The 81,205-nt window shown below is 44.2% G+C and carries 83 protein-coding genes; 37 read left to right on the top strand and 46 right to left on the bottom strand.

The window, feature by feature from the left end:
- The first annotated feature begins 259 nt into the window (after positions 1-259).
- Both D7V32_RS07695 and D7V32_RS07690 read left to right on the top strand, forming a co-directional pair.
- Positions 260-913 (top strand): LysE family translocator, encoded by a 654-nt coding sequence (locus tag D7V32_RS07695; RefSeq protein ID WP_120402296.1) that lies wholly within the window; start codon positions 260-262, stop codon positions 911-913.
- A 106-nt stretch (positions 914-1,019) separates the two neighbouring features.
- Positions 1,020-1,220 (top strand): DUF7230 family protein, encoded by a 201-nt coding sequence (locus D7V32_RS07690; RefSeq protein ID WP_120402308.1) that lies wholly within the window; start codon positions 1,020-1,022, stop codon positions 1,218-1,220.
- A gap of 1 nt (position 1,221) precedes the next feature.
- Here D7V32_RS07690 and D7V32_RS07685 read toward each other — a convergent pair whose 3' ends face one another.
- From D7V32_RS07685 to D7V32_RS07670, 4 genes are all read right to left on the bottom strand, one after another.
- Positions 1,222-1,812 carry a DJ-1/PfpI family protein gene (locus D7V32_RS07685; protein WP_120402295.1) on the bottom strand — a complete coding sequence of 197 codons (591 nt, stop codon included), beginning with the start codon at positions 1,810-1,812 and terminating at the stop codon, positions 1,222-1,224.
- A 67-nt stretch (positions 1,813-1,879) separates the two neighbouring features.
- Positions 1,880-2,335: a hypothetical protein gene (locus D7V32_RS07680; RefSeq protein ID WP_120402294.1), complete on the bottom strand. Its 456-nt coding sequence runs from the start codon at positions 2,333-2,335 to the stop codon at positions 1,880-1,882.
- 53 nt (positions 2,336-2,388) lie between these two features.
- Positions 2,389-4,686, bottom strand: a complete 2,298-nt coding sequence (gene ptsP, locus D7V32_RS07675; protein WP_120402293.1) for a phosphoenolpyruvate--protein phosphotransferase — start codon at positions 4,684-4,686, stop codon at positions 2,389-2,391.
- Positions 4,687-4,752: 66 nt separating this feature from the next.
- Complete coding sequence (locus D7V32_RS07670; RefSeq protein WP_120402292.1) at positions 4,753-5,241, bottom strand: RNA pyrophosphohydrolase; 489 nt, start codon at positions 5,239-5,241, stop codon at positions 4,753-4,755.
- 183 nt (positions 5,242-5,424) lie between these two features.
- Here D7V32_RS07670 and D7V32_RS07665 point away from each other — a divergent pair, with 183 nt between their 5' ends.
- The 3 genes from D7V32_RS07665 (at position 5,425) to D7V32_RS07655 (ending at position 7,062) form a co-directional block, all read left to right on the top strand.
- The gene (locus D7V32_RS07665) at positions 5,425-6,075 is read left to right on the top strand and encodes an HAD family hydrolase (protein ID WP_120402291.1); all 651 of its coding nucleotides are present in this window, start codon (positions 5,425-5,427) and stop codon (positions 6,073-6,075) included.
- Between the two features lie 123 nt (positions 6,076-6,198).
- Complete coding sequence (locus D7V32_RS07660) at positions 6,199-6,681, top strand: DUF2628 domain-containing protein (RefSeq protein WP_120402290.1); 483 nt, start codon at positions 6,199-6,201, stop codon at positions 6,679-6,681.
- A gap of 138 nt (positions 6,682-6,819) precedes the next feature.
- Positions 6,820-7,062, top strand: coding sequence for a DUF2789 family protein (locus D7V32_RS07655; RefSeq protein ID WP_120402289.1), 243 nt, complete (start codon positions 6,820-6,822; stop codon positions 7,060-7,062).
- A gap of 267 nt (positions 7,063-7,329) precedes the next feature.
- On the opposite strand, the gene D7V32_RS07650 is transcribed toward D7V32_RS07655, so the two are convergent.
- Together D7V32_RS07650 and D7V32_RS07645 are read right to left on the bottom strand one after the other, a co-directional pair.
- Complete coding sequence (locus D7V32_RS07650) at positions 7,330-8,199, bottom strand: LysR family transcriptional regulator (RefSeq protein WP_120402288.1); 870 nt, start codon at positions 8,197-8,199, stop codon at positions 7,330-7,332.
- Between the two features lie 262 nt (positions 8,200-8,461).
- Positions 8,462-8,698, bottom strand: a complete 237-nt coding sequence (locus D7V32_RS07645) for a DUF2061 domain-containing protein (protein ID WP_120402287.1) — start codon at positions 8,696-8,698, stop codon at positions 8,462-8,464.
- A 369-nt stretch (positions 8,699-9,067) separates the two neighbouring features.
- On the opposite strand from D7V32_RS07645, the gene leuC reads away from it, so the two are divergent.
- The 4 genes from leuC (at position 9,068) to leuB (ending at position 13,025) form a co-directional block, all read left to right on the top strand.
- Entirely contained in the window at positions 9,068-10,501 is a 1,434-nt protein-coding gene (gene leuC / locus D7V32_RS07640) for a 3-isopropylmalate dehydratase large subunit (RefSeq protein WP_120402286.1), read from the top strand.
- 99 nt (positions 10,502-10,600) lie between these two features.
- Positions 10,601-11,251 carry a 3-isopropylmalate dehydratase small subunit gene (gene leuD, locus D7V32_RS07635; RefSeq protein WP_120402285.1) on the top strand — a complete coding sequence of 217 codons (651 nt, stop codon included), beginning with the start codon at positions 10,601-10,603 and terminating at the stop codon, positions 11,249-11,251.
- A gap of 94 nt (positions 11,252-11,345) precedes the next feature.
- Positions 11,346-11,906 carry a hypothetical protein gene (locus tag D7V32_RS07630; RefSeq protein ID WP_120402284.1) on the top strand — a complete coding sequence of 187 codons (561 nt, stop codon included), beginning with the start codon at positions 11,346-11,348 and terminating at the stop codon, positions 11,904-11,906.
- Positions 11,907-11,945: 39 nt separating this feature from the next.
- Positions 11,946-13,025 (top strand): 3-isopropylmalate dehydrogenase, encoded by a 1,080-nt coding sequence (leuB, locus tag D7V32_RS07625; RefSeq protein ID WP_120402307.1) that lies wholly within the window; start codon positions 11,946-11,948, stop codon positions 13,023-13,025.
- A gap of 72 nt (positions 13,026-13,097) precedes the next feature.
- Here leuB and D7V32_RS07620 read toward each other — a convergent pair whose 3' ends face one another.
- Positions 13,098-13,496 carry a hypothetical protein gene (locus D7V32_RS07620; RefSeq protein WP_120402306.1) on the bottom strand — a complete coding sequence of 133 codons (399 nt, stop codon included), beginning with the start codon at positions 13,494-13,496 and terminating at the stop codon, positions 13,098-13,100.
- A 231-nt stretch (positions 13,497-13,727) separates the two neighbouring features.
- On the opposite strand from D7V32_RS07620, the gene D7V32_RS07615 reads away from it, so the two are divergent.
- Entirely contained in the window at positions 13,728-14,087 is a 360-nt protein-coding gene (locus tag D7V32_RS07615) for a lysozyme inhibitor LprI family protein (RefSeq protein ID WP_120402305.1), read from the top strand.
- Positions 14,088-14,158: 71 nt separating this feature from the next.
- Here the strand turns inward: D7V32_RS07615 and infA are convergent, their stop codons facing one another.
- Complete coding sequence (gene infA / locus D7V32_RS07610) at positions 14,159-14,380, bottom strand: translation initiation factor IF-1 (protein ID WP_001284370.1); 222 nt, start codon at positions 14,378-14,380, stop codon at positions 14,159-14,161.
- 229 nt (positions 14,381-14,609) lie between these two features.
- Between infA and D7V32_RS07605 the strand changes: the two genes are divergently transcribed.
- Positions 14,610-15,617 (top strand): AraC family transcriptional regulator, encoded by a 1,008-nt coding sequence (locus D7V32_RS07605; RefSeq protein WP_120402283.1) that lies wholly within the window; start codon positions 14,610-14,612, stop codon positions 15,615-15,617.
- A gap of 74 nt (positions 15,618-15,691) precedes the next feature.
- Here the strand turns inward: D7V32_RS07605 and truA are convergent, their stop codons facing one another.
- From truA to asd, 5 genes are all read right to left on the bottom strand, one after another.
- A complete protein-coding gene (truA, locus tag D7V32_RS07600) occupies positions 15,692-16,489 on the bottom strand; it encodes a tRNA pseudouridine(38-40) synthase TruA (protein ID WP_120402304.1) in 798 nt (265 codons plus the stop codon).
- An 11-nt stretch (positions 16,490-16,500) separates the two neighbouring features.
- A complete protein-coding gene (locus D7V32_RS07595) occupies positions 16,501-17,469 on the bottom strand; it encodes an asparaginase domain-containing protein (RefSeq protein ID WP_120402303.1) in 969 nt (322 codons plus the stop codon).
- Positions 17,470-17,514: 45 nt separating this feature from the next.
- Entirely contained in the window at positions 17,515-18,759 is a 1,245-nt protein-coding gene (locus D7V32_RS07590; protein WP_171407605.1) for a fimbrial protein FimV, read from the bottom strand.
- 68 nt (positions 18,760-18,827) lie between these two features.
- Positions 18,828-20,300, bottom strand: a complete 1,473-nt coding sequence (locus tag D7V32_RS07585) for a FimV/HubP-related protein (RefSeq protein ID WP_120402282.1) — start codon at positions 20,298-20,300, stop codon at positions 18,828-18,830.
- A 150-nt stretch (positions 20,301-20,450) separates the two neighbouring features.
- Positions 20,451-21,569, bottom strand: coding sequence for an aspartate-semialdehyde dehydrogenase (asd, locus tag D7V32_RS07580; protein ID WP_120402281.1), 1,119 nt, complete (start codon positions 21,567-21,569; stop codon positions 20,451-20,453).
- A gap of 185 nt (positions 21,570-21,754) precedes the next feature.
- On the opposite strand from asd, the gene D7V32_RS07575 reads away from it, so the two are divergent.
- Positions 21,755-22,882: an endonuclease/exonuclease/phosphatase family protein gene (locus D7V32_RS07575; RefSeq protein ID WP_120402280.1), complete on the top strand. Its 1,128-nt coding sequence runs from the start codon at positions 21,755-21,757 to the stop codon at positions 22,880-22,882.
- 409 nt (positions 22,883-23,291) lie between these two features.
- On the top strand, positions 23,292-23,603 hold the full coding sequence (locus D7V32_RS07570; protein ID WP_120402301.1) for a hypothetical protein: 312 nt from the start codon (positions 23,292-23,294) through the stop codon (positions 23,601-23,603).
- A gap of 63 nt (positions 23,604-23,666) precedes the next feature.
- Here D7V32_RS07570 and D7V32_RS07565 read toward each other — a convergent pair whose 3' ends face one another.
- From D7V32_RS07565 to D7V32_RS07550, 4 genes are all read right to left on the bottom strand, one after another.
- The gene (locus D7V32_RS07565) at positions 23,667-24,773 is read right to left on the bottom strand and encodes a glycosyltransferase family 4 protein (protein ID WP_120402279.1); all 1,107 of its coding nucleotides are present in this window, start codon (positions 24,771-24,773) and stop codon (positions 23,667-23,669) included.
- Positions 24,774-24,802: 29 nt separating this feature from the next.
- Complete coding sequence (locus tag D7V32_RS07560; RefSeq protein WP_120402278.1) at positions 24,803-25,738, bottom strand: LpxL/LpxP family acyltransferase; 936 nt, start codon at positions 25,736-25,738, stop codon at positions 24,803-24,805.
- 96 nt (positions 25,739-25,834) lie between these two features.
- Positions 25,835-26,596, bottom strand: coding sequence for a 3-oxoacyl-ACP reductase (locus D7V32_RS07555; RefSeq protein ID WP_120402277.1), 762 nt, complete (start codon positions 26,594-26,596; stop codon positions 25,835-25,837).
- Between the two features lie 157 nt (positions 26,597-26,753).
- The gene (locus tag D7V32_RS07550) at positions 26,754-28,649 is read right to left on the bottom strand and encodes an ATP-binding cassette domain-containing protein (protein ID WP_120402276.1); all 1,896 of its coding nucleotides are present in this window, start codon (positions 28,647-28,649) and stop codon (positions 26,754-26,756) included.
- A 36-nt stretch (positions 28,650-28,685) separates the two neighbouring features.
- On the opposite strand from D7V32_RS07550, the gene D7V32_RS07545 reads away from it, so the two are divergent.
- A complete protein-coding gene (locus tag D7V32_RS07545; RefSeq protein WP_120402275.1) occupies positions 28,686-28,931 on the top strand; it encodes a SlyX family protein in 246 nt (81 codons plus the stop codon).
- Between the two features lie 201 nt (positions 28,932-29,132).
- Positions 29,133-30,119: a hypothetical protein gene (locus D7V32_RS07540; RefSeq protein ID WP_120402274.1), complete on the top strand. Its 987-nt coding sequence runs from the start codon at positions 29,133-29,135 to the stop codon at positions 30,117-30,119.
- A gap of 75 nt (positions 30,120-30,194) precedes the next feature.
- Here the strand turns inward: D7V32_RS07540 and D7V32_RS17255 are convergent, their stop codons facing one another.
- Positions 30,195-30,371 carry a hypothetical protein gene (locus D7V32_RS17255; RefSeq protein WP_171407604.1) on the bottom strand — a complete coding sequence of 59 codons (177 nt, stop codon included), beginning with the start codon at positions 30,369-30,371 and terminating at the stop codon, positions 30,195-30,197.
- 69 nt (positions 30,372-30,440) lie between these two features.
- Between D7V32_RS17255 and D7V32_RS07535 the strand changes: the two genes are divergently transcribed.
- The 4 genes from D7V32_RS07535 (at position 30,441) to D7V32_RS07520 (ending at position 35,223) form a co-directional block, all read left to right on the top strand.
- A complete protein-coding gene (locus D7V32_RS07535; RefSeq protein ID WP_120402273.1) occupies positions 30,441-30,890 on the top strand; it encodes an ammonium transporter in 450 nt (149 codons plus the stop codon).
- A 28-nt stretch (positions 30,891-30,918) separates the two neighbouring features.
- A complete protein-coding gene (gene topA, locus D7V32_RS07530; protein ID WP_120402272.1) occupies positions 30,919-33,561 on the top strand; it encodes a type I DNA topoisomerase in 2,643 nt (880 codons plus the stop codon).
- 196 nt (positions 33,562-33,757) lie between these two features.
- Entirely contained in the window at positions 33,758-34,516 is a 759-nt protein-coding gene (locus D7V32_RS07525) for a hypothetical protein (protein ID WP_120402271.1), read from the top strand.
- A 134-nt stretch (positions 34,517-34,650) separates the two neighbouring features.
- Positions 34,651-35,223 carry an HdeD family acid-resistance protein gene (locus tag D7V32_RS07520; protein WP_120402270.1) on the top strand — a complete coding sequence of 191 codons (573 nt, stop codon included), beginning with the start codon at positions 34,651-34,653 and terminating at the stop codon, positions 35,221-35,223.
- Between the two features lie 70 nt (positions 35,224-35,293).
- Here D7V32_RS07520 and D7V32_RS07515 read toward each other — a convergent pair whose 3' ends face one another.
- Complete coding sequence (locus D7V32_RS07515) at positions 35,294-35,743, bottom strand: carboxymuconolactone decarboxylase family protein (RefSeq protein WP_120402269.1); 450 nt, start codon at positions 35,741-35,743, stop codon at positions 35,294-35,296.
- Between the two features lie 93 nt (positions 35,744-35,836).
- Between D7V32_RS07515 and D7V32_RS07510 the strand changes: the two genes are divergently transcribed.
- The 5 genes from D7V32_RS07510 to D7V32_RS07485 all read left to right on the top strand — a co-directional run bounded on the left by D7V32_RS07510 (position 35,837) and on the right by D7V32_RS07485 (position 40,526).
- Positions 35,837-36,976, top strand: coding sequence for a glycerate kinase (locus D7V32_RS07510; RefSeq protein ID WP_120402268.1), 1,140 nt, complete (start codon positions 35,837-35,839; stop codon positions 36,974-36,976).
- A 101-nt stretch (positions 36,977-37,077) separates the two neighbouring features.
- The gene (locus D7V32_RS07505; RefSeq protein ID WP_120402267.1) at positions 37,078-39,066 is read left to right on the top strand and encodes an ATP-dependent helicase; all 1,989 of its coding nucleotides are present in this window, start codon (positions 37,078-37,080) and stop codon (positions 39,064-39,066) included.
- An 89-nt stretch (positions 39,067-39,155) separates the two neighbouring features.
- The gene (locus tag D7V32_RS07500) at positions 39,156-39,407 is read left to right on the top strand and encodes an RNA recognition motif domain-containing protein (protein ID WP_120402266.1); all 252 of its coding nucleotides are present in this window, start codon (positions 39,156-39,158) and stop codon (positions 39,405-39,407) included.
- 231 nt (positions 39,408-39,638) lie between these two features.
- Positions 39,639-40,142, top strand: a complete 504-nt coding sequence (locus D7V32_RS07490; protein WP_120402264.1) for a DUF6586 family protein — start codon at positions 39,639-39,641, stop codon at positions 40,140-40,142.
- A 105-nt stretch (positions 40,143-40,247) separates the two neighbouring features.
- Positions 40,248-40,526 (top strand): hypothetical protein, encoded by a 279-nt coding sequence (locus D7V32_RS07485; RefSeq protein ID WP_120402263.1) that lies wholly within the window; start codon positions 40,248-40,250, stop codon positions 40,524-40,526.
- 58 nt (positions 40,527-40,584) lie between these two features.
- Here the strand turns inward: D7V32_RS07485 and D7V32_RS07480 are convergent, their stop codons facing one another.
- From D7V32_RS07480 to D7V32_RS07465, 4 genes are all read right to left on the bottom strand, one after another.
- Positions 40,585-42,303: a cation:proton antiporter gene (locus tag D7V32_RS07480; RefSeq protein WP_120402262.1), complete on the bottom strand. Its 1,719-nt coding sequence runs from the start codon at positions 42,301-42,303 to the stop codon at positions 40,585-40,587.
- A gap of 143 nt (positions 42,304-42,446) precedes the next feature.
- Positions 42,447-42,602, bottom strand: coding sequence for a 50S ribosomal protein L33 (gene rpmG, locus D7V32_RS07475; RefSeq protein ID WP_003654787.1), 156 nt, complete (start codon positions 42,600-42,602; stop codon positions 42,447-42,449).
- Between the two features lie 16 nt (positions 42,603-42,618).
- The gene (gene rpmB, locus D7V32_RS07470; RefSeq protein ID WP_053578814.1) at positions 42,619-42,855 is read right to left on the bottom strand and encodes a 50S ribosomal protein L28; all 237 of its coding nucleotides are present in this window, start codon (positions 42,853-42,855) and stop codon (positions 42,619-42,621) included.
- A gap of 165 nt (positions 42,856-43,020) precedes the next feature.
- Positions 43,021-44,469, bottom strand: coding sequence for a coniferyl aldehyde dehydrogenase (locus D7V32_RS07465; RefSeq protein WP_120402261.1), 1,449 nt, complete (start codon positions 44,467-44,469; stop codon positions 43,021-43,023).
- A 114-nt stretch (positions 44,470-44,583) separates the two neighbouring features.
- On the opposite strand from D7V32_RS07465, the gene D7V32_RS07460 reads away from it, so the two are divergent.
- The 5 genes from D7V32_RS07460 (at position 44,584) to D7V32_RS07440 (ending at position 48,383) form a co-directional block, all read left to right on the top strand.
- Positions 44,584-45,291 (top strand): TetR/AcrR family transcriptional regulator, encoded by a 708-nt coding sequence (locus tag D7V32_RS07460; protein ID WP_120402260.1) that lies wholly within the window; start codon positions 44,584-44,586, stop codon positions 45,289-45,291.
- Positions 45,292-45,504: 213 nt separating this feature from the next.
- The gene (purU, locus tag D7V32_RS07455; protein ID WP_120402259.1) at positions 45,505-46,371 is read left to right on the top strand and encodes a formyltetrahydrofolate deformylase; all 867 of its coding nucleotides are present in this window, start codon (positions 45,505-45,507) and stop codon (positions 46,369-46,371) included.
- Between the two features lie 205 nt (positions 46,372-46,576).
- The gene (locus D7V32_RS07450; RefSeq protein WP_120402258.1) at positions 46,577-47,332 is read left to right on the top strand and encodes an energy transducer TonB; all 756 of its coding nucleotides are present in this window, start codon (positions 46,577-46,579) and stop codon (positions 47,330-47,332) included.
- Between the two features lie 26 nt (positions 47,333-47,358).
- Positions 47,359-47,979, top strand: coding sequence for a MotA/TolQ/ExbB proton channel family protein (locus D7V32_RS07445; protein WP_120402257.1), 621 nt, complete (start codon positions 47,359-47,361; stop codon positions 47,977-47,979).
- Complete coding sequence (locus D7V32_RS07440) at positions 47,979-48,383, top strand: ExbD/TolR family protein (RefSeq protein WP_120402256.1); 405 nt, start codon at positions 47,979-47,981, stop codon at positions 48,381-48,383. Before D7V32_RS07445 ends, D7V32_RS07440 begins: the two co-directional genes overlap by 1 nt.
- Before the next feature lie 62 nt (positions 48,384-48,445).
- Here D7V32_RS07440 and msrA read toward each other — a convergent pair whose 3' ends face one another.
- The 5 genes from msrA to thyA all read right to left on the bottom strand — a co-directional run bounded on the left by msrA (position 48,446) and on the right by thyA (position 52,197).
- Complete coding sequence (gene msrA / locus D7V32_RS07435; RefSeq protein ID WP_120402255.1) at positions 48,446-48,973, bottom strand: peptide-methionine (S)-S-oxide reductase MsrA; 528 nt, start codon at positions 48,971-48,973, stop codon at positions 48,446-48,448.
- A gap of 123 nt (positions 48,974-49,096) precedes the next feature.
- Entirely contained in the window at positions 49,097-49,561 is a 465-nt protein-coding gene (locus D7V32_RS07430) for an META domain-containing protein (protein ID WP_120402254.1), read from the bottom strand.
- 92 nt (positions 49,562-49,653) lie between these two features.
- The gene (locus tag D7V32_RS07425; RefSeq protein WP_120402253.1) at positions 49,654-50,715 is read right to left on the bottom strand and encodes an Lnb N-terminal periplasmic domain-containing protein; all 1,062 of its coding nucleotides are present in this window, start codon (positions 50,713-50,715) and stop codon (positions 49,654-49,656) included.
- Between the two features lie 28 nt (positions 50,716-50,743).
- On the bottom strand, positions 50,744-51,256 hold the full coding sequence (locus D7V32_RS07420; protein WP_120402252.1) for a dihydrofolate reductase: 513 nt from the start codon (positions 51,254-51,256) through the stop codon (positions 50,744-50,746).
- 98 nt (positions 51,257-51,354) lie between these two features.
- Positions 51,355-52,197 carry a thymidylate synthase gene (gene thyA, locus D7V32_RS07415; protein ID WP_120402300.1) on the bottom strand — a complete coding sequence of 281 codons (843 nt, stop codon included), beginning with the start codon at positions 52,195-52,197 and terminating at the stop codon, positions 51,355-51,357.
- Positions 52,198-52,518: 321 nt separating this feature from the next.
- Between thyA and D7V32_RS07410 the strand changes: the two genes are divergently transcribed.
- A complete protein-coding gene (locus tag D7V32_RS07410; protein ID WP_120402251.1) occupies positions 52,519-53,043 on the top strand; it encodes a CHAP domain-containing protein in 525 nt (174 codons plus the stop codon).
- Positions 53,044-53,073: 30 nt separating this feature from the next.
- On the opposite strand, the gene D7V32_RS07405 is transcribed toward D7V32_RS07410, so the two are convergent.
- From D7V32_RS07405 to lgt, 3 genes are all read right to left on the bottom strand, one after another.
- Complete coding sequence (locus D7V32_RS07405) at positions 53,074-53,445, bottom strand: hypothetical protein (protein ID WP_120402250.1); 372 nt, start codon at positions 53,443-53,445, stop codon at positions 53,074-53,076.
- Positions 53,446-53,447: 2 nt separating this feature from the next.
- Entirely contained in the window at positions 53,448-53,831 is a 384-nt protein-coding gene (locus D7V32_RS07400; RefSeq protein ID WP_120402299.1) for a hypothetical protein, read from the bottom strand.
- A gap of 108 nt (positions 53,832-53,939) precedes the next feature.
- The gene (lgt, locus tag D7V32_RS07395; protein WP_120402249.1) at positions 53,940-54,752 is read right to left on the bottom strand and encodes a prolipoprotein diacylglyceryl transferase; all 813 of its coding nucleotides are present in this window, start codon (positions 54,750-54,752) and stop codon (positions 53,940-53,942) included.
- 93 nt (positions 54,753-54,845) lie between these two features.
- Here lgt and D7V32_RS07390 point away from each other — a divergent pair, with 93 nt between their 5' ends.
- Entirely contained in the window at positions 54,846-55,625 is a 780-nt protein-coding gene (locus tag D7V32_RS07390) for an NRDE family protein (RefSeq protein WP_120402248.1), read from the top strand.
- A 38-nt stretch (positions 55,626-55,663) separates the two neighbouring features.
- Here D7V32_RS07390 and D7V32_RS07385 read toward each other — a convergent pair whose 3' ends face one another.
- The 4 genes from D7V32_RS07385 to D7V32_RS07370 form a co-directional block, all read right to left on the bottom strand.
- Entirely contained in the window at positions 55,664-57,889 is a 2,226-nt protein-coding gene (locus D7V32_RS07385) for a PhoX family protein (protein WP_120402247.1), read from the bottom strand.
- Positions 57,890-58,075: 186 nt separating this feature from the next.
- On the bottom strand, positions 58,076-58,843 hold the full coding sequence (gene tatC / locus D7V32_RS07380) for a twin-arginine translocase subunit TatC (RefSeq protein ID WP_171407606.1): 768 nt from the start codon (positions 58,841-58,843) through the stop codon (positions 58,076-58,078).
- 8 nt (positions 58,844-58,851) lie between these two features.
- A complete protein-coding gene (gene tatB, locus D7V32_RS07375) occupies positions 58,852-59,295 on the bottom strand; it encodes a Sec-independent protein translocase protein TatB (protein WP_120402245.1) in 444 nt (147 codons plus the stop codon).
- 17 nt (positions 59,296-59,312) lie between these two features.
- Complete coding sequence (locus tag D7V32_RS07370) at positions 59,313-59,531, bottom strand: Sec-independent protein translocase subunit TatA (protein ID WP_120402244.1); 219 nt, start codon at positions 59,529-59,531, stop codon at positions 59,313-59,315.
- Between the two features lie 140 nt (positions 59,532-59,671).
- On the opposite strand from D7V32_RS07370, the gene D7V32_RS07365 reads away from it, so the two are divergent.
- Positions 59,672-60,550, top strand: a complete 879-nt coding sequence (locus tag D7V32_RS07365) for an AEC family transporter (protein ID WP_120402298.1) — start codon at positions 59,672-59,674, stop codon at positions 60,548-60,550.
- A gap of 60 nt (positions 60,551-60,610) precedes the next feature.
- Here the strand turns inward: D7V32_RS07365 and rdgB are convergent, their stop codons facing one another.
- From rdgB to D7V32_RS07320, 9 genes are all read right to left on the bottom strand, one after another.
- Complete coding sequence (rdgB, locus tag D7V32_RS07360) at positions 60,611-61,234, bottom strand: RdgB/HAM1 family non-canonical purine NTP pyrophosphatase (protein ID WP_120402243.1); 624 nt, start codon at positions 61,232-61,234, stop codon at positions 60,611-60,613.
- 444 nt (positions 61,235-61,678) lie between these two features.
- Positions 61,679-62,269 carry a tetratricopeptide repeat protein gene (locus tag D7V32_RS07355; protein WP_120402242.1) on the bottom strand — a complete coding sequence of 197 codons (591 nt, stop codon included), beginning with the start codon at positions 62,267-62,269 and terminating at the stop codon, positions 61,679-61,681.
- Entirely contained in the window at positions 62,266-62,859 is a 594-nt protein-coding gene (gene metW, locus D7V32_RS07350; protein ID WP_120402241.1) for a methionine biosynthesis protein MetW, read from the bottom strand. The genes D7V32_RS07355 and metW overlap by 4 nt, the downstream gene beginning before the upstream one ends.
- A complete protein-coding gene (gene metX, locus D7V32_RS07345) occupies positions 62,859-64,019 on the bottom strand; it encodes a homoserine O-succinyltransferase MetX (protein WP_120402240.1) in 1,161 nt (386 codons plus the stop codon). Before metX ends, metW begins: the two co-directional genes overlap by 1 nt.
- Before the next feature lie 101 nt (positions 64,020-64,120).
- Positions 64,121-65,818: a 2-isopropylmalate synthase gene (gene leuA, locus D7V32_RS07340; RefSeq protein ID WP_120402239.1), complete on the bottom strand. Its 1,698-nt coding sequence runs from the start codon at positions 65,816-65,818 to the stop codon at positions 64,121-64,123.
- A 267-nt stretch (positions 65,819-66,085) separates the two neighbouring features.
- Entirely contained in the window at positions 66,086-67,189 is a 1,104-nt protein-coding gene (locus D7V32_RS07335; protein WP_120402238.1) for an alpha-hydroxy acid oxidase, read from the bottom strand.
- Positions 67,190-67,222: 33 nt separating this feature from the next.
- Positions 67,223-67,906 (bottom strand): Fe2+-dependent dioxygenase, encoded by a 684-nt coding sequence (locus tag D7V32_RS07330; RefSeq protein ID WP_120402237.1) that lies wholly within the window; start codon positions 67,904-67,906, stop codon positions 67,223-67,225.
- Between the two features lie 110 nt (positions 67,907-68,016).
- A complete protein-coding gene (locus D7V32_RS07325) occupies positions 68,017-70,335 on the bottom strand; it encodes a TonB-dependent receptor (RefSeq protein ID WP_120402236.1) in 2,319 nt (772 codons plus the stop codon).
- A 353-nt stretch (positions 70,336-70,688) separates the two neighbouring features.
- A complete protein-coding gene (locus tag D7V32_RS07320) occupies positions 70,689-72,824 on the bottom strand; it encodes a TonB-dependent receptor domain-containing protein (protein ID WP_120402297.1) in 2,136 nt (711 codons plus the stop codon).
- Between the two features lie 267 nt (positions 72,825-73,091).
- Between D7V32_RS07320 and tig the strand changes: the two genes are divergently transcribed.
- The 4 genes from tig (at position 73,092) to D7V32_RS07300 (ending at position 77,465) form a co-directional block, all read left to right on the top strand.
- Positions 73,092-74,423, top strand: coding sequence for a trigger factor (gene tig / locus D7V32_RS07315; RefSeq protein ID WP_120402235.1), 1,332 nt, complete (start codon positions 73,092-73,094; stop codon positions 74,421-74,423).
- Positions 74,424-74,616: 193 nt separating this feature from the next.
- Entirely contained in the window at positions 74,617-75,222 is a 606-nt protein-coding gene (clpP, locus tag D7V32_RS07310; protein WP_067763662.1) for an ATP-dependent Clp endopeptidase proteolytic subunit ClpP, read from the top strand.
- 30 nt (positions 75,223-75,252) lie between these two features.
- Positions 75,253-76,563, top strand: a complete 1,311-nt coding sequence (gene clpX / locus D7V32_RS07305) for an ATP-dependent protease ATP-binding subunit ClpX (protein ID WP_120402234.1) — start codon at positions 75,253-75,255, stop codon at positions 76,561-76,563.
- A 185-nt stretch (positions 76,564-76,748) separates the two neighbouring features.
- Positions 76,749-77,465 carry a DUF2846 domain-containing protein gene (locus D7V32_RS07300; protein ID WP_120402233.1) on the top strand — a complete coding sequence of 239 codons (717 nt, stop codon included), beginning with the start codon at positions 76,749-76,751 and terminating at the stop codon, positions 77,463-77,465.
- A 34-nt stretch (positions 77,466-77,499) separates the two neighbouring features.
- Here D7V32_RS07300 and D7V32_RS07295 read toward each other — a convergent pair whose 3' ends face one another.
- Both D7V32_RS07295 and D7V32_RS07290 read right to left on the bottom strand, forming a co-directional pair.
- A complete protein-coding gene (locus D7V32_RS07295) occupies positions 77,500-77,982 on the bottom strand; it encodes a DUF2059 domain-containing protein (protein ID WP_171407603.1) in 483 nt (160 codons plus the stop codon).
- Between the two features lie 252 nt (positions 77,983-78,234).
- Positions 78,235-79,761 (bottom strand): fumarate hydratase, encoded by a 1,527-nt coding sequence (locus D7V32_RS07290; protein WP_120402231.1) that lies wholly within the window; start codon positions 79,759-79,761, stop codon positions 78,235-78,237.
- 523 nt (positions 79,762-80,284) lie between these two features.
- On the opposite strand from D7V32_RS07290, the gene D7V32_RS07285 reads away from it, so the two are divergent.
- The gene (locus D7V32_RS07285; RefSeq protein ID WP_120402230.1) at positions 80,285-80,896 is read left to right on the top strand and encodes a class I SAM-dependent DNA methyltransferase; all 612 of its coding nucleotides are present in this window, start codon (positions 80,285-80,287) and stop codon (positions 80,894-80,896) included.
- The last annotated feature ends 309 nt before the right edge of the window (positions 80,897-81,205 follow it).

Genomic DNA, 81,205 nt, shown 5'->3' with positions numbered 1-81,205 from the left:
TTAGATGTGGGTCTGTATCTGATGGAATATTACAATCAGATACGACCACATCAATTTAATGATGGACTCAGCCCTTGTGAGGCTGAAAAAAGACTTAAAAATGTGTCCAATATTTGTTGACCACTACAAAATAACCTAAAAGATAGATATATGGGATATTTATACCCTTTTATCTGCTTTTTATAAAATAAATAGATCAGATTTACCTGTAATTTTACTTAAAAATATTGTTCTAAATTGCTCATGATGATTTGGCAGCATGGAACATATTACTCAGCTTTCTACCTATATTTTAACGCTGTTTTTAGCGGCGCTTTTACCTGGGCCGGGCATGACAGGACTGATGTTTAAAACTTTGTCGCAGGGCTATCAAGCCGGCATGGTCATGCTCTTGGGCCTCATGACCGCAGATATGATGTATCTAGCCGCCTCTATTTTTTTATTGAGTTATATCACGCAGCTTAGTCCCCATTTTTCATTTTATTTAATTGTCTTTGCAAGCCTCTATTTGCTGTATCTGGCTTATCAATTTTGGACCTTTCAAGGAGATTTGTTGGCGGTATCGAATGAGCTGAATATGGGGCAAACTTTTTCTGCTTATAAGGATGGGTTGATGATCACGCTCAGCAACCCTAAAACCATCTCTTTTTATTTGGCCTTAGTGCCTGCAATTTTCGGCTCGGTATCTTTACAGGAAAAAAGCCCAGTGCTGATGTCCGTGACTTTATTTACACTGGCGATGGTTGGCGGACTTTATATTTTCTTTTCGCTGAGCTTAAAAAAGGTGCTTAAGCCTTTGCATGTACAGAAAATGTTAGTACGCAGTTTGGCTTGTGTAATGGGCTTTTTAGCTCTAAGTTTGCTCTATAAAGAGCTGCAGGTGATGGCGCCCGCCTATGCCAATATGTTCTAAGGGACAGGTTTGAAATACGTATAAAAAAGGCTTGAAATTTGCCAAAATTTGTCCAATATATGCAATACAGCACGAGGGTGCTGCATGAGCAAAAAGGTGAATGCAAATGGCCAAGAAAAAAGTCCTGCCTGAAGTTGAAATCCGCAACTTTGTGGCAAAACATATGAACGATTTTAACAAAAGCCAAACTTTTGTAGATCGAAAGAAAAATGCGAAACGCGGCTATGCAAAGCACAAAAAAGGGGGATATTCGAAAGATTATCTCCCTTTTTATTTCAGTGTATTTTCCAATTTTTTAGTACGTTAAATTATTCTGCATCAACAAATGCCGCATCATATTCCATACGTTTCGCTGTTTGCTTCGCAATCTCTAGGCCATGCAATTTGGCGACAATATAAAGCGATGCATTGATCCCAGAAGAAATCCCTGCAGCTGTAATAATTTTGCCTTCATCGACATATTTCACATCGCTGAGCACTTCAATTTGCGGATATTCTTGTGTGAGCCGCGCGATGTCCATCCAGTGCGTTGTGGCTTTTAAACCATTCAGCAAACCTGCTTCTGCCAAAATAAATGCGCCAGTACAAATCGAAAAAGTCAGTTGAGCCTGTGCATGACGCTGCAGCAGCCATTGTCTTAACCGCGGGTTATACATTTCTACCGTTTCAGCCCCTAGACCGCCTGGAATCACTAAAATATCAATGTGCGGGGCGGTGTCTAAGGTGTAATGGCTTTTGACCTGTAAACCATTGCGTGCAGTGACTTCAGGCTGCTCAGAGACGGTAAATACATTAAATAATTTTTGCTGCTCTGACCCGCTGCAAATAGAGAACACTTCAAAAGGGCCAGCAAAATCTAAAACTTCAACCTCGTCGAATAATAATATGCCTAGGTTCATGCGGATGGTTCCATACTGTATTTAAAAACAATTGTTTTGAGCTGGAGTGTGGCGGGGGAAACACTTTTTATTTTGAAAATAAGTTATCAAACAGCTTGTCCAATACTGGCTTTGACTTCGATCTAGACGCTGCACTTTGATGTTTTGGGGCTTCATTCGCTTGTTTGAATACGTGTTCCACTTGACTGGTCATGTGTTCAAAAAAGCTAGAGTCAGCCTGCTGTGCCTGATGCAGCTGTTTAGCGCGCTGTGCAGCCAGTACAGAAGGATCATTTTTGCCAAGGCGGCGCTGCTGGGACGCTGTAATTTCAATGCCTAAAAGTACAGGATCGGATGGACGATTTACACGTTTTTCCTGTTGCTTTACAGGCTGGTGAGTGCTTGCTGCAACCAGTTTGGAGCGCATTTTTTTTGCAGGCTTTGCTGTATCAGCTTCTTCTGCCCGCTGCTGTTCTAAGCGGGGTTTAATTTGGCTGAAATAAAAGATGATGCCAGCAAAGATCAAAAATAGAATAAAATCCATAACCGCCTTCTTGGCCTATGCAGGCATTGCAATTGTGTATTGGCAACGATTGATTAAGCGCTGACTATACGTGTAGAGGCTTTGACCATATCACTGAGGCCGTGGGTTTTAAAATAGTATTCCATCCAGCTTTTGACCATCAGCGGATTACTCATTTTTAATACATGTTTAAGCTGTTCTTGGGCATCGGTCATCGGTACATGGCAAATGGCTTTACGTACCCGCAAAATGTTGCTGGAGCTCATGGACAGTGTGTTAAAGCCCATGGCCATCAGCAGTACAGCAGACAGCGGATCACCTGCCATTTCACCGCAAATGCTGATTGGCTTATCGTATTTATGACATTCCTGCACTAAGCGGTTTAAGGCGCGCAGCACAGCAGGGTGCAGGTGTGAGTAAACGTTGGCTACACGGGGGTTGTTGCGGTCAACAGCCAGCAAGTATTGGGTTAAATCGTTTGAACCGACAGAGAAGAAGTCAACCAGTTCAGCAAACTCTTCAATCTGCAGCAGCACACTCGGCACTTCGACCATAATGCCGATTTTCGGCTTGGTAATTTTGACCTGTTCTTCTTCTTGGACGGCCTGCCAGTCACGGTCAAGCAGATACAGCGCCTCTTCAACTTCACTGACACTGGTGACCATTGGCAGTAAAATATGCAGGTTATTCAGGCCGATGCTGGCTTTGAGCATGGCGCGGATTTGCGAAGAAAAAATTTCAGGATGATCGAGCGTAAAGCGGATGCCGCGCCAGCCAAGAGCTGAGTTTTCTTCTTCTATTGAGAAATAAGGCAAGTCCTTATCTGCGCCAATATCGAGGGTACGCATCACCACAGGCTTGTTGGCAAAGTGGCTGAGCTGCTGGCGGTAAATGGTGCGCTGTTCTTCCTCGCCGGGGAAGCGGTCACGCAGCATAAATGGAATTTCAGAGCGGTATAAGCCTACGCCCTTCGCGCCGCGCTGTACGCCGCGCACCACATCAATCATCAGACCTGTGTTGACAAATAACCGCACTGCAACGCCATCAGGCGTGATGGCATCTTTGGTCTCATACTGCTTCAGATCTTTGGCGATCAGTTCTTCTTCTTTTTGAATATCTTTATAGCGTGTACGCAGACGGCGCGGCGGATTGATAAATACGCGGCCTTGATGCGCATCTACAATCATTTCGACATCATCGAGCGTGTTGATCGGCAGTTCAGTAACACCAACGACTGTTGGAATGCCCAAAGCGCGCGCAACGATCACCATATGTGAATTCATTGCGCCTTCAGTGGTGACAATGGCTGCAATTTTATCGACAGGCAATTCAACCAAAGCTGCTGTTGAAATTTCATCGCCAATTAAAATACTTTCCGCCGTAATGTCGCGGTGGCTGGCGTCATCTTCCTGCAGGCGGGCTAAAATGCGGCGGCCTAAGTCTTTCAGGTCAGCGACACGTTCACGCAAATAGTCATCTTCCATTTGCGCGAACAGGGCAACGTGTTTATCAATGACGATGCGCACTGCACCTTGTGCCCAGTTGCCTTCACGGATTTCATCTTTGATTTCTGCCGGCAGGGCATTTTCATCCAGCATGCGTAAAAACACGCTGAACAGGGCGCGTTCTTCGGCCATCAGCGCATCTTGCATTTTGTCATCCAGTGACTGAATTTCTAGACGTACAGAATCAATAGCATGATCCAGCAGCTCCAGTTCTTCACTGATGTCATCCGCTTCGCGGTCAGGCACAGCTGCCAAATCTGCAGGCGGATAGAGAATGACTGCGCGGCCCAGCGCAATGCCGCCTGAACCTGAAATGCCCTGAAAGGTTTTATAGGCAGGTAAAGTATTCGGTTTACGGAAAACGTCAATATTGCCGACTGCATGCGCATGGGCAATTACACCTGAGAGCTGGGCGCATAAGGTTACGAGGAAGGATTCTGCGGCTTCAGAGAAATCTTGGGATTCTTTATTTTGAACCACCAATACACCCATGACTTTACGGCGGTACATGACGGGCACGCCTAGGAATGAGTTATAAATTTCTTCGCCTGTTTCAGGCAGGTAAAGGAAACGCTCGTGCTTTGGCGCATTGTCTAAATTGACAATTTCTTCACGCTGCCCCACAAGGCCTACAAGGCCTTCATTGGTATGCAGGGAAACATGGCCGACTGACTCAGGATTCAAACCTTTAGATGCCATCAGTAAATAGCGCTGATTGCGTTCATCCAGCAAATAAATTGAGCAGACATCGACATGCATGGCTTCTGCCACTTGGTTCACCATAATGTCGAGAGATTCATGCAAACTGACAGAAGCATTGATCTCTTGAACAATACGTCTTAAAGTGTCTAGCTGCATATTCGACATCGGGTCTGCTCCTTGTTTATTTCACTCTATTTATATCAACAGTTATCCTAAAAATCTGCAGCTGGGCTAGATTTTTATCTTTTTATTCGGCAGCTGATTGCATAATTCGACCATGGCCTTGCGGTAGACGTCACGTTTAAAATTAACGACTTGTCCAAGCGGGTACCAATAACTTACCCATTGCCATTGATCAAACTCAGGCGGATCGGACAAATTTAAACGGATATTTTGTGCCGAAGCTGTGAGCTGTAATAAAAACCACTTTTGTTTTTGACCAATACAAACCGGCTCAGAGTCTGAGCGGATGTAGCGGTGCGGCAAACGATAGCGCAGCCAGCCTTTAGTCTGCGCAATAATTTGGACGTGTTCGGGCAGTAAGCCAACTTCTTCTCTCAGCTCACGATAAAGTGCCTGTTCAGGGGTTTCTCCATGCTGGATACCTCCTTGCGGAAATTGCCATGCATTATGCCCAATGCGTTTTGCCCATAAAACTTGTCCAAATTCGTTTGCCAAGATGATCCCGACATTGGGTCGGAAACCTTCCGAATCGATCATTTGGCTACCTAAATATTGTGTAATTTATACCTTTGCCTTCGGGGATTATTATTTCTTTATCCAACTCGAAAAAAGCAAAGTGTAAATAATGTTAAAATTGCTATGATCTTAACGAATTTCTATCGACTAGCGGAGATAGATTTACAATTTTTTTCTTAAATTTTAGTTTTTACGAGTATTTTCATGAAATTGGCGCTGTTTGATCTTGATCACACCTTATTAAATACAGACTCGGACCATTCTTGGGGAGAGTTTTTGGTCAATGAAGGCTTGGTTGATCCTATCCGCCATCGCGCCATGAATGACAAGTTCTATGAAGACTACAAAGCCGGGCAGTTAGATCCAATTGCGTATAACGAATTTGTCTTTGAATTTTTAACGCAGCATGACCATGCTTATTTGACAGAACTGCATGAGCTGTTTATGACAAAAGTCATTCGTGCACAGATGCGTCCCGAAGGTTTTAAAGCCATTCAAGCGCATAAAGATGCAGGCCATCAGCTGGCGGGCATTACCGCAACTTCTGATTTTATTACAGCGCCGATTTTCCGTGAATTTGGCATTACTGAAATTATTGCTACCAATGCTGAAGTTGTTGACGGTAAATATACAGGTAAAGTGGTGAACATTCCGTGTTATCAAAAAGGCAAGCTGGCGCGTTTGGATCAATGGCTGGAAGGCCGTGATGTCACTGAGTCCTGGGCATACTCAGATTCAATCAATGACCGCTTTTTACTGGAATATGCAGATCATGCGATAGCTGTAAATCCTGATGACCGTTTAGAGGCTTTAGCCAAGGAACAGGGCTGGGATATTCAGGACTGGTCGATTTAAATGAGCGCATGCTGTCTGTCATTGCTGCAGGCGGCACAGCTGGCATCGGGCTTGACTGCCAGTATAAATCAGAGCAGGGGCCCGCCTGCCAGAAGGACTTATGAGTGTAGAACGAATTTGAAGATGACATCCAGCACAGCTGAATCTCAAGCAGAGGCTTTGCCTTCTGAAAATACTTTGCTGCAGATTTTTATTGGACCAAGAGCTCAAAGCTATATAGATGCATTGTACAGCGAGAAAGCGGGCTTTAGCTTCGCAGGTTTTCTTTTTGGCGCGTATTGGCTGCTGTACAGAAAAATGTATGCCCATTTCTTTTTGCTGCTGGCCCTATTATTTTTTGGCGCAGTTTTGGGTGCAATTATTGGTTTATCTGCTGAAGCGTTCTTTGCGTTCAGCATATTGCCCAATATTATTTATGGTTTGATTGGGAAACGGATGTATGCATCTTTTGCACAGCAAAAAGTGCGCGCCTATATGCATCAGCCAAAGTACAGCCCTAAGTTTTTTGCCGAAGCGGGCGGTACAGCCCTTAGTCAGCCTATCGTCTGGTTATTTGCGCAGGCTGTGGTTCTATTTATCTTATATACGCCATTTTTGCAGTATTAATGTATGCGGACATCTGCATTTGGCATATCGCTGAAAAGGCTGCTGCCAGACAATTGAGTCGCTGCAGCTTCCATGTTATATCCTTAGATTGAAGAATAAGTGATGCTGCATCGCAGTGTAATAAATAAGGAGAACAGCATGAATGTACGTCCGCGCATGACAAATTTGTTTGAACAATTGGGCCTAGACTCAAGTGAAGAAGCGATTGCTTTATTTATTGCAACTCACCAGCTGAATGCACAGACTTTTATTGCAGAAGCTGAGTTTTGGAGTGAGGGTCAACGTCAGTTTTTAGCTGAAAAAATTCAGTCTGATGGCGAATGGGCAATTATTGTCGATCAGCTCAATGAGTCTTTGCATGAGGATTCAGCCCGCTCATAAGTGCGGCTGCAAAAAGACATCAACCCTTTCCAAGTTTGTTTGGACAGGGGGGGACTGCATTTTAATCCTGCTGTGAAAGTTTGAGATTAGAAACATGCTGCTCAGATTTTGGCTGAAAATTAATCTGCAGTTTTAATGTCGGCGCTTTTTCTATGTCAGGTCGTTTGGCTGTATTATCGGCCAATGTGCTTTTGGGGCGCAGAGTTGCATCGCTGCGGCAGACGTTGCGGTTTGCCGTGAGTTTTTCCTTACTTGAATACAGCGCTGTTATCTTCTGATCTGCTGCATTAGGCTGACTAAAGCTTCAGCCGCTTTGGACTGGGTGCGGCCCGGATGCCACACCATGCCTAATTGCCTGTGCATGACCAAGTTAATGTCGAGCTGCGTTAATTCACTATTCAGCATGGTTTTGGGTAAAACTGACCAGCCCAGACCAATAGAAGCCAGCATTCGAATTGATTCAAGCGGGTTGTTGCTCATCGTGATTTTAGGTTTCACGCCCTGTTTTTCAAACTCTGCCAGCGTGATTTGGCTGGTATAGGTTTGCGCAGCAGGCAACAGGCTTGGGTATTCAATTAAATCTTCGAGTGTTAAATCCTGCTTTTGTGCAAGCGGATGGAAGGGCGCTGCGACAAAAACCAGCGGATCATTCCAAATATTGACATAGCTTAAGCGGTCATCGCCCTGCGGAGGCAGTGTTAAAAATGCCAGCTCCAAGTCACCTGCAAGCACTTGTTCATGCGCCTGTTCAGAATCCACAAAGTGCACATCCAGTGTGACTTCAGGATACTCTTGTACATAGTTTCGCAGATGATTGGGTAAATGATGCAGGCCGATATGATGACTGGTGCCGATTTTCAGCTTGCCTTTAATGAGGCTCTGTTCATGACTTAGGGTGTGATGAATATCGCCCAGTTCATTCAGCCAGTTTTTCACTTTTGGCAATAAAGAATGAGCTGCATGAGTAGCTTGAACACCGCGCCCAGCTGATTCAAATAGCTTCACGCCAAAGTATTCTTCCAGACTGTGAATGCGCTTTGTGACCGCAGGCTGGGTAATAAAAAGCTGATCGGCTGCCAAAGAAATAGAACCTGTTTCCATGACTTTGACAAAGGCTTCAAAAGCAGCAAGATTCATTTTAATCACCCATAAAGATTTTTTATGCTTAGGTTTATTATTTAGAAAATTTTAGAATTAATCAAAGAAAAACTTTAGTTTTTTGTACTAAACTTATGCAATCATAATATTCGCTAAATAAATCAATAAAAAGTACATCTATTTAAACTTTATAAATGAGTTTTAAAACTGAATGCAGCTGGGGGCGGGATGAGCTGTGATCGGTTCAGGCGGATAAAAAAACCGCCTGAAGGCGGCGGCATGAGGAACGCCGATACAGTTGTTAAGCGATTGCTTTTTTATCGGCTGCTTGGTTTTTTTTCTCCCAAATACGTTCATGAAAAAAGTATGCGAAAGCTTGAATTGTGGGCTCTAATAAACTTAAAGTTACTGCCATCCAAAGACTGCCAGTGACAAAATAGCCCACCAACATTGCGACGGTGATATGCATAACATAATAGCTCAATGTCTTTTTAAACATACGCTGATTGCTTGCTACGAACTGCTGAATATTGGCCATGCGTGTTCCTCATTTTTGATTTGGCTGAATAGATATTAATAATGATTCTTATTTGCATTGTAAATGCGGAATTATTTTTAGGCCTTATCGGAAAAGCAGATTTTTTATGGAGGCTATTTTTATCATTTTTATTGCTGGTTGCAGGAGCTGTATAAAAATGAGGGATTCTGCTGTAAGACATGCTGAGTGTAAGGCTGGCTGTAAGTGCAGAGCGCCTGCGTTTAGAGGTATTTTGCTGTGCTTTTGAACAGAGAAAATAAATTCCTAAAAGTTTTCAAACTAATAAAAATGATAAATTAGATTTATGTGAATACGTGGTTATAATCGAAGTTAATGACAGAATTACCCAGTCCAGTGGAGCATATCGACATGGCAGGCGAAACCCAAAAAGCAAAAACATTATATGACAAATTGTGGGATGACCACTTAGTAAAACAACGCGATGACGGCTCCTCTTTACTGTATATCGACCGCCATTTGCTGCATGAAGTAACATCGCCTCAAGCCTTTGAGGGTTTACAGCTTGCAGGCCGCCAGCCTTGGCGTTTAAGCGCGAACGTTGCGACACCGGACCATAACGTGCCGACTTCAAGCAAAGAGCGTTCTGAAGGTATTGCGGGTATTGAAGACGATACCTCACGTATCCAAGTGCAAACCTTAGATGACAACTGCAAAACATTTAATGTCGCGCAATTTGATATTAATGATGTGCGTCAAGGTATTGCCCATGTCGTGGGGCCTGAGCAAGGTTTGACGTTGCCGGGCATGACGGTTGTTTGCGGTGACTCACATACAGCAACACATGGCGCTTTCGGCTGTTTGGCGCATGGTATTGGTACTTCAGAAGTTGAACATGTATTGGCAACACAATGCTTGGTTCAAAAGAAAATGAAAAATATGCTGGTGCGTGTTGACGGTCAATTGGGTCAAGGCGTAACACCCAAAGATGTGGTTTTGGCCATTATTGGTAAAATCGGGACTGCGGGCGGTACAGGCCATGCAATTGAATTCGGCGGTCAAGTGTTCCGTGATATGTCTATTGAAGGCCGTATGACGGTTTGCAACATGGCTATTGAAGGCGGTGCGCGTGTAGGCATGGTTGCTGTTGATGACAAAACCATCGAATATGTCAAAGGCCGTCCTTATGCGCCTCAAGGCGAGCAATGGGATGCAGCGGTAGAATATTGGAATACTTTAGTTTCTGACGAAGGCGCGTATTTTGATACTGTAGTTGTATTGCAGGGTGAAGAGATTGAGCCGCAAGTGTCTTGGGGAACTTCTCCTGAAATGGTCATTCCAGTGTCTCAAGCAGTTCCAACGTTGGAACAGGCGAAAGACGACGTTCAGCGTAATGACTGGACACGCGCTTATAGCTATATGGGTTTAAATGCAGGTCAAGCATTGGCAGATATTCAGTTAGACCGCGTATTTATCGGTTCATGTACGAATTCACGTATTGAAGATATCCGCGCAGCAGCTGAGGTTGCTAAAGGCAAAAAAGTAGCAAGCACAATCAAGCAAGCGATGGTTGTTCCGGGTTCTGGTTTGGTAAAAGCGCAAGCAGAAGCCGAAGGCTTGGATAAAATTTTAATTGAAGCGGGTTTTGAATGGCGTGAACCAGGCTGCTCAATGTGTTTAGCAATGAATGCTGATAAGTTACAGCCAGGCGAGCACTGCGCATCAACGTCAAACCGTAACTTTGAAGGCCGGCAAGGTAATGGCGGCCGTACACACTTAGTAAGCCCAGCAATGGCAGCAGCAGCGGCAATTGCAGGTCATTTTGTGGATGTGCGCACATTCTAGTTTAAGCCCTCATCCCAACCTTCTCCCAGAGGGAGAAGGAGTTCCCTCTCCTTTTAGGAGAGGGTTAGGGAGAGGTCACGGATTCAGTGAGAAATAAACATGAAAAAATATACCGTTGAACAAGGTATCGTTGCACCATTAGACCGTGCCAATGTGGATACAGATTTAATCATTCCAAAACAGTTTTTGAAATCAATTAAACGTACAGGTTTTGGCGCGAATTTATTTGATGAATTGCGTTATTTGGATGAAGGTTTTTTAGGGCAAGACAATTCAAAGCGTCCGATCAACCCTGATTTTGAATTAAACAAAGCGCGTTACCAAGGCGCAAGCATTTTGATTTCACGTGCCAACTTTGGCTGCGGTTCAAGCCGTGAGCATGCGCCGTGGGCATTAGAAGAATATGGCTTCCGTACTGTAATTGCGCCAAGCTATGCAGATATTTTCTTCAATAACAGTTTTAAAAATGGCATGCTGCCTGTGATTTTATCTGAAGAGATTGTTGAGCAGCTGTTTAAGGAATGTGCTGTATCTGAAGGCTATCAGTTAACCATTGACTTGGAAGCGCAAGAGGTACGCACACCGAACGGCGAAGCATTCAAATTTGAGGTTGATCCATTCCGTAAGCACTGCTTGCTGAATGGCTTGGATGATATTGGCTTAACTTTACAAGTATCAGATGATATTAAAGCTTATGAAGAGAAAACTAAAGCATCGCGCCCATGGGTTTTTGCGGAAGTAAAAGCCTAAAAATTGAAGTCATTAATGCGTAGTCACCGTGCTGAACTCTTGCTAATATCGGAGCATAAAAAATAGATATGCCAGATTTAGATAGAGTTCAGACATGGGAAAGTTGATTGCTCGTACAGCAGTGATGGGAGTGATGCTCGCATCGCTGACAGCCTGTCAAAGCATTAAATTAATGCAGGTTCAAAATATTAAAGAATCTGAAAGTACACAAAATAATGCACGGCTTTATTGTGCAGGTACAGAAAGCTGTCATTTTGAACGTCTGGATCAGACGCTCATTATGCAAGACGGCAACATGCTTGAGCGTGCTGCAATTAAATCGGGTGTTGTGCGTTTACAGGCAAAATCGCTGAAAGAGCTGAATCCGCTGTATCTTTCAGTTGCGCCTGAACAGCATGAGGTCGTTATCAGCTTTTATCCGATTTCACCCGATAAAGCTGAGCGCTTGCACGTAATACATGCTTTTAAGCCGAAAACAGCTTATACATTTTATATGTTCCGTGACCGTAAGAAGCAGAAAGCCAGCTTACTGGATGCTTCTGTACCGGGGCCGCTGTGCGTGGACCTGAAAGTGGAACAGAAAACAATTCGACGTTTTTGCAAGCCTTATAATGTCTTAAACGGGCTAGGCGAATTTGCAGAAAAGAAACTCTAATAACCCGCTGAAAATTCAGCGCTAAAAATGGAAAAACTCATGTCAAAACATATCTTGATTTTACCGGGTGACGGCATTGGTCCTGAAATTGTAAAAGCTGCAGAGCAAGTCCTTACGCGAGTAAATGAAAAATTCAATTTAGGTTTGACTTGGGAAGAAGGTTTATTAGGCGGCGCGGCAATTGATGCGCACGGCTCGCCATATCCGGAAGTGACCTCTGCGCAAGCTCAAAAAGCGGATGCGCTATTGCTTGGCGCTGTTGGCGGCCCTAAGTGGGATACGATTGAACGTTCAATCCGTCCTGAACGCGGTCTATTGAAATTGCGTTCTGAACTTAATTTATTTGCAAACTTGCGTCCAGCAATTTTGTACCCGCAGCTTGCGGATGCATCAAGCTTGAAGCCTGAAATTGTTGCAGGCTTGGATATTCTGATTGTACGTGAACTGACTGGCGGTATTTACTTCGGCCAGCCGCGCGGCATTCGTGAATTGGAAAATGGTGAGAAGCAAGGTTTTAACACAGACGTATATTCAGAGTCTGAAATTAAGCGTATTGCTAAAGTGGCGTTTGAATTGGCTGGCCTTCGCGGCGGTAAAGTATGTTCAGTAGATAAAGCGAACGTACTTGAAGTGACTGAGCTTTGGAAGCAAACAGTAACAGCGCTGAAAGAAGAGCAATATCCTGAAATTAACTTGTCTCATATGTATGTAGACAATGCTGCGATGCAATTGGTGCGCGCGCCTAAACAGTTTGATGTGATTGTAACGTCTAACTTGTTCGGTGATATTTTGTCTGATGAAGCAGCGATGCTGACAGGTTCTATCGGCATGCTGCCATCGGCATCTTTAGATGAAAACGGTAAAGGCATGTACGAGCCATGTCATGGTTCAGCGCCTGATATCGCAGGTCAGAACATTGCAAACCCATTGGCGACAATTTTGTCAGTTGCGATGCTGCTTCGCTACACATTCCGCGAGGAAGCAGCTGCAAAAGCAATTGAAGATGCTGTAGGCAATGTATTGGATCAAGGTCTGCGCACTGCTGACATTATGTCTGAAGGCATGAACAAAGTAGGTACAGTAGAAATGGGTCAAGCGGTTGTGGCTGCATTGAACTAATTTTAGCTTCTAAAAAAAGCAGCTTTAGGGCTGCTTTTTTTATGCTTTTTGGGAGGAATGTTCAGCGTGCTGCTAGCAGGTGCGTCCAGACATATAGACAGCTTTGGCAATGCCTTGCTCCAGCTGGAAGCTGATTTGGCATGTTAAGTCTGTGTCATAGCGCTGTGCAGGCTGTATCGGTACGGCTGTTCCTGCGCCAGAGCCTAAGGCAGGATTTTGCGCCATAGGAATTGGAATGGAAACAGGGCGCAGTACGGTATAGGTCAAGCTGTTGCTGTTCAGTACGGGTTCACTGGCATTTTGATAACCTAAATTTTCTAAATTTAAATTTGCCTGAATGCTTGTACTGCTTTGACCAATGAAGCGCTGTAAATAATTTTCCCGTTCAGCTGCGCTCATGATTGGAGCGGTGGCGCATCCATAGAATAAAGCGGGAAGCATCAATAAGCTGAAAGTCCTTAGTAGATTCATAAGCATATCTCATGCTGACAGTCTTATTTTTAGTTTAGGCATCTCATCAATATAACAATGTTGTAATTTGATAAACGGCAGTGCTTTGACGTTCATTTGCTTTGCTTAAATTTCGATACAATTTTGGGCTGTTGTGTGATATTTGAGGCTTTAAAATAAAGCTTCAATAGCCGTAAGGCAGGATTGCTGCTGTGCTGTATTGATCTAAATAAAAAAATGAACTGGAATAATATGAAAAATATACTGCTGTTAAGCGCCTTGCTATTTGCGGGTTTTGCCTATGCGGATAATTGTGACAGTGCACGAAATACTTATGATGATATCTATTGCACCAATAAAGTGTATGCAAGTGCAGATGATGAGCTGAATAAAAACTATCAGGCACTTAGAGCTAAGCTGTCAAATCAGCAAAAAAGCCTTTTGAAAAGTTCGCAGCTGCAATGGATTCGGGAACGTGATGAGAGCTGTACAACAGATACAGGTGTGAATGTAAATTGCCGTTTAGAAACCACTGTAGAGCGTAATCAGTGGCTGCAGGAGCGTTTACGTGAATGTAAAACAATTGGCTGTAAAACCAGTACTTTACGTTAAAAAATTGAGCACGAGTTGTAATATATAAAAAAGCCACATTATGATGTGGCTTTTCATGCTTCCGCTAAAACTTAGCGCGCACGGTAAGTGATACGACCCTTAGTCAAATCATAAGGTGTCATTTCAACTTTTACGCTGTCGCCAGTCAAAATGCGGATGTAGTGTTTGCGCATTTTACCAGAGATGTGAGCGATCACTTCGTGACCGTTCTCTAAACGTACGCGGAACATAGTATTAGGAAGCGTTTCGGTGACAACGCCTTCGAACTCGATGAGTTCCTCTTTATTGGCCATAGCCTACCTGAAGGAATAAATTAGCAAGGCGCAAATTATAGTCAATTTTTTTTCATAAAACAAGCCGAAACGGCCGTCAGAATGACCATCTAAAAAGAAATACGCGAACAATACAGTTAAACTTTTTCTACAAAAATGTACGTTGCCTAGTTGTCAGTTTGGTCAATCGCAGTTAATCTAATTTTAAGCATTTAAGTATAAATGAAGTACATACAAGGAAGGATCTTGAGTGGGTCAGCTAACTGATGCATCGGTAGTATTGCGGTTGGGCTATCAGGCAATCCGCCGTGCGGGTTTGCCGACAGAAGAAATATTAACCAAGGCTGGCGTGGCCTTGAATCAGGTTGAAGCAAACGACCGGACACCGCTAAGCGCACAATATGCCTTTTGGGTTGCTGCTGAAGAAGTCAGCAAAGATCCAGATATTGGCTTGCATTTGGGTGAGCATCTGCCGCTTTACCGCGGACAGGTGATTGAACATCTGTTTATTTCATCTGAAAATTTTGGTGAAGGGCTGAAGCGCGCGTTGGCTTATCAGCGTTTAATCAGTGATGCATTTCATGCCAAACTGGTGGTTGAAGATGACCGTTGTTATTTGACCAACGGTGTACAGCCGTGGGCTGAAAATATTGTCAACCGTCACTTTTCAGAATGCGCTATGTCTGGCGTATTGCGCTTTTTTAAGTTTATTACGGAAGGGCGTTTCCAGCCGCTGTACGTTGACTTTAACTTTGCTCAAGGTGCACCGGATGATGAATATTTCCGTGTTTATGAATGTCCCGTCAGTTTGGGACAAAATGAAACACGGCTGTATTTTGACCCTGCAATTTTAGAGCATCCGCTTTGGCAGGCTGAACCTGAGCTGCTGCAGCTGCATGAGCAATTGGCGCTGGAGAAGCTGCAGGAGCTGGCGCGTTATGATTTAGTCGGTGAGGTTCGCCGCGCCATTGGTTCGACTTTAGAAAGCGGTGAGACAACATTGGAAACGGTGGCAGCACAGCTGAATATTACGCCGCGACGTTTAAGAACACAGCTGTCTGAAGCCAATACCAGCTTTCAGCAAATTTTGTCAGACTACCGCTGCCGTTTGGCGAAAAAGCTTTTAGCCAATACGGCAGAAAGCGTAGAACGTATTGTTTATCTGACGGGTTTTTCTGAGCCAAGTACGTTTTATAGAGCATTCAAACGCTGGACTAATGAAACGCCAGTAGAGTATCGAAAGCGTAAACAGCGTTGATAAAATAAAAAATCCCTCTGAAATGGAGGGATTTTTTTTAATTGCGCCATTCAGCTTTAAGCATAGAGCATCGGCTATTCAGGCATATTCAGCCAATGCGGGCCTAAGACTGTTTTTGGCAGCTGAAAATGTTCAGGATAGTCTGCATGAATGAAATATAGGCCGTCTGGCGGTGCGGTCACGCCAGCCGCTTTACGGTCTTGGGCCGCAAAAATATTGTCGATATGATCAATCTCATACATGCCTTGGCCGACTTCTAATAAACAGCCCATGATATTGCGCACCATATGGTGTAAAAAACCGTCTGCCTGAATATCCAGCACAAGGTAGCTTCCGTGCTGAATCAGACGGCAATGGCTGACTGTGCGTACAGGCTGATTCGATTGGCAAGCTGCAGCGCGGAAGCTTTCAAAGTTATGTGTGCCTTCAAATTTAGCAGCCGCGGCAATCATTTTTGCAGTGTCGAGTTCAGCATGTACATACGTTACTTGTTTATGCAGCAAAGCAGGGCGCACAGCATGATTATAAACGACGTAGCGGTAACGGCGAGCCTGCGCTTTGAAACGGGCATGGAAATCCATGTCCATTTCTTGAATCCATTGTATAGAAATATCTTTTGGCAGCTGGCTATTGCAGCCGCGCAGCCAGCCATAAATGGAGCGCACAGCTGCAGTATCAAAATGCGCAACCATATTGGTGGCATGTACGCCGGCATCGGTTCGGCCTGCACCATGCAGAATAATCGGTTCATTGGCAACGGTGCTGATGACTTTTTCAATAGTTTCCTGCACGCTTGGAACGCCTGCCTGTTGAGTTTGCCAACCGCGGTACTGTGCGCCACTAAACTCAATTCCTACTGCAAAACGCTGCATACTCACCTCAATCATTCATCACACCAATGGCGGCGCCATTGTTCTACGCTGCCGTATTGTAAATGCATTTTTAAGGCTTTTGCATAAAGATCTGCATGGCCGTCACAATTGCTGAGCAGGACGTTCGCTTGCTCAATCCATTGGCTGACAGCATAGCGCTGATCAATTTTGCCGAAGGGCACCTGTGTCGTCAAAATAACAGCGCAGCCTTGCTGCTGTAACTGCTGCAGAAGCAGTATGATTTCATCATTCACGGCAATATTGCCTGTGCCATAGCCTTGTAAAATTAAAGCATGCGGGGTATTTGAGACAATGGCTGTCAGGTTTTGCTGCAGGGTATTTAAAGCCGCCGGCTGCAGCATAAGGCTCAGGCAATTAAATTCGGCAGCTTGGGCTAGATGCGCTTCATGCACAATGAAAGGGGATACTGTCAGTTCATGTGCTTGTGCTGCGGGTAATCCGCTGAATGCATCCAGTTCAGTCGTATGCACTTTAAGGGCTGAAGAGGCGTGAATCAGCTGATGATGAAAAGCTAAATAAACACCAGTCGGATGCTGTACAGCTGCATCGAGTGCAAAATTCAAATTATCTATGGCATCTGTAAATTCGCGGGTGTTGCTGCCTTGAGTATTGAGCAGCGGATATTGGCTGCCAGTCAGCACAACATGTGCAGATTGAGCTAAAAAGCGTGCAAGTACTGCACTGGCATAGCTTAAGGTGTCTGTGCCATGAATAATGACGAAATGCTGAAACTGCTGCAGCTGCAAGACTTGAATTTGCTGAACCAGCTGCAGCCATTCAACTGCAGTACAGGCGCTGCTGTCACATATGGCGGGTGCAACAAAGCATTCAATTTCTAAATGTACGGGCAGGACGCGCTTGAGCTGCGGAATAAAGGCATCTGCAGGCATGGGGCTGAGCGGCTCACCAATACAGCCAAACGTTCCGCCCATATAAATTAAAGCTATTTTTTTCATCATAAAAAAAGCAGTCATGGAGACTGCTTTAGTGTAAGTCTAATTGGCTTAAGAAGCGATTTGATTGCGTAACAGCTTTACCTGATCCAATTGTTCAGCTGAATACTCCGTTTCTTTTTCATCCAGCAGTTCACGCGCAGACTCGAAAGCGCCTAATTGAATATATTGCGCTGCTAATTCAAGATTCAACGTGATTTCATTCACTTGCAGCAGTTCAGGGAATGATTGAGCGAGCGGGTCTGTTTGATCCGCTGCAGCAGCGTTTGGTGTGCTGACGTTGCTGATATCAAAGTTTACGCCAGCTGACGGTGCAGCAGGTTCTGGCTCGATTGAGCTTAAGTCAAAGCTGAGTGCTGCCGGTGCGTCTTCCGCCGTCTTTTCAGCTGGCGCTTCAGTCGTAAATGAGAAATCCAGCGGGGCAGTTTCTGCTGCAGGTTTTGCTTCTTCAGTTGGCGCAGGCGCAAAATCTAAAGAGAAATCCAGCGGTTTAATTTCTTCAGCTGCCGGCGCAGCAGGCGCCGGTTCAGCTTTCAGTTCAGGTTCAACTGCAGGAGCAGAGCCAAACTCTAAAGGCTTGATTTCTTCCGCAGCAGGCTGAGGCGCAGCAGGCGCTTTTTCTGTCAAGCTGTCAAAAGACAGGTTGAAATCCAGCGGCTTGATTTCCTCAACAGCAGGAGCTGACTCTTTTTTTGCTGTTTCAAAAGCAAGATCTGCTTTGGATGTTTCTTCTGCCTTTGGCGCAGTGCCCATCAGCGCATCAAAATCAGCTGTGTTTTGCTGAGGTTTTGGCGCAGCAGGCGCTTCAGCAGCAGGTGCTGTATAGGCGATAGTGTCAGATGATTTGTTTTGAGCTTGCTGATGATTCAGGTTCTTGGTTTCTGCCTGCGCAAGAATGTCATCTAGCTCTAATGAGCGCAGATGGTTCAGCAGTTGGCTGATTGCAAATTCATCTTTTTGCTGAATATGAATATCCAGTAGATATAAATAAAGTTCGTGCTGTGTATTATCGCGTTTTAATGCTTGGTTAATTTGCGCTTCTGCAGAGAAGAAGTTGCGCTCATTGATCAAGCTTTGAATTTTATTTCGAGTGTCTTCAGTCAGCGGTGTTGTTTTAGGCTTTACTGCTGGTTCAGAAACTTGAGTGCGGCTTGGGGCAACTTGAGCAGAAGAGCTTGCTTTTTTTGCCTTGGTTTTTTGCGTTGTCGCTTTATCTGACTCTTGTGCGTCTTGGCGTTTTTTGAAATATACCAAAGCGATCAAAAAAATCACTAATGGAATCACATAAATCAGCATGTTATTACCCCTTTTGGAAAGAGCCCAGATTATGAGCGCCCACCCACTTTAAATTCATGTTGCAATTTTTACTGTATTGGCTTCTTGGCTGCGCGCTGTGTTTTTAACTTAGCTTCAAGTTCTGCAAGGCGTGCATTTAATAATTGAATTCTTTGATCCTTCTGATTTAGCGCCAATTCTAACTGCGTTACGTTTCTCTGTAATTTAACGGTTTTTTCACGAGATGTCATAATTTTTAATGACAACTTATCCGAAGTTTGGTTTTTTTCTGTGTTTCTATTGGCACTTGTTCGGGCTGAATCTTGCTCACTCTCAGAAACGAGGCTCATCTCCGCTTCATTTAGGCGGTATTTGGCTTTGCCTGATTGTGAAGATGGAATTTTAGCCAGTTCGGCTGAATTAACTTTTGCTTGCGTTTTGGGTGCCTGCGCGCCATTTAAATTCAATGCGGCGCCGCGGCGTAAACGGTTGGAATTTCCATTAATGAAGGCATGCTCATTGCTGGCTTTAATTTGTTTCATTACATCGCCAATAGGGCGTTTTTGATCTGCTGCAATACGTGAAGCAATGCCCCAAAGTGTTTCATTGGTCTGCACGACATATTCAGTTTTGTTTGCGGCAGGGGCTGAAGCTATATGTGCAGAAGCTGGTTTGTGCGCTGGTGTTTGTGCAGCTGCTGAATTTTCCTTTGATTGAGACTTTTGCATCGCCATCTTTTCAGCATATTTTTTTACCAGCGGATCTTGCGACACGGCATTGCTTGCGTGAGCAGAAGCGGCAGTTTGCTGTGCTGGTGTAACTTTTAGGGGCTGGACTGCAGTACTCATTTGAGGTGCAGCAGCCACAGATGCCGCTGGTATTTTTTGCTGCGCAGTAATTTGAGCTTTCGGCTGAGCTGGTGCTGTCATTGCCGCAAGAGGCGCTGCTGCGCTATGGACTGCGGTTTTTGGCGCTGTCAGTGCAGGCGGCGCGCCGTTGCTGATATTTAAAGGCATATTGCTGCTGATCTGAGACGGCGTGATGCCGCTGGCAGGTTTTGGCGCAGTGACAGCATATTGTGTGCTGACAGGCAGATTGAGCGCGATCTCTTTTTCATTGACGACCATCGTCGGCATCAGCGGACGCTCATTGCTATTTGCTTTGGCTTGAACTTTTGGCGCAGCGCGTTTCACTGCTGTTTTAATATGCTGCAGGCGTGCTGAGCTGCCTTCAGTAATTTTCAGGACGATATTCAGTTCTGAATCTGTCATTGGGCGTGAAGAGGTAATGGTAATGACGCCGTTGCCGGAACTGTCACGGCGTGTGAAAAAATTTAAATGCCCAGGCGGCTGGTGTGCTGCGCCAATCCGCATAAGATCTTCAGCTGTTGCAAGGCTGGCTTGCAAAGGCGCATTGATATCCGAATTGCGAAAATCGATCTCGGCATACAGCAGTTCCCCTGGCGCTGACTGAATTTTTACAGGATCAATTGTGATCGCATGAATATGCGGCGATGCAAGAATAGCTAAAATGGCAATTTTTAATTTGTTATAGACAGTCATCTTAATTTTTAGCTCAATTCAGATTGCGCGTAATGTAGTGAGAATAGATTAACGGTATGTTTTGGAATTGTAAAATACTTACAGTAAAGATACATAAAAAAAGCCGATCACATTTGGATCGGCTTTTGAAATACTCAGATCAATTTGATCTTAAGCATTTTTATATTCGATTAAAATACGGAGCATACGGCGTAACGGTTCCGCTGCGCCCCAAAGAAGCTGGTCGCCTACTGTAAATGCGCCAAGATATTCTTTACCCATATTCAGTTTGCGCAGACGGCCTACTGGAACAGATAAAGTGCCGGTTACGGCAACTGGCGTCAGGTCAGTCATAGACGCTTCACGCGTATTTGGCACAACTTTAGACCAGTCATTTGCACTTGCGATGATATCTTCGATTTCATCCAATGGAACATCTTTACGAAGTTTCAAGGTTAATGCTTGAGAATGGCAGCGCATTGCGCCAATACGGACACAGTGGCCGTCAATTGGAACGATTTGCTGATTGCCCAAAATTTTATTTGTTTCAACTTGGCCTTTCCATTCTTCTTTCGATTGGCCGCTTTCCAGCTGCTTGTCGATATAAGGAATGAGAGAACCAGCTAGAGGCACACCGAAGTTTGCTGAAGGAAAGCCTTCGCCGCGCTGCAGCTGCGCAATTTTAGAGTCGATATCTAGAATTGGAGAACGCGGGTCGTCTAACAAATCTTTAGTGTTGTTGTACAGGTAGCCCATGCCGGTAATCAGTTCACGCATATTTTGCGCGCCTGCGCCAGAAGCCGCCTGATACGTCATAGACGTTGCCCATTCCACAAGATTATTTTGGAATAAGCCGCCTAAGCCCATCAGCATCAGCGAAACAGTACAGTTGCCGCCTACGAAAGTTTTCGTGCCTTGCGCTAGGCCATCTTTAATCACGTTCATGTTGACTGGATCAAGTACGATGATCGCTTCGTCATCCATGCGCAATGTAGATGCAGCATCAATCCAGTAGCCGCCCCAGTTTTCCGCTTTTAATTTAGGGAAAACTTCAGACGTATAGTCGCCGCCTTGACAGGTGATAATGACATCCATTTGCTTCAGACTGTTAATGTCTGATGCATCCATAAGTGCTGGGGCGGTTTTTCCGCCAAATGCAGGAGCTTCACCGCCTGCATTACTGGTAGAGAAGTAGAACGGCTCAAAATGAGCAAAATCATTCTCTTCAACCATACGTTGCATAAGGACAGAACCAACCATCCCGCGCCAACCGACCAGACCTACTTTCATGTCATTTTGCCTCGGTGCGTTAAAAATAAAAAGGGGGGCTTGAGTGTATCAAAAGGATACGCAACTGCAATAGCTGCATAATCAAAACATCGATTATATTGTGCAGTATATCTTGTTTATGTTACATGCAAAATTGATATAAATTTATGAATCAATATAAAAAATAGAATATAAAAGGAGGTGAAATGATCTGGATTGAAATATTGGCCTGTATCGTCATTTGGCTGTCCTTTTGGTCGTTGATTCCACGGGATGAATGGTGGTTCCGCGGTGCAGATTTCCCTCGGCTGCAAATTTTGGCGGTGGGGCTACTGGCCTTTGTCCTGATGATTGTTTGCGATGCGGCGTGGGACTTTGCTCGTGAGTTGATTTTAATTGGCTTAATTGGCGCATTGGCTTTTCAATTGAAAATGGTTTTGCCTTATACCTTTTTCTGGAAAAAGCAGGTGAAAAAAGTGCGAGCCTCACAACTGGATCCCGACAAACAAATTTCCTTAATAGTGTCTAATGTACTGACACCGAACACTCAATATCATTTACTTATTGAGCTTATTCAGAAACATCAGCCTGATTTAGTGCTGACGCTAGAAACAGATCAAACGTGGCAGAACGAACTTTCAGTGATCGAGCCAGACTATCCTTATCGTGTTCCTGTTCCATTAGATAATTTATATGGTATGCATCTATATAGTAGGTTGAAACTGACAGAAACCGAAGTGAAATTTATCTTAAGCGATGAAATCCCGTCGATACATACCCGTGTGACTTTGCCCTCAGGTAATCAAGTACAACTCTATTGTTTACATCCAAAACCCCCGAGCCCCACCGAGGCCAAAGACTCGACTTTACGGGATGCTGAGCTGTTGATTGTGGGGGATCAGATTAAAGATATAGATGAAAGCTGCATTGTGATGGGGGACTTAAATGATGTGGCATGGTCGAGAACCACGCGACTATTTCAGCGTATTAGCGGTTTACTTGACCCGCGTGTCGGGCGGCATTTTGTCAATACGTTTCATGCCGATTATCCTCTATTGCGCTGGTCTCTGGATCATGTTTTTCACAGTACCGATTTTGCCTTAGTACATATGGAACGTTTGCCACATATAGGGTCAGATCATTTTCCCGTATATGTGGTTTTACAGACAGGCCGAGTATTTGAGCAGATTCAGGAAGAACTGGAACAGACGGAGGAGGATGAACAAGAAGCGCAAGATGCGATTCAAGAAGGGATTGAACAGGCTGAAAAAGAAGAAAAAATAGTGACTGATGACATTGCCCGTGACTATAAAGAGGGCAGCAAAAGTCTTTAGCCTGTCTTGGTTTAAGAAAAAAGTGTAAGAAATGGCTTACACAGCTTTCGGCTTCTGACGAATGGTCAGTTTAATTATATTGACTTAATCTTTATTTATCGGCAAAGGGAGCGGGAATGGATAATCCCACAATATGGAATGCGGTGCCGATGGAGAGCCATCATGGATATGATGCAGGTAAGGAAAGCCAGAAAAAATTAAAATAACACACTTGTGAAAGCACGACCTCATTAACCCGAGTTTTGCAGGATGCAGAACTCGGGTTTTAATTTTTAAAATCTAAAAAAATATTAAATTCAAACGCCTATATTAAAAGGCGCGGCAGAATTGTAACTTGCCATACTGCTGCCGTTATTGCCATGTAAAATTGCGCCAACAACAAAAACATCAAAATGACAAAGAGAATGCTATGAATAGGCTGGATACAGGGCTGCAGACTTTACAGCAATGGACACACTTATCTTCAGATGCGCTGCTGATTTATTGCGGGCTGATTATTTTTTTCTTGGCAGCCTTATGCCATCAGCGGCAATTAAAATCTAAGTATGCAATTTGGGCTGTACTGGGGCTGGCTTTGGCTGCTGAATTATTTGGCGCGCGTCATGATATTTTAGACCGCGGCTATTGGCGTGTCGGTGAGAGTTTAAGGGATATTTTGTGCATGAGCCTGATGCCATTGCTGCTTTGGCTGGGAGCGCATTATCGTATTTGGCGGTATTGATCTGCTGTAACGGCAGAACTGCAGAAATCAAAAGCCTGCTTATAAGCAGGCTTTTGATTTTATTTATTTTGACAGGGCAACCTGCTTGTAAAGCTGCAGGGTCTGATCACACATATCTTTTAGGCTGAACTGCGTTACTGGCGCAACTGGCTGCGGATCATCAACCTGCTGCTGGATTGCCTGCAGCAAAGCGGCATGATCATCTGCAGCAATTAAACCTTGCGGATACAGACGCGATAAAATTTCTGCGACACCGCCGCGGTTCCAGCCCACAACTGGTGTGCCTAAGGATAGCGCTTCCAATGCTGTACGGCCGAAGGTTTCGGCCTGATTGGACAGTGACAGCGCGACATCGCAGAATGCCAGCCATTCGCGGATATCTGAGCGGTGGCCGACAAAAGTAATTTTGTCGGTTAGTCTTTTGCTGGCAATGCTTTTTTCCATTTCTTCTAAATAAGCCGCTTTTTTAGGATCTGCGCCGCCAACGATAACCGCATGTAGCTGCGGATATTGAGTGTGCAGCTGTTCAATCAATGCAATTAAAGTTTCATGGCCTTTTAAGCGTGTAATGCGGCCTGGCAGGCACAGCAGAAATTTATGTTCTAATTGCGGGAAGTCCTTATATGTATCCAGCAGCCATTTTGCAGATGGCTGGTAGCCGTGCGGAAATGCCTTTGGGTCAATGCCGCGGAAAATGCGTACGATGTCTTGCGGCGGGCAGTTTTTATAGTGGTCTGTAATATATTTGACCACACTGTCAGAAACCGCAATGACTTTCTCCGCTTGAGTCATAATTTGACTGTAGCGGTTAATGGAGTAGAAGCCATGCACTGTGCTGATCAGGTGCGGGCGTTTATGCGCAGGAATGCCTTTTAAGGCAAAATGAGTCAGCCAAGCTGGAACCCGTGAACGTACGTGCACAATGTCAGGCTGCTCAGTTTCAATCAGCTTACGCAGCGGGCGGATTTGCCGCAAGCTAGACAAGGCCTTTTTATGAATGGGCAGCGTGAGGTGAGTTGTACCTTCATTTTCCAGCTGATTGACTAAGCGCCCGCCATTTGAAACCACAACAGACTGATGGCCGTCAGCGACTAAGGCGCGGGCAATTTCTAATGTGCCGCGTTCAACACCGCCGCTGTTCAGTTCTGGTAAAAGCTGCATGACTTTCATAATCAGTCCCTATGGTTCAATTCGTGGCATTAATAGATCGTTTCGTAGCCTTGCGGGCGTGTTTTAAAGCGGCGGTGGAACCACATATATTGCGTCGGCGCAATGCGCAGCTGATTTTCAATGACTTTATTCGTTCGAACAGCATCTGCAAATTCATCTTCACTTGGAAAGTTGTCTAAAGCAGGTTCAATCAGTACATGATATTGAGGGTTGCTTATGTCGCCATCACGATAAAAATACAGGGGGACTGCTGCTGCTTTAGATATTTTTAATAAGCGGCGATGTGCGGTGACGGTAGCCGCAGGCGTACCAAAAAATGGCGCCATTACGCCTTGTTTTAAACCAAAATCTTGGTCTGGACTGTACCAAATGGCATGGCCGTTTTTTAAATTTCGGATCAGGCCGCGCATGTCATCATGGTCAATTTGGTTGGCATAGATGGTGGCACGACAACGCACAATCAACATATCCAATAGAGGATTATTTTGCGGACGGTAGACCACATCCGGTTCAAAAAATTGTGAACATAGATAGCCGCCGGCATCCAGCAGTGTGGAATGTGTGCCTAGCAGCAGCACCCCTTTACCCTCTGCCTGTGCATTTTGAATATGCTCAAGGCCTTCGATAGTCACGCGGTTTTTAAACCACTTTGGGCTGTACCATGCATTGAGGGTTTCAAATATGCCGATCATCTGGTCAACAAAAACTTGGCGCGCATTCTCCTGCAGTTGCTGTTCAGACCATTCGGGAAAACAGACCTCAAGATTGCGTAAGGTCGTTTTACGGCGTGATTTTAAATATTTAAAGGCGCTGTTGCCAATACTGGCAGCCAAGCGGTGCTGTACTGCCCACGGTAAAATTGCCAGAATCATCAGGAAAATAATCGCAATCCAAATACCCCAGAACTGAGGCAGCAGGAATGACCAGCGAAATTCACCGGGCTGATAATCTGTCTTTTGGCTCATAACAATAAATATAGGCTGAACAATCGGTTCAGTTTAGCATGAAGCTGAATTGAAAGAGAAAGTTCAAGCTGAGTGATATTGTGAATGCACAGATTTTTAACCTTTAACCAGTCCTCCGTCCACAATCAGATTTTGGCCTGTCACAGCCCGAGAGTAAGGAGATAAGAACATCATAATAGCGGATGCAAATTCTTCAGGCGTAGTCACGCGGCGCAGCGGTGTAGAAGATGCAATCAAGTCAAAGACAAAGTCAGGTGTGGCTTTGCTGGCATCTGTCTGCTGCAGCAGGCCGCCAGACAGCATATTGACGTTAATCCCAAATTCACCCAGTTCATGCGCCGCCGTGCGAGTAAAGGCCAACAGCGCTGCCTTCGCTGCAGTGTAGTCATGGTAAGGGACGACTGGATTTTGTACTAAGTTTGTTCCAATATTCACAATACGGCCAAAGCTGGCTTGTTTCATCTCTGCCAACGCGGCTTGTGTGGTATTGAGCGCAGCCAGCACTGCGCCGTCAAATTGACGCGTCATTATTGCCGTGTTCAGTTCTTCTATTTTAGGGCGCGCATCGCCATTAAATTCAAATTGAACCAATGCATTATTTACGACGGAAGTAATGGCAGAACCGAAGTGGGTTTTCGCTGCAATAAATAAAGCCTCGACTTGGGTTTTGTCGGTGATGTCGGCCTGATAGGCAAAAACCTGCTCTGGATAAGCTGAGGCCAGCTGTTCAGCCTGAGCTTTGCTGGTGTGATAATTCACAGCAACTTTTGCGCCTTCAGCAATTAATGCTTGGCTAATAGCAAGTCCTAAACCGCGCGCTCCGCCCGTGACAAGTACAATTTGATCGCGAATTTGCATATTTCTGTCCTATTGAGTGAATTGATGCACCATAGCAAGCATTCGGCTAAATGCCAAAGCCGTCTTTTTGAAAAGCGGCGCTGTATTCGGACCGTTTAATTTTTTACTCATAATGCAATAAAAAATGCCGCATGAAGCGGCATTTTTGAAGCTTGGATTATTTGGTCATATTTTCCAGCTCTTCCCAGCGTTCTAATTTTTCCATGAGCAGTTCATCAATTTCTGCAAGACGCGCAGATAGTTTCATCGCTTGATCATTATCAGATACAAACATTGAGCCATCGGCTAATGTAGCATTAATATCGGCTTGTTCTTTCTCTAAAGCCTCCATTTCTGCCGGCAGCTGTTCTAAAGCGCGCTGGTCTTTATAGCTCAGCTTTACTTTTTTCACAGGTGCAGCAGCAGCCTCAGCTTTTGCCGCTGCTTTTTTTACTGCGCTTTTTTGGTCGACTGCAGTCTGATCAGGACGCTGCTCAAGATAGTCTTGATAGCCGCCGATATATTCATCAATGGTGCCTTTGCCGTCAAAGACCCAAGTGGAAGTCACCACGTTGTCCATAAATGCACGGTCATGCGAAATCAGCAGTAAAGTGCCTTTGTAGCCGCCCAGCATTTCTTCCAGCAGCTCTAAAGTTACCATATCTAAGTCGTTAGTCGGTTCGTCCATCACGATTAAGTTAGACGGTTTCAGCAGAAGCTTCGCCAAAAGAATACGGTTGCGTTCACCGCCAGATAGCGCTTTTACAGGTGTGCGCGCACGTTCCGGAGAGAACAGGAAATCTTGCAGATAGCTGTAAATGTGGCGGCGGCTGCCGTTGACATCAACATGGTCAGAACCTTCAGACACGTTATCTTTTACAGATTTTTCAAGGTCTAAGGCATTGCGCAATTGGTCAAAATAAGCGACTTCAAGCTGTGTGCCTGTTTTTACTGTACCAGTATGTTCTTGCTCACCTAAAATGGCTTTAATCAGTGTGGTTTTACCTACACCGTTGTCACCGACGAGGCCAATACGGTCACCGCGCAGTACAAGCGCAGAGAAGTTGTTGATAATTGGCGCATTGTCGCCAAAAGTCACGCTTAAATTGTCAATTTCAAAGACAACTTTACCTGAACGCTGCGCGTCTTGTGTCGCCATGCTCACTTTGCCTTGCTGTGAGCGGCGGGCGCGTGATTCTTCACGTAAAGCTTTTAATGCGCGGACACGGCCTTCGTTACGTGTACGGCGGGCTTTAATGCCTTGGCGAATCCAAACTTCTTCTTCAGCCAGTTTTTTATCAAACAGCGCGTTTTGTTTTTCTTCTGCTTCCATTTGCTGCGCTTTTAAGTCGAGGTAACGTGAATAGTTGCCTTCATAGCTGCGCAAAATACCGCGGTCAAGTTCAACAATACGCGTTGCAATGCTGTCGACAAATGAACGGTCATGCGAAATAAACAGTAAGGTTAAATTATTTTGATCCAATAGGAACTTTTCCAGCCATTCAATACTTTCAACGTCCAAATGGTTGGTCGGTTCGTCCAAAAGCAGTACATCAGGCTGTGTTAAAAGCGCACGTGCTAAAAGTACACGGCGTTTACGTCCACCCGAAAGGTCAGCAAGGTCAGCATCTGGGTCTAGGCCCATTTTGCTTAAAATAGAGTTGACCTTGGTTTCCAAAGCCCAGCCATCCAGCTGATCCATTTTATGCTGCAGGTTGCCCATGCGGTCACATGCGTCCATGTCGCCCAGCACACAAGCTTCACTCGCTTCGTGGTAAGCGCGCAGCACTTCAGCAGCTTCGCCAGCGCCATCAGCAACAATATCCGCGACTTTGCCAGAGTCCATCGGCACATCTTGCGCCAGCATAGAAATGGTAATGCCGTTTTGCAAAGAAACTTCGCCGCCATCCGGTAATAAGCTTCCCTCAATCAGTTTAAGTAAAGTAGACTTACCTTCACCATTACGGCCGATTAAACACACCCGTTCGCCGCGTTCTAAACTGAAGTTCGCGCCGTCGAGCAGGGCAGGTCCGCCAAACGCAAGTTGGACATCCCTTAAAGTAATATAGGCCATAATGTTTCCTGAAAAATCCTACATGAGGAGTGTAAAGTGACTAAACAACAAAATTTTGATGAGCAGGCGTCATTTTCCGCACCCATTGAAGATTTGCAAGTCCGAATTGCATTTTTAGATGATTTAGTTGATCAGCTGAATGAGCAGGTGACTAAACAAAATATGGAAATAGCGGACTTAAAAAAGCAAATGCAGATTTTATATCAGCGTGTGGAGTCGTCAGATTTATCTGAAGGCATTGCAGCTTTCGACCCAATGACGAACCGCCCGCCGCATTATTAATTGCGGCATATGTATTGCTGATGTGAAGTATGCAGGATTATGCCGCGTATTGCATCTTTACAGGTCTGGGCAGCGGGAATGATGCATGAAGGCTGCATCTCACATGATGTTTTACAATTCATGGCCTTAAGTTCTTGACCTTTATAATCTATCCCGCTGTAATGCAGCACTGAATAAAATTGCTGCAAGATTTTTCTGATTATGACTTCCAAAGCTGTGCTGCTCGATCTTGAAAATAATATGCCGACTGCCAGTCTGCTGCGAAATATTGTGGAGCATTTTCCTGTTTTATATTTATTTAACAGCACAGGCCAGTTTGAATATTCATTAGAAGATTTAACTGAATTTGCAAGCTGGGTCAGCAGCGGGCAAGTGGTTATTTTAGATACGCCAGAAACGTCGCAAAAAGAGTTTGAGTATGCTGTGATCGTCGGTCAGCTGATTGCTTTGCTTGAGCCTGACTCGCATGTTGAAATTATTTCTGCGATGGACAGCAGCGAGATGCTGCAGGAGCTGATGCAAAGCTCAAATATTTCATGCAATCTGATTCAAATTCAAGCAGAGCCAGAAACTGCGTCTAAGCATGAATTGCCAAGCGCGAGTACGATTCAAGCCAAACCGCAGCTGCAGCTGGTCAAAAAATACTGCGATGCTTTAGGCAAGATGAGCGGAAAGCCGCATACCGTGGAAGCGCTTCGCCGTTCGGTGGAAAATATATTGCAGCTGGTGCCTTCAAAAGCCCAGCAAGTGGTTGGCATGCTGATCAACCTAAAAATTGTCAAACGCTATGATGATCAGATTAATATCCGTAAAAAAGTGCTGGCAAAATGGCTGAAGCTGGATTTAGACAAAGCTGCCGCTGAACTGCCGAAAAGTATGGCGGATGCTGTACAGCAGCTGGATCGCCCTGAAACTGTGCAGAAGGAAGACGTGCAGGTTTTGCCGGCAGCAGCGCATGAACTGTATAAAGATTTTGCTCAAGTTGACCCAGTGCAGCTGGAAGTGATCAAAAAGCTGAATGCCTTAAATGCCCAAAAGCCAAAAGATATTTATGAACTGCGGGATGTGCTGGTGCAAATGTTCCCAAAATCAGATGTGCGTATGCTGTTAAAAGAGCTGATGGATAAGGGCTATATTTATTGGAATAGCCATGAAGTCGTATACAGTCATGAAATGTTTCTCAATTAATGAAAGCAATATTCACATATTTAAGGCGATAGAAATATCGTCTTTTTTATGGGCTATCAACAGCCGGCATAATATTTAAAGTTGCAGTGCAGGCTCAGCTTGGCTAAAAAATAGGGGGCTGAGCTGCTTGAGGCTATGCCGTGCAAAATCATTCAGCAGCGGCAGTGATTTGTTGTAATCGCCTAAATGCAGTTCTGAAAGCAGCCATTTAGTTTCGGCATTTTGTCGAAAATGAATAAATAAGCAAAGCATTAATTATTTTGATCTTGCCTTTTATATTGCGCTTATGCAACTCTAATAAAGGAAAGAAAAGGTTGTACTATGGAAAATACTGGTCTTTGGGTTGCTGTTGTTATTGTCGTATTTGTTTTAGGCTCTATTTTTGGCCTGCGTGTCAGCCCCCGTGAAAAAGCATTGGGTGAAATGCGTGACAAAGCGAGAAAAATTGGACTGCATCCTCGACTTGTAGCTGCGCCGGATTGGACTAAAATTCCAAAAGCATCAGAAAACCGCGCCAGCATGGTGGCTTATTACAGTATTTTAATTCCAGAAGCGCGTCTCCCATTAATGCGTGCGCTGGTGGCTGATCAAAAACTTCAACTCGTTTATGGCGATGACAAGTTTAACAATCTGCCGATTGATTTAAAGGGCATTTATGCTATTGATATGCAAGCCAACTGTGTAGGAATCTACTGGAACGAAGAGTCTGACCTGCGTGCGGCTCAATTGGACGCAATCAAAGCGCAACTGCATTCTTTGGCTGAAATTTAAATTTATAAAACAGGATTAACGGTTAATTATGGCGAACGCTCCTCGGTCCACATCAAAAAGCAGCACAGCAAAGACTTCCGAAGCTGGAAAAAAGCGTGCCTTAGTGATTGTGGAGTCGCCTGCAAAAGCGAAAACAATCAATAAATATCTGGGCTCTGACTACATCGTAAAGTCATCAGTTGGCCATGTCCGTGATTTGCCTACAGGCGGCGCTGCTAAAACAGCAGAAAAGAAACCGGCAGCGCGTACCAAATTGACCGATGCGCAAAAAGCGGAAAAAGCGCAAACGGCGTTGATCAACCGCATGGGTATAGATCCTGAGCACGACTGGAAAGCGCATTATGAAGTGCTTCCAGGCAAAGAACATGTTGTTGCTGAACTGAAAAAGCTTGCTTCGCAGGTTGACGAGGTATATCTCGCAACGGACTTGGACCGTGAAGGGGAAGCGATTGCTTGGCACTTAAAAGAAGTGATCGGCGGTGATGACTCACGTTACCAGCGTGTAGTGTTTAACGAAATTACTAAAAATGCGATTCAGGAAGCGTTTAAGCAGCCAGCGCGTCTAGACATCGACAAAGTAAATGCACAGCAAGCGCGCCGTTTCTTAGACCGTGTTGTGGGCTTTATGATTTCGCCATTGCTGTGGGAAAAAATTGCCCGCGGTTTATCGGCAGGCCGCGTACAGTCAGTGGCTGTAAAACTGGTGGTGGAACGTGAGCGTGAAATCCGCGCGTTTATTCCAGAAGAATACTGGCAGGTTTTTGCAGATACGAAATCGAAGAAAGACGACATCCGTCTAGAAGCGGTGAAGCAAAACGGCAAAACATTAAAACTGCACAATAAAGCCGAAACAGATGCTTTATTGAACTTGATTAAAGATGCAGAGTACAAAGTATCTGTACGTGAAGATAAGCCGACTAAGGTCAATCCGAGCGCGCCGTATATCACGTCTACGCTGCAGCAGGCTGCGAGCACGCGTTTAGGCTTCTCTGTGAAGAAAACCATGACCATGGCGCAGCGCTTGTACGAAGCAGGTTTCATTACTTACATGCGTACAGACTCAACATTCTTAAGTGATGACGCCGTAAATATGGTGCGCACACATATTGAATCTGAGTTCGGTACAAAATACCTGCCTGCGAAACCAAATAAATACGGCAACAAAGCGGGCGCGCAAGAAGCCCATGAAGCAATTCGTCCATCGAATGTCGCTTTAAAAGGCGATAGCCTGATTGGTGTAGACCGTGATGCGCAGCGTTTATATGACTTAATTTGGCGTCAGTTCGTGGCCTGCCAAATGACGCCAGCAGAATATTTATCATCGACTATTTTGGTTGATGCCAATGGTGTAGAGCTGAAAGCTAAAGGCCGTACATTGGTATTTGACGGTTTTACCAAAGTGCGCGGTCAAAATAAATCAGATGACGATGTATTGCTTCCAGCAGTGAAAGTAGGTGAAGTGCTTAAGCTTGAAAAGCTTGATCCTTCACAGCACTTTACGAAGCCGCCAGCGCGTTTTACCGAAGCATCTTTGGTGAAAGAATTAGAGAAAAAAGGTATTGGCCGTCCTTCGACCTATGCGGCCATTATCTCGACGATCCAAGACCGCGGTTATGTAAAAATTGACAACCGCCGCCTGTTCGCAGAGAAAATGGGCGAGATTGTGACAGACCGTTTGGATGAAAATTTCAACAACCTGATGAACTATGCTTTTACCGCAGATTTAGAAAGTCAGCTGGATAAAGTGGCAGATGGTGAGCGTAACTGGAAAGAGCTGCTGAATAATTTCTACGGCGATTTCAAAAAACGCTTAAGCACGGCACAGGGCGAAAATGGCATGCGCCGCAACCTGCCTGTGGAAGTTGCTGCGGTGCACTGTAAAGAATGCGAACGCCCGATGCAGATCCGTACGGGGACAACAGGTGTATTCTTGGGCTGTTCAGGCTATAACTTGCCGCCTAAAGAACGCTGCAAAGGCACATTGAATTTAACGCCAGTGGAATCATTGGCTGCGCTGTCTGATGATGATGCCGCTGAAACAGCTGATTTGATGTCGAAAAAACGCTGTCCAATTTGTGAAACCGCTATGGACAGCTATGTGATTGATGGCGGCCGTAAACTGCATATCTGCGGCAACAACCCTGACTGTAATGGTTTTGAGCTGGAAGAGGGTGAGTTCAAAATTAAGGGTTATGATGGCCCGACCATTCCATGTGATAAGTGTGAAGGCGAAATGCAGCTGAAGACTGGCCGTTTTGGTCCATACTTTGCCTGCACCAGCTGCGATAATACCCGTAAAGTATTAAAAAGCGGTCAGCCTGCGCCGCCGCGTGTAGATCCGATTAAAATGGAACATATCCGTTCGGCGAAGCATGATGATTTCTTTGTGCTTCGTGACGGCGCTGCGGGCTTATTCTTGGCTGCCAGCAAGTTTCCGAAAATCCGTGAAACACGTGCGCCTAAAGTAGCTGAATTGCGTTCGGTTGCAGATCAGATTGACCCGAAATATCAGTTTATTTTGCAAGCGCCGGATACAGACCCTGAAGGCAATCCAACGCTGGTGAAGTTCAGCCGTAAGAACCAAGCACAATATATTGGTTCTGAAAATGCAGAAGGCAAACAGACCAAATGGTCTTTGGTGTACCAAGATGGCAAATGGGTTGAAGCTTAAAATTTAAGATGTGAAAAATGCTGGCGATTGCCGGCATTTTTTATATGATGGAAAATTTTGAATATTTCTAAGGCAATACGTATATGGCCCTAATTCATTCGATCATCGTTTCTGCTGCACCAGTAGATTTGGGATAATGCCGTAAATAGAAAACAGTCAGATTTTCTAAAAATAAGTTATGTACTGAGTTGTTGCGATGTGGAAAAAAATAAGAGTTCTGTGTTTGCTGACAGTGCTGCTGATTGTTGCGGTGAATGCCTATAAAGATAAAAATCAGGACTGGAACAAGCCAGTATTTGTTTTATTGCATCCAATTAATGCAGATGGCAGGGCAAGCACTCAGAGTTATATTCAAAGCTTATCTGAGCGGGATTTACAGGCAGCGCAGCAATATTTGCAAACAGCATCGCAGCAGTACCGCGGACAACAGGTTTATTTTTATTTTAAGCTTGGCCGTGAACTGAAAGTAATGCCTCCAAAAGTGCCAGATCCGGCAGGCATATTCGATGTGATGCTTTGGAGCCTCAAATTCCGTTTTTATGCATGGAAGCAAAAACAAAGCTCAGACGGGCCTGCAAGCCTAACTTTGTTTTTAAACTATTATGACCCTGTAAAAACACGGGAACTCAAGCACTCGACAGCTTTAGAAAATGGGCGGATTGGTTCAGTGAATCTATTTGCATCTGTCAAGCAAAGCGAACCAAACAAAGTGGTGCTGGTACATGAGCTGCTGCATGCTTTTGGCGCTGCAGATAAATATGATTTAGCCACAGGGCAGCCGCTGTTTCCTGCCGGTTATGCTTACCCAGATCAGCAGCCGTTATTTCCGCAGGCAAAAGCTGAGCTGATGGCTGGACATGTTCCAGTTTCTCAGAGTAAGAGTAAAATGCCGAATGGTTTGGATCAGACGCTAATTAATGCGCAAACAGCTCAGGAAATTGGCTGGATAAAATAATGCCCTGCGGATCATTGAAAACTTATCTGCATCCTAGTTATGCAGATAAAAAATGCGCATAACTTTTCTATACTTTAGCTGGATACAGGATCATGTTAAAACAGTTGTATTCCATCTAGGATTGAGTATAAAAAATGAGAACAGTCGGAAATGATATTGTCAGACATCAGCTGCATGAAAACCGAAAATGGTATCTTAGCTTAGGTGTTTTGTTGACGCTCTTTGGCGTTTTTTTGCTGCTGTCCTTACCTTTTGCCACGCTTTCCGTTATCTTTATCTTTGGGGTGCTGATGATGATTGGCGGCGTACTGCATTTTATTGCGGCATTTAAAATATTCAGCGGCGGTTTCCGCTGGTTCTGGGCGCTGTTTGGACTGCTGTACTTGGCTGCAGGCTATTATGCATTTACAACACCTGTAAAAACGGCAATTGTATTGACCAATATTCTCGCTGTTGTATTGATTATTGCTGGTGTAATACGCATGTTCAACGCACTGCTGTTTAGAGTCATGCAGGGCTGGGGGTGGACATTTCTTTCGGGTTTGCTGACGTTTATTGCTGGTGTAGTTATTCTAATTTCACCAGATGCGCCGTTTTGGGTTCTTGGCTTATTTTTAGCCGTGGATATTTTATTTCAAGGCATTAACTATTTATCATTTGCTTCCTATATTAAGCATCAGCTGCCAAAAAGTTCTGCAGATGAGTAACGCAGATGCAGGCGGAGTGGGTTGAGGTTTAAAAAGAGCGCGAGATAGCGCTCTTTTTTTAGATTCAAACTTAGGGTTTGACGGTATAACGGCTGCTGATGGCGATGCGGTTCCATGCATTAATCACAATAGACAGCCATTCAATCGCGCTGACTTGGGCATCAGTTAAAAATGGCAGCGCATCTTCATAAACGGCATCAGGAACTTGGCTTGCAGAGATCAATGTAATCGCTTCTATTAAACTTAACGCAGCGCGTTCTGCTGCTGTGAAATATTCAGTTTCGCGCCATGCATTCAGCAGACTGACTCTGTCGATGGATTCACCCGTTTTTAATGCATCCTGTGTATGCAGGCGAATACAAAATGCGCATTGGTTGAGTTGTGACGCGCGCAGTTTCAGCAAATGCGCAAAGCCTTCATCCAGCTGCGCTTCTTGTATTTTTTGCATCGCCAGCGCATCCAGTTCTGCAACTTTTTTGTATAGGTCGGGTGCAGATTGACCGAGGTTAATTCGAGACATGGATATTCTTCTAAGACCAAATTTTATTTCAGTCTAAAGGAAAATAAGGTGAAAACATGTTTAACTGGCAATAATCCATGAAAAAAACACAGCATGAAAATATTTGTTTTAGCGCCAGACTCATTTAAAGAAAGTATGTCAGCAGAGCAGGCCTGTGATGTTATGCAGCGTGCAATTTTACAGCTTATACCTGATGCACAGATCATCGCAGTGCCAATGGCAGATGGCGGCGAGGGAACTGTGGATGCATTACTCAGTGTTTGCCATGGGCAAAAAGTTGAGATAGAGCTTGCAGGACCTTTGCCAAATCAACGTATTGTTACTTATTTCGGTCTTATTGATGCAGGGCAAACTGCAGTGATTGAAATGGCAAAAGCGAATGGTATTCATCTTGTGAGTTTGGCTGAGCGCAATCCTTTGCTTACATCGACTTATGGCACAGGTGAAATGATCAAAGCCGCTTTAGCGCATGGTGTGAAGAGGATCATTATTGGTTTGGGAGGCAGTGTGACCAATGATGGCGGTGCGGGTATGGCGCAGGCATTGGGTGCTAAATTCTTCAATCATCAAGGTGCAGAAATTGCTGTTTGTGGCGGAAACTTGCATCAAACCGTACAGATCGATGTGACTCAACTTGATCCTCGTTTAGCGCAGACCGAAATCATAATCGCCAGTGATGTGAATAATCCGCTGTGCGGTCAAAAGGGCGCATCTTATGTCTTTGGCCCGCAAAAAGGTGCAACAGCAGAAATGGTCGAACAGCTGGATGCCAATCTCAGCCATTGTGCGGATATTGTTGAAAGCGCGCTTGAGAAAAAATTGCGACATACAGCAGGTGCGGGAGCTGCAGGTGGTCTGGGTTTTGGCCTTATGGCGTTTGCAGGTGCATTGATCCAATCTGGCGTAGAGCTGATGGTTGAGCAGACTCAGCTGGCGCAGAAAATTGCGCAGGCGGATTATGTGCTGACGGGCGAAGGCAAAATCGATTTTCAGACCCAATTTGGCAAAACGCCGTATGGCGTTGCTCAGGCCGCAAAGGGTTTGAATAAACCAGTGATTGCATTTGCTGGCGTCGTTGGTGAGGGGATTGAAAATTTATATGAGCTGGGCTTTAGCCAAATTATCGGGATTAATCCGCCTGACTGCAGTTTGCAGGATGCGCTAAAAAATGCGGAGAAAAATTTAGAACAGAGCGTGAAGGTTTTTGTTCAGACTTTGCTTGATGCAAAGTGATGCCATTTTTTCTGTTTCCGCCTTTGAGCTGATTTTTCTTCATGAAGTTTTCTGCAGTCAGCTCTGTTAAACTACGCGTCTATTTAGCACGATGAGACACCATGAGTTTAGCCAGCCTGATTGATGAATTAAATCCGCAGCAAAAACAAGCAGCCACAACTGAAACACAGCACAGTTTGGTCTTGGCGGGTGCGGGCTGCGGCAAAACCAAAACCATCGTGGCGCGTGCGGCCTACCTGATTGATCAGGGTGTACCTGCCAATCAAATTCAAATTTTAACCTTTACCCGCCGTGCCGCCAGTGAAATTGTGGCGCGTGTAGAGATGGCATTGGGTGAACAGGCCAAAGGCTTGCGTGCATCGACTTTTCACACTTTCTGCATGTATCTGCTGCGCCGTATTCCAAATGCTTTTGGCTTAGAGCAATTTTCGATTATTGACCGTGATGATCAGATGATGCTGTTCCGCCTGATTCGCGGTAAAGATGATAAGAAAAATCCGAATCAGCTGCCAAAGCCGAAAGAGCTTTGCGACCTCTATTCTTTTGCGCGAAATACCCGTCAAAAACTCAGTTTGGCTTTAGAAAAACAGCTGCCTGAATTTTTGGATATGAAAGATGAAATTGCGGAGGTCATGAAGGAATATGAAAACCGCAAGCGTGCGCGCAGCTTCTTAGATTATGATGATATTTTAGCCGTTGTGGCTTCTGCATTGGCACAGTCCGAAGGCCTGGCGGATTATGTTTCGTCTATTTGCCAGCACATGCTGGTGGATGAAATGCAGGACACCAACCCATTGCAATGGGCGCTGCTTGAACCTTTAAAAGACAAAGTGCATTTGTTCTGTGTTGGCGATGACGCGCAGTCTATTTATGGCTTCCGCGGTGCAGACTTTGAAAATATCCACCATTTTAAAGAGCGCGTGCCAAATGCGCAGATTTTTAAATTGGAAAAAAACTACCGATCAACACAGGAAATTTTAGACCTGTCGAACTGGCTGCTGGACCAAAGTTCCATCAAATATGATAAACGTTTAGATGCCTGCCGCGGTGAAGGCATTAAGCCGAAAATGCATATTTTCCCGAATGAATTTGATGAAGCGAAATGGATTGCGATTGATATTAAAGAGCGCCATTACTTGCAAGGCGCCAAGTGGAATGATCATATGGTTTTGGTGCGTTCAAGTTTTGCGGCCCGCCATATTGAAGCTGCCTGCATTGCGGCCAATATTCCTTACCGTTTTATTGGCGGCATGAAACTGCTTGAAACGGCGCATGTAAAAGATTTACTGAGTTTATTACGTGTAGTGGCGAATCCGCTGGATGACATCGCATGGATGCGCTTTTTGACCTTATGGAATGGCGTAGGCGATGTTGGCGCAAGCAAGCTGTCTCATCAACTGCTGCTTGAGCCAGAAATGGATGCGATTGCGCAGAAGCTGGAAAAATTTGGCAAAGTTCCGGATCAAGCCATCCTCATGATGAAGCAAATGATGGTGATCCGTCATGAAGTTAAAGAATGCGTCAGTTTGGCTATTCAAGCGATTGAAGAACAGCTGTCTGAAAACTACAAGAAAGACTGGAACCGCCGTCAGGGTGATTTTGAACTGGTGAAGCAGCTGGCGTCTAAGCATGGTCAGCTCAGTGAGTTTTTAGAAGAATACGTGCTTGATCCAATGTCTATTTCTGAGATTGAACGTCAGTCTGAAGATGATGTGGTGACTTTGATTACGATTCATTCGGCTAAAGGCACAGAGCAGAAAGTCTGTTATGTTGCGAACGTTTCTGCAGGCCAATACCCGCATGCGCGTGCGCAGGGTGACTTTGATGATGTTGAAGAAGAGCGCCGTGTGTTGTATGTGGCATTAACCCGTGCGCAGAATGAACTGATTTTGACCAAGCAAAACTTAAATATGTGGGCGCGGGATACGGTTGATGAGCAGGGCCGTAAAGTTGAAAGCTATTTCTTGAATGATTTAACCCGCAATTTGTGCACTTCGGAAACGCACTATAAGCAGCGTGAACAAACGGTCAAAACGGCATTAATTGAACGTAAGTCGATTAATTTAGATTTTGGTATCGATCTCGATTAAAATAGCAGATTGACGTGATTTAGCACGCAAGTTCAAAAAGCAAAAATAGGCAAATGCTTTTTGATGATGCTGCCTATTTGGAAAAATGAATGAATATTTTAGTACGTAACTTAGAGCGCTCGGTGACAGAAGCGGAATTGCTTGAATTGTTCAAGCCATTTGGCAAGGTTGAGTCTGCTGTGGTAGTCACGGAGAAAGACACAGGCAAGTCAAAAGGTTTTGGCTTTGTAGAGATGCCAAATGGCCGTGAAGCGGTGAAAGCAATCAAAGGCTTGAACACGCTGAAAGTAAAAGGCATGGGCATTCGCGTAAAAGCAGCGGAAGACAAACCGCAAGCGTAAATGAAAAAGGGAGCAGTAATTGCTCCTTTTTTTATGGGCTGATAATGAAAAAATATATGCCGCACTGTCTGCGCTGCAGTTATCAGGTCAATTGATCCGCCAAGTGCGGTTTATGCAAAATGTGCAATCTATTTCATTGAAATCGATCATCCATAATATTTATTGTGATTTTCATAAAATTAAGTTTAAGCTTGAGCAAGCGCTGATAGCCAAAATTTAGGAATTATTTTCATGTCTCGTGTTGCCCGTTTTCATGCTGACCGTACTAATCAAAAATTGTATTTTGCCCGTCTTTCATGCCAGCAGGCAGAGCAGACAGAACATATTCAGCAAGCGCAGGCGCACCGTGAAGCCGCAGTTTTTCATTTGCATGGCGCAGTTTTAGCATTTTTGCAGGAGCTGGTGCGTTATTACCGTTTAAATGACTTCAGCCCGACTTTAAAATCTATCGAAGATGCGATGGCGCAAAAAGGTCAGGTTTCTCCAGAGATTTCTGTTCTGCAGAAATTGGCAAAGGATGGTTTTATTGCTGAACTGAAACGCGCATACCGCATGTGTCAGTATGCGCCTGAACCCAGTACGCCAGAGCCAGAAGATGAAACATCGTCAAACTTAATTATCAAAGTGACGCAATCCCCGCAAGCATGGCTGCCAGATACGCATATTTTACGTGAATGGCATCGTGACCTGACGCAGCTGATTGACGGTTTCCGCAATGAGATGGTTGAATTTTAAACCTGATACTCGGCGCTTGAATTTTCAAAAGTGACCCCGATATATAATAATCTAAGCAATGCAAAGCGCGAATGCCTTTGCCACCATGTTGCACATGGAGGACCTATGTCTATAGAGCAATTGAAAGAATTATTTGGAAATCAGGAAGCCGTTTTAGAGCTGGTTCAGCTGGAAGGCGGCGAGTTGGCGCTGCGCAATGCTGGATCTGAAAAAGAGCCTTTGGTGACTATCCAATTTAATGAAGAAGTAAAAGCGATTTTGGGGGATCAGACACCTGTCATTGCACAGCACATGATCCAAGCTGCGCTGTATTGTCTGCTGGAAAAGCAGGTCAATGAGTGGCAAGCGGAAATTGTCGACGAAAAACCGCAATTTATGAGTTAATACTAAAAAAGTAAAAAACGCGCTGTTCAAGCGCGTTTTTTATTGAGCCGGAAGCAGCTTAGTGGCTAGGCGCTTCATGATGCGCAATTTGAATTTGGTTTAAAATATGGTTGCTCATATTTTTCGCCATTTCCTCTTTGGCGTAATACACTTCGCCAATATTATCCTTACGGATGACTTCAGCTTCTTCTTTACTGGCAGCGCAGACTAAGACTTGAATCTGAGGATTCAGAGTTTTCGCAATATCCACAATTTTATGAATATCTAAAATATCCATAGGGGAAAGCACCAGCAGGCGGGCATGCTGAATATGGGCCTGAATCAGCACGCTCGGCTCAGTTGCAATACCTGATACTGCCGCAATGCCTTTTTCACGCAGATTTTCTACAATTTCACGGTTTTCTTCGGCAATCACGACTTTAATGTTCTGTTCCATTAATGTGCGGGTGATACGGCGGCCGACTTCACCATGACCGACAATCACCACTTGATCGCGTAAATAATCCTGAGAGACTTCATCCGGTAGCATTGCTAACGGGTCACCGCTGCGTTCCAGCATACGCGCAAGGGTAGAGCGTTCACGGATCCATTTTTGAATCGGCTCAATTGCAGAGAAAATGAATGTATTGAGCGTAATGGAGATTAATGCGCCGGCTAAAATCAGGTTTTGCCCTTCTACGGAGAGCAACTTCAGGGAAACGCCTAGTGCGGCTAAAATGAAAGAGAACTCGCCAATTTGCGCAAGTGAAGCGCCAACAGTCAAAGCGGTATTGATTGGATAGCGGAAAAACAGCACCAGCGCCATCGCAGCGATGGTTTTACCCACCATAATAATGCCGGCAACGGCCAGTACATGTAGCGGCTGCTCAATTAAGATGCGCGGGTCAAACAGCATGCCGACAGAAACAAAGAACAGAATGGCAAAAATTTCACGCAGCGGCAGGGTTTCTTCCTCTGCGCGGTGGCTGAAGTCAGACTCTTTGACCACCATGCCAGCAAAGAATGCGCCCAGCGCCATCGAAACGCCAAAGACTTTATAGGCGCCGAAAGCAATTGAGATGGCGGCGGCAACAACCGTCAGCGTAAATAGTTCCCGAGAACCTAAACGCGCCACAATTTGCATGATTTTAGGCACTAGGCGCTTGCCGATAATCAGCATGAAGGCAATAAAGCCAGTCACTTTTAATAAGGTTATAGCTAAAGTCAGCCAGATATTTTCGTTGCTGTCAGTGCCCTCCAGCGCTTGACCGCCTAAAAGTACAGCAGTTGCAGGCAATAGCACCAAAGCCAGCACCATGACTAAATCTTCCACCAGCAGCCAGCCCACGGCAATTTTACCGTTTACAGATTCCAGCAGGCCGCGGTCGCCTAAGGCTTTGAGTAAGACAACTGTACTGGCGCAAGATAAACTTAAGCCAAAAATGAGTGCCGAGCCAAAACTCCAGCCCCAAAACATAGAGACGCCCATACCGAGCAGGGTTGCTACTGCAATTTGCAGAATAGCGCCAGGCAAGGCGATACGGCGGACCTGCATCAAATCATTGAGTGAAAAGTGCATGCCTACGCCAAACATGAGGAACATGACCCCAAGTTCGGCTAATTGATTGGCGAGGTGAATGTCGCCGACAATACCCGGTGTGTTTGGGCTAATAATAATACCGGCAATTAAATATCCGATCAGCGGGGGGAGGCGTAAACGGGCAGCGATATAGCCAAATACAAGGGCTAAGCCGAAACCAACCGCAAGTAAAATAATGAGTTCTACATCATGTGGCACTAAAAACTCCTTAAGCCAAAGTTAAGGGTAAAAAGAATAAGCACAAGTAATGCCAAGAATGAGGGAAAGTGTAGCAAGATGCATAAAAAAAATGCAAAAAAAAACGACCATAGAAGGTCGTCTTTTTTTTCAAATCACTAAAATTATTTGATTTTAGCTTCTTTGAAAATCACGTGTTGACGGATTTTTGGATCAAATTTTTTGATTTCCATTTTTTCCGGCATAGTACGTTTGTTTTTAGTAGTGGTATAGAAATAACCTGTACCAGCTGTAGAAACTAAGCGAATCTTATCACGCATTGTCCTGACTCCTTACTTAGATCTTTTGACCTTGAGCACGCAGGTCAGCAACAACCTTTTCAATGCCCAATTTGTCGATAATACGCATACCTTTTGTAGTTAGACGAAGACGTACGAAACGTTTTTCGGTTTCTAACCAGAAACGGTGGTGGTGCAGGTTCGGCTCGAACCGGCGCTTAGTTTTGTTGTTGGCGTGTGAGACGTTGTTACCAACGACTGGACGCTTGCCGGTAACTTGGCAAACCTTAGACATGGTGTAACTCCATTGATTTAGCCAACAGCAAATCTGTATGGCCAGTCAAAAATAAACGGATTGAATTCATTCAAGGGGCGTTTTATAACAAAAATACGCTTAAAAGACAAGCGATTTTGAATAAAAACCGACATGAGCTAGTGCAATAGCTCATGCCTTGATCATTTAACGAAGAAGCGTCTTCGAAATTAGCTTGTGAATCGGCTTATTAAACGGCGGCAGAATGAATTTTAAGCTATACAGCTTAGGATTCGACATTACCGAACGTTCATGCGACAAACTAAAGAAACCTTCAGGACCATGATACTTGCCCATGCCTGAAGCACCGACACCGCCAAATGGCAGATCATCCTGTGCAACATGAGTGAGTACCGTGTTCTGTCCGAAGTGTCCAGAATGGGTACGTTCTGCGACATAATCGGAGCGCGCTTGGTCAAAGTCGAAGTAGTATAATGCAAGTGGACGCGGACGGCTATTAATAAAGTCAATTACATCGTCAATTTGATCATATTCCATGATAGGCAAAATTGGCCCAAAGATTTCATTTTGCATAATTTGCATATCTGGCGTGATTCCAGTCAGCAAAGTTGGCGCAATTTTACGCACAGCAGCGACATCTTCATTTGCAGGATTAACTTCAATGATTTGCGCGCCTTGTTCACGGGCATCTTCTAAATAGCCTTGCAGGCGGTTGTACTGTTTATCATTAATAATTGAAGTGTAATCCTGATTGTCTGCCAAATGCGGATACATGCCTTCTGCATATGTTTTAAAATGGTCAATAAACTCTGCAGTTTTGCCTCGGGGCAGGAACATATAGTCTGGCGCTACACAGGTTTGACCCGCATTCCAGAGTTTACCGACAGCCAAACGTTCTGCTACGTCCTGCAGGCTGATAGACGGATGCACCAATACTGGCGACTTGCCGCCAAGTTCTAAAATCACTGGAACTAAATTTTCTGCTGCCGCAGCCATCACGGTTTTACCGACATTGGTTGAACCAGTGAAAATCATTTTGTCAAAAGCCAAATGGCTGAAGGCATCTGAGATTTCGCCGCCGCCATTAATGACTGCGACCAGTTCTTGCGGAAAAGCTTCAGCCAAGGCTTTTTCTAAAACAAAACCAAAAGCGGCAGAGGCGCTGGAAATTTTAATCATGGCATGGTTGCCGGCAGCTAAAGCGCAGATCAGCGGGCCAATTGATAGCAGCAGCGGGTAGTTCCATGGCGTAATAATACCGATCACACCTAAGGGCTGATACTGTACCCAGCCTTTTGCCGGCTGATGGATAATGCCGATGTGGCGCTTAGAAGGTTTCATCCAGCCAGTTAAGTTTTTGCTGTAATATTTAATGTGCTCAAGGCAAGTCAGCAGTTCGCCAATTTTAGTTTCACTGATCGAACGGTTGCCGTAGTCTTGATTTATAGCTTCAGCAAATTGATCTTGATACTTAACTAAGATACGCTTAAGCCTAGCCAAACGGTCGATGCGTTCTTTAGCTGTAGGCAGCGGGTAGCGCAAATAAGCATTTTTTTGCTGTTCAAGCACATCGTGAAGGTGCTGGATTTCAAAGGAATGTGGTGTCATTGATGTTGTTTTAGTCTGACTGTTCATGCCGCACGACCATTTTCAAAGAGCGAATCATTATTTTTTAGAGTAAATACTCTAAAGAGTCAAGTTACTTTATGTATTGCTAGACTAATACATTGAATTTATGGTTGTTTTAGGATGTCCCACACAAAAACGCTGAAAACCAAAGAACGTATTTTACAGCTGAGCCTTCAGCTGTTTAATGAGCGTGGAGAACGTTCTGTTACGACTAACCATATTGCCGCTGAATTGGGCATGAGCCCGGGCAATCTGTATTATCATTTCCGTAACAAAAGTGAAATTATCAAAGAGCTGATGGAGCAGTACCAAAAGGAAACTTTGGAAATGCTGGCTTTACCTGATGACCGTCCGCTGGATGCGAATGATAAAATCCGTTATTTTCAAGTGCTGAGCAGTCAGTTGTGGGCATATCGGTTTTTGCATCGTGATGTTTATCATCTTGTTGAAAATAACGAAGATTTTAGGAAGATGTATCCGCGGTTTGCGGGCCAGGTGATGCAGCAGGGGCAAAAAATTTATAAAGCCTTTGTCGATGCAGGCCTGATGGAAATGACCAATTCTGAAATTGAGGCATTGGTGATTAACTTATGGATTGTCCTTACTAACTGGACGAACTTTCTTTATATGTCAGGTCATATTACAGACTCGAATACTTTGGAAGAAAAGTGGGTTTGGCAGGCGCTGCGTCAAATGGTATTTTTAGAAGGGGCTTACTTACGCGGTGAAAGCCGTCAGACCTATGAGCACTTGCTGCAAACCATGGGTGAGTCAGAGCTGTTTGCCAGTTTGTCGCTGTCTAAGTTGGATAGTGATGAGTCTGACTGACCGCTGATGGTTTAGCTTTAAAAAGCCGTATTGCATATCAATACGGCTTTTTTTATTGTTAAGAAAAACTGAAATCTAGGCTGTATTTCGCTGCTGAATGAATCAATAGGGGAAGGCTGAAGGAATGTTTTCTATGCCCTATTTAGTCTGGCTTTAAAACGCGCTAGAATACTTGGCTTATTTTATGAATTGAATTTAGCGATACACACCAAAATGAATATGTCGACTGCAAATACTGCACGCTTGCTCATTACCTGTGAAGATAAGCCAGGGATTGTGCAGGCTGTATCGAGCTTTTTGTATCATCATGGAGCAAATATTACAGCACTTGATCAATACGCAACGGAAGCTCAGGGCGGACGTTATTTCATGCGTGTTGAGTTTGAACTGGATAATTTGCAAAGCCGTAAAGAGAGCTTAACTCAAACTTTTACTGCAAATGTGGCAGCGCGTTATGATATGCAATGGCGTTTGGCATTGGTTACCGATGTTAAAAAAGTCGGTATTTTGGTATCGAAAGTGGACCATGCGCTGCTTGAGCTGCTGTGGCGCCATGCCCGCGGCGGTCTAGCTTGCGAAATTACTAAAGTGGTTTCAAACCATGAAGATTTGCGTGAGTCAGTCGAAAACTTCGGTATTCCATTTGAAGTCGTGCCTGTAAATAAAGAAAATAAACGCGAAGCCTATACAAAAATTGATGAGCTGATGCAAGGCAATGATTTGCTGGTACTTGCACGCTACATGCAGATTTTGGATGAAGAATTTGTGCAAAAGTGGGAAATGAAAGTGATCAATATTCACCATTCTTTCCTGCCGGCGTTTGTGGGCGCGAACCCATACAAGCAAGCGTATGAAAAAGGCGTGAAGCTGATTGGCGCAACAGCGCACTACGTGACTGCTGATTTGGATCAAGGTCCGATTATCGAGCAGGATGTAGAGCGTGTGAACCATGACTTTACCGTTGAACAGCTGCGTGAACTGGGGCAAGACGTAGAGCGTAATGTTTTAGCGCGTGCTGTAAAATGGCATTTGGAAGACCGTATTATTGTCGATGGCAATAAAACAGTGGTTTTCCAATAATTCTTTGTAAGTAAAGATATAAAAAGGCATACTTTGAGTATGCCTTTTTTCTTGATTCAAAAAAGCCATAAAAGTGATCAAATTAATAGTTGCAAATGAAAACACTTCTCATTTATCATGGTGCCACTTTAATTGTGCAAACCGATGAGTTTGATTGTGAATTCATCATTTTGACCGCAATTGTTTGTTCAAGGTAACTGTTTTAATGAATCCATCTTCTGCTCCAATGATGCAAGATCCAAATTCGAAGAAAAAGAAAGTCATGGCTGCGCTTGCTGCGGTAGTCATTGGCCATGTTGGAGTATTGTGGGCAGTCGGTCAGATGAAAGCGCCTGAATTAAAGTCAATAGATAAAGAACCGATGAAAGTCCGCTTTGTAAAGCTTGAAGAAGCGCCAAAACCTTTGCCGCCTAAGCCAAAGCAGGAACCAAAGAAAGAACCGCCTCCGCCGAAAGAGGTGAAAGTTGTAGATAAGCCTTTACCGCCTCCGCCAAAAAAAGTGGAAAAAGTGCAACAGGTGAAAAAGGCTGAAACGCCAAAACCAGCAGTAAAACCTGTTCAGACGCCAGAGAAGCCAGCGCCTGTTGTTTCAACAGTTGTGTCTGAAACGAAAGTTCAAGCGCCTGCGCCGACCCCTGTCACCCAGCCCGCACCTGTGACTCAGCCTGTGCCTTCAGCACCTAAAAATGTAAGTTTAGGCGGCGGTGTTTCTTGGCTGCGTGCGCCAAAAGTGAGTTTTGCTGGCGGTGAACTTAAATCATCATGTTCGATGGTGGTGGCAATTTCAGCCAATGAGCAAGGTAAAGTCATTGCTGCTGATGCAAAGAATTCAAGCTGCGGCCCGGCCGTCAACCGTAAAGTGATTGCTGCGGTGAAACGTGCTCAGCTAACCAAATATGTTGAAAATGGTGTGGCATATTCTACGCGTGTAGAGCAGCCTTTTGATTTTCAGCTTAAATAACCGGCTAACCCATTAGGAGTTCAAATATGAACTTTTCAGTTTATTGGCAGCATGCAGATGCGGTCAGCAAATCGTTGTATTTTGTACTGCTGGCAATGTCTATTGCGACATGGACTATTTTCGTTTTGCGCATTATGGGCACTCGCCAATTAAAACAGCTGGCGTATACACGTCTTTCTGATGCGTTGTCTGCGCTGAAAGCAAAACTGTCTCCGCTGAATTTTGAGCAGCGCAAAGCTGTTGCTGAGCAAGCTCTGCTGCGCCAAATTTCTGCTGAAAAGGCCAGCGCTGAAAAGGGTGTTGCGGTTTTAGGTACAATTGCTTCTCTAGCGCCGTTTGTCGGTCTTTTCGGTACGGTATGGGGCATCTTCCATGCGCTGGTTGCCGTAGGCAAAAGCGGTCAGGCTGGCCTTGCTCAAGTTGCAACACCAGTCGGCGAGGCGCTGATTATGACAGGCCTTGGCCTGGCAGTCGCAATTCCTGCAGTTTTGGCCTATAACATTTGTATGCGTTTTAACCGCGGTTTGGCGCATGAGCTTCAAGATCAGGCGCATAGCTTGCTGATTGACACAATGCTGCAGCAGGATTCTGCAAAAAAAGCTGAAGTAAAAACAGCGCAAGAAAGTTTAGTTGGAGGTCAAGCTTAATGGCTTTTCAATTGGGTGAAGACAACGATGCTGGCATGAATGAGATGAATCTCATTCCGCTCATCGATATTATGCTGGTATTGATGATCATCTTCTTGGTGACTGCAACCGTTGCCAACCCATCAATTCCATTAACCTTACCGCAAACAACTGCTGAAGTTGTGGATCTGCCGCCTGAAAATATCACGATCAGCATTAATGCTGCGGGGGATGTGGCATGGAATGGTGATGTGCTGACATTAGATGCTTTAGAAAACCGCTTAAATGAAGCGGGAAAAGCTGAACGTCAGCCCACGATTGTACTGAAGGCAGATAAAGAATCACGTTATGATACAGTTGCGCAAGTGATGTCACGTGCGAGTGGAGCCGGACTCAGTGATATTGCCTTTGCAACGGATAACTAATCTGCAGTATTGTTTGAGAATTAAAAAAGCAGCCAAACGGCTGCTTTTTTAATTCTGAGATTTTAATTATCTGTTTTCAGCAAGTCTTTAAATTTGTTTTGCAGTTTTATCAGTTTTGGCGGAATAGCAAAATTGCAGTAGCCTTGTGTTGGGTTGCGGGCAAAAAAGTTCTGGTGATATTCCTCTGCGGTGTGAAAGGTTGGTGCAGGGCTGACTTCTGTGACAATGTTCAATCCATCCGCTTTTAAGGCTGCAATTGCTTGTTCTGCCGGAGTTTGCTGGCTGTCATCCATCAAATAAATCACTGAGCGGTATTGTGTGCCGACATCATTGCCTTGGCGGTTCAGTGTTGTCGGGTCATGTGTTGCAAAGAATACATCCAGCAGCTGTGCAAAGCTGATCTGAGATTCATCAAAGTCAATTAAAATCACTTCAGCATGATTGGTCGTGCCTGTGCAGATATCATCATAGCTTGGATTTGGAGTATGGCCGCCAGCATAGCCGCTGACCACGCGGCTTACGCCTTTAAGCTGCAGAAATACTGCTTCTGTGCACCAAAAACAGCCGCCGCCGAATAGAGCTTGTTGCATATAAAAACCTAGCGTAATTTTATCATTCTAAAGTGAAATATAAGGGCAAAAGCATGAACTGCAAGCGCCAGCTTACAGCTCAGTAACAGAAAAGCCTGCAAATGCAGGCTTTTTGGGGGGGAGTTAACGCGGCTGTACAGCACTTTCAAATTGGATCAATAGGTTGCCGTGGCGGTCCAGCAGTTTGAGCGTTTTGCCATAAGCCTGATAGTGAGTCACTTTCGCAATTGCTTGGTTAAACTCGCTGTCGATCCCGCCATTGTTGACGCAGGCCATACGCGTACCTGCCATTTGGCTTAACTGCAGTGTGTCTCTGCCTGCAGCATAAGCGCCAACGAGACGGTTGCAGCCATCTGAACCGGAAACATTTTTTGTTGCTTCATCAAATTGCAGGCTCGGAATATTGTGCGCTTGCGGTGTTTTTTTAATTTCGGTATTGCCAATTTGAGTGGCAATCCAAGTACGGTTTTGCAGCAGCTGCAAACTCTGAGCAGTCTGTACGTCGGCTGCAGAAGGCAGAGAGCTCTGGCAGCCAGAAAGAATGGCAGCAGATCCCAGTGCGCAAATAATAACGAGCTGTTTTAACATCAAGAGTCTCTCTTATTTTTTAGTGAACTTATGTTATATAAACAAATATATAGCATAAGCTCCAGTTAAATTTGTATCATTCTTTTAAGCGCTTATGGCGCAGTATTTTGTGTGTCCAGCGGCAGGCCTTCACGCAGCAGCGTCGAGTACTGCGAACTGCTGAGGCTGTGCATTTTTTGCACCTTTGGATTGACATGCGCTTGCTGATACCACTGAGTGATATTCCACTGGTGAGAAATGGCGTTGAGATCGTATAGATAATTGGGCAGATAGCCCGAAGCCAGCAGGCGGTAGTCCACAGGCAATTGGTGCTGGTTGACCGCTTGGGCCATGTCAAAGACGAGGGTTGTGCAGTTGCTGGTCAGGGTGTTATACCATTTCGGTTCAGCATTCAAATCATCAATTTTTGATAAGTATTCTTCAAACAGCGCTTTGCGTGCGGCAGGCGCCATTTGTACAGGGAAAAAATACACTTGTTCGCCGCGGGTATTGCTTCGCGTGTAGATAATATCTTTTTCATCAGCGGCAATCAGGCTGAGTTCATATTTACGGAAAAATCCGCCAATTGCAGAAAAGTCTTCGCCTTTTTCTTTACGGATTTCAATGGAAAATGTCAAAGGCTTAGCATTGGCAAAATCAAAGCTGACCAATGTATGGGCAATTTTAGGCCCCATCCAGTAAGAGGTAATAATACTGACACCAGTAATTTGGTTCAGATCAAATTGGCGTGTTTCCCAGTGTTCTGTATAACTGCCGTCTTTATGCCAGTCAAAATTGCGGACATTATGCAGCGTGACATGATTGCCATTTTTTTCATAATGCAGCATTTGTGCAACTTCAGGATTCCAGTCTCGGTCTTGTTTCGCTTCTAAGCTGAAATACCAGCCGAGGGTCAGCAAAAATGCAACGATGTAAATCACGGCATCTAAGGAACGGTTAACGATGTGTGAGGCATAAATACCCAAAACACAAAGCGCAAATGCAGTCCAAGCGCCAATGGCAATACGGCTGAACAGCCAGCTGATCGGCTCTTGCATCCAAAGTGCTAAACACAGCCAAGCCGAAGAACACGGCACCAAGACAGTAAAGGCTGTATGCCAAAGCCTTAAAGCAAAAGTTTTAAATTTTGATTTTCCTGTAGGGCTGTTCTGCATAGTTGGCTGTATTTAGAAGTTATTTGCTTTATTTTCGGTACGTTGCGAACTCAAAAGCAACCCCGGTTTTGTCGTCAATATGCTGCTCAGATTGCACTTTTTGGAAAGCAGCTGGAATTTCAGGGTAATGTGCATCGCCTTGTACATCTAACTCTACGTGCGTCAGCTCTAAACGGTCTGCAATATCTATGGTTTGCTTAAAAATTTCACCGCCGCCAATAATGAAAATACTGTTCGGCTTTTCTGATGCCTGTACATCAGCGACTGCTTGAGCCAATGCATCTTCAATGCTGTAAGCGACTTTAGTACCTTCAAAATGCCATGCTGTGTCGCGGGTAATGACCCAATTCACGCGTTTAGGTAAAGTACGCCCCATAGATTCAAGGGTTTTACGGCCCATGACCACCACGCCGCCTTGGGTGATTTCTTTAAAATGTTTGAGGTCGGCAGAAATATGCCAAGGCAGGTCATTTCCTTTGCCGATACAGCGCTGCTGATCCATAGCGACCACGTGTACGACTTCTAAATCTTGAAATGCCATGCTTAAATCCTAAAATACTTTTTCAATACTGCCTATTAAAATGCAAAATCCCGCTTTTCGCAAAGCGGGATTTCAGATGGTATCTGCAGCCTGAGATTTTATACTGCAACAGGCGCTTTAATGCCCGGATGTGATTCATAGCCGGCGATTTCAATGTCTTCAAATTTGAAGTCAAACAGGTCGGTCACAGCTGGGTTAAGCTTCAGCTGGCATTGAGCCAAAGGCTCGCGGCTGAGCTGCAGCTGCGCTTGTTCAAAGTGGTTGGCATATAAATGTGTATCACCGCCTGTCCAAACAAAATCACCCACACCAAGGCCGCAAACTTGCGCAATCATGTGCGTCAGCAGCGCATAGCTGGCAATGTTAAACGGTACGCCAAGGAAAACGTCAGCACTGCGCTGATACAGCTGGCATGACAGTTTGCCGTCTTGTACAAAAAACTGGAACAGCGTATGGCAAGGCGGAAGCGCAACATTGCCAGCTTCATTTGGGTTCCAGCCAGACACGATTAAACGGCGTGAATTTGGATTGGTTTTAATTTCATTGATCAGCCATGCAATTTGGTCAAAGCCGTCGCTGTTAAAAGAACCGTCAGCATTTTTAGTCGCGCCGAAATTGCGCCATTGATGGCCGTAAACAGGGCCCAGCTCACCTTCTGGACGGCCAAAACGTGCAGTTTGTTCCGCAGTCGACCATTCATCCCAAATGCTGACTTTGTTGTCCTGCAGGTACTTGACGTTGGTATCGCCTTTTAGGAACCAAAGCAGTTCAATCACAATTGAGCGGAAATGAACTTTTTTGGTGGTCAGCAGCGGAAAGCCTTTAGAAAGGTCAAAGCGCATTTGGTGACCAAAAACAGAACGTGTACCTGTACCTGTACGGTCACCTTTGTCGCCGCCGTTGTCAAGGATGTGCTGTAATAGGTCTAAATATTGGCGCATGCCGCTCTCATTTGAATAAACTCTTGCCGCATATCTTAGCGGTTTTTGCTGATTTCGAAAACCGCCAAAAGCAGCTGTCTGGTGTGAAACTCTTTCCTGAATTTGTACTGCATAAGCGGCAAAGAAATAAGTTTTGTATCCGATGAGGTTTAAATTTAAATGTGCAATGTTGATTTTAAAATAAATTTTAATCACTCATTTTTTTAAAAAAATTTCCTTACATTTTTTAGGTGATTATTTCATTTAACAAGGGTACTATCGCAGCTGTTTTTTAATGCTAAGCTCAGTCAAAAATGATTGCAGGGGAGGTTTTTGCGGTAAATGGCTTATGATCAAAGCGTGGACATGCAGAGTGTGCATGCGCCAGTTCCAGCCCAAATCGTGATCCGTTCGCAGCAAGGCAAACCGCCAAGCGCTCAGGACAGAAAACCCGCGAAAGCGCAAGAAAGCCAGTATAAAAATATATTTGGCAGCAATGGTCAGCGGATTGATATTGACCGTTTTGCACAGAAGCTCCGCAATATTACTGCGATGAGCAGTTCACAGCGCTGTGCCCGCAGTGTGCGTATTGCATTGGAATCTGCTGGCGCGAAGTTTAACGGTCATCCTGTTGCGGCAGCTGACTGGGGCAGCACATTGCAAAAAGTCGGTTTTGAGCGTATTAATTTAGCTTTTGACCGTCCGCAAAAAGGTGATATTTATATTATTAAGCGTACGCAAAAGCATGTATATGGCCACATTGCGGCTTATACAGGTTCACATTGGGTTTCTGACTACCGCCAGCGCGGCTATGCCGTTTATAAAGACCCGAACGTGCGCTATGAATACTACAGGCCGAGCAAATAAATTTTAAAGATGCGTTTATACCGTGCCGCGCTAATTGAAGCGTTTGGCGCGGTTTTCGTATATAGACACTAAAAATAAACCGATGGCGCTAAAGCCAACACATTGCAGCGCTAAAATCAGCTGCTGTTCTTGCGGTAAATTCATGCTGATCACTGTCAGTGCAATAACTGGCCAAAGCGTTGCTGCGGTTTTTAATTTGTGTGCATAAGCATGATTTTTTCCTAATTTTTGCAGAGCCTGATGCGTGATGTGCATGCCCAGACCGACAGCTAAACTGAAAGCTGCGAATAGCGGGCTCAGCTGCTGGATACTGGAGCAGTAGTAAATCAGCGCGCAAACTGCAATGCATACAGCCAATTTGATTTCACGTGTACAGCGCGGGGAATACCAAAAATCCAGCACGGTTAATCTGCCTTAGGCGGCTGATTTTGATTCAGCAAAGACAGCGGTGAAAATAGGCAAATGGCCAGCGCCATAAAGCCAATCCCTTGTGCGCCTGGCAGTAAAATTTCACCGTCTTGCATATGCATGAAAATCAGCGCCAGCAGCAATGCAATGGGAACCCATGTGAGAATGCGGTAAGGCAAACCCGTTGGATTATGCATAGCAAAATGAATTTTACAGTAGCGGCAAATCAGAAAAATAATGCCTGTACCGAGGAACATTAAAATGGCATCAAGCTGAAGCGGTTCCATCCAATACAAAACTGCTGTAGATGCCGCAATCAGGGTAAAAATGATGAATTTCTTAATGACTGAAATTTGAGGGTTAAACCAAAATTCGAGCATGTTGCAGCGTATCTTATTTAAGAGAAGCAAAACTGTAGCATACAATGAACTGAAAAATGCAAAGCAAAAAAAGCGGAGCATATGCTCCGCTGAATGACTTATCTCGATTTAGGCATTATTTTTGTTCGGGCCCCAGTCATAGATTTTTTTCTGGTAGGCATACCACATCATCCAAAGCCCGATCAAAATCATTGGAACGGTCAGGAATTGGCCTTTGCTCATCCAGCCGATAAACAGCTGGCCATTGTCCGGCTCACGGAAGAACTCAATCACAAAGCGCGCAATGCCGTAGCCAATGAGGAACAGCGCAGAAACTGCAAAACGCGGTCTAGGTTTCGAACTGAACCACCACAGCACAATAAACAAAATTAAACCTTCACACAGCGCTTGATACAGCTGAGAAGGGTGACGCACCAGCTGCAGCGGGTCTGTAGGGAAAATCATACCCAAAGCAAAATTTGGATCACTGACTTGACGGCCATACAATTCACCGCCGATAAAGTTGCCAATACGGCCAAACATTAAACCTGTCGGGACGCAGGGCGCAATAAAATCCAAAGTTTGAAACCAAGTCATTTTATATTTTTTGCACCACAGCAGCATGGCGATCATGACGCCAAGGAAGCCGCCGTGAAAACTCATGCCGCCTGTCCAGACTTGGAATAGCCAAAGCGGATTAGCAAGGAATTGTTCGAAGCCGTAAAAGAAAACATAGCCGGCACGGCCGCCAAGAACAACACCCAGTGCGCCGTAAAAAATCAGGTCTGAAACCATGTCCGGTGTCCAGCCGCGCTGTTTGGCGCGGAAAGTTGCAAGGCCCCATGCAAATAAAAAGGCCAAAAGGTACATCAGTCCGTACCAGTGTACTTGCAGCGGCCCCAAAGAGACGGCAACAGGATCAATATTCGGGTAGGTCAGCATTGCTGCTCCTTATCATTTTGTTTTGCACAGATTTTAGCTGAATGTGATGAAAAATGTTGTACATTCAATGTGTAAAGATATTGAGCGTGAAATATGTGCATTGTGGCTTTTGCGTGGCAGGTTTTAGCAGACATGCCGCTGTGTTTAATTTCAAACCGGGATGAATTTTACTACCGTCCTACGGCAGAATTACAGCTGTGGCAGCAGGGGGGGATTTTGGCGGGGCGTGACTTGGCATCAGGCGGCACTTGGATGGGGGTGACGCAAAAGGGACGCTGGGCCATTATTACCAATTTTAGAAATGGCGCAGATAAAACCGAATATGCGACATCACGCGGGCATATTATTCAGGCTTTTTTAGAGTCGGAACAAACGCCCATCCGTTTTGCGCAGGCTTTGGAGCTGCGGCAGCGTGAATATGCAGGGTTTAATTTATTTATCGGCGACCGTCAGCAAGCCGTATATATGAGCAACCGCGGTGAAGCGCCTCAGCTGCTGCCAAAAGGCGTGTATGTGGTGTCGAATGGCCTGATGTCAGATGATTGGATGAAGACCCGTCATTTGCGTAAGCGCTTCACTCAGGAGTTTTTACCGATGCTTCAGCAGCAGCTGCCGGCAGAAGATGTACAGCATGCGGCGTGGGATATTTTAGAAGATGAACGAAAAGTGATTCCTTCTTTGCTGCCTGAAACAGGCATCAGTGCCGAAATGGAGGAGCTGCTGTCTTCGACATTCATTCAAAGTCCTGTATATGGTACGCGCTGTTCCAACTTTTTAACCATGAGTGATAAACAGTGGCGGTGGCTGGAAAAAAACCAGCAGGGCGCAGCGAAAGGAAAAATTGTTGCTATGGATTGGCCTATACAAAAATAAAAAAAGCCGACATCAAGTCGGCTTTTTTTACAGTGCTTTTAGACTGCGTTTTTCTTTGTAATGAGACCTTCGCCAGCAATTTCACCGCCATCTTTACGGGTGATGGCCACTGTTGCAGAGCGCGGGCGTGTGCCTTTGCCGCCGCTGACTGTGTTGCTGTGGTTAGATGGCCATACGCCGCCTGGATGCTGCACATTAACAAAAATGGCTTTGTAGTCAGGGGTCATGGTTACGCCTGTAATCTCACAGCCGCTCGGTCCAGTCAAGAAGCGGCGCAGTTTCGTATCGTCCAAACTTAAGCCTGCAGGGGTTTTTGTGCCTGTAGTCGATGTTTCAACTTTGCCGTCACCTAGAGCGCCTGGCAGGGCAGCCAGCATCATGCAGTTGGTTTGGTCGGTATACGCGCCGTCATCAGTTTGAATCCATAGTACGCCGCGCGGGTCAAACCACATGCCGTCTGGACTCGAAAAATCATTATGCTGATTGAGTTTAGACAGGTTCTCAGGGTTCGCCTGATCCGCATCATTCAGCGCTTGCGCGCCGAATAAGAAGATGTCCCAGACAAATGTTGAAGCCGTTACTGTATCTGCATTTTCTCGGAAACGGATGATATGTCCGTTGACGTTGCCCTTTTGGTCTTTACCTGCTTTTTGGTCAATGTAGCTGCGCGGGTTGGCTGCATCAGTTGTTTCTGCAGTTCGAGAAGAGTTATTGGTCAGTGTGACATAGACCTCGCCATTATGCGGATTGACAGCCACCCACTCTGGACGGTCCATTTTTGTTGCGCCTAATGCATCTGCTGCTAAACGGGCATTGACCAGAACATCTGCTTGGTCGGCAAAAATATATTTGCTGTAGCCTGAAATCAGCGGATTGGAAATATTTAATTCGAGCCATTCGCCAGATGCTTTTTGTGCTGCTTCATCAAAATGGAATTTGGCAACATAGAGCTTGCCGTGATCCATATATTTGTCGCCCGCGCTGTAGCCTTTATTGATATCTGCCGGATCCCATTTAGCATCAGAAACAAATTTATAGATGTATTCGCCTTGTGAATCATCACCCATATAAAATGCTAAGGGCTGTCCTGTAATGGCGCGGCTAGCGCGGCAGTCTTCATGCGCAAAGCGTCCAAGCGCTGTACGTTTTACAGGGCGTGCTGTGCCGTTGAAGGGATCGATCTCTACAATCCAGCCAAAAGTATTGTCAGAGTTGCGGAAGTCTTCTTGCGCCGTGGCATCGGTTGCTTTAACGAGCCAGCGCTCATACAGATCTTGTACATTTGCTAAGCTTACTTTGCCATGATCTCGAATATCTGTAGAAAGCGATGCCTCAGTCGCAATAGCGGTATGCCATTTGTAGCTGCTGTTGCCTGCAATTTTATAGCGGGCTAGTGCAACTTTCTTGTTGTCGCTTTGCTTCGCATCATCGCGTGAAAAATATTGGTTAAAGTTTTCTTCAGTTGTAAGGTATGTGCCCCAAGGCGTATAGCCGTTGCCGCAGTTGTTAATGGTGCCGAAACTGAAACTGCCTTCAGGGCTGAGACGGTTTTGCAGCAGTACATTGCCTTTAACTGGGCCGCGAATATCCATGGGCGTGGCTGCCGTAATGCGGCGGTTTAAATATGAGTTTTTATCTACTGTCACAGATTGTGTAGACGGATTTTTCTGAATGCTAATGACCGATACGCCGTGACAGTTAATTTCACGCAGCGTTTCATCTTCAGAGCGTACAGCGGCATCAATGGTGTTGATTGCCGGATGCAGAATCTCTTGATCATTAATATATTCGTGGTTCATGACTAAGAGGCCGGTATCTGCAGCAGACGCGCTGTATTTACTGTTTTTCATGCCAAAGAAAGTCATGCCGTCATGGCATTCACCTGAACGCAGTGTAAAAGAAGCCCCAAGAGGGATATTTGAATCGTCCCATTCATCCAGTGCTGGTGCAATGGGGTCGCCTAAAGCGTACAGCACACGTGCTTCATAACCTTCTGGCACAGTAAATTCATTTTTAATATTTTTTGCTACAGGGCTGAATTCCAGTGCTGATTCAGGTGTTGGCTCGACTGGCGGTATTGAATTGTCAGTGTCATCATCGCTGCAGCCGCTGACGGATGCAGCCAAGGTCAAAGCTGCGGCACCGCCAGCTGTTTTAGTGATTAAATCGCGGCGGGTAATTTTTTTATTAAATAGCGCTGTAAATTCTGCATTGCCAGAGTTATTGCTATCGTAGTCGTCATTAAATGGCGTGAAGTCTGTCATCATCGTTCCTAGCAAATTGCTTGGTTGTTTTTAGAAAGTTACACACACACTAAAGTGCTGAGATGACAAAGAAGTGAAGTTAATATTTCAGTTAAATTAAAGTTATATCCAGTTCAAATATGCAGTTAGGAATAAAAAAGGCAGGCAAGGTGCCTGCAGAAATATGAGTTTAAAATTGGGCGCTGATTAAGCTGCTATGTTTCGCCGTTTTTCGATCAGCTTGCCGAAAAATAAGCCGATTTCAAATAAAAGCCACATTGGAATAGCCAGCATAATCATGGACAGCGCATCTGGAGGAGTCACAAACATGGCCACGAAAAAACAGCCGACAATAATAAATTTGCGTTTTTCCACCAGCTGCTCCGTACTGACGAGACCAATTAAAATCAGTACCAAGGTGACGACAGGAATTTCAAAGGTCAGGCCAAAGACTAAGAACAGCTTTAAACAAAAACCTAGATAACTGTTGATGTCCGTCATGGGAGCAACGGTTTCAGGAGAAACGCTGATAAAGAAATGCAGAATTGAAGGCAGCGCAATAAAATAGGCAAAAGAGACCCCTATATAAAATAAACTGATGCTGCTGACCAGAAGCGGCAGCGCCAAGGTTTTTTCTTTGGCATACAGCGCAGGCTTAATAAAAGCCCAAAGCTGGTAAATAATGAACGGCATTGCCAGCATCAGCGCAACAAAGAAATTCAGTTTAAAAGGCGCCATAAAGGTTGCTGTTACATCTGTTGCAATCATAGATGAACTGACAGGCAGCTGAGCGCGCAGCGGTTCCGACAGCAGCTGATAGCTTTGATTGGCAAAAGGCAGCAAGCAAAAAAACAAGGCGACAATTAAGCCGACAATTTTAAATAAATGACGGCGCAGGATAATCAGATGCTTCGTAATAGGCATCTCTTCCAGCAAAATGCCGTCATTCGCTGATTCGGTTTGAGTGCTGAGCATATTGGATTTCATACGGCTTCCTGAATGCAGTCAAAAGGTTGAACCGCGGCTTTCAAAGGCGCATGCAATGCGTGATTAAACTTAGATGCATAGACCTTAGGCGCTTTGTGTTCACAGTAGAGATAAGTAGGGGAGCTATTTTTATTTTGAAGTATGGCTTTTTCTTGCTGCTGTTCGTTCGCCAATAATGATTGCTGTTGGAGTTCTTGCATTTGAGCCTGCATTTTTTGTTCAAGCTCTTGAATCCGTTTCATCTCATTCTGCATTTGCTCACGCAGTTCCGACAGGCGCAGTTCACGGTCAATGTCATTTTGCACATTGCTGATCATCCGTTTTGCTTTGCTGTACCACTTGCCGGCAAAACGGGCCGCTTCAGGCAGTTTTTCAGGTCCAAGAACCAATAGTGCAATAATGCCAAACACCAAAAGTTCCGTCATGCCGATATTAAGCATTGCAAAACTCCACGCTTTTAGTTTTTCAGGGTTGAATTATTGGCAGCGGTATTTTGATGCTCTAAAGTGCGCGGCTCACTCAGCTGAGCAGCCTGTTCATCCTCTTTGATCGATTTTTTAAAATCTTTCACTGCACCGCCGACATCTTTGCCTAAATTTTTCAGTTTTGATGTGCCAAACAGCAATAACACCACGATTGCAAAAATCAGTACGTGCCAAATTGATAATCCTGCCATGAGATATGTCCTCTTTTATTTTCAGACTATCTCAACAGTTCTGCATGACAGGCAGGTGACAGCTGTATTTCAGTTTTAAGACAGCAGCCGCAGCAAAAATCAGTGTTAGTATGCATGAGGCAATCAATGAGGGCCGCGCTGTGGCATTTCTTCTGCCGATCTTTGGTTTCTTATGCGGACTGGGATTAGCTTCCGCAATGAAAACATCGTCGCTCAAATCTATATTATCCAGCTGGCTGGCACGCTGTTTTATTCCAGCTGTCATTATTTACAACATGGTGTTTTATCAAGCTGGCAGTTTGGCATTAATGCTGTTCAGCTTCAGTACAGCCGTATTGATGTTTTATCTGTTCAGATGGCTGCTGAAAGATAGTCTGCGCGCTTTATGCATCAGTTACTTAAATTTGGCTTGGCTGGGCTTTCCTTTTGCTCTTGCGCTTTTCGGTCCTGAAATTAGTGCGGCGATGGTGGCGCTGTATGTCGGAGGATCTATTTTTGGGAATATTTGGGCCGTGACAGCCGTCAGTTCTGAGCGGCTGCCATGGTCATCTGTAATCAAAAAAGCTGCTTTGTCACCGCCTGTATGTGCGGTTGTGATAGCGGGGCTATGCCGTGCCGCAGGCGTACAGCATTTAGAAGAGCATCAGCTGCTGGATTGGTTATATATGGCTGCAAAAATTGGGATGAGCTTTACAGGCATGTGTGTATTAGGCATGTGGCTGCGTACAACCCGCGTGTATTGGCATGATTTACTGAGCAGCGGCCGTATTTTTGCAATGAAAATATGTGCGGGTGTGCTGATTTGCAGCCTGACGTATTACTGCATCCCAATTCCAAATATTGAAAACTATATTGGCGTTATGTTCATGCTGTTTTGCTTGCCGCCTGCGGCCAATATTGTGGCTTTGGAAACGCATTATCAGGGTACAGGTACCTCAGCGCGCTATATCGCATCTGGTACAATTATGAGCTGTGCAGCTATCAGTATTTATGGCCTGATGCTGCATGTATTTGTTTAGCTGTACGGAAATTGATGATTTGGAGGTCAGCAGATGTTTTGCATGACCTCCAGCACCAGCTTATTTCAAGCTGGCTTTAAACAGCTGCATTGCTTGACCGCGGTGGCTGATTTTATTTTTTTCTTCTTTCGATAATTCTGCGCTGGAAACATTCAGTTCAGGCAGCCAAAACAATGGGTCATAGCCAAAGCCATTTTCACCGCGGACCGCTTCCATGACTTCGCCTTGCCAAATGCCTTGGAAAATTTGCGGCAAAGGATCTTCTGCATGCTGTACGAGAGCTAATACACAGACAAACATGCCTTCAATAGCTTCGCCATCTTTGCGGAGCGGTTTTAAGTCTGCAAGCAATTTGGCATTGTTGGCTGCATCATCACCGTGTTCGCCTGCATAGCGTGCTGAGTAAATGCCAGGTGCACCGCCTAATATGGGTACGCAAATGCCAGAGTCATCGGCAATTGCAGGCTTGCCGGAAATACGCGATGCATGGCGGGCTTTAATGATGGCATTTTCGACAAAGCTTAAGCCATCTTCAACAGCATCTTCAATATTCAGTTTACCTTGAGCAATGACTTCAACAGGCAGATTCAGTTCAGCAAACATTTTTTCAAATTCTGCAATTTTACCTTTGTTATTACTTGCGAGTACCAGTGTCCCTTGGGATAACCAATCTTGTGCAGACATTTCAATTGCTCTGAGTTTGAATATTGAGGCGTATTTTAGCGGATTTTAAAGTAGATTTGAAAATGCCTGCGTTGCAGAGATGAAAAAGGCACATTGGATGAACAAAGCTGTTCTATAATGCTATTTGACTACAAAGTATAAGGATAAAAATACATATAAAACAGATACTTGTATGGTGTAAGCTATATTTAACGCGTTTTACTTCAATTTGATAAACATTCACACCTTTAAATACAATCTGCGCACAGGTTTTGTTGAAACTTAGATTTTTAGATAAAAAGTTAATCCAATCAAAGGCAAGTTGATTACGCAAATAATAACGATATAAAAAATACAGTTGAGCGAAGCCACAGAAAAATAAGTAAACGGACATTTTTCTGTTCCTGATGAAAAAAATAGCATTAAAAAAGCACCTTGCGGTACTTTCTATTTAAAAACATGAACTTACTGCGCTTGAATCCATTTGTCCGCACGGTCACGCGCTTGACGGATTTGTTCAGTTGAAAGGTTGGCTGCTAAAGCAGTTTTCTTGCCTTCAGATAAAGAAATCACTTTATTGTCCAGCATGCCGTCACGAGTAGAAAGTTCGTACCACTGGTATGCGCCAATGTAGTTTTTCTTTTGTTCGTCCATCATGGCCAAGTTAAAGCTTGCACGGTTATCGCCATGACTCGCCGCTTTTTCAAAATACTGGCGTGCTAGAACTTCGTCTTTCTTTGTGCCAATGCCGTCAGCCAGCATACGGCCAACATTCAGCTGAGCAGATGAAATGCCTTGGTCGGCAGCCAGTTTGTACCATGCAAAAGCCTGACGTTCATCTTTAGCCACATCTCTGCCGTATTGGTATTTGGTGGCAAGGTAGAACTGCGCGCCAGCTTGGCCAGCTTTAGCTGCTTTGCTTAAACTGTTGATGTCCATGACAGCATATTGCGCTGCTTGGCTAGAAATAGATTGTGTAGGCGCAACGTAGTCTGCATGCGCTTGAAAACTGAAAAGTCCAGCCAGCAGCGTTGAGCTTAGTAATAGGTTTTTCATAGAGCGCTCACTCGATAAATAGCGACTTCACCAAAAAAATTCGGGAGATGCTTACTGAGTAAACTATCTTGTTGATCCCCATTTACAGCGAGTCGGTTAATAATCTTAATGTTATTTTCTGCACAAAGTGCTTCAAAATCACGGAATGTACATAGGTGGATATTAGGCGTGTTATACCACATGTACGGCAATGCTTCTGAAACGGGCATTTTTCCTTTCAGCGCCAAGAAAGAACGGGTCTTCCAGTGGGCAAAGTTAGGAAAAGTAATAATGGCCTGTTTCCCTACACGCACCATATCTCTTAATAGTACATCAGGTGCATCTACTGCTTGCAAGGCCTGTGCCATGACGACATAGTCAAAAGACTGGTCTGCAAAGCGGCTTAAACCTAAATTTAAGTCCTGTTGGATGATATTTAACCCGCGGCTGACTGCAATTGCAATCTTTTCTTGATCAATTTCTAAGCCATAAGCACGAACATTGTGCTTTTTACTCATATGAGACAGCAGTTCACCATCGCCGCAGCCCAAATCCAGTACACGTGAACCAGGCTTGATCCACTTTTCAGCAAGCTGTTGATCTAGACGCATTATACGGCCTCCTTCGCGGTTGCTTTCAAGTGTTCTTCACCGCCTAAAAATGCGCGTATTGATTTTACATATAGCGGAATTGGGAAGAGGAAAGAGTCATGTCCTTGTTCTGCATTAATATCTAAATAGCTGACTGGCTTATGATTTGTAATCAATGCGTCGACAATTTCAACTGAGCGGGCAGGCGTGAAGCGCCAGTCTGTTGTAAATGAAACCACGAGGAATTTACATTTGGTATTGGCCATAGCTTTCACTAAAGACTGTTCATATTCACGTGAAGGGTCAAAGTAGTCTAAAGCTTTGGTCATAATCAAATAGGTGTTGGCATCAAAGTTGCGGCTGAATTGTTCGCCTTGATAGCGTAAATAGCTTTCAACTTGGAATTCGACATCAAAACCATACATAAATTTGCCAGACTTTAAGTCACGGCCAAATTTTTGTTTCATGGCTTCTTCAGACAGGTAGGTAATATGGCCAACCATACGCGCTAAGATCAGGCCGCGTTTAGGGTAGCTGTCATGTTCCAAATAACGGCCATGATGGAAGTCTGGGTCAGACAGAATTGACTGGCGCGCTACTTCATTAAAGGCAATATTTTGCGCAGATAATTTTGGCGCACTGGCAATAATCACACATTTGCGTAAACGGTCTGGATAATCTACAGACCATTGCAGCGCCTGCATGCCGCCTAATGAGCCGCCGATCACAGCATCCCAAGTTTCAATGCCGAGCAGGTCAGACAGCATGGCCTGGGTTTTTACCCAGTCACGCACCGTTACCAGTGGAAAATCTGGGCCATAGGGGCGGTTTTCATTTTCTGGGTTGGGCGAAGTCGGGCCAGTTGAACCACTGCATCCGCCAATATTGTTGAGTGAAACAACAAAGAATTTCGACGTATCAATGGCTTTGCCTGGACCAATGCAAGAATCCCACCAGCCGGCTTTTTTATCGTCTTCATGGTGATAACCTGCCGCATGATGATGGCCCGATAAGGCATGGCAAATTAAAATCGCATTGGATTTATCGGCATTTAAAGTGCCGTAAGTTTCGGCCATGATTTCAAAGCGGGGGAGTATGCGGCCGCATTCGAGCTCTAAAGGCTCTTCAAAGAGGAACTTTTGCGGGACAACAAGGCCCACGGAGTCAGCAGGAAAAGACACAGGAATAGTTCGCCTTAAATCTTTAGTATCAATAAATAAAAGGATACCACTTGTGGGTATCCTTCTAAAGTCATTTTGGTGCTATGAATTATAGTTAAAGCTTATACAGCGGCAGCAACCACTTGTTCAGCACTAAGCAAACCTTGATCAATTAAGCGGTTAGTTGAGGCAATAATCGCATCAATTGAAGAGGTTACGATGTTGTCATGCACACCTGCGCCAAACACAGATTTGCCAGAACCTTTCACTTGAAGTTCAACTAAAGCCAATGCTTTTGCGTTTGCGCCTGAACCGATACTGCGCTCTTCATAGTTCAAGACGTCAATCGGCAATTGAAGCGCATCTAAAATTGCAGAAATCGGGCCGTTGCCTTCACCGCGCAATTGCTGGCTCACGCCGTTAACAGATACTTCAAGCTCAATCACTTGCTTGCCATTTTCATCTGACAATTTGTAGTTTTGAGTTGAATAATGCGTGTCTTTGACTTCGACATAAGTTTTCTTGAACAAATCCCAAATGTGCTGTGCAGATACTTCTACGCCTTCAGCATCGGCAACTTGCTGCACCACTTGAGAGAATTCAATTTGCAAGCGGCGCGGCAATACGACGTTATAGTTGGACTCTAGCAAGTAAGCGATGCCGCCTTTACCAGACTGCGAGTTCACACGGATTACTGCATCATAGTCACGGCCCAAGTCTTTCGGGTCGATAGGCAAGTAAGGCATGTCCCAAATTTCTTCGTTCTTTTGGTACTCAAAACCTTTTTTAATGGCATCTTGGTGAGAGCCAGAGAATGCGGTAAAGACCAAGTCGCCTGCATATGGGTGGCGAGGGTGTACAGGCAAGCCTGTGCATTCTTCAACCGTTGCAATGATTTCGTTGATATTGGAAAAATCTAGGTTCGGCGCTACACCTTGGGTATACATATTCAATGCAATCGCCGCAACGTCGACGTTGCCTGTACGTTCGCCATTACCGAATACACAGCCTTCGACACGGTCTGCACCAGCCATAATAGCCAATTCAGATGCTGCAATACCGCAGCCGCGGTCGTTGTGGCAGTGTACAGAAATGATCACGCCATCACGGCGTTCAATATTGCGGTGCATCCATTCCACTTGGTCTGCATACACATTTGGACCTGAAACTTCGACAGTCGCTGGCAAGTTCAAGATCACTTTATTGGTTGGAGACGCTTCCCAGATTTCAGTGACAGCATCGCAGACATCTTTCGCAACTTCTAATTCAGTCGCTGTGAAGCATTCAGGGCTGTACTGGAATACAAATTCAGTTTCAGGCTGTTTGGCTGCGTATTCTTTCACTTTGGTTGCAGCATTGATCGCCAATTGTTTCGCGCCAGCAACGTCTACATTCAAGACTTTGTTGCGGAAAGTCGGAGAGTTCGAGTTGTAGATATGCACGATCGCGCGTTTAGCGCCTTGCAAAGACTCAAATGTACGCTGGATCAAATGATCACGCGCTTGAACCAAAACTTCGATATAAACATCGTCTGGAATATGATTTTCTTCAATCAATTTGCGGGTGAAATCGAAATCGATTTGCGATGCAGAAGGGAAGCCGATTTCAATATGCTTGAAACCAATTTTTACCAACATTTGGAACATTTTAAATTTTTGTTCCATGTTCATTGGTTCGAAAATCGCTTGGTTACCGTCACGCAGGTCGGTACTCATCCAAATTGGCGCTTTTGTAATTTCGTTATTCGGCCATTGACGGTCAGGTAGATCAACACGTTGATACATGCGACGGTACTTTTTACTTGGATCAGCCAACATCATGAGGGAACTCCTTGTGCAGCAGCTTGGTGTTAATGCTTAGATAACTGAAGGTACTGCTTATATAGATTGTGTCTATTGTAGCAATTTACAAGCATAAACTCGGTGTGATGAGTCAAAAGTATAAGTATTTCCTATGGAATTTATTTTACTTAAGTTTACCGCGGCACTTGTAAAGCTATAACTAAATATTAGTCCAAGTATTCCGGAAATATTTTCCTATTTTTGCGTTGAGTATTTGTTTATGGAAAATATTTTTCTATAAAAACGCTATTTTTGAAAAATATAATCTGCCGTGATTTCATTTACGGTAGCAGTTCCCATTAAAGCCATTGTGACTTCAAATTCTTCTTTTAGAATTTTAAGTACATGCGCAACCCCTAAAGCGCCTGCTGCGGCCAATCCATAAATGCATGGCCGGCCGATCAAAACGGCCGATGCACCAAGGGCAATCGCTTTAAAGATATCGGAGCCGCGCCGTATGCCGCCATCATATAAAAGTGGAAAATTATCTGGAACGGCTGCTTTGATCAGTGTTAAGGCGGTCAGCGGGGAAATGCCAGTGTCTAAAACCCGCCCGCCGTGATTGGACACAATAATGCCTTGTACGCCATGTTCAATGGCCAGTTTTGCATCCAGCGGGTGCAATATGCCTTTGAGCAGCACAGGCAAGGCTGTTTGCTTCACGATCCAAGCAATATCATCCCATGTCGGGGCAATTTTCATCAGGCCTTGGAACACGGGATGGTCATTGTCTTGCAGTTCGGGCAGAGGAATATGTACAGGCGTATGCGGGTGCTGCATGTGCTCAGGCAAATAGTGGAACACGCGGCGCTCGCGGTCACGCACGCCTGTATGCGGTGAATCCACCGTGATGACAATTGCAGTATATTGATGTTCTTCCGCCATTTTTACCAATGCCAGCGACTTTTCACGTTCACCTTGCCAGTAGAGCTGAAACCATTTGCGCGGATTTTCTTTCTTTAATGAACGCATGTCGGTGTTGGTAAATGTGCTTAGCACCATATTGCTGCCCAGCACTTCTGCTGCAAGTGCTGTGGCTGCTTCAGCATCTGGGTGGTACTGCAGCTGATGTCCAATAGGAGCAGCAAAAATAGGATGCGGAAAACTTTGCCCGAAGAGCTCGATGCGGGTATGGCCTTGAGTCAGATCTTTCAGCATACGGGGGAAAAGCTGAATATCTGCAAATTGCTGCAGATTACTGCGCAGACTGTGTTCATTCATTGCGCCGCCTTGAAGGTACTGCCATACCATATCTGGCAGGTGTTTTTGAGCCTGCTTTTCATAATCAGCAATGGTTTGCAGGTGCGGCGGGATTTGCGTTAACGGCGGTAGAATGTTGGGATCAGTCATATAAAATTAGTCCAAGCAGATTGGCATTGGGGTTTAAATTTCGGCCCATTTTCTGATGAGGTTATGATACAAGCTGGTCAGTTTAACTGCTTCAGCATGCGTGTCGCCCAATTGCATACGCAAGTTTTGAATACTTTGATCTAAATTAAAGAGCATGTGGCGCTCTGCATCTTCACGGATCATGCTTTGCAGCCAAAAAAATGAAGCCATTCGGCAGCCTGAAGTGACAGGACTAACCTCATGCACACTGGTGGATGGATACAAAATCAAATCGCCTGCGGGTAATTTTACTTCGTGGTAGCCATAAGTATCTTCTACCACAAGTTCACCGCCTTCATAGTCTTCTGGCTCACTGAGGAAAATTGTGCAGGACAGGTCTGTGCGGATTTTTTGATTGCTGCCGGGCAGCCAGCGGATTGCATTATCGACATGGAAACCAAAGGTTTCGCCATTTTCATAGCGGTTAAAATAAGGCGGCAGGATATGTAAAGGCAGTGCTGCAGATGTAAACAGCGCATGCTGTGACAGTTCGTGCAGAATAATATTGCCCAAGTGCTGTGTTAATGGATGCTCTGCATCCAGCTGCTGGTTGTTTTTAACATTTTTGGACATTGAACCCGTGGTTTTTTGACCGTTCATCCATTCAACTTTTTCCATCTCTGTGCGAAAGTAGCTGACTTGTTCTTTGCTCAATATATTTGGAATATGGTGAATCACGGCCTGACCTTTGAAAATGTAATGTTTATGTTTTGATCATATACAAAAATAGCCTCGAAACGAGGCTATTTTTGGTTAACTCCATAAATGAATTATGGAATTTTCTTGGCTTAGTATTTGAAGTTTACAGATAGAACTGCGCTGCGGCCTTCTGCTTCAGTAGCATAGTGCGATGCATAAGCTTTAGTGAAGTAACGTTTGTCAGAAAGGTTGTTGACGTTAAGCTGTAAATCAACATTTTTATTGACGTTATAACGCGCCATTGCATCGTAGCGGACATAACCCGGAACCCATTTGGTATTTGCTAGGTCACCATAGACTTTGTCCATAGCGACTGCGCCAGCACCAAGCTGTAATTGCGGTAATACTTGGTAAGTAGTCCAAAGTGTTGCGCTGTTTTTTGGTACGTTTGGCATTTGGTTGCCATTAAAGACAGTTTGGTCTGTACAGTTTGATCCACGGCAGCTCATGCCATTTTTAGTAGCTTCGCTATCTAAATATGTATAGCCAGCAGATACAGCCCATTTATCAGTGATATTGCCGTTTAGGCCAAGTTCAATACCATCAACTTTGCTTTCACCGATGTTTGAATAGGTATTTGGATCAAGCTGAATGCGTGCATTTTGTTTTTCGGTACGGAAAATTGCTGCAGTCAAGCTTAAGCGTTCGTTTAACAAGTCCCACTTTGTACCAATCTCAAAAGTTTGGCTTTCTTCTGGATCTAGATTGCTATACGCCGCACCGATACCTTCAGAGCCATCGCCTGCATCAACACCAACAGGATTTGCAGAAGTTGCATAGCTTACGTAAATAGAGCCATTTTCAACTGGTTTAAAAGTCAGGCCAGTTTGATAGGTGAAGAAGTCTGTATCACTTTCTGCTTTAGCTTGATGTCCAGTTTGGAACTTGCCGTTAACGACATCAGCATTTTTTGAGCCATAAGTCATGGTCTGCTCTGTATCAAACTTATCCCAACGAAGGCCTAAGTCTAAAATCCATTTTGGAGCAAGCTCTATGCTGTCTAAGAAGTAAACCGAAGTAGATTTGGTTTGCGTGTTGTATTGGTCAGCGCCATCTGTGCTGATACTGCCAGTCCAATTTCCACGATCTGGATTTTGAACTGAAGTACACCAGCCTGCAGGAGCTGTAGACGGACACGTTTGGCTTGAACTGCCTGTTGTGTTTTCACCATTAATAATATATTGGGTACGATCAGTTTCTTGATCTGAATACTCAGCGCCTAAGTTAAAGCTATGCAGCAGAGAGCCTGTATTAAATTTACCTGTTAATGCTAACTGGTCGGTAAAGGTTTCTGTATCGGCAATACGTGAATTCACACGCGCCCAAACATTGCCTGTCAATGCACCAGTAGTTTTATCGTAGATATTACCTTTGGAATCATCTGGGTTCGTCCACAGAAAATTATTTTTTGATTTATTGTAAACAGCAGTATTGCTGATGGTTAAATCATCAGTTAAATCATGCTCAAGTTTGATGGTGCCAATTTGGTTTTCTTGTTTTTGGAAATCACGATCTTTCCAACCGTAATAAATGCCCTGTTTGACATCAATGGGTTTGCCATTTCCATTCAGGTGAGTAAAGTCTTTTGCAGGATCAGTATTAGGAGAGAATGGATTGTTGTATGGCACACCAGAATCAGGTGTATCATCCGATTTTAAGTAGTAATAACCTAAAGTCGCGCGAGTAGGGGTATCTAAACCAAAAGTAATGCTTGGCGCGATTCCGGCACGTGCATATTCAGCACCATCCGTTTGGCCTGCTTTTTCATTTTTATGACCCATTACCGCAACACGTGCAGCAACGCCATTACCGAAATCTTTGTTGCCGTCTAGCGTGATACGTTGATAATTGTCTGTACCTGCGCCAACAGAGCCTTCTAAAAAGTCACCTTTCTTAGCAACTTTAGAAATCATGTTGATACTGCCACCAACAGTACCTGCACCGCCCATGGCAGAAGCAGAACCTTTAGTGACTTCAACTTGTTCTATGGCAAACATTTCACGGTTTTGTGATGTTGAATTACGAATACCATCTAAATACATTGAGCTTTCAGAGCTGTAACCGCGGATAAATGGACGGTCGCCATTTGGGTTGCCGCCTTCACCTGCGCCTAGGGTAATACCTGGGACTGTACGTAAAGCATCGCTTAAAGTTGTCACTTGTGTGTCTTCAATCAGCTGTTTTGAAATAACAGACACTGATTTAGGGGTATCTAAAAGAGGCGCTGTAAATTTGCTGTTCGCAGATTGGTCTACTTTTAAGCCCTGCTTTTGTTCTGCAGCGACATCTTGGTGAATAGTTTCCAATGTAGTAATTTGGTCTTGTGCAATTGCGCTCACCGCTATTACAGATAGTGAAGAAGCAATCGCAGAAGAAACAATTTTCTTACGTGTTTTGATGAAGGCCATTACAAACCTGAAAGTCGTTGTGAATGTGTTTGCGAATAATAATGATTCTTATTGATGTTTTTATATTCAAAAAATTGGAATTAACGATGCTGGAATATAAATGCAGTGAAAAGTTTAATGTAATAATGTAACAAATTGTATTTAACTCTGTGTATTGTATAAAAATTGGAAAATTAGATGGTTTTTAAAGATTTTTATGGGAATTAATAATAGTTAAACAAAATATAAAATTTTTGCAGCGGCAGGCCTATGTTGAGTTGAAGTCACTTCATTCGAGAAATTTAAAATATTAACTCATATTTATGAAAAAACCCTGCTGGAGCAGGGTTTTGGTTAATTCTATTTTTTAATACTTAAAAGTCATAAGAAATAGAGAGCCAGTAATTGCGGCCCGGCAGATAAGTGCCTGATGTACTTCGGCCAGTAGAAAGGTACTTATAGCCTGTGACATTATTTACAGTCTGATTTTCTGTAAAGTCTTTATCCAGTAAATTATTTACAGCCATATTTAGACGTACTTGGTCATTCATTGTATAGCTGGCACCAAAGTTAAATAGGTTGTAACCCGCAAACTTGTTGCCGTACATTTTATAAATTTCTAAGTTATCACTCGAAGTTGGCGTACTGGTAAAGCGAGTACGGCTAGACTTGTATTCGTGCTGCAGCCATAGATCAAGATCAGGGTTGACATGCCAAGTTGAAGTTAAGTTAAAGGCATCACGCGGATTATTATTGTAGTACAGGCCTTCATTTTCGCCATCGGTCACTTCACTTTTTGTATATGTATAGCCTGCTTTAATGTCCCATTCAGGCAAGATGCTGTATTGAAGAGCTGTTTCCACGCCGTATACTTTGGCTTCTTGGGCATTAATATCTTGTGAGCAGTTAGCTACTGGACAAATGGCTTGACCAGAAAGATCATTGCTAATAATTGCGTCTTCTATCTGGTTGTAAAAACCCGTTGCTGTAAAGTTGATTTTATCATTTGGCTGCAGATTGAAACCTAGTTCATAATTTGTGGAGGTTTCAGGTTTAAGATTTGGATTGCCAAATATATAAGTCGAGCCTTGACCGCTCATATCGACTAAACCATTTTCAAGATCCTTTGGCGTCGGCGCTTTGTAACCTGTACTCACGCCGCCTTTAAAAGTAAGAATATCATTGGTATTCCATACTAAATATGCGCGAGGGCTAAAGTGTCCTCCAAAACCGGAATGATCCTCGTAGCGGCCGCCCAGTGTCAATGCTAAGTTATCTATAATACGCCATTCATCTTCAGCGTAAACGGACCATGAGTTTTTATCAAAGAGCTTTTTAGCAGTGATATGTTCGGCAATATTATCTTCGATTTCAATTTTTTTAAATTCAGTCCCAAGAGTCAGCTTATGTGCGCCAATTTCTGAAATGATATGGCTGTCAGCAATAAGATCTGTACTTTTTAAAGTACGGTCAGTACCGATTAATGGATTGCTGCTGCCTTTAGGGAAGGCGTCAGTCGGCAAGGTGCGGCCATCTGTTTCCGTTTCGGAATGACTCACATATGATTTCCATATACCAAAACCATAGTCACTTTGATGGCCGATAGCGAATTGTGTGCGAGAAAATTCTAATTCATCTTTGTAGCCATTAGCTTTGGCAGGTGTATCTTTGTTACCTAAGCGGTTGTCATCATTAGAATAGGTTTGCTTAGACGTAAAACTATCTAACCAAAGTGAATTATTATCGTTGAGGTTAAGTGTTAACTTTCCGCCAAAATCATAGTTTTTGGCTTCAGTAGGACGAGGATCTCGGCTTGTGCCGTTATTAATACGTTCAGACCGGTTGCGGTCATAATAGCTGCCGCGAAGCTGCAGGCCTAATTTTTCACTGACAAGCGGGCCATTTAGAAGAAAACTGGTTTTCCAAGAATCTGATTCTTCCTTGTGCTCCATTAGATTGCCGCTAACAGTTACATTGCCATTCCATTCATCACTTACTTTTTTTGTAATGATGTTAATGACACCGCCCATTGCATCTGCTCCATATAAAGTAGACATTGGACCGCGAATAACTTCAATCCGCTCAATTGCTGAAAGCGGCGGCATAAAGCTAGTTGATGCCTCTGCAAATCCATTTGGCATAATATTTTCAGAAGCGGTTGTTTGGCGGCGGCCATCAATGAGAATCATTGTGTCAGCAGCTTTCATACCGCGCATACTGACATTTAAACCGCCAGTTTTCCCCACACCATTTCGAACATCAATACCAGGGACATCAGCCAAAAGATCTGCAATGCTGGTTGCATTTTTCTTTTCAATATCTTCTTTAGTCACAACGCTAATAGATGCTGGCGCGTTTTTAATATCTTGTTCAAAGCCCGCTGCAGACACCACAATTGTAGAAAGCTGATGGGTTTGTTCAGATACAGGATTTGTTTCTGCAAAGAGAGAAGGAGCTGCAAATGCCCCAAGCAGAGCAGCGTACAATGGGTGATGGTTAAACTTACTCATAAAAGAATTCCAAAATGGACGAGATAAATAATTGAAAATAAAAATATAAATAACACGTAAATAATATTGATAAGCTTTCTCATTTGCAACAATAAATACCCATTTTTTGTGAAAGTACAGAAAATGCTGAGAATAAATAATGAGATTCAATCGGAAAAATAAGAGGAAAAAGAGCAGCTTTAATGCTATTTTGTATATCTTTAAATGTTGTCATATAATATGGCACTTTTTTTTAAAACTGTTTATTAACAAAATATCGAGGAAGCCATGCAAGTAACGATTGAAGCGGTTTCGGGTGTTGCCCGTCGTTTAAATGTTTCTGTACCGACGAGCCGTATTAACGCGCAGTTCGAAGCTCGCTTAAAACGCACTGCTAAAACTGCGAAAATCAACGGCTTCCGTCCAGGTAAAGTGCCAATGGACGTTGTTCGCCGTGAATATGGTGCGGGTATCTACAACGAAGTTGTAAATGACGTAATCAGTGACACAGTTTTCGAAGCGATTCAGCAAGAGAAAATCAACGCTGTTGGCATGCCGAACATCGAAAAATCAGAACTTAAAGATGATGCTTTAGTTTATGAAGCAACTGTAGAAGTTTACCCAGAAGTTGACGTTAAATTCGAAGGCTTAGACGTAGAACGTAAAACAACTTCTGTTGAAGACAAAGACGTTGAGAAGATGATTGAAAATCTTCAAAAACAGCGCGCTTCTTGGGCTGAAACAAAAGGCATGGCTAAAAAAGACATGCAAGTAACTTTTGATTTCGAAGGTTCAGTTGACGGCGAAAAATTTGAAGGCGGTTCTGCAGAAGACTTTAAACTGGTATTAGGCTCTGGCCGTATGATTCCTGGTTTTGAAGACGGCATTATTGGCATGAAGAAAGGCGAAGAGAAAGTTATTGATGTAACTTTCCCTGCTGACTACCAAGCTGAAAATTTAGCTGGTAAAGCTGCTCAATTCAAAATCACCGTTAAGCTTGTTGAAAAACAAAAGCTTCCAGAAGTTGATGCTGAATTCTTAAAAATCTTCGGTCTGACTGAAGAAGAGGGCGTAGAAAAACTAAAAGCTGACGTTCGCAAAAACATGGAACGTGAAGTGAAAAATGGCCTTCGCAACCAAGTGAAAGGCGCTGCTTTTGATGCGCTTGTAGCTGCAAACGAAGTTGAACTTCCAGAAGCTATGCTTGCTCAAGAAATTGACCGTCAGCGTCAGCAAATGATCCAGCAGTTCACTCAGCAGTTTGGTGCTCAAGGCGCTAAAGCGTTTGACTCAAGCATGCTTCCAGATGACCTGTTCAAAGAACAAGCTGAAAAATCAGTTAAACTTGGCGTATTGGTAAGCAAAGTTTTAGCTGATGCTAAAATTGAAGTTGACGCTGCACGTGTAGAAGCGTACATCGAAGACATGGCTTCTTCTTACGAAGATCCAAACGAAGTAATCGAATACTTCAAAAATGACAAGCAGCAGCGCGCTCAAATCGAAGCTGTAGTGCTTGAAGACCAAGTTGTAGACTTCATCTTGGCTTCTGCTAAAGTAACTGACACGACTGTTAGCTACGAAGACCTTTTGAAAGAGCAGCAAGCTCGTCAGCAAGGTTAATCTTAGCAGATGAAAAAAAGGCGCTTTGAGCGCCTTTTTTTATCGTTAAAGATTTATTCGAATTTGGTCCCAATTCACAAAACTTATGCAAAAAATATCTGTTATTTAATTGTGATTCTTTTGCATTTTCAGTAAATATCCCGCATATTGTGGAAATGGGTCAACTCAGAAAAATTCAGGAATAAATAAACGTATGTATGTTCCAACAATTGAAAACGCGCTTGTGCCAATGGTGGTTGAACAATCATCTCGCGGTGAGCGTTCTTTTGATATTTATTCACGTCTTTTGCGTGAACGCGTCATTTTCTTGACAGGTGAAGTTGAAGATAACATGGCAAACTTAATTGTTGCCCAAATGTTGTTTTTAGAAGCTGAAAATCCAGATAAAGACATTCATTTATATATCAATTCACCAGGCGGTTCGGTAACGGCAGGTATGGCAATTTACGATACCATGCAGTTTATCAAACCAGATGTTGTGACCTATTGCATGGGTCAAGCAGCATCGATGGGTGCATTCCTGCTGAATGCAGGCACAAAAGGCAAACGTTATTGCCTTGAAAATGCCCGTGTCATGATTCATCAGCCGCTAGGCGGCTTCCGCGGTCAGGCATCGGATATTGAAATCCATGCGCGTGAAATTCTGTTCATTAAAGAACGTTTAAACCGTTTAATGGCAGAACACAGCGGTCAGGACTATGAAACTGTTGCGCGTGATACCGACCGTGACAACTTTATGACAGCACAGGCTGCAAAAGAGTACGGTCTTGTGGACGAAGTTTTATCTAAGCGTCCATAAGTTTTAAAAGATTTAGATATTGGAGTGAATATGTCCGAACATCCTCAAGGACAAAAGCATTGTTCATTTTGCGGTAAAACGCAGACTGAAGTCGGGAAACTGATTGCAGGCGAGGACGCATACATTTGTAATGAATGTGTGGACGTATGCTTAGACTTAGTACAAACCAGCCAGCAGGTCGATTCTGGTGACTGGGCTTCTAAGCCGTTGCCAAAGCCGCATGAAATCCGCGCGGCGCTTGATCAGTATGTGATTGGTCAAGATGTCGCTAAAAAGACGCTGTCTGTTGCGGTATATAACCATTACAAGCGTTTAAAAGTCAGTACCAGCGGCAAAAAACCTGAAGATGGCGTTGAGCTTTCAAAAAGCAACATCATGCTGGTTGGCCCGACAGGTTCTGGTAAAACTTTACTTGCGCAAACGCTTGCACGTCTATTGGATGTTCCATTTGCGATGGCAGATGCAACAACTTTGACTGAAGCGGGTTATGTGGGTGAAGATGTAGAAAATATTGTCCAAAAACTTTTGCAAAAAGCAGACTACGATGTCGAGAAAGCGCAAAAGGGCATTATTTATATTGATGAAATTGACAAAATTACCCGTAAATCTGAAAACCCTTCAATTACACGCGATGTGTCCGGTGAAGGCGTGCAGCAAGCTTTGCTGAAAATGATTGAAGGCACCGTTGCGTCAATTCCGCCGCAAGGCGGCCGTAAGCATCCGCAGCAAGAGTTTATTCAAATTGATACATCGAATATCCTCTTTATTTGCGGCGGCGCTTTCTCTGGTCTAGAGAAAATAGTGCAGCAGCGTCAGGAAAAAGGCGGCATCGGTTTTACTGCGGAAGTGCGTAAAAAAGATGAAACCAAGAAGTTATCCGATCTGTTCCGCCAAGTTGAAGCGACTGATTTGGTTAAATTCGGCTTAATTCCTGAATTTATTGGCCGTTTGCCAGTGATTGCAACTTTAGATGAGCTTGATGAAGAAGCGCTTATGCAGATTCTGACAGAGCCTAAAAATGCATTAACGCGTCAGTATCAGTATTTGTTTGAAATGGAAGATGTAGATCTTGTATTTGAAGACTCTGCTCTGCGTGCCGTAGCGAAAAAAGCTTTGGACCGCAATACTGGCGCACGCGGCTTGCGTTCCATTTTAGAAAACTCGCTGCTCGAAACGATGTACGATTTGCCTAGCCGTACCGATGTCGGTACCGTTGTTGTCAATGAAGCGGTAATTAATGGTGAAGCAGTCCCAGAATTTAAAGCTGAACGTCAGCCTAAAGTTCAGGAAGAAGCTGTGCCAAAAGCAGATTTAAAGGTGATTGACTCTAAATCTGCTTAAGCGGTCAGCAGGGTTAAAACCTGCGCTGTTCGTCAGAAACGTGCGGAAATCTAAGATTTTCGCACGTTTTTTTATTTAAAAAAATAAAGCTGAATGTTAATCTCAAGGGATTGGCGTGGATGCCGACACAGCATAATTTTAAAAGATCGTTTGCAAAAATAATAAAAACGCGGTGAGGGATAATCATGCGTGCAGTATATATCACGATGTTCACAGGCTTGGCGCTGTTGGGCTGTCATGGAAAGCCAGCTGTTGAATCAGCGCCAGCATTAGCCTCAACACTGAAATCAGTCGACACTGAACATGACCCGAGTTTAATTGAGCAGTACCGTATAGGCATGTTTACGATTGGCGGCTGGGTCAATCAAAAGCAGGGTAAAAGTTTTCAAGCTGTACAGGCTCAGCATGATCAGGCCGCCATTATTTATTTGTACCGCCCAGATACAAAATGGAATAGGCAGGAAATTGTTGCCAGCAGTTTATTCTTAAACAGCGAACGTATTCCAAGCCTTTTAAATAATCATTATTACTGGGTGGAAGTTCCTGCAGGCACATACCGTTTATCCACCAGCCGTCCGCTCGGCATCAATCATTTTCAAAAGCCTAAATTTTTAGATTTTACAGTCGAAGCAGGACAGTCATATTTTATTAAATATGATGAAGAAAATCTGTCAACACGCCGTACGGTTTCTGGCCCGCTCATGCTTGTCCCAGAAAAAATCGGTTTAAATGAAATCGCATTTACACAGCGCAAGACTTCCAGCTATAACTTTGTAGCGCAAGATCAGCAAAGCGGTAAAGTCCGCAGCAGCGCACAAAAGCTGAAAGCTGAAAAATATGACCCGAGTACCGATGTGCAATTGGTGAAACCATTTAAACTTTGGAACCCGCTGACTTGGTAAGGCATGGGCTATCAGGGGTAATTCATGGCCCAGTTCAGTTTTTTAACAGCAGCGGCTGAATAATATTGCTCAGCTGCTGATTAAAGTGCTGCTGCCGATGCGGATTATTCATCATTTCTGTACTAAGCGTTAGCGTTTCCTGCATCATGTTATTCAGCATCAATACACTTTTTTGGTTAATTGCCTGCCCTACAGGGGTGCTTAAGAAGGCAATATAGGCCTGAGCTTCTTCTTCACTGTAAGTGTTTTTAAAATGTTTGCGGATCAGCTGCAGCATTTTTTCATCGGTGACTAATTCTTCATTGGTATTTTGCAGCAGCTGGCTGATTTTCAGTGCTGCATCTTTTTGCCGTGCGCTTAAATGGCTTATTCCTAAATGATTTTTTAGGATTTCTTCTGCTTGGCTGTCAAACATTGGACGCAGATTACGGTTAGACTGCACAATCATGCCGCTGAAGTTTGACAATTGAATAAGATGATCGAGTGTTTTTTCCTGAACAGTCTGTGCGTTCAGCATTGGGCTGGAACATAAGGTGCATAAGATTAAAAAATTTCTGACGGCTGTTTTTTTATTTGGGAAATTCCATTTCATTTTTTGTTCTCTGGTGTATGGCTTGCTTATTTGGCTGCGTGACTTGATGATTATTGTTTCATGCATATTTTTATAAGTTAAAAATCATAGCAGTTCTGCCTGTGGTGAAAAAGCTTTTCGCGACATAATGCTGCAATAAAAAAGCACCCTAGGCGGGTGCTTTTTCTGCGCTAAAAATTACTTCGCAGCAGCGTCAATTACTGGAATTTTACCGATTTTCGCTTGCCAGATTTTTGGTGCAGTTGCGTGTACAGAAGTACCGTTTACGTCAACAGCAACAGATACAGGCATATCTTTTACAACAAACTTGTAAATTGCTTCCATGCCTAAGTCAGCAAATGCAACCACTTCAGCTTCACGGATTGCTTTAGAAACGAGGTATGCCGCGCCGCCAACAGCCATGAGGTAAGTTGCTTTGTTGTCTTTGATCGCTTCAACAGCAGCAGGGCCGCGGTCAGCTTTACCAATCATGCCGAACATGCCAGTTGCTTCAAGCACTTGGCGTGTAAATTTGTCCATACGTGTTGCAGTCGTTGGGCCAGCAGGGCCAACAACTTCGTCACCCACTGGATCAACTGGGCCTACGTAGTAGATAAACTTGCCTTTAAGATCAACAGGAAGTTCTTCACCGTTGTTCAGCATGTCTACCATACGCTTGTGCGCAGCGTCACGGCCTGTATAGATTGTACCGTTAAGCAGAAGCGTGTCGCCTGGCTGCCAAGCGTTCATTTCTTCTTGAGTAATGGTATCTAGGTCAACACGTTTAGACGTTGAAGAATCCCAAGTAACGGAAGGGTAGTCTTCAAGTTTAGGCGCCATGATGTGCGCAATGCCAGAACCGTCAAGCGTGAAGTGAGCGTGACGAGTTGCAGCGCAGTTCGGGATCATGCCGACGGGTTTGCCAGCAGCGTGGCAAGGGTAGTCTTTAATTTTGATGTCTAGAACAGTTGTTAAGCCGCCAAGACCTTGAGCGCCAATACCAAGCGCGTTTACTTTTTCGAAGATTTCAATACGCAGTTCTTCAAGTTTAGATTGCGGACCGCGGCGAAGAAGTTCGTCCATGTCCAGCTCTTCCATTAATGCTTCTTTTGCAAGCATCATGGCTTTTTCTGCAGTACCGCCAATACCGATACCCAGCATGCCAGGAGGACACCAGCCTGCACCCATTGTTGGAACAGTTTTTAGTACCCAGTCCACGATTGAGTCAGATGGGTTAAGCATTGCAAGTTTAGATTTGTTCTCTGAACCGCCGCCCTTCGCTGCAACAGTGATGTCTACTTTGTTGCCTGGAACAAGTTTGTGGTAGATCACAGCAGGGGTGTTGTCTTTAGTATTCTTACGGCCAAAAGCAGGATCAGCAAGTACAGATGCGCGAAGTACGTTAGAGTTTTCTAGGTAACCTTGGCGAACACCTTCGTTAATTGCATCGTCTAAGCTCATCGTTAAATCAAATTTAACGTCCATGCCCACTTCAACGAATACGTTTACGATACCAGTATCTTGGCAGATCGGGCGGTGACCCTCTGCACACATGCGAGAGTTAATTAAGATTTGTGCAATCGCATCTTTAGCAGCTTTGTTTTCTTCACGGTCGTACGCGCGGCTCATCGCTTGGATGAAATCTTGCGGGTGATAGTAAGAAATGAACTGAAGCGCATCTTTAACCGATGTGATCAAGTCATCTTGCTTGATAATAGTTGTCATATCAGAATTCTCTTGGGCGGGCTGAAAGCTAGCGGGCTAAATTATAAGGCAAAATGTGAAAGTTGTGGGGCTTTTGAGCATGCTTTGGGACAAAAGTTTAACAAGCGTTTATGTCTGGCATTTTATTGCCATAATTGCTCAAATATTCATCGTTAAATGTCATATTTCATGAAATATGACTGCTTAATTTAATGCTGAAAATATAGAGTTTAACTCTAAGTTGTTGTATTTTATATTAAATGTTAAATTCATAAAAATGTCACATTGTCATATAGCTGTAATATTTCTTTCGCATAATGGGCTCATCCAAAAATGAGATGGCGTAGAAGATGACTACAGGTATTTTGATGGTTGCTGGCTTTTGTGTGTATATCGCTGCAACTTGGATGTATGGCCAAAAAGAAGATCAAGCTTAAGCTTTATCTTCTTTTTTTATATTTACAGTTTTTACATTTCAAATTTTCTTCTGTTATTTCTTTTTCCCCATTTTATACTGATCTAAATGCTTTATCAGGCTACTGTTATGGCAAATCAGACTCATCTTGCTGCACATATTATTGATATTTATAAAAAGCATGGCTGTGCATGGACAGAGTTGCGCGGACAGTACTTGTATGAAAAAAACTGGCTGGACCGTTTCCTTTCCTATTTGCCTGAACAGGCATCTCTTTTAGATTTGGGCTGCGGCTCAGGACAGCCTATAGCGGCGTATTGCATTTTGCAGGGTCATCAGCTGACTGGTGTAGATAGTTCAGATACGATGATAGGCATGGCACGGCAGTCATTTCCTGAACATATGTGGATATTGGCGGATATGCGAGAGGTGAAATTAGAGCGGCAGTTTCATGGTATTTTGGCTTGGGACAGTTTCTTTCATTTAACGCCAGATAATCAGCGTCAGATGTTCGCGCAATTTACAAAGTTTTCAGCTACAGGCACAGTACTGATGTTTACGAGCGGCCCAGCGGCAGGCGAGGCGATTGGAGAGATGTTTGGTGATGCTTTATACCATGCCAGTTTGTCTCAAGAGGAGTATCGGGACTTATTGGCAGCGCATGGCTTTGAAGTACTGAAGATGACGGTAGAAGATCCAGAGTGTGCAGGGCATACGGTGTGGTTGGCGAAAAAGCTATGATTATTTGTATCAGAAAGTCTAATTGGCATGAACTGGGTTTTCTGATGGCAGTTAAGAAAATGATTTTTATAGAATAGGGAGAGAGTATTTTATATAAATTGATTTTGGAGGAATTTAAGAGTCAATACTTATGTAATTTATTTATCTTTTATTTTTAGGTTAATTAAAATATTTGAGTTGTGTAGATATGAATGATGTAAGAGAAGGGTTGTTGCTCTTGGAGATGGATGAAAATGGTCTAGAAAAATGTACATATTCCTTGGAAGATATAAAGAATGTGGTTATTTATGCACTTTCTGAAAGCGCATC

Source organism: Acinetobacter tianfuensis, assembly GCF_003611465.1.
Taxonomy (GTDB): Bacteria; Pseudomonadota; Gammaproteobacteria; order Pseudomonadales; family Moraxellaceae; genus Acinetobacter; species Acinetobacter tianfuensis.
Note: the sequence above shows the minus strand (reverse complement) of the source record. Positions and strands in the feature narration are given on the sequence as shown.

Coding starts and splice junctions, on each gene's coding strand:
- D7V32_RS07665 (WP_120402291.1), top strand. CDS start 5,425: ATGAAATTGGCGCTGTTTGATCTTGATCACACCTTATTAAATACAGAC.
- D7V32_RS07500 (WP_120402266.1), top strand. CDS start 39,156: ATGAATATTTTAGTACGTAACTTAGAGCGCTCGGTGACAGAAGCGGAA.
- D7V32_RS07560 (WP_120402278.1), bottom strand. CDS start 25,738: ATGAGCCAAAAGACAGATTATCAGCCCGGTGAATTTCGCTGGTCATTC.
- D7V32_RS07585 (WP_120402282.1), bottom strand. CDS start 20,300: ATGACTGTCTATAACAAATTAAAAATTGCCATTTTAGCTATTCTTGCA.
- truA (WP_120402304.1), bottom strand. CDS start 16,489: ATGCAGCGTTTTGCAGTAGGAATTGAGTTTAGTGGCGCACAGTACCGC.
- D7V32_RS07490 (WP_120402264.1), top strand. CDS start 39,639: ATGTCTCGTGTTGCCCGTTTTCATGCTGACCGTACTAATCAAAAATTG.
- D7V32_RS07535 (WP_120402273.1), top strand. CDS start 30,441: ATGGAAAATACTGGTCTTTGGGTTGCTGTTGTTATTGTCGTATTTGTT.
- D7V32_RS07460 (WP_120402260.1), top strand. CDS start 44,584: ATGTCCCACACAAAAACGCTGAAAACCAAAGAACGTATTTTACAGCTG.
- topA (WP_120402272.1), top strand. CDS start 30,919: ATGGCGAACGCTCCTCGGTCCACATCAAAAAGCAGCACAGCAAAGACT.
- D7V32_RS07540 (WP_120402274.1), top strand. CDS start 29,133: ATGACTTCCAAAGCTGTGCTGCTCGATCTTGAAAATAATATGCCGACT.
- D7V32_RS07485 (WP_120402263.1), top strand. CDS start 40,248: ATGTCTATAGAGCAATTGAAAGAATTATTTGGAAATCAGGAAGCCGTT.
- leuB (WP_120402307.1), top strand. CDS start 11,946: ATGTCAAAACATATCTTGATTTTACCGGGTGACGGCATTGGTCCTGAA.
- leuA (WP_120402239.1), bottom strand. CDS start 65,818: ATGATGTTGGCTGATCCAAGTAAAAAGTACCGTCGCATGTATCAACGT.
- D7V32_RS07670 (WP_120402292.1), bottom strand. CDS start 5,241: ATGATCGATTCGGAAGGTTTCCGACCCAATGTCGGGATCATCTTGGCA.
- D7V32_RS07295 (WP_171407603.1), bottom strand. CDS start 77,982: ATGCTGAACGCACAGACTGTTCAGGAAAAAACACTCGATCATCTTATT.
- D7V32_RS07620 (WP_120402306.1), bottom strand. CDS start 13,496: ATGAATCTACTAAGGACTTTCAGCTTATTGATGCTTCCCGCTTTATTC.
- D7V32_RS07385 (WP_120402247.1), bottom strand. CDS start 57,889: ATGACAGACTTCACGCCATTTAATGACGACTACGATAGCAATAACTCT.
- ptsP (WP_120402293.1), bottom strand. CDS start 4,686: ATGTCGAATATGCAGCTAGACACTTTAAGACGTATTGTTCAAGAGATC.
- D7V32_RS07465 (WP_120402261.1), bottom strand. CDS start 44,469: ATGAACAGTCAGACTAAAACAACATCAATGACACCACATTCCTTTGAA.
- D7V32_RS07400 (WP_120402299.1), bottom strand. CDS start 53,831: ATGCTCGAATTTTGGTTTAACCCTCAAATTTCAGTCATTAAGAAATTC.
- D7V32_RS07335 (WP_120402238.1), bottom strand. CDS start 67,189: ATGACTGATCCCAACATTCTACCGCCGTTAACGCAAATCCCGCCGCAC.
- D7V32_RS07550 (WP_120402276.1), bottom strand. CDS start 28,649: ATGGCCTATATTACTTTAAGGGATGTCCAACTTGCGTTTGGCGGACCT.
- lgt (WP_120402249.1), bottom strand. CDS start 54,752: ATGCTGACCTACCCGAATATTGATCCTGTTGCCGTCTCTTTGGGGCCG.
- D7V32_RS07695 (WP_120402296.1), top strand. CDS start 260: ATGGAACATATTACTCAGCTTTCTACCTATATTTTAACGCTGTTTTTA.
- D7V32_RS07655 (WP_120402289.1), top strand. CDS start 6,820: ATGAATGTACGTCCGCGCATGACAAATTTGTTTGAACAATTGGGCCTA.
- D7V32_RS07450 (WP_120402258.1), top strand. CDS start 46,577: ATGAATCCATCTTCTGCTCCAATGATGCAAGATCCAAATTCGAAGAAA.
- D7V32_RS07525 (WP_120402271.1), top strand. CDS start 33,758: ATGTGGAAAAAAATAAGAGTTCTGTGTTTGCTGACAGTGCTGCTGATT.
- D7V32_RS07320 (WP_120402297.1), bottom strand. CDS start 72,824: ATGAGTAAGTTTAACCATCACCCATTGTACGCTGCTCTGCTTGGGGCA.
- D7V32_RS07420 (WP_120402252.1), bottom strand. CDS start 51,256: ATGGCATTTCAAGATTTAGAAGTCGTACACGTGGTCGCTATGGATCAG.
- D7V32_RS07355 (WP_120402242.1), bottom strand. CDS start 62,269: ATGAAAAACCTATTACTAAGCTCAACGCTGCTGGCTGGACTTTTCAGT.
- tatB (WP_120402245.1), bottom strand. CDS start 59,295: ATGCTTAATATCGGCATGACGGAACTTTTGGTGTTTGGCATTATTGCA.
- D7V32_RS07370 (WP_120402244.1), bottom strand. CDS start 59,531: ATGGCAGGATTATCAATTTGGCACGTACTGATTTTTGCAATCGTGGTG.
- D7V32_RS07685 (WP_120402295.1), bottom strand. CDS start 1,812: ATGAACCTAGGCATATTATTATTCGACGAGGTTGAAGTTTTAGATTTT.
- D7V32_RS07290 (WP_120402231.1), bottom strand. CDS start 79,761: ATGACAACTATTATCAAGCAAGATGACTTGATCACATCGGTTAAAGAT.
- D7V32_RS07520 (WP_120402270.1), top strand. CDS start 34,651: ATGAGAACAGTCGGAAATGATATTGTCAGACATCAGCTGCATGAAAAC.
- purU (WP_120402259.1), top strand. CDS start 45,505: ATGAATATGTCGACTGCAAATACTGCACGCTTGCTCATTACCTGTGAA.
- D7V32_RS07645 (WP_120402287.1), bottom strand. CDS start 8,698: ATGGCCAATATTCAGCAGTTCGTAGCAAGCAATCAGCGTATGTTTAAA.
- infA (WP_001284370.1), bottom strand. CDS start 14,380: ATGGCCAATAAAGAGGAACTCATCGAGTTCGAAGGCGTTGTCACCGAA.
- msrA (WP_120402255.1), bottom strand. CDS start 48,973: ATGCAACAAGCTCTATTCGGCGGCGGCTGTTTTTGGTGCACAGAAGCA.
- D7V32_RS07570 (WP_120402301.1), top strand. CDS start 23,292: ATGAATAGGCTGGATACAGGGCTGCAGACTTTACAGCAATGGACACAC.
- D7V32_RS07660 (WP_120402290.1), top strand. CDS start 6,199: ATGACATCCAGCACAGCTGAATCTCAAGCAGAGGCTTTGCCTTCTGAA.
- clpX (WP_120402234.1), top strand. CDS start 75,253: ATGTCCGAACATCCTCAAGGACAAAAGCATTGTTCATTTTGCGGTAAA.
- rpmB (WP_053578814.1), bottom strand. CDS start 42,855: ATGTCTAAGGTTTGCCAAGTTACCGGCAAGCGTCCAGTCGTTGGTAAC.
- D7V32_RS07650 (WP_120402288.1), bottom strand. CDS start 8,199: ATGAATCTTGCTGCTTTTGAAGCCTTTGTCAAAGTCATGGAAACAGGT.
- D7V32_RS07690 (WP_120402308.1), top strand. CDS start 1,020: ATGGCCAAGAAAAAAGTCCTGCCTGAAGTTGAAATCCGCAACTTTGTG.
- D7V32_RS07680 (WP_120402294.1), bottom strand. CDS start 2,335: ATGGATTTTATTCTATTTTTGATCTTTGCTGGCATCATCTTTTATTTC.
- leuD (WP_120402285.1), top strand. CDS start 10,601: ATGAAAAAATATACCGTTGAACAAGGTATCGTTGCACCATTAGACCGT.
- rpmG (WP_003654787.1), bottom strand. CDS start 42,602: ATGCGTGATAAGATTCGCTTAGTTTCTACAGCTGGTACAGGTTATTTC.
- leuC (WP_120402286.1), top strand. CDS start 9,068: ATGGCAGGCGAAACCCAAAAAGCAAAAACATTATATGACAAATTGTGG.
- D7V32_RS07300 (WP_120402233.1), top strand. CDS start 76,749: ATGCGTGCAGTATATATCACGATGTTCACAGGCTTGGCGCTGTTGGGC.
- D7V32_RS17255 (WP_171407604.1), bottom strand. CDS start 30,371: ATGCTTTGCTTATTTATTCATTTTCGACAAAATGCCGAAACTAAATGG.
- D7V32_RS07555 (WP_120402277.1), bottom strand. CDS start 26,596: ATGCAAATTCGCGATCAAATTGTACTTGTCACGGGCGGAGCGCGCGGT.
- D7V32_RS07325 (WP_120402236.1), bottom strand. CDS start 70,335: ATGGCCTTCATCAAAACACGTAAGAAAATTGTTTCTTCTGCGATTGCT.
- D7V32_RS07410 (WP_120402251.1), top strand. CDS start 52,519: ATGGCTTATGATCAAAGCGTGGACATGCAGAGTGTGCATGCGCCAGTT.
- D7V32_RS07595 (WP_120402303.1), bottom strand. CDS start 17,469: ATGATGAAAAAAATAGCTTTAATTTATATGGGCGGAACGTTTGGCTGT.
- clpP (WP_067763662.1), top strand. CDS start 74,617: ATGTATGTTCCAACAATTGAAAACGCGCTTGTGCCAATGGTGGTTGAA.
- D7V32_RS07285 (WP_120402230.1), top strand. CDS start 80,285: ATGGCAAATCAGACTCATCTTGCTGCACATATTATTGATATTTATAAA.
- D7V32_RS07515 (WP_120402269.1), bottom strand. CDS start 35,743: ATGTCTCGAATTAACCTCGGTCAATCTGCACCCGACCTATACAAAAAA.
- D7V32_RS07505 (WP_120402267.1), top strand. CDS start 37,078: ATGAGTTTAGCCAGCCTGATTGATGAATTAAATCCGCAGCAAAAACAA.
- D7V32_RS07565 (WP_120402279.1), bottom strand. CDS start 24,773: ATGAAAGTCATGCAGCTTTTACCAGAACTGAACAGCGGCGGTGTTGAA.
- D7V32_RS07390 (WP_120402248.1), top strand. CDS start 54,846: ATGTGCATTGTGGCTTTTGCGTGGCAGGTTTTAGCAGACATGCCGCTG.
- D7V32_RS07615 (WP_120402305.1), top strand. CDS start 13,728: ATGAAAAATATACTGCTGTTAAGCGCCTTGCTATTTGCGGGTTTTGCC.
- D7V32_RS07590 (WP_171407605.1), bottom strand. CDS start 18,759: ATGCTGATTTATGTGATTCCATTAGTGATTTTTTTGATCGCTTTGGTA.
- metW (WP_120402241.1), bottom strand. CDS start 62,859: ATGCGTCTAGATCAACAGCTTGCTGAAAAGTGGATCAAGCCTGGTTCA.
- D7V32_RS07445 (WP_120402257.1), top strand. CDS start 47,359: ATGAACTTTTCAGTTTATTGGCAGCATGCAGATGCGGTCAGCAAATCG.
- thyA (WP_120402300.1), bottom strand. CDS start 52,197: ATGCGCCAATATTTAGACCTATTACAGCACATCCTTGACAACGGCGGC.
- rdgB (WP_120402243.1), bottom strand. CDS start 61,234: ATGTCTGCACAAGATTGGTTATCCCAAGGGACACTGGTACTCGCAAGT.
- tig (WP_120402235.1), top strand. CDS start 73,092: ATGCAAGTAACGATTGAAGCGGTTTCGGGTGTTGCCCGTCGTTTAAAT.
- D7V32_RS07575 (WP_120402280.1), top strand. CDS start 21,755: ATGATCTGGATTGAAATATTGGCCTGTATCGTCATTTGGCTGTCCTTT.
- D7V32_RS07430 (WP_120402254.1), bottom strand. CDS start 49,561: ATGTTAAAACAGCTCGTTATTATTTGCGCACTGGGATCTGCTGCCATT.
- D7V32_RS07630 (WP_120402284.1), top strand. CDS start 11,346: ATGGGAAAGTTGATTGCTCGTACAGCAGTGATGGGAGTGATGCTCGCA.
- D7V32_RS07440 (WP_120402256.1), top strand. CDS start 47,979: ATGGCTTTTCAATTGGGTGAAGACAACGATGCTGGCATGAATGAGATG.
- D7V32_RS07510 (WP_120402268.1), top strand. CDS start 35,837: ATGAAAATATTTGTTTTAGCGCCAGACTCATTTAAAGAAAGTATGTCA.
- D7V32_RS07425 (WP_120402253.1), bottom strand. CDS start 50,715: ATGCAGAACAGCCCTACAGGAAAATCAAAATTTAAAACTTTTGCTTTA.
- asd (WP_120402281.1), bottom strand. CDS start 21,569: ATGAAAGTAGGTCTGGTCGGTTGGCGCGGGATGGTTGGTTCTGTCCTT.
- tatC (WP_171407606.1), bottom strand. CDS start 58,843: ATGCTCAGCACTCAAACCGAATCAGCGAATGACGGCATTTTGCTGGAA.